This is a genomic window from Ruegeria sp. AB9 (assembly GCF_056542585.1).
The window spans coordinates 1-115,343 of the sequence record NZ_JBQGAA010000003.1; the positions used below are offsets into that span (position 1 = coordinate 1).

At 57.0% G+C, this 115,343-nt stretch carries 101 protein-coding genes, 3 pseudogenes and 1 riboswitch (1 of these 105 running past the window's edge); of the genes and pseudogenes, 44 read left to right on the plus strand and 60 right to left on the minus strand.

Going from position 1 to position 115,343, the window contains the following annotated elements:
- The first annotated feature begins 233 nt into the window (after positions 1-233).
- Positions 234-449 (plus strand): DUF1127 domain-containing protein, encoded by a 216-nt coding sequence (locus ACR0K5_RS09045; RefSeq protein WP_480629379.1) that lies wholly within the window; start codon positions 234-236, stop codon positions 447-449.
- Between the two features lie 103 nt (positions 450-552).
- Here the strand turns inward: ACR0K5_RS09045 and ACR0K5_RS09050 are convergent, their stop codons facing one another.
- The 4 genes from ACR0K5_RS09050 to ACR0K5_RS09065 form a co-directional block, all read right to left on the minus strand.
- Complete coding sequence (locus ACR0K5_RS09050) at positions 553-897, minus strand: hypothetical protein (protein WP_480629380.1); 345 nt, start codon at positions 895-897, stop codon at positions 553-555.
- Positions 898-998: 101 nt separating this feature from the next.
- The gene (locus ACR0K5_RS09055) at positions 999-1,877 is read right to left on the minus strand and encodes a 50S ribosomal protein L11 methyltransferase (RefSeq protein ID WP_480629381.1); all 879 of its coding nucleotides are present in this window, start codon (positions 1,875-1,877) and stop codon (positions 999-1,001) included.
- Between the two features lie 66 nt (positions 1,878-1,943).
- The gene (locus ACR0K5_RS09060; protein WP_480629382.1) at positions 1,944-3,176 is read right to left on the minus strand and encodes an MFS transporter; all 1,233 of its coding nucleotides are present in this window, start codon (positions 3,174-3,176) and stop codon (positions 1,944-1,946) included.
- A 79-nt stretch (positions 3,177-3,255) separates the two neighbouring features.
- Positions 3,256-5,451 (minus strand): primosomal protein N', encoded by a 2,196-nt coding sequence (locus tag ACR0K5_RS09065; RefSeq protein WP_480629383.1) that lies wholly within the window; start codon positions 5,449-5,451, stop codon positions 3,256-3,258.
- Between the two features lie 88 nt (positions 5,452-5,539).
- Here ACR0K5_RS09065 and fsa point away from each other — a divergent pair, with 88 nt between their 5' ends.
- The 4 genes from fsa to ACR0K5_RS09085 all read left to right on the plus strand — a co-directional run bounded on the left by fsa (position 5,540) and on the right by ACR0K5_RS09085 (position 8,781).
- Positions 5,540-6,193, plus strand: a complete 654-nt coding sequence (gene fsa / locus ACR0K5_RS09070) for a fructose-6-phosphate aldolase (protein ID WP_480629384.1) — start codon at positions 5,540-5,542, stop codon at positions 6,191-6,193.
- Positions 6,194-6,391: 198 nt separating this feature from the next.
- Complete coding sequence (locus ACR0K5_RS09075; RefSeq protein ID WP_480629385.1) at positions 6,392-7,099, plus strand: DUF484 family protein; 708 nt, start codon at positions 6,392-6,394, stop codon at positions 7,097-7,099.
- Positions 7,096-8,016 carry a tyrosine recombinase XerC gene (locus ACR0K5_RS09080; RefSeq protein ID WP_480629386.1) on the plus strand — a complete coding sequence of 307 codons (921 nt, stop codon included), beginning with the start codon at positions 7,096-7,098 and terminating at the stop codon, positions 8,014-8,016. The genes ACR0K5_RS09075 and ACR0K5_RS09080 overlap by 4 nt, the downstream gene beginning before the upstream one ends.
- Positions 8,017-8,085: 69 nt before the next feature.
- Complete coding sequence (locus ACR0K5_RS09085; RefSeq protein WP_480629387.1) at positions 8,086-8,781, plus strand: CDP-alcohol phosphatidyltransferase family protein; 696 nt, start codon at positions 8,086-8,088, stop codon at positions 8,779-8,781.
- A gap of 17 nt (positions 8,782-8,798) precedes the next feature.
- Here the strand turns inward: ACR0K5_RS09085 and ACR0K5_RS09090 are convergent, their stop codons facing one another.
- Both ACR0K5_RS09090 and ACR0K5_RS09095 read right to left on the minus strand, forming a co-directional pair.
- The gene (locus tag ACR0K5_RS09090) at positions 8,799-9,266 is read right to left on the minus strand and encodes a hypothetical protein (protein ID WP_298849851.1); all 468 of its coding nucleotides are present in this window, start codon (positions 9,264-9,266) and stop codon (positions 8,799-8,801) included.
- A 76-nt stretch (positions 9,267-9,342) separates the two neighbouring features.
- On the minus strand, positions 9,343-9,798 hold the full coding sequence (locus ACR0K5_RS09095) for a methylated-DNA--[protein]-cysteine S-methyltransferase (protein ID WP_480629388.1): 456 nt from the start codon (positions 9,796-9,798) through the stop codon (positions 9,343-9,345).
- Between the two features lie 134 nt (positions 9,799-9,932).
- On the opposite strand from ACR0K5_RS09095, the gene ACR0K5_RS09100 reads away from it, so the two are divergent.
- Positions 9,933-11,891, plus strand: a complete 1,959-nt coding sequence (locus tag ACR0K5_RS09100) for a hypothetical protein (protein WP_480629389.1) — start codon at positions 9,933-9,935, stop codon at positions 11,889-11,891.
- A gap of 42 nt (positions 11,892-11,933) precedes the next feature.
- On the opposite strand, the gene ileS is transcribed toward ACR0K5_RS09100, so the two are convergent.
- The 8 genes from ileS to ACR0K5_RS09140 form a co-directional block, all read right to left on the minus strand.
- Positions 11,934-14,915, minus strand: a complete 2,982-nt coding sequence (ileS, locus tag ACR0K5_RS09105) for an isoleucine--tRNA ligase (RefSeq protein ID WP_480629390.1) — start codon at positions 14,913-14,915, stop codon at positions 11,934-11,936.
- Positions 14,916-15,078: 163 nt separating this feature from the next.
- On the minus strand, positions 15,079-17,787 hold the full coding sequence (locus ACR0K5_RS09110; protein WP_480629391.1) for a DUF2339 domain-containing protein: 2,709 nt from the start codon (positions 17,785-17,787) through the stop codon (positions 15,079-15,081).
- Positions 17,788-17,863: 76 nt separating this feature from the next.
- The gene (locus ACR0K5_RS09115; protein ID WP_480629392.1) at positions 17,864-18,346 is read right to left on the minus strand and encodes a DUF2269 family protein; all 483 of its coding nucleotides are present in this window, start codon (positions 18,344-18,346) and stop codon (positions 17,864-17,866) included.
- A complete protein-coding gene (locus ACR0K5_RS09120) occupies positions 18,343-19,659 on the minus strand; it encodes an SDR family oxidoreductase (RefSeq protein ID WP_480629393.1) in 1,317 nt (438 codons plus the stop codon). Before ACR0K5_RS09120 ends, ACR0K5_RS09115 begins: the two co-directional genes overlap by 4 nt.
- A 76-nt stretch (positions 19,660-19,735) precedes the next feature.
- Positions 19,736-20,446: a VIT1/CCC1 transporter family protein gene (locus ACR0K5_RS09125; protein WP_480629394.1), complete on the minus strand. Its 711-nt coding sequence runs from the start codon at positions 20,444-20,446 to the stop codon at positions 19,736-19,738.
- A gap of 60 nt (positions 20,447-20,506) precedes the next feature.
- A complete protein-coding gene (locus ACR0K5_RS09130) occupies positions 20,507-21,496 on the minus strand; it encodes a YcjF family protein (RefSeq protein WP_480629395.1) in 990 nt (329 codons plus the stop codon).
- On the minus strand, positions 21,489-21,944 hold the full coding sequence (locus ACR0K5_RS09135; RefSeq protein ID WP_480629396.1) for an N-acetyltransferase family protein: 456 nt from the start codon (positions 21,942-21,944) through the stop codon (positions 21,489-21,491). Before ACR0K5_RS09135 ends, ACR0K5_RS09130 begins: the two co-directional genes overlap by 8 nt.
- On the minus strand, positions 21,941-23,356 hold the full coding sequence (locus tag ACR0K5_RS09140) for a YcjX family GTP-binding protein (RefSeq protein ID WP_480629397.1): 1,416 nt from the start codon (positions 23,354-23,356) through the stop codon (positions 21,941-21,943). The genes ACR0K5_RS09135 and ACR0K5_RS09140 overlap by 4 nt, the downstream gene beginning before the upstream one ends.
- A gap of 107 nt (positions 23,357-23,463) precedes the next feature.
- Here ACR0K5_RS09140 and truA point away from each other — a divergent pair, with 107 nt between their 5' ends.
- Positions 23,464-24,231 carry a tRNA pseudouridine(38-40) synthase TruA gene (gene truA, locus ACR0K5_RS09145; protein ID WP_480629398.1) on the plus strand — a complete coding sequence of 256 codons (768 nt, stop codon included), beginning with the start codon at positions 23,464-23,466 and terminating at the stop codon, positions 24,229-24,231.
- 1 nt (position 24,232) lies between these two features.
- Here truA and ACR0K5_RS09150 read toward each other — a convergent pair whose 3' ends face one another.
- The 3 genes from ACR0K5_RS09150 to ACR0K5_RS09160 all read right to left on the minus strand — a co-directional run bounded on the left by ACR0K5_RS09150 (position 24,233) and on the right by ACR0K5_RS09160 (position 26,673).
- Positions 24,233-25,162, minus strand: a complete 930-nt coding sequence (locus tag ACR0K5_RS09150) for a nickel/cobalt transporter (protein ID WP_480629399.1) — start codon at positions 25,160-25,162, stop codon at positions 24,233-24,235.
- Positions 25,147-25,794 carry a DUF1007 family protein gene (locus ACR0K5_RS09155; RefSeq protein ID WP_480629400.1) on the minus strand — a complete coding sequence of 216 codons (648 nt, stop codon included), beginning with the start codon at positions 25,792-25,794 and terminating at the stop codon, positions 25,147-25,149. The genes ACR0K5_RS09150 and ACR0K5_RS09155 overlap by 16 nt, the downstream gene beginning before the upstream one ends.
- A 72-nt stretch (positions 25,795-25,866) precedes the next feature.
- On the minus strand, positions 25,867-26,673 hold the full coding sequence (locus ACR0K5_RS09160; RefSeq protein WP_480629401.1) for a thioesterase family protein: 807 nt from the start codon (positions 26,671-26,673) through the stop codon (positions 25,867-25,869).
- A 363-nt stretch (positions 26,674-27,036) separates the two neighbouring features.
- Between ACR0K5_RS09160 and ACR0K5_RS09165 the strand changes: the two genes are divergently transcribed.
- Entirely contained in the window at positions 27,037-27,972 is a 936-nt protein-coding gene (locus ACR0K5_RS09165) for a 2-hydroxyacid dehydrogenase (RefSeq protein WP_480629402.1), read from the plus strand.
- Positions 27,973-27,987: 15 nt separating this feature from the next.
- Here ACR0K5_RS09165 and ACR0K5_RS09170 read toward each other — a convergent pair whose 3' ends face one another.
- A complete protein-coding gene (locus tag ACR0K5_RS09170; RefSeq protein WP_480629403.1) occupies positions 27,988-28,344 on the minus strand; it encodes a hypothetical protein in 357 nt (118 codons plus the stop codon).
- A gap of 259 nt (positions 28,345-28,603) precedes the next feature.
- Here ACR0K5_RS09170 and ACR0K5_RS09175 point away from each other — a divergent pair.
- The 3 genes and pseudogenes from ACR0K5_RS09175 to ACR0K5_RS09185 form a co-directional block, all read left to right on the plus strand.
- A pseudogene (locus tag ACR0K5_RS09175) lies at positions 28,604-28,876 on the plus strand ((S)-ureidoglycine aminohydrolase); the annotation flags it as partial.
- 111 nt (positions 28,877-28,987) lie between these two features.
- On the plus strand, positions 28,988-29,311 hold the full coding sequence (locus tag ACR0K5_RS09180; protein ID WP_480629404.1) for a hypothetical protein: 324 nt from the start codon (positions 28,988-28,990) through the stop codon (positions 29,309-29,311).
- Positions 29,312-29,365: 54 nt separating this feature from the next.
- Positions 29,366-30,352 (plus strand): type I glyceraldehyde-3-phosphate dehydrogenase, encoded by a 987-nt coding sequence (locus ACR0K5_RS09185; protein WP_480629405.1) that lies wholly within the window; start codon positions 29,366-29,368, stop codon positions 30,350-30,352.
- Positions 30,353-30,961: 609 nt separating this feature from the next.
- Here the strand turns inward: ACR0K5_RS09185 and uraD are convergent.
- Together uraD and ACR0K5_RS09195 are read right to left on the minus strand one after the other, a co-directional pair.
- The gene (gene uraD, locus ACR0K5_RS09190) at positions 30,962-31,327 is read right to left on the minus strand and encodes a 2-oxo-4-hydroxy-4-carboxy-5-ureidoimidazoline decarboxylase (protein ID WP_480629406.1); all 366 of its coding nucleotides are present in this window, start codon (positions 31,325-31,327) and stop codon (positions 30,962-30,964) included.
- Positions 31,328-31,464: 137 nt separating this feature from the next.
- A complete protein-coding gene (locus ACR0K5_RS09195; protein WP_480629407.1) occupies positions 31,465-31,602 on the minus strand; it encodes a hypothetical protein in 138 nt (45 codons plus the stop codon).
- Between the two features lie 652 nt (positions 31,603-32,254).
- Here ACR0K5_RS09195 and ACR0K5_RS09200 point away from each other — a divergent pair.
- The 3 genes and pseudogenes from ACR0K5_RS09200 to ACR0K5_RS09210 all read left to right on the plus strand — a co-directional run bounded on the left by ACR0K5_RS09200 (position 32,255) and on the right by ACR0K5_RS09210 (position 38,992).
- A pseudogene (locus ACR0K5_RS09200) lies at positions 32,255-32,595 on the plus strand (urate hydroxylase PuuD).
- A 506-nt stretch (positions 32,596-33,101) separates the two neighbouring features.
- A complete protein-coding gene (locus ACR0K5_RS09205) occupies positions 33,102-34,907 on the plus strand; it encodes an autotransporter assembly complex protein TamA (RefSeq protein ID WP_480629408.1) in 1,806 nt (601 codons plus the stop codon).
- On the plus strand, positions 34,904-38,992 hold the full coding sequence (locus ACR0K5_RS09210) for a translocation/assembly module TamB domain-containing protein (protein WP_480629409.1): 4,089 nt from the start codon (positions 34,904-34,906) through the stop codon (positions 38,990-38,992). Before ACR0K5_RS09205 ends, ACR0K5_RS09210 begins: the two co-directional genes overlap by 4 nt.
- 227 nt (positions 38,993-39,219) lie before the next feature.
- On the opposite strand, the gene ACR0K5_RS09215 is transcribed toward ACR0K5_RS09210, so the two are convergent.
- The 7 genes and pseudogenes from ACR0K5_RS09215 to ACR0K5_RS09245 all read right to left on the minus strand — a co-directional run bounded on the left by ACR0K5_RS09215 (position 39,220) and on the right by ACR0K5_RS09245 (position 47,430).
- A complete protein-coding gene (locus tag ACR0K5_RS09215; RefSeq protein ID WP_480629410.1) occupies positions 39,220-40,005 on the minus strand; it encodes a cyclase family protein in 786 nt (261 codons plus the stop codon).
- Between the two features lie 114 nt (positions 40,006-40,119).
- Positions 40,120-42,903: a formate dehydrogenase subunit alpha gene (gene fdhF / locus ACR0K5_RS09220; protein WP_480629411.1), complete on the minus strand. Its 2,784-nt coding sequence runs from the start codon at positions 42,901-42,903 to the stop codon at positions 40,120-40,122.
- 13 nt (positions 42,904-42,916) lie between these two features.
- Entirely contained in the window at positions 42,917-44,620 is a 1,704-nt protein-coding gene (locus ACR0K5_RS09225) for an NAD(P)H-dependent oxidoreductase subunit E (RefSeq protein WP_480629412.1), read from the minus strand.
- Between the two features lie 85 nt (positions 44,621-44,705).
- Positions 44,706-45,587 (minus strand): LysR family transcriptional regulator, encoded by an 882-nt coding sequence (locus tag ACR0K5_RS09230; RefSeq protein WP_480629413.1) that lies wholly within the window; start codon positions 45,585-45,587, stop codon positions 44,706-44,708.
- Between the two features lie 446 nt (positions 45,588-46,033).
- Positions 46,034-46,531 (minus strand): annotated as a pseudogene (locus tag ACR0K5_RS09235) (autotransporter domain-containing protein); the annotation flags it as partial.
- A gap of 363 nt (positions 46,532-46,894) precedes the next feature.
- Complete coding sequence (locus tag ACR0K5_RS09240; protein ID WP_480629414.1) at positions 46,895-47,113, minus strand: hypothetical protein; 219 nt, start codon at positions 47,111-47,113, stop codon at positions 46,895-46,897.
- Positions 47,114-47,232: 119 nt separating this feature from the next.
- The gene (locus ACR0K5_RS09245; protein WP_480629415.1) at positions 47,233-47,430 is read right to left on the minus strand and encodes a hypothetical protein; all 198 of its coding nucleotides are present in this window, start codon (positions 47,428-47,430) and stop codon (positions 47,233-47,235) included.
- A 422-nt stretch (positions 47,431-47,852) separates the two neighbouring features.
- Here ACR0K5_RS09245 and ACR0K5_RS09250 point away from each other — a divergent pair, with 422 nt between their 5' ends.
- Complete coding sequence (locus ACR0K5_RS09250) at positions 47,853-49,940, plus strand: sulfotransferase (RefSeq protein WP_480629416.1); 2,088 nt, start codon at positions 47,853-47,855, stop codon at positions 49,938-49,940.
- A gap of 293 nt (positions 49,941-50,233) precedes the next feature.
- Here ACR0K5_RS09250 and ychF read toward each other — a convergent pair whose 3' ends face one another.
- Positions 50,234-51,331: a redox-regulated ATPase YchF gene (ychF, locus tag ACR0K5_RS09255; protein WP_480629417.1), complete on the minus strand. Its 1,098-nt coding sequence runs from the start codon at positions 51,329-51,331 to the stop codon at positions 50,234-50,236.
- Positions 51,332-51,532: 201 nt separating this feature from the next.
- On the opposite strand from ychF, the gene ACR0K5_RS09260 reads away from it, so the two are divergent.
- From ACR0K5_RS09260 to ACR0K5_RS09290, 7 genes are all read left to right on the plus strand, one after another.
- Entirely contained in the window at positions 51,533-52,021 is a 489-nt protein-coding gene (locus tag ACR0K5_RS09260; RefSeq protein ID WP_480629418.1) for an acyloxyacyl hydrolase, read from the plus strand.
- Positions 52,022-52,099: 78 nt separating this feature from the next.
- Positions 52,100-52,891 carry a tryptophan synthase subunit alpha gene (trpA, locus tag ACR0K5_RS09265; RefSeq protein ID WP_480629419.1) on the plus strand — a complete coding sequence of 264 codons (792 nt, stop codon included), beginning with the start codon at positions 52,100-52,102 and terminating at the stop codon, positions 52,889-52,891.
- Between the two features lie 152 nt (positions 52,892-53,043).
- A complete protein-coding gene (locus tag ACR0K5_RS09270; protein WP_480629420.1) occupies positions 53,044-54,210 on the plus strand; it encodes an alpha-hydroxy acid oxidase in 1,167 nt (388 codons plus the stop codon).
- 251 nt (positions 54,211-54,461) lie between these two features.
- Positions 54,462-55,115 (plus strand): 50S ribosomal protein L25/general stress protein Ctc, encoded by a 654-nt coding sequence (locus tag ACR0K5_RS09275; RefSeq protein WP_480629421.1) that lies wholly within the window; start codon positions 54,462-54,464, stop codon positions 55,113-55,115.
- A gap of 141 nt (positions 55,116-55,256) precedes the next feature.
- On the plus strand, positions 55,257-55,937 hold the full coding sequence (gene pth, locus ACR0K5_RS09280) for an aminoacyl-tRNA hydrolase (RefSeq protein ID WP_480629422.1): 681 nt from the start codon (positions 55,257-55,259) through the stop codon (positions 55,935-55,937).
- 83 nt (positions 55,938-56,020) lie between these two features.
- Positions 56,021-57,184, plus strand: a complete 1,164-nt coding sequence (locus tag ACR0K5_RS09285) for a serine hydrolase domain-containing protein (protein WP_480629423.1) — start codon at positions 56,021-56,023, stop codon at positions 57,182-57,184.
- 9 nt (positions 57,185-57,193) lie between these two features.
- A complete protein-coding gene (locus tag ACR0K5_RS09290; protein WP_480629424.1) occupies positions 57,194-57,568 on the plus strand; it encodes a DUF2237 family protein in 375 nt (124 codons plus the stop codon).
- A 32-nt stretch (positions 57,569-57,600) separates the two neighbouring features.
- On the opposite strand, the gene ACR0K5_RS09295 is transcribed toward ACR0K5_RS09290, so the two are convergent.
- From ACR0K5_RS09295 to ACR0K5_RS09340, 10 genes are all read right to left on the minus strand, one after another.
- The gene (locus ACR0K5_RS09295; RefSeq protein ID WP_480629425.1) at positions 57,601-59,370 is read right to left on the minus strand and encodes an Ig-like domain-containing protein; all 1,770 of its coding nucleotides are present in this window, start codon (positions 59,368-59,370) and stop codon (positions 57,601-57,603) included.
- Between the two features lie 856 nt (positions 59,371-60,226).
- Entirely contained in the window at positions 60,227-61,474 is a 1,248-nt protein-coding gene (gene trpB / locus ACR0K5_RS09300) for a tryptophan synthase subunit beta (protein WP_480629426.1), read from the minus strand.
- A gap of 68 nt (positions 61,475-61,542) precedes the next feature.
- On the minus strand, positions 61,543-61,878 hold the full coding sequence (locus ACR0K5_RS09305) for a hypothetical protein (RefSeq protein ID WP_480629427.1): 336 nt from the start codon (positions 61,876-61,878) through the stop codon (positions 61,543-61,545).
- 47 nt (positions 61,879-61,925) lie between these two features.
- Positions 61,926-62,567, minus strand: coding sequence for a phosphoribosylanthranilate isomerase (locus ACR0K5_RS09310; protein WP_480629428.1), 642 nt, complete (start codon positions 62,565-62,567; stop codon positions 61,926-61,928).
- Between the two features lie 11 nt (positions 62,568-62,578).
- Positions 62,579-62,929, minus strand: coding sequence for a LapA family protein (locus ACR0K5_RS09315; RefSeq protein ID WP_480629429.1), 351 nt, complete (start codon positions 62,927-62,929; stop codon positions 62,579-62,581).
- Positions 62,930-62,936: 7 nt separating this feature from the next.
- On the minus strand, positions 62,937-63,221 hold the full coding sequence (gene ihfB, locus ACR0K5_RS09320; protein ID WP_050603110.1) for an integration host factor subunit beta: 285 nt from the start codon (positions 63,219-63,221) through the stop codon (positions 62,937-62,939).
- 270 nt (positions 63,222-63,491) lie between these two features.
- A complete protein-coding gene (gene rpsA / locus ACR0K5_RS09325; RefSeq protein WP_480629430.1) occupies positions 63,492-65,168 on the minus strand; it encodes a 30S ribosomal protein S1 in 1,677 nt (558 codons plus the stop codon).
- Between the two features lie 263 nt (positions 65,169-65,431).
- Positions 65,432-65,716, minus strand: a complete 285-nt coding sequence (locus ACR0K5_RS09330; protein ID WP_480629431.1) for a DUF6525 family protein — start codon at positions 65,714-65,716, stop codon at positions 65,432-65,434.
- 134 nt (positions 65,717-65,850) lie between these two features.
- Positions 65,851-67,536, minus strand: coding sequence for a tryptophan halogenase family protein (locus tag ACR0K5_RS09335; protein ID WP_480629432.1), 1,686 nt, complete (start codon positions 67,534-67,536; stop codon positions 65,851-65,853).
- 210 nt (positions 67,537-67,746) lie between these two features.
- A complete protein-coding gene (locus ACR0K5_RS09340) occupies positions 67,747-68,283 on the minus strand; it encodes a hypothetical protein (protein ID WP_480629433.1) in 537 nt (178 codons plus the stop codon).
- Positions 68,284-68,502: 219 nt separating this feature from the next.
- On the opposite strand from ACR0K5_RS09340, the gene ACR0K5_RS09345 reads away from it, so the two are divergent.
- Positions 68,503-68,979 carry a YHS domain-containing (seleno)protein gene (locus ACR0K5_RS09345; RefSeq protein ID WP_480629434.1) on the plus strand — a complete coding sequence of 159 codons (477 nt, stop codon included), beginning with the start codon at positions 68,503-68,505 and terminating at the stop codon, positions 68,977-68,979.
- A 25-nt stretch (positions 68,980-69,004) separates the two neighbouring features.
- Here the strand turns inward: ACR0K5_RS09345 and cmk are convergent, their stop codons facing one another.
- The 10 genes from cmk to miaB all read right to left on the minus strand — a co-directional run bounded on the left by cmk (position 69,005) and on the right by miaB (position 79,487).
- Positions 69,005-69,622 carry a (d)CMP kinase gene (gene cmk / locus ACR0K5_RS09350; RefSeq protein ID WP_480629435.1) on the minus strand — a complete coding sequence of 206 codons (618 nt, stop codon included), beginning with the start codon at positions 69,620-69,622 and terminating at the stop codon, positions 69,005-69,007.
- Positions 69,619-70,965, minus strand: a complete 1,347-nt coding sequence (aroA, locus tag ACR0K5_RS09355; RefSeq protein WP_480629436.1) for a 3-phosphoshikimate 1-carboxyvinyltransferase — start codon at positions 70,963-70,965, stop codon at positions 69,619-69,621. The genes cmk and aroA overlap by 4 nt, the downstream gene beginning before the upstream one ends.
- 67 nt (positions 70,966-71,032) lie before the next feature.
- Positions 71,033-71,743, minus strand: a complete 711-nt coding sequence (gene trmB / locus ACR0K5_RS09360) for a tRNA (guanosine(46)-N7)-methyltransferase TrmB (protein WP_480629437.1) — start codon at positions 71,741-71,743, stop codon at positions 71,033-71,035.
- A gap of 91 nt (positions 71,744-71,834) precedes the next feature.
- A complete protein-coding gene (gene metK / locus ACR0K5_RS09365; protein WP_480629438.1) occupies positions 71,835-73,016 on the minus strand; it encodes a methionine adenosyltransferase in 1,182 nt (393 codons plus the stop codon).
- 5 nt (positions 73,017-73,021) lie between these two features.
- Positions 73,022-73,071, minus strand: a riboswitch (SAM-SAH riboswitch).
- Between the two features lie 41 nt (positions 73,072-73,112).
- Complete coding sequence (gene lnt / locus ACR0K5_RS09370; RefSeq protein WP_480629439.1) at positions 73,113-74,618, minus strand: apolipoprotein N-acyltransferase; 1,506 nt, start codon at positions 74,616-74,618, stop codon at positions 73,113-73,115.
- Complete coding sequence (locus ACR0K5_RS09375; protein WP_480629440.1) at positions 74,615-75,502, minus strand: hemolysin family protein; 888 nt, start codon at positions 75,500-75,502, stop codon at positions 74,615-74,617. Before ACR0K5_RS09375 ends, lnt begins: the two co-directional genes overlap by 4 nt.
- Positions 75,503-75,538: 36 nt before the next feature.
- Positions 75,539-76,033: an rRNA maturation RNase YbeY gene (gene ybeY / locus ACR0K5_RS09380; protein WP_480629441.1), complete on the minus strand. Its 495-nt coding sequence runs from the start codon at positions 76,031-76,033 to the stop codon at positions 75,539-75,541.
- Positions 76,034-76,069: 36 nt separating this feature from the next.
- Positions 76,070-77,092 (minus strand): PhoH family protein, encoded by a 1,023-nt coding sequence (locus ACR0K5_RS09385; protein WP_480629442.1) that lies wholly within the window; start codon positions 77,090-77,092, stop codon positions 76,070-76,072.
- Positions 77,093-77,228: 136 nt separating this feature from the next.
- Positions 77,229-77,993 carry an outer membrane protein gene (locus tag ACR0K5_RS09390; protein WP_480629443.1) on the minus strand — a complete coding sequence of 255 codons (765 nt, stop codon included), beginning with the start codon at positions 77,991-77,993 and terminating at the stop codon, positions 77,229-77,231.
- Positions 77,994-78,167: 174 nt separating this feature from the next.
- Positions 78,168-79,487 carry a tRNA (N6-isopentenyl adenosine(37)-C2)-methylthiotransferase MiaB gene (gene miaB, locus ACR0K5_RS09395; RefSeq protein ID WP_480629444.1) on the minus strand — a complete coding sequence of 440 codons (1,320 nt, stop codon included), beginning with the start codon at positions 79,485-79,487 and terminating at the stop codon, positions 78,168-78,170.
- Positions 79,488-79,609: 122 nt separating this feature from the next.
- On the opposite strand from miaB, the gene ACR0K5_RS09400 reads away from it, so the two are divergent.
- The gene (locus tag ACR0K5_RS09400) at positions 79,610-80,473 is read left to right on the plus strand and encodes a glycosyltransferase family 2 protein (protein WP_480629445.1); all 864 of its coding nucleotides are present in this window, start codon (positions 79,610-79,612) and stop codon (positions 80,471-80,473) included.
- A gap of 6 nt (positions 80,474-80,479) precedes the next feature.
- Here ACR0K5_RS09400 and ACR0K5_RS09405 read toward each other — a convergent pair whose 3' ends face one another.
- On the minus strand, positions 80,480-81,277 hold the full coding sequence (locus ACR0K5_RS09405) for a phytanoyl-CoA dioxygenase family protein (protein WP_480629446.1): 798 nt from the start codon (positions 81,275-81,277) through the stop codon (positions 80,480-80,482).
- Positions 81,278-81,361: 84 nt separating this feature from the next.
- Between ACR0K5_RS09405 and ACR0K5_RS09410 the strand changes: the two genes are divergently transcribed.
- A complete protein-coding gene (locus ACR0K5_RS09410; RefSeq protein ID WP_480629447.1) occupies positions 81,362-82,258 on the plus strand; it encodes a LysR family transcriptional regulator in 897 nt (298 codons plus the stop codon).
- 4 nt (positions 82,259-82,262) lie between these two features.
- On the opposite strand, the gene irrA is transcribed toward ACR0K5_RS09410, so the two are convergent.
- A complete protein-coding gene (irrA, locus tag ACR0K5_RS09415; RefSeq protein WP_117872833.1) occupies positions 82,263-82,679 on the minus strand; it encodes an iron response transcriptional regulator IrrA in 417 nt (138 codons plus the stop codon).
- A 186-nt stretch (positions 82,680-82,865) separates the two neighbouring features.
- Here irrA and fabA point away from each other — a divergent pair, with 186 nt between their 5' ends.
- From fabA to ACR0K5_RS09435, 4 genes are read left to right on the plus strand one after another with little or no spacing between them, the layout of a single operon-like run.
- The gene (fabA, locus tag ACR0K5_RS09420) at positions 82,866-83,375 is read left to right on the plus strand and encodes a bifunctional 3-hydroxydecanoyl-ACP dehydratase/trans-2-decenoyl-ACP isomerase (RefSeq protein ID WP_480629448.1); all 510 of its coding nucleotides are present in this window, start codon (positions 82,866-82,868) and stop codon (positions 83,373-83,375) included.
- A 49-nt stretch (positions 83,376-83,424) separates the two neighbouring features.
- The gene (gene fabB, locus ACR0K5_RS09425) at positions 83,425-84,654 is read left to right on the plus strand and encodes a beta-ketoacyl-ACP synthase I (RefSeq protein ID WP_480629449.1); all 1,230 of its coding nucleotides are present in this window, start codon (positions 83,425-83,427) and stop codon (positions 84,652-84,654) included.
- Positions 84,655-84,659: 5 nt separating this feature from the next.
- Positions 84,660-85,451 carry an enoyl-ACP reductase FabI gene (locus ACR0K5_RS09430; RefSeq protein ID WP_480629450.1) on the plus strand — a complete coding sequence of 264 codons (792 nt, stop codon included), beginning with the start codon at positions 84,660-84,662 and terminating at the stop codon, positions 85,449-85,451.
- Positions 85,452-85,509: 58 nt separating this feature from the next.
- Complete coding sequence (locus tag ACR0K5_RS09435; protein ID WP_480629451.1) at positions 85,510-85,689, plus strand: hypothetical protein; 180 nt, start codon at positions 85,510-85,512, stop codon at positions 85,687-85,689.
- 33 nt (positions 85,690-85,722) lie between these two features.
- On the opposite strand, the gene ACR0K5_RS09440 is transcribed toward ACR0K5_RS09435, so the two are convergent.
- On the minus strand, positions 85,723-86,151 hold the full coding sequence (locus tag ACR0K5_RS09440; protein WP_480629452.1) for an FKBP-type peptidyl-prolyl cis-trans isomerase: 429 nt from the start codon (positions 86,149-86,151) through the stop codon (positions 85,723-85,725).
- A gap of 126 nt (positions 86,152-86,277) precedes the next feature.
- Here ACR0K5_RS09440 and ACR0K5_RS09445 point away from each other — a divergent pair, with 126 nt between their 5' ends.
- The 9 genes from ACR0K5_RS09445 to ACR0K5_RS09485 all read left to right on the plus strand — a co-directional run bounded on the left by ACR0K5_RS09445 (position 86,278) and on the right by ACR0K5_RS09485 (position 94,470).
- On the plus strand, positions 86,278-86,964 hold the full coding sequence (locus tag ACR0K5_RS09445) for a haloacid dehalogenase type II (protein WP_480629453.1): 687 nt from the start codon (positions 86,278-86,280) through the stop codon (positions 86,962-86,964).
- Positions 86,964-87,794 carry an alpha/beta fold hydrolase gene (locus ACR0K5_RS09450; protein ID WP_480629454.1) on the plus strand — a complete coding sequence of 277 codons (831 nt, stop codon included), beginning with the start codon at positions 86,964-86,966 and terminating at the stop codon, positions 87,792-87,794. Before ACR0K5_RS09445 ends, ACR0K5_RS09450 begins: the two co-directional genes overlap by 1 nt.
- Positions 87,791-88,765 carry a threonine ammonia-lyase gene (locus tag ACR0K5_RS09455; RefSeq protein ID WP_480629455.1) on the plus strand — a complete coding sequence of 325 codons (975 nt, stop codon included), beginning with the start codon at positions 87,791-87,793 and terminating at the stop codon, positions 88,763-88,765. The genes ACR0K5_RS09450 and ACR0K5_RS09455 overlap by 4 nt, the downstream gene beginning before the upstream one ends.
- A 60-nt stretch (positions 88,766-88,825) precedes the next feature.
- Complete coding sequence (gene pcaD, locus ACR0K5_RS09460) at positions 88,826-89,614, plus strand: 3-oxoadipate enol-lactonase (RefSeq protein WP_480629456.1); 789 nt, start codon at positions 88,826-88,828, stop codon at positions 89,612-89,614.
- A 12-nt stretch (positions 89,615-89,626) separates the two neighbouring features.
- Positions 89,627-90,340 (plus strand): alpha/beta fold hydrolase, encoded by a 714-nt coding sequence (locus ACR0K5_RS09465; protein ID WP_480629457.1) that lies wholly within the window; start codon positions 89,627-89,629, stop codon positions 90,338-90,340.
- Positions 90,341-90,440: 100 nt separating this feature from the next.
- Complete coding sequence (locus ACR0K5_RS09470) at positions 90,441-91,640, plus strand: TCR/Tet family MFS transporter (protein WP_480629458.1); 1,200 nt, start codon at positions 90,441-90,443, stop codon at positions 91,638-91,640.
- A gap of 82 nt (positions 91,641-91,722) precedes the next feature.
- Positions 91,723-92,817, plus strand: a complete 1,095-nt coding sequence (locus tag ACR0K5_RS09475; protein ID WP_480629459.1) for a Zn-dependent alcohol dehydrogenase — start codon at positions 91,723-91,725, stop codon at positions 92,815-92,817.
- Positions 92,818-92,836: 19 nt separating this feature from the next.
- Positions 92,837-94,069 (plus strand): mandelate racemase/muconate lactonizing enzyme family protein, encoded by a 1,233-nt coding sequence (locus tag ACR0K5_RS09480; RefSeq protein ID WP_480629460.1) that lies wholly within the window; start codon positions 92,837-92,839, stop codon positions 94,067-94,069.
- Between the two features lie 113 nt (positions 94,070-94,182).
- Positions 94,183-94,470, plus strand: a complete 288-nt coding sequence (locus tag ACR0K5_RS09485) for an ArsR/SmtB family transcription factor (protein ID WP_480629461.1) — start codon at positions 94,183-94,185, stop codon at positions 94,468-94,470.
- Positions 94,471-94,473: 3 nt separating this feature from the next.
- Here the strand turns inward: ACR0K5_RS09485 and ACR0K5_RS09490 are convergent, their stop codons facing one another.
- Complete coding sequence (locus ACR0K5_RS09490; RefSeq protein ID WP_480629790.1) at positions 94,474-97,470, minus strand: cyclic nucleotide-binding domain-containing protein; 2,997 nt, start codon at positions 97,468-97,470, stop codon at positions 94,474-94,476.
- 214 nt (positions 97,471-97,684) lie between these two features.
- Here ACR0K5_RS09490 and ACR0K5_RS09495 point away from each other — a divergent pair, with 214 nt between their 5' ends.
- Complete coding sequence (locus ACR0K5_RS09495) at positions 97,685-98,077, plus strand: DUF3307 domain-containing protein (protein ID WP_480629462.1); 393 nt, start codon at positions 97,685-97,687, stop codon at positions 98,075-98,077.
- A 6-nt stretch (positions 98,078-98,083) separates the two neighbouring features.
- Here the strand turns inward: ACR0K5_RS09495 and ACR0K5_RS09500 are convergent, their stop codons facing one another.
- The 7 genes from ACR0K5_RS09500 to ACR0K5_RS09530 all read right to left on the minus strand — a co-directional run bounded on the left by ACR0K5_RS09500 (position 98,084) and on the right by ACR0K5_RS09530 (position 106,052).
- On the minus strand, positions 98,084-98,332 hold the full coding sequence (locus ACR0K5_RS09500; protein ID WP_480629463.1) for a hypothetical protein: 249 nt from the start codon (positions 98,330-98,332) through the stop codon (positions 98,084-98,086).
- 536 nt (positions 98,333-98,868) lie between these two features.
- Positions 98,869-100,173, minus strand: a complete 1,305-nt coding sequence (locus ACR0K5_RS09505; protein WP_480629464.1) for an NAD(P)/FAD-dependent oxidoreductase — start codon at positions 100,171-100,173, stop codon at positions 98,869-98,871.
- Entirely contained in the window at positions 100,170-100,844 is a 675-nt protein-coding gene (locus tag ACR0K5_RS09510) for a TetR/AcrR family transcriptional regulator (RefSeq protein WP_480629465.1), read from the minus strand. Before ACR0K5_RS09510 ends, ACR0K5_RS09505 begins: the two co-directional genes overlap by 4 nt.
- Positions 100,845-102,389, minus strand: coding sequence for a trimethylamine methyltransferase family protein (locus ACR0K5_RS09515; protein WP_480629466.1), 1,545 nt, complete (start codon positions 102,387-102,389; stop codon positions 100,845-100,847).
- Between the two features lie 2 nt (positions 102,390-102,391).
- A complete protein-coding gene (locus ACR0K5_RS09520; RefSeq protein WP_480629467.1) occupies positions 102,392-104,794 on the minus strand; it encodes a GcvT family protein in 2,403 nt (800 codons plus the stop codon).
- A gap of 112 nt (positions 104,795-104,906) precedes the next feature.
- Entirely contained in the window at positions 104,907-105,536 is a 630-nt protein-coding gene (locus tag ACR0K5_RS09525; protein ID WP_480629468.1) for a glutathione S-transferase, read from the minus strand.
- Between the two features lie 18 nt (positions 105,537-105,554).
- The gene (locus ACR0K5_RS09530) at positions 105,555-106,052 is read right to left on the minus strand and encodes a class I SAM-dependent methyltransferase (protein WP_480629469.1); all 498 of its coding nucleotides are present in this window, start codon (positions 106,050-106,052) and stop codon (positions 105,555-105,557) included.
- A gap of 233 nt (positions 106,053-106,285) precedes the next feature.
- Between ACR0K5_RS09530 and ACR0K5_RS09535 the strand changes: the two genes are divergently transcribed.
- The 5 genes from ACR0K5_RS09535 to ACR0K5_RS09555 are packed head-to-tail and all read left to right on the plus strand — an operon-like array spanning position 106,286 to position 113,510.
- On the plus strand, positions 106,286-108,058 hold the full coding sequence (locus ACR0K5_RS09535; protein ID WP_480629470.1) for an ABC transporter ATP-binding protein: 1,773 nt from the start codon (positions 106,286-106,288) through the stop codon (positions 108,056-108,058).
- Complete coding sequence (locus ACR0K5_RS09540; RefSeq protein ID WP_480629471.1) at positions 108,051-109,964, plus strand: ABC transporter substrate-binding protein; 1,914 nt, start codon at positions 108,051-108,053, stop codon at positions 109,962-109,964. The genes ACR0K5_RS09535 and ACR0K5_RS09540 overlap by 8 nt, the downstream gene beginning before the upstream one ends.
- Positions 109,965-109,978: 14 nt before the next feature.
- The gene (locus tag ACR0K5_RS09545; RefSeq protein ID WP_480629472.1) at positions 109,979-111,007 is read left to right on the plus strand and encodes an ABC transporter permease; all 1,029 of its coding nucleotides are present in this window, start codon (positions 109,979-109,981) and stop codon (positions 111,005-111,007) included.
- Positions 111,004-112,158 carry an ABC transporter permease gene (locus ACR0K5_RS09550; RefSeq protein ID WP_480629473.1) on the plus strand — a complete coding sequence of 385 codons (1,155 nt, stop codon included), beginning with the start codon at positions 111,004-111,006 and terminating at the stop codon, positions 112,156-112,158. Before ACR0K5_RS09545 ends, ACR0K5_RS09550 begins: the two co-directional genes overlap by 4 nt.
- Positions 112,155-113,510 (plus strand): CoA transferase, encoded by a 1,356-nt coding sequence (locus ACR0K5_RS09555; protein WP_480629474.1) that lies wholly within the window; start codon positions 112,155-112,157, stop codon positions 113,508-113,510. Before ACR0K5_RS09550 ends, ACR0K5_RS09555 begins: the two co-directional genes overlap by 4 nt.
- 77 nt (positions 113,511-113,587) lie before the next feature.
- Here ACR0K5_RS09555 and ACR0K5_RS09560 read toward each other — a convergent pair whose 3' ends face one another.
- Positions 113,588-115,343, minus strand: the 3' portion of a protein-coding gene (locus ACR0K5_RS09560) for a mechanosensitive ion channel domain-containing protein (RefSeq protein ID WP_480629475.1). It continues 620 nt past the right edge of the window; the window shows 1,756 of its 2,376 coding nt (coding positions 621-2,376); its start codon lies beyond the right edge, outside the window — the gene reads right to left on this strand; it ends in the stop codon at positions 113,588-113,590.

Sequence of the window (115,343 nt, forward strand, 5' to 3'; positions counted from 1 at the left end):
GGCAACTCGCTATGACCGATGTCCTCAGGTCTTCCTCTCAGCCATAGCTCTTGCGGCAACTGTCATCTACTGGTTATGAATCCTGACCCTAAGGGGATTACAGCTTCGTGAAGCATTGCAAGAAATGCATAGGACACATGCAAAAACGGAACTTGTGCAGGCGATATGGCAGCACTAGATGCCGATCAGATCGCAAGATTGCAAAGTGAACACTAACCAGAAGGAAACAGGATATGGCTGCACTGGACACTACCCGCTTCGCCACCACTGGCTCGTTCGGCCTCGTTGGCCGTATCGGTGCATATTTCGTATCGGCCGTGAATGCCGCTGTCGAATGGAATGACGCCCGCGTTACCCGCAACGCGCTGACCGGTCTGACCGACCGTGAACTGGAAGATATCGGCCTGTGCCGTGGCGACATCGACGCCATCGCAGAAGGTCGCCGGTAATACCGACCACCACTCTCATTCGCCCCTTCCTCCTCCCTTTAGGGGCAAACAAAAACACCGCGCGCCCCAGGCACGCGGTGTTTTTTGTGTCCGAAGACTAAAATCAGTAGAAAATCTTGTTGAGCTGTACGGCCAACGCTTGCGACACCGGGTCGATCTGCATCACCCAGGCACCGGCTTTCTCAACCGATGTACCTTCGTTCAAGCTGTCGATCCGATGTTGGTAACCTGTCGGACCAAGGTGGGACAAAAGAAACGCTTTAAACGCCAGAACGCCCAGAAGCGTAAGTAACAGCACCTTAGTCGGCACTGCCGAGCTTACCCGCTGCGGCTTCATTACGACCAGACCATCCCTGCGCATCGTCGCACGATAGCCTCGGCTCATCTTTTGATGTTTCTTGTTCAGGCGATTAACGCGCTGAGTGAACTCCAGTTGTTTACCCGTCATGGCAGCCTCCAAAAACCGCCCCCCTCGACTTCAGTCAGAAAACGGTAAAAAGAGATTACGACAAAATCGTGGCAAAACTCCACAAAACTCCTGCGAATGGCCTAGTTTGCGCCCTGTTTCATTAAGATTAGGGTCGTCCATTCACCAATCTCACCCCTGTGAGTAAGATTGAATTCGTTTTGAGAATAAACGGACACTACATCATCGGCCTGTTCGTTAAGGATTCCCGACAGAATCGCATACCCTCCCGCGCGAAGATTCACCGCGATGTCGGGCGACAACGCCACCAGAGGACCTTTGAGAATATTGGCAAAGATCAGATCATACGGCGCATGTGCTTTGAGATCGGGATGATCGAAGCCTGCGGCTTCCACGCATTGTACTGCACCGGACATTCCGTTTGCCTTCAGATTGGCTTCGGCCACGTCCACGGCCACTTCATCGATGTCGCTGGCAATTATGTCGCCGTCCCACACCCGGGCTGCTGCCATGGCCAAAACAGCGGTACCGCAACCGATATCCGCCACTTTCGTCGCGGTGAACCCGTCGTCCAGCAACCTGTCAAAGGCTTTTAAGCAACCCAGTGTCGTACCATGGTGACCTGTACCAAAGGCCATTGCAGCCTCGATCAGCAGCGGAATACGGCCCTCGGGCAGCTTGTCAGCATCGTGACTGCCGTAGACAAAGAACCGGCCCGCCTCGACCGGGGCAAGCTCGCGTCGCACATGCGCGACCCAGTCAGTTTCCGGCAGCTCTGAAACAACAAACGGTTTAGCGTCGAACGCGGCGGCCAGAACTGCCAATGCGGTTTCGTCCGGGGCCTCGGTGAAGTATCCGCCGACTTCCCACAGGCCCGAGCCGTCTTCGACCTCGAACACACCAACACCAGTTGGTTCCGGCTCCAGACGCTCCATCGCTTCGCCCAAGCCTTCGGCGGCTTTCTTACCTGTCAGCGTCGTTAAGGCGGTGAATGTGGGCATTGGGGCCTCCTGTCTCAGTTGGCATTGCGCCTAGGACGCCATGTCGTCAAGGTCAAGCGTTGAGGCCTACTCAGCAGGGGCGGGTGCGTATTTGGTCAGGATGGTCTCGTTGCCCGGTTCAGGATGACGCGGGATCAACAGGGACAGCAGCAGGGACACGATGGCCATCGCTGCGGCCAGACCAAACACCGCACCCGGTGATATGACCCAAAGAAGCCCCAGCAAAGCGGGCAAAAACACCGCCGCAATATGATTGATCGTGAAGGCCACTGCAGCGGTCGGCGCAATGTCCGCTGGATCGGCGATTTTTTGGAAATAGGTCTTCAATGCAAGCGCCAGAGCAAACAATACATGATCAATCACATAGAGTATCGCAGCCAGCAGCACGCCCCAGCCAAACCAGTAGATGCCACCATAGGCTGCGAACACGATAGCCAGACCGGTATATTCAAAGATCAGCGTGCGCCGCTCACCAAATTTTGCCACAGCTTTGCCCAGCAAAGGGGCAGCCATCATGTTGATCATCAGGTTGATCAGATAAAGACTTGTCAGTTCATGAACTTCAAAGCCGAATTTCTCGACCATCATGAAGCCTGCAAAGACAACAAAAATCTGCCGCCGTGCACCCGCCATGAATTGCAGCGCGTAATACAGCCAATACCGACGACGAAGGATCAGCTTCTTGGTCTGCGGCGTGGGCGCATCAAACTGCGGATAGGCAAACAGGCAAAACAGCGCCAACAAAGCTGTCACTCCGCCCGCGGCCATGAAAACAAAATTGTAGGACAGATCGAGCCGGTCCCAAGTCAGCACAATCAACCCGTAAACCACCATCGTCGCCGCCGATCCCATGGCAACCAGCCAACCCAATAACTGCGGCGCGCGGTCCTTGGGCAGCCATTGCAACTGCAATGATTGGTTTACGGTCTCATAATAGTGAAACCCGATCGAGCTGAATAACGTCACGAACAATAGCCCGCCAAGGCTGGGGAACCATGCGGTCATAGCGGTGGCGACGCCAAGCATCATCAGCGAGATCATCGCCAACACCTGCTCGCGAATGAAAATGATGACAGCAATCACGCCGACCGCCAGGAAACCCGGAATCTCGCGCACTGTATGCAGAAGGCCGATATCGGCCCCATCGAAGTTTGCGGCCTCAATGACGAAGTTATTCAGCAGCGCGCTCCATGCGTTAAACGCGATGGGCATGGTCAGCGCCATCATGAACAAGAGCGTGATGGGGCGGCGCCAGAACGGAAGGCTCTGCGCCTCTGCAAGGGGCATGGGTTTCAGCATGAGAGTCCTCTACGCCCATTTCACCGCTTTGGCGAGGGGGAAGCCACCTGCGCACAATCACCCTGCACAGATGCAGAGGTCAGTAAAAACTCTGCGGGTCGATATCAACGGTCAGGCGGATATCACCCTTCAGGCGCAGCGGGGCGATCCAGCGGGCGATGGCATCTTGAATCGGTGCACCCTTGGGCGCCTTTACCAACAAGCGCACTCTGTGGCGCCCACGAATGCGCGCAATGGGTGCCGGTGCAGGGCCAAAAACCTGCCCGCCGATCTGTGTTACAGGCGCATCGTTACGCGCCATAGCATTACCGATATCGAAGACCGGCCCAACCTCAGGCCCCGACAGCACGATCCCCGCCATGCGACCATAAGGGGGGACACCGGCCGCCTGCCGACCGGCGGCTTCGGCTTTCCAGAACCCTTCTTCATCACCTGAGAGAATGGCGCGGATAACCGGGTGTTCCGGTTGAAACGTCTGTAGCAGCGCCTGTCCCGGCTTGTCCGCCCGCCCCGCTCGCCCAGCCACTTGCCGCATCAATTGAAACGTTCGCTCAGCCGCGCGCAGGTCCGCCCCGTGCAGTGACAGGTCAGCGTCGATAACGCCGACCAATGTGAGTTTGGGGAAATTATGCCCTTTGGCCACCAACTGAGTACCGATGATAATATCAGCATCTCCTGCAGCGATTTCTTCAATCTTGGCTTTCAAAGCCCGGGCCGATCCGAAAAGATCAGAGCTCAGCATTGCGATGTTGGCGTCTGGGAAAGTCGCCTCGGCCTCTTCAGCCAGTCGCTCGATTCCCGGCCCCACCGGAGCCAGCTTGCCCTCAACTCCGCAGGACGGGCAAGCTTCGGGCATCGGTTTGGTTTCACCGCATTGGTGGCACATCAGCCGCTTGAGAAACCGGTGTTCCACCATGCGCGCATCGCAATGATCACAAGCGATCTGTTCTCCACAGGCCCGGCAAAGTGTTACCGGCGCATAGCCACGCCGATTGATGAACAGCAGCGATTGTTCACGGTTCTCGATCCTCTGCTGCACCGCCTGTCGCAGGGACGGAGAAATCCAAGTTCCCGACTGCATCTGCTCGGCCCGCATGTCGATAGGCTTCATCTCGGGCAACACCGCCTCTCCAAAGCGCGAGGTCAGATCGAGCCGCTCATACTTGCCCGCCTCGGCATTGGCCCAGCTTTCCAGCGAGGGCGTGGCACTGGCCAGAATCACCCGCGCGCCGCAGATCGCCGATCGCAGAACCGCCATGTCGCGCGCGCTGTAATGCACGCCATCTTCCTGCTTGTAGGAGGTGTCGTGTTCTTCATCGACCACTACCAACCCAAGATTGCGAAACGGCAGGAACAGCGCCGACCGCGCACCCACAACCAGTTGCGCATCGCCTTGCCCTACCATACGCCAAACCCGGCGACGTTCGGTCATGGTGGCGCCCGAATGCCACTCCGCTGGTCGCGCGCCGAACCGCGCCTCAACCCGGGTCAGAAATTCTGCAGTCAGAGCAATCTCGGGCAGCAGAACCAATGCCTGCCGCCCCATGCGTAGTGCCTCGGCCACGGCCTCCAAATAGACTTCGGTTTTGCCCGAACCGGTAACGCCTTTTAGTAGCGTGGTGCCATAGTCACCCGTCCGCTGCCCGGACTGAAGTCGCTCGACAGCCGCCGCCTGATCTTCGGTCAAATCTTTCCCCGGCAGGTTCGGATCAAGATGCGGATAAGGCAGATCACGCGGGCTATCCTCTTCCCGCACTGCGCCTTGTTTGACCAACCCTTTGACAACAGATGACGTTACACCTGCCTGTTCGGCGAGCTCTTTCAAGGTAAAGGCCAGCCCGCCGTAGTCGCGCAACACTTCCAGAACACGGATCCTCGCGTCCGTCATCCGATCCGGTTCCAGGTCGCCCAATCGGTAAATCTTGCGCATCGACGGCGGATCACCCAGCCCCGGCGCGCGCGTCGCCAAACGCAGCATCGCAGGCATCGGCGTCAGCGTGTAATCGGCGACCTTACCAAGAAACACCCGCATCTCTTCGCGCATCGGTGCAACCTCGAGCACCCGGATCACGGAACGCGCCTTACTCAGATCAAAACCGCCCTGCCCCGGCCCCCAGACCACCCCCAGCACCTTACGCGGACCCAACGGAACCTCTACAAACGCCCCAAGAAAGCACCCACCCTCGGGCGCTTTGTAATCCAACGTCCGGTCCAGCGGCTGCGTTGTCAGCACCGCAATCAGCTCTCCTTGGTCGAAAAATCCGTTAGCGCTCACAGCATATCCTTTGCTGGGGGTTTCAGCATGGCTCACTTTGAGGTAAAGCCATCCGCGACCAAGGCCAACCCATCAAAGGACTGCCCTCATGAAATTCTTCGTAGACACCGCCGAGATCGACGCCATCGCCGAACTGAACGATTTGGGCATGGTGGACGGCGTAACCACCAACCCTTCGCTGATCCTGAAGTCGGGTCGTGACATTCTGGAAGTGACCAAGGAAATCTGTGAACTGGTCGACGGCCCGGTATCGGCAGAAGTTGTCGCTACCGAAGCTGACGACATGATCGCCGAAGGCCGTAAGCTTGCCAAGATCGCGCCGAATATCGCCGTAAAAGTTCCGCTGACATGGGCTGGTCTGAAAACCTGCAAAACGCTCAGCGATGAAGGTCAGATGGTCAACGTGACACTGTGCTTCTCTACCAATCAGGCTATTTTGGCTGCCAAAGCGGGCGCGACATTCATTTCACCCTTCATCGGCCGTTTGGACGACATCAATCTTGACGGCATGGATCTGATCGCGGACATCCGTCAGGTCTATGACAATTACGGGTTCGAAACCGAGATCCTGGCCGCGTCGATCCGCACGGTGAACCACGTGACCGACAGCGCCCGCATCGGCGCCGACGTGATCACCGCGCCGCCTGCTGTGATCAAGAAGCTGGCCGATCACCCGCTGACAGACAAAGGCCTGGAAACCTTTTTGTCTGACTGGGCCAAAACCGGTCAGAAGATCCTCTGATCATTTGCACAATCGCGCGGTGCCATCTGGCGCCGCGCCCGGCCCAAGGGCCTAATGCCTGATCTGTGATCGGGCATGGCGGGCGGGAGCGTCTCCGCCACAGCACGCAAGGAATTCCACGCTTTCGTGCATTTTTTCCAAGGCAAATCCGGTCTGGCGTGTTATAAGCCGCCACAACAAAAAAAGACCGGACGGGACATGAGCAGCAACCCCAAACTCGAGGATAACCTCCGCGCGGCGATTCTGGCCGAACCGGACGTCGTACTGGACGACAAGGACCTGATGCAGGCGCTTGTTGCTGCTAACGAACAGGCACGCGGCGACAATGTAATCGATCTGCGCGGTATCGCCATGCAACGGCTTGAGGCCCGGCTGGATCGGCTGGAAGACACCCACCGTTCCGTCATCGCAGCGGCCTATGAAAACCTGGCGGGCACCAATCAGGTACACCGCGCTATTTTACGCCTGCTGGAACCGGTCGAGTTCGAAGACTTCCTTCGTGCGCTAGGTACTGACGTTGCAGACATCCTTCGCGTTGATAGCGTAACTCTGGTTCTGGAAACTACCGTAGTTCAGAACGATCCCGCGATTGACACGCTGGGCGGTGTCCTGACGATCGCAGAACCCGGTTTCATCGACCGGTATCTGACCATTGATCGCGGTGGCCCTGCAAGGGACGTCATCTTGCGGGAAATCCATCAACCCAGCCGTCGTATTTTCGGATCACAGGCCGATCAGTTGCGCTCTGAAGCGTGCCTGAAACTCGACCTCGGCCCAGGTCGCCTTCCGGGAATGATCGTTATGGCAGCCCGCGACCCGCGACACTTCACGCCGCAGTTGGGCACCGATCTTCTGACCTTTTTTGCTGGCGTGTTCGAGCGCTCGATGCGCCACTGGTTGTCGTGAGCCTGATCTCACCCGCCTGCCGTGACGCGCTGCAGCACTGGCTGGACAGTCTGGGCGCGCTGGCCGGGCGGTCCGAGAACACGCAAAACGCCTATCGCGGCGACGTCACCGAATTCCTGTCGTTCATGACACTGCACCATGCCGAGCGGCAGGGGCTGAAAGCACTTGAACGGATCGCGGTGTCAGATATGCGCGCCTGGATGGCGGATCAACGCGGCACAGACGTGAGCGCACGGTCGCTGGCGCGCAAACTGTCGGCGGTCAAGAGCTTCTACCGCTGGCTGGCCGAACGTGAAGGTTTCGAACCCACAGCCGTTCTGTCCACCCGCGCACCGAAGTTCACCAAGAAATTGCCGCGCCCGCTGGCTGAAGACGCCGCACGTGCCATGATCGACACTGTTGAGCTGCAATCCACGTCCGACTGGGTCGCGGCCCGCGATGTCGCTGTTGTTACGCTGCTGTATGGCTGCGGCCTGCGTATTTCCGAGGCGCTATCGCTGACCGGGGCGGACGCACCTTTGCCTGCCACGCTGCGCATAGTCGGCAAAGGCGACAAAGAGCGGATCGTACCGGTTCTTCCCGCCGCCCGCGAGGCGGTCGGCCGGTACTTGCAGCTATGTCCCCACCCGCAAGCACAGGACACAGCATTGTTCCGGGGCGTCCGCGGTGGGTCACTGAACCCCCGTGCGATCCAAGGTGTCATGGCCAAAGCCCGCATGCAGTTGGGGCTGCCATCTACCGCGACACCCCACGCCATGCGGCACAGCTTTGCGACTCACCTGCTTTCTGCCGGAGGAGACCTGCGCGCCATTCAGGAGCTGCTGGGTCACGCCTCTTTATCGACGACGCAGACCTATACTGCTGTGGACACCGCGCGGTTGATGGAGGTCTATAACCGCGCGCATCCCAAAGCGTGACACACACATAGATCATGATCTCCGGGCTTTTGGTTTGCATCTCTTACGCGCATCAGTCATGACGCTTGCATGACACTCAGATTCAAAGCTCTTTCTGTTCATCTCTTTACCGCAACAGGCGCTGTTTTTGCCATGCTGGCCATGCTGGCCGCCGTCGAAGAGAAATGGAGCCTTATGTATCTTTGGCTGGTAGTTTCATTCATTGTAGACGGCATCGATGGCCCGTTAGCACGACACTATCACGTCAAGCACAACGCGCCCGAGTTCGATGGCGTTTTGCTGGATCTGATCATCGACTACCTGACCTATGTATTCATCCCGGCCTTTGCGCTGTTCAAATCGGGGCTGATGGATGGCTGGACCGGATGGTTCGCGATCATCGTCATAACCTTTGCCAGTGCGATGTATTTCGCGGATACACGCATGAAGACCAAGGACAATTCGTTTTCCGGCTTTCCCGGGTGCTGGAATATGTTCGTCATTGTGATCTTTGCGCTAGAGCCGAATTTCTGGATTATCCTGCTGCTGGTCACGCTGCTGTCGCTGGCCATGTTCCTGCCGCTGAAATTCGTCCATCCCGTGCGCACCGAGCGCTGGCGCGGCCTGACCCTGCCGATGGCATTGGCATGGACGTTCTTTGCGGGTTGGGCCGCATGGGTCGATTTTCACCCTGAAAGCTGGGCGCATTGGGGGTTGGTGATCACCAGCCTGTACCTGACCTTTGCGGGCATCGCACAACAAGTTATACCGCAGCGCAGCGCCTGACCGCTGCCTGCCCCGTTTTACAGAACTTCCTGCACCTCGAATTCGGTGCCGTTATGGGTAAAGACGTCACCCTCTTGCAGGCCAGCCATAGCCAGATAAATCGGGCTTTGGGTTGAAATGCCCATATAGGTTTTACCGTCCACTTCGAACCGCGTTGTCGAGACACATACAACAAATCTTCGATTGTTGAACTTGATCACGGATCCCGGCTTGACCGTGTCGGCAAGGCTGAAATCGGTATTTTCGATCACATCGATCTTGGCATGGTGCGCGTGGACAGGCGCGTCAAAGGCAGCCGCCAGGTCGGCATTCTCACGCGATGCGGCGATGTCGTCCTTGTCGTGACCTTCCCGGTCGTCCAGTTGGGCATCTTTCAAAAACGCATCATAATGCGCTTGCGCTGTTGCAAGCTCTTGCGCTTCAAGCGACATTAACCGGTCGATAATGGCCTTCTTGCGGGCTGCACGGTCTTGTTCAGTGGTCATGCAATGCGGTCCTTCAAATTCAGCAACTTTTATAAGTTGTGCCCGCAGAATGAGGATTGCAACCGAATTTCGACGCTTAGATCAAAAGGCCAGCCGCTCGCTCATGTCGCAAGAGGGCAACTTTTGTCTCGACGCCACCGTCGCCCGAAAACCCGCCCAGGCCATTGGCGGCCAGAACCCGGTGACAAGGAATAATCACAGGGATCGGATTTGCGCCGCAGGCCTGGCCAACCGGCTGCGCGGGTTGCCCCAACTCTTTGGCGATATCGCCATAGGTGCGCGTTTCCCCAAGCGGAATGGCATACATGAGGTCACAGACCTGCTTCTGAAACTCTGATCCGTCAATGCGGTACGGCAGATCAAAGCGGTCAAGCCGTCCTTCATCATAGGCCCGCAACTGGGCGGCGGCTTCGCGCAGCAGCGCGGTCGGCTCGCCTTTGTCCCTGCCGTTCCAGAAAAGCCGTGTCAGGACGCCGTCTAATTCTTCAACGCCAAGTCGTCCGAACTGAGTTTCAACGGAAATCATCGCCATGGTTCGACGGTTTCAGATCAAACCGTCAAGCACAAGCGCAGAAGCATTCAAAAATGCGCGACACTCCTTTTTTGGGCTTTGGTGCCATTCATGGTACGCTTCCGTCATTGCTTAAAGAAATTTTGGAGAATGCAATGGGTCGCCATTTGATCCTTACGGTACATGGAATCGGTGAACAAAAACCCGGTGAAACTGTCGATCAGGTGGTTGGTGCTGCAACAACCTGGATGGATGGAAACCACAAACCTCCGATCGAAGTCGAACGCGGCATGATTGAGCTGGCCGAGTCCACCTTTGACGGGACGCCAAGAAACGCAGAGTTGTTCGAAGTCAATCTGCGCACAGTGACCAACCCGGCTGTCCCACAGGATAAGGCCATGTTTGCCGAAGTTTTCTGGGCTGATCGCTCTCCGGCCCCGAAAGGAGCCATCAAAACTGTACTGGACCTGATTTGGGTTGTTCTTGCGCTGGGTTACCTGGCGATGGACAATGCCGAACAAACCCATAGGCGCAAAGGAGTCGCCCCAGACCAGCCCAATGGCAGGAATACGCGAGCCGCGCAGTTGGTTCACCTTTTCACATGGATCTTCTTCGGCGCAGTCGCAACCCTAAACGCCTATTTGTTGATCGGCGCCGCAGCGGTGATGACCGACAGGATACCTGCCTCGGTCTTCCAGAACCCTGCCCTGCTATTCTGGCTGCTGTTCGGCCTTTATGTTGGCGGGGCAGTAGTTGGCCTGAGGCAAAACCAGTCTGCGCCAACCTATCTCAGACGGGTCTTCTGGCGCGGAATGTTCGGAATGGGAACGGTACTGACCCTCTTCCTTGTCATAGGCCCGCTTGGCCTGGAACTGCGGCCCTGCATCCCTTCAGATACGGAATCCTGCCCACCGGCACTGGAGCAGTTTGTGGCTTTTCAGGTTTTTCTGCTGTCCGTCTTCTGGGCTGCGCTGATTTTCCTGACAATCATCCTTTATGCTTTGTCTGCAGCGGAACTGCAGATCAATGACGCACTGACAGATCACAGGCGGCTGTACCCCAGCATATGTGCAGGCATGCTTGTCTTCTGGATGTTTTTCATGTCCGGCCTGTGGCTGACGATTGAAAAATTGCTGGCGACCGTTTCGGGCTTGGACGGCGGTCAGCTGCAACGTCTTTTTGAGAACAATTTGAACGAGTCAATTGAAACACTCAGCGTGGCCTTTGTGGCCATCGTCCTGCTGGGGTTTGTTGGGGTTGGGCTTTTTGTCGGCCGCAAGACGTACAAATCTAACCTTCATGCCCGCAACGGTCTGATCAGCCGGGCGATTGTAAACCGGCTGGCACAGTGGGTCTTTCTGTTTGGCACAATCGTACTGGTTCTGGTCACGTTCCGTGAGATCGCAGCCAACCAGAGAGTTGAGGCCGCATGTAACGTCGGAATAGGCGATACCAACCTGATCACCCGGGCCCTGGACAAGTTGGCTTGTTCGCAAGGAGAGATCGGCCTGATTGTACTTGGCGCAACGGCGTTAATGTATCGCTTCTCGGACTTTGTTGCCGCGGGATTGGGCGTGGCGCGGGACATCGTTACATATGCCATTCGTGACAAGTGTTTTCTAGGAAAAGACTTGGAAACGAGGCGACGCAACTATCCGGATCGCAAAGCAATAGACGAGCGCTTCTATCGCACATTGTATTATGCTCTGGATATTTTCCCTGCGGATCATATCACGGTGATCTCGCATTCGCAGGGCACCGTGATTGCCACGCAGATGCTTGCCGACCCACGTGTCCAAAAGCGCATCAAGGGCTGCCCGCTGACACTCATCACGATGGGTTGCCCGGTCACGCATATATACCAGCGCTATTTCCCCGAGATGTTTACCGTTGTCGCCAGAAAGCTGAACGCCGCATGGTTCAACATTTTCAGACAGGATGACTTTGTCGGCACAGAAATCGAGGGCGGGCTGATTTTTGCGAACCGAAACATCCCTGTCGATCCCGGAGGGCACACCGGTTATTTTACGGACTATCAGGTTTGGAAAAAGCTGACAGACCCTGCCATTGGCTTCGACCTGTTCAATCCAACGCCGCAGGCTGTGCAGACCTAGCCAGAAATGCCCCCCTCGAAGTGCTCGAGGGGGTAGATTGGTTTATCCTAGTGCCTCATTGCAGCGCCCGCACACACCCACGTGGGAGTGACGGCCCACATCAGGCAGGATTTTCCAGCAGCGCTGGCATTTCTCACCCTCGGCCTTTTCGAATACGACTGCCACGCCTTCGATCTCTGGCACACGGAACGCCTCCGCCGGGGCTGGATCGCCGGTCACGGTCAGGCCCGAGGTGATGCACATGTCGTCCACGTCAAACGTGGCCAGCAGATCACGGGTTTCACCATCCTCAACATGCACAATCGGTGCAGCTTCGAGGCTGGAACCGATAACCTTATCCTGACGCTGGATTTCAAGCGCGGCGGTGACCGCGCGGCGCACCCGGCGAACCTTGGCCATGTTGGTTTCCAGTTCAGCGTCGCGCCAGTCAGCAGGAGTATCGGGGAAATCCACCAGATGGACCGAGCTATCATCGCCAGGGAAACGTTCCAACCAGACCTCTTCCATAGTGAAAACCAGAACCGGGGCCAGCCATGTGGTCAGGCGATGGAACAGGATGTCCAGTACGGTGCGTGCAGCCCGACGCCGTAGGTTATCGCCATCGCAATACAGCGCGTCTTTGCGGACATCGAAATAGAACGATGACAGGTCAACGGTCGCAAAAGTAAACACAGCACTGAACACGCCCTGAAAGTCGAAGGATGCATAGCCCTTGCGCACCTGTTCATCCAAATCTGCCAGACGGCTGAGCACCCAACGTTCCAGGCGCGGCATGTCTGCAGGATCAACCCGGTCAGCCTCGGAGAAATCCGCGAGCGAGCCCAGCATGAACCGCATGGTGTTGCGCAAGCGGCGATAGCTGTCGGCGGTGCCTTTCAGGATTTCCGGCCCGATCCGCTGGTCGGCGGTGTAGTCGGTCTGAGCCACCCACAGGCGCAGGATATCGGCGCCGTATTGCTTGATGACTTCTTCCGGCACGATTGTATTGCCCAGCGATTTGGACATCTTGTTGCCCTTGGCGTCCAGCGTGAAGCCGTGGGTCACCACATTGCGATACGGCGCGCGACCTTTGGTTCCACAAGCCTGCAACATCGAGGAATGGAACCACCCGCGGTGCTGGTCGGTGCCTTCCATGTAAACGTCGGCGATGCCATCCTTGGTACCATCCTCACGGTCGCGCAGAACGAAGGCATGGGTCGATCCGGAGTCGAACCACACGTCCAGCACGTCGAACACCTGATCGTAATCCTCGGGGTTGGCGATGCCGTCGAGGATCTTTTCTTTGAAGCCGTCGGTGTACCAGATGTCTGCGCCGTCTTTCTCGAACGCCGCCTTGATGCGGGCGTTGAGCTCTGCATTGCGCAGCAGGTAATCCGCGTCGGTGGGCAATGCCCCCTTCTTGGTGAAGCAGGTCAGCGGCACGCCCCAGGCACGCTGGCGCGACAGCACCCAGTCCGGGCGGGCTTCGATCATCGAATACAGGCGGTTACGGCCGGTTTGCGGCGTCCACTTCACCAGTTCATCGATGGACCTCAGAGCGCGCTCACGGATGGTATCCCCCATCTCACCCATGCCGTCATCCAGCTTGCGGTCGACCGAGGCAAACCACTGCGGCGTGTTGCGGTAGATGATTGGCGCTTTCGATCGCCAGGAATGCGGATAGCTGTGCTTGATCTTGCCACGCGCCAGCAGCCCGCCGACCTCGGCCAGCTTGTCAATTACCGCTTTGTTCGCATCACCCTCGCCGCCCTTGCGGGACAGGATGTACTTGCCGCCAAAGAACGGAAGATCGGCGCGGAAGCTGCCATCGTCCATCACGTTATAGGTAATGACTTGTTCGAGCATACCCAGATCGCGGTAGAGTTCGAATTCCTCCATCCCGTGCGACGGCGCGCAGTGGACGAAACCGGTGCCTTCGGTGTCAGTCACGAAGTCAGCGGCGCGGAAGTCGCGGATGTCGTCCCATTCGCCATTGCCGCCCTCGGCCCCGGCCAGCGGGTGAGTCAACTGCAAACCAGACAACTCGTGCGGGGTCACACCACGAACACGCGTCCACTGATCGTCATTCAGGCGCGCACGGCCCAGAACATTAGCGGCTAGATTATCTGCCAACAAAAATTTGTCACCGACTGAAGCCCAGCATTCCTCCGGTGTCCCGGTGACTTCATACAGGCCGTAGGAAATATCTTCTCCAAAAACGACCGCCTTATTTGAGGGCATCGTCCAAGGTGTTGTTGTCCAAATTACAACGTACGCACCCAGCAACTCTTCATAAGGGCCTTTGTCAGGCAGAGGCACAGGCTCATCGCCAACCGCTGGACCTCCGGGGTCCATTGCCATGTAGCTATCGACCTTGAACTTTACCCAGATGGTGAAGCTTTCCTTGTCGTGATACTCGACCTCAGCTTCGGCCAGAGCGGTCTTCTCGATTGGCGACCACATGACAGGTTTTGAGCCCTGATAGAGCGTGCCGTTCATCAGGAACTTCATGAACTCGTCGGCGATCACAGCCTCGGCGTGATAGTCCATGGTGATATAAGGATCGGGCCAGTTGCCGGTGATGCCCAGACGCTTGAACTCATCGCGCTGGATGTCGATCCATCCCTCGGCGAACTTGCGGCATTCCTGCCGGAAGTCGACGATGTTCACTTCGTCCTTGTTCTTGCCCTTCTTGCGGTACTGCTCCTCGATCTTCCACTCGATCGGCAGGCCGTGGCAATCCCAGCCGGGCACATAGCGTGCGTCAAAGCCCATCATCTGATGGGACCGCACGATCATGTCCTTGATGGTCTTGTTCAGCGCGTGGCCGATATGCAGGTGACCGTTCGCATAAGGAGGGCCATCGTGCAGGGTGAAGGGCGTTCGGCCCTGTTTCTCACGCAGGCGGTCATAGACACCGATGGTCTCCCAACGCTCCAGCCATGCGGGTTCGCGCTTGGGCAGTCCGGCGCGCATGGGGAACTCGGTTTTGGGCAGGTTCAGTGTGTCTTTGTAGTCAGGTGTTTGGGTCGTGTCGGCGCACATTTGGGGCGTCCTCAGGATGATCTTGTCGTGTATGGATCGAAGCGGTCAGTGCGAATTCTCAAGCACCTTTGCCCGGCGTCTCGCGATATCAGAGCGCCGGGGATATAATTCGAATAATGATGGCCAGACGGTCATGCATGCGGGGCTTATAAGATGCCCGTGCCTAATGGTCCAGAGGTTCCGCCTGCTGCGGCGAATGGCGCAGTTTCGCCCATCGATTCAGCCATGCAAGGCCAGCCAGCGCAAGTCCCAGCGCCAACAGCGAGAACACCCGGATCAGCCCGCCCAGCCCGGCGATGTCGATAAGGAAGACCTTTGCCACGGCTAGCCCGATCACAGCCAACCCCGCTTTGCGCATAACGTCGGACCGCCGGGCCAGAGATTGGTAGAACAGAACGGCTCCGATCAGCAGAAGAACGAGGGTATAGGTGTAAAGTTCGGGCTGTGCGACTCCATTGCCTTCGTACAAACCCGCTGCACCCTGCCACACGTGACGGATCGCCAACCCCAGCCAAACTGCGGCCAGCGCCCCTGCAATAGCATAGCTTCCTTGCATGATCTGTTTGGGCATTTCCCTGATCCGCCAAGCCGATCCCCCGATCGCCAAGGCTGGCAACAAATAGGCGATGGCGAGCGTATTCAGAACCGGCGGCCCAAGCACCGGATCTGCATTCGGGTTCAACAACGGGTTTTGGTCTGCCAATGCCAACAACAGATAGAATAGACCATGAGCCGCAAAGAACAGAGCCAGCAGGTATCGCAGGTAATTCAACTTACCGCCCAGCCCGAACCTTTGCACCTGTGCAAACGCTAGCAGCAACCAGATGACGGCCAGAAGACCCAGACCCCAATGGCTGTTGTCAGCGCCGCCCTCACCGAAGCCCTCAAGCCAACGCAGCAACAGCAAGGACAACAAAATGCCTGCCGTCGCCCATGCTGCGCTTTCCAACAACAGCGCCGCCAAGGGGCGCTTTAGGGGACGCAACAGCCACCAGCCCACGACAAACCCCAATGTTGCCGAGCCGTAGACCATCGCCATTTCAAGCACCGGAGCGGAATTGGCCCAGTCCAGCCCCGGATCTAGCACCAAACGCACGGTAACGGTAAAGACGCCGGCCCAGATAAACCAACTCATCGGCGGCAAGATGAACCTGCGGTCCAACGAAGCCGCAACCACAACACTGGCCACCAGAGCAACCGTCAGCGCCGCGGAGCTGAGCACGATGACGCAGGCAAACACCAGACAAGACAGCGTGGACAGGGTGGCCAGTGCTGTTCGCATTCGGTCGTCGCCGTCAGCGCGGGCAAAGCGTTCTGCCAAAACCACCATCAGCACAGCAAGTGCAATTGCGTGCAGTGCCCAAGGGTAGGCTCCGATCACCGAAGCAGGGTGCCAGCCTATTTCCAGCGCTATGGCCAGCACGGGTGCGAAAAGCGCGGCTCCTCCGGCCCAGACGGCGCGATACTGGCTTGCCGTGAACGACCGCCATGCCATCAGGGCTGACATCAAACCTCCCAAAGCGACCAGAACGGTCACCACCATCGGATAATCGGCTTCGGGTGTTTCTGCGTATGTGGCGCCAAAAATGCGCAGTGCCGTGCCATTTCCGAGCCCGTGGGAGGTTATAAAGAATACCAGACCAGTTGCCGGCAGAACGGTCAGGTCCTGAAGGGCTGGCGCATCTTTCGCCCACAGAACCACAGCCAGAACGAGGACGGTCAGCAGGCTGACACCCAACCAGAATTCAGCCTCTGTGTCCGCCCAATGCCAGGACAGGATCACCGCGCTTGCCGCTATCGCTCCGGCGGCCAGTCGGGTTGGGAAATCGGGCCATTGGCGGGCCTTCGGATGACGGATCATCTGAGACAGCATTGGGCCCGCATGATCGGGCCAAATGCGCCGTACCGGGATGGCGGTTGCCAAAAGCGCCAGCACCGTTGCGGCGATCAGGTAACCAGATTCCGTATTCGGGGTCCCGGTCACCAAGAGCAGGTTCGCCGAAAAAGCCCCGAACAATGTCAGGACCGAGATCCATGCCCAGCGCCGCACCGTGTCAATGCCCAGTCCCAATATGGCAACCAGCAGGAAATACGCGTAAAGCCAAGAAGGATCATCGGATGCCCCCCCAACCATGAAGGGTGCAGCAAAGGCACCGATCAGGCCAACCGCAGCAAGCAGCGGGCCGTGGAACCACCCCAGAATGAGACCCACCAGCGCAACGACGACCATCCCCGTCAGCGCCACCTCCGCACCGATCAGGTTGTATAATTGACGGGCAGACAGGATGGCTCCAAAAAGCGTGACTATACCCGCCCCGGAAAAGACCGAGGGTAAATAGGCAGTGGTCGCGGATTCGTCATCCCCGAATTTCCGACGGAGAAACTCTCCTCCGATGATCAAAACAGAGCCAAAACCCAATGCCGCAGCAACCCGGGCCGCCGGAGGCAGCAATCCGTTTTCGACGCCGTATTGCACGAGGAAAATACCGGCCAGTGCCAGCGACAGGGCTGAAACCACATAAAACCAGTTCTCACGCATCCACGCGCCCAGCGCTGCGAACTTGTCATGGCGGAACACGACAGCCGGTGTAGATACGTCTGTATCCTCAACATCTGCCCTCTTGTCTTCCTGCCGTTTTGCCGCCGCCCAAGGCGCCGATCTGCGAGGCGTCTCTTCAGCGGCAAGCTGAGGAGAAAGCGCATCCTGTTCAGGTTGCGGCGCGACTGACGCGTCACCTGAGACCAATGCGCCGATCTGCGTTTCCAGTTGCTCCACCCGGCGGCGCAATCGGGAATGCCCGACCAGAAGCGCAATCAATGTCACGGGGATGGCCAATACAATCAGGCCAACAAGAACTAGCAGCGATTCCAACTGAGTCTCCGATCTTTTTGCGGTCAGGCTATCTTGAGCGGTCGGCAAGTGACAGTCAGGAAAGCCGTGACCCGATCTAAAACACAGAAATCGCCGGGCGCGCGATCATCAGCCACAGTATAGTGAGGACCGCCAGAAACGCTGGTACTCCGCAGGCAAACCAGAACCGGAACAAACGGTAATAGTCCTGCGGCAGTTGCGTTCCCATCTCTGCCGCCGTTCGCGCGAAATCCCGCAACCGGATTTGCACCCAGACCACCGGCAGCCAGAACAAGCCGGTCAAAACATAAAGTACCAGAGACAGCACTATCCACCCTTCACCCAAAGACCACCCGATGCGCAACGCAAGCAACACCCCGGTTATGGGCTGCAAGATCACAGCGGTCGTGGTGAACAAAAGATCGGCCAGAGCAACGATACCCGCCGTGTGCGCAATGATGCGCGGGTCGTCGCTGCGATGTGCCATCAGCATAAAAAAGGCGATCCCTGCCCCTGTGCCCAAAAGAACGCAAGCACCAATGACGTGCAACCAACGCAGGATAAGGTCCGGGTCGATCATCGGCGGTCCAACATTGGCAGTGCGACAAGCGACAGGATCACAGCAGGCAAGATTTTCACCAAGGGCCCCAACGGGTCAAACCACATGTCCGGTGCCGTGATCGAGGCCGCTATCAGATAGAAAATGGCCACCGCAATCTGAGCCAGACAGGCCCATGCAGCCCACGGACGCCAAAGGATGGCCAGACCCAGAGCAACGTCAACCAGAGACCAGAACACAACACTGATCAAAGCCATGGGAGCTGACCACCCTGCTCTGGTCAGAACCTCTGAAGCAGTGGACAATCCAGCCAAACCAAATAGCCCCGACAGCAGCCAGAACAAGCTGAGCGTTGTCACAACCAGCGGCATCAACAACGTCATTCGCGCGGTCAGCCGGTGTTCCCGAGCGCAGGGAAGCGCGGCGTAAATGTCCGGCAGCGATGCAACCTCGTGCCCGGTTACGGCCCTGTAAGGCCCGGGGTCTCCGGTCACGCCATCTGCCATGACTGCCATCGCCGTGCTGCGCAGCGGGGATTTCCAGCCAAGCCAGGCCAACCCATCCGCCAGTGCCGCTGCGGCTTTTGTCAGGAAAGGTGGCAGGGCCACAGTGCAGTGCGCGGCAGGAAACCCCAGCCAACACCGGGTGCTGCGCACCACCTCGGACAGGCTGTGCGGGGTATCCTCGACAAGGTCGTAAGTACCCTGCGGCAGATGATCTGCGACGGCGTCGAGCACTGCCGCGCATAAATCCGGCATCCCAACGCATTGAACGGGCGTATTGGGATAAGCCAGAGGCTGAACCCAAGGCACTGCTGCCAACATGCGCAGCAACGCTGTGCCGCCGTAATCCGTTTGCCCGATCACCAGCCCGGGCTTCAGCACCCAGAGTGGAACGCCTGATGCGCGCAAGGCCTCATCTCCGGCCGCCTTGCTGCGCAAGAAATGCGTACTCGCCGCAGCGTTCGCACCGATGGCGGAAATCTGGACGACGCTTATTCCATGATCCACGCAGGCCTCAGCCAAGGCTGCCATCGCAGTGTGATGCACAGCTTCGAGGTCGTCGTTTGCATTGTCCTGCAACGCACCTGCGCAATTAATCACAACGTCCACACCGGCCAACAGGTCCCGCCAATCCTGCGGGACAAGCAGCCCGCGCAGATCGCCCCGCTTCAGCGAAATACCCGGCAGGGTCTTTGCCCCTTGCCCAAGATCCCGCACCAAGCCCTGAACTCTTGCGCCTTCTGCCTGCAAAGCTCGTACAACTGCAGCGCCAATGAACCCATAAGCGCCCAGAACCAATACATGTTTTCCAGAAATATCGTGTCGTGACATTGGCCCATTCGCCCGTTTTGGATCACTCTACCCAACCGGGTGCAATTGACCAGTTGCGACAGCCGGGCTGCGACAATTACGGATGGAACAGAGACCCGACAAGATACGCGATCAGCGCGGCCAGCCCACCGATCAACAGTGTCTCGATCCCAGACCGCCACCAAGGGGACAACGACCACCGGCTTTTGAACGCACCGATTGCAAAGAAAACCGCCATGGTCATCCAGGCTGATATCGCGAACGCGTTCGGCATCGACGCCAGAAACGGCAACAGCGGGATCATCCCCGCCACCAGAAACGCAAAGAACGTGGCCAGTGCGGCCTTCATCGGATGCGGATCAACACTGCCCAGACCGTATTCGCCTTCGATCATCAGGTTGATCCAGTTTTCATGGCTCGAGGTGATCTCGGCAGTGGCCTCGTTCAAAACGTCGCCCGAAAGGCCCTTTTGTGCGAGGATCTCACGCACTTCTTCGCGCTCACCATCCGGGTACAGCGCAATGTGGCGTTCCTCGACCGCTCGGATTCGGCGAATGTTGTCCAGTTCGGCCTTGGTGCCTGAATAATTACCGGCAGCCATGGAGAATCCGTCGGCCAAAACATTCGCCAGGCCCAGTGCCACGATGACAAACGGGGAAAGCCCTGCCCCTGCGACGCCCGCAACGATGGCAAACGTGGTGACAGACCCGTCGATGCCGCCATAAACAACATCACGCAACACACCTCGGCCGGGTGGTGCATTGATCCGTTCGGCAATCTCCTGCGGGCTGTGACCGTGATCCGTCATGGCTGGCTCCTCCGACACATTCAGTGTGCCGAAAGGAGTGCTTTGATGCCTTGCTTTGGATCAACCTTTGGAGAACAGACCCTGCAGGGCACGTTTGATGATGCCCCGCGTTGACGGTTTGTGCCGGTCCGAGAAGGGCAGCGGGCGGCAAACCTCCATCGCGGCCACGCCCACGCGGGCGCTGAGGGCACCGTTAACCAGACCCTCTCCGAACCGGCGTGACAATTTGCTGAGGACGGAACCGCCCAGAACCGGTTCCAACAAATCGTCGCCAACGGCCACAGCGCCTGTGGCGACCAGATGTACAAAGACTGCCCGTGTCAGGCGCCAACTGCCCAGGGTTCCAGCCCGCCCGCCATAGATTTCCGCAACGCGGCGGATCATGCGCAGCGACGCGGCCAGAGCTGTCACCACGTCCGCCAGTGCCAGAGGCACCAGAGCGGTTACGGTTGCGACCTGCCGTGCTGCGGCCTCGACTTCTCTGCTGGCGGCTTCATCAAGCGGTGCCAGCAGTTCATCTTCGGCGAGGTTCAACAGCGCTGAGGCATCGAACTGATCGCCCATGCGCTCGGCCAGTCGTTCGCGACCCCAGCGGGTGTCTTCGCGTCCAGTGTAGAAGGTGATCAGACGGGAGGTTACAGCACGCGCCTGAGCCAGATCTTCATCAGCCAATGCAGCATCCGCTGCGCGGCGCATTCCGTCAACGCGCGACAAACGTCCCAAGGCCGCCAATTCGCGCAAGGCTATAACAAGTACGACCAGAACAAGCGCCGCCATTAGGCCAGCTACGATCCAACCCAGAACAGGTGTCCGCGCTACCAGCGAAGTTGCGAAATCCCATGCCGCCACGGAAACGGCGGCCCCGACAACGGCCAGTGCCAACCCCCAGAACCAGCGAGCAAGGACGGACGGTTTGCGGGCTGCAAGCCGGGCCGCGCTTTGCATCGCCTGTCCTTGCGGCGGCGCGATGTCCGGTACCGGCGGAGCCTTCGCTACATCAGCAGCGGGCTCGTCCGTTTCAAGATCAATCAGAACCGGACCTTTAGCCATGGGTCACACCTTTGCTGTGCCAGACAAATCTAATGTCTGGCAGGTTTTCGTCATTATCCGCACCATCGCTGCGCCCAACTTCGGCGAAACCATTGCGTTCATAGAACTTGCAAGCGGGTATATTGGCCTGAAACGCATTCAAACTGAGTTGCGTTTGGCCAGATTTCGCATGATTTAGCAGCTGCCGACCCAACCCTTGCCCCCGGGCTTTCGCCTCCAGATAGAGCGAGTGGATTTCCGTACCGTTGAGCGCCAGAAATCCTACCACGCCCCCATCGCCTTCGGCCACTGTGACCCAATCCTGGTCAATCATCCAGCCGCAGAAAGCGATGGTTTCAGCACAGCTGTGCAGCTTGGGCATCCAGTCGTTTTCCAAGGTGAAGCTGTGCAAGATTGTCCCGATTGTACCGGCATCTGTGGTGCGTGCGGGTCGCAGTGTCACGGTCACAATCTGTCTCCGATCAAAAACTGAGTGGCGCGATCGAGACGGATATGCGGAGGGCCATCGCCAGGCTTCAGGGTCAAATGAGCCGGGGCAAAAGCCATGAACCCATAATCCTCATCCAACCAACTGTCCGCCCCGTTTCGCGCCGGGCCCAAAAGATGCGCTGGATCCTCGGGCAACTCGCCCGGATAGAAAGCGGCTTGCTTCCCGCTGTCCAGAAGAGTGCCCCTCACGCACGGCAGTTCCACCCCATTGTGACTGCGTAGCTCTTCTGTCGTGGCACGCAGTGAGGCCAAAGACAGGGCTGCAGTCTGAGCCCCGGCGAAATTCGCCCGGTCGCGGGCCTCACGTGTCAACGCTTCGATGATCGCGGTCAGGCGAGGATGTTGAGTGTGGTGCAGATGGTCGGCTTTTGTCGCGGCAAACAGGATACGTTCGACCCGTTTGCCCAACAGCAACTGACTGAGCCACGCGTTCCGACCCGGACGAAAAGCCAACAAGATATCGGCCATCGCGCGGCGCATGTCTTCGACTGCCTGCGGTCCTTTGTGGATTGCGCCCAGCGCATCCACCAGAACAACCTGCCGGTCAATCCGTGAAAAGTGATCGCGAAAAAAGGGTTTCACGACTTGAGATTTATAGGCTTCAAACCGCCGTTCCATTTCTCGCTGAAGGGTTCGGCGCCGCGACGGGCCAGAGACGACCAACGGCGCAAATGTCAGGACCGGAGAGCCCGCCAGATCGCCCGGCAACAGGAAGCGTCCCGGGGTGCAGTCGTAAAACCCGGCTTCGCGCGCTGCGTTGAGATAGGCGGTAAAAGATGCGGCCAAGGCTTGCGCCACAGGCTCGTCATGACCGGCGCATGGGTCTGTGGCTTGGACCAGCGCTATATAGGCGGCAGCTTCTCCGCGGGTCTCGATGCGAGTCAGTGTTTCCTGTGACCACTCTTCGAAGGATTTGTCCAGCAAAGCCAGATCCAACAACCACTCGCCGGGATAATCTACGATATCCAGATGCACGGTGCGCAGTCCCTGCAAGCCTGCAAGTAACCCGGCAGGGCGGGCTTTGAAGGACAGGCGCAATTCCGACACGGCGCGGGTGCTGTCTGGCCAATGCGGTGCGGGCCCTGTCAGGGCGGACAGGTGTGTTTCATAGTCGAAACGCGGCACAGTATCGTCCGGCTGTGGCTGCAGATAGGCTGCATTGATCCGCCCTTCCTGCTGCGCAACCAACCCGGTCATGCGCCCCCGATCCAGCAGATTTGCCACCAGCGAAGTGATGAAAACCGTCTTGCCCGACCGCGCCAGCCCGGTGACACCCAGACGGATGACTGGCTCAAAAAACGTCTCGGACACGCTGTCGCCGATGGTTTCGACGCCGCGAACAAGATTGTCTGCCAGTGATGAGATGACCAAGCTGCCGCCCCGCAATTATCGTTTCACCCAAGATAGGTAGAGGGTGCAGTACATACCAGCGCTTTCGCCCTCTTGCCCGTTCCCCCGTCGCCCTGTACCAGCGGCATATGCCCAGATATGCGTTGAAAGTCGAATACCAAGGGGAACCGTTTGCTGGATGGCAACGGCAAAAGGATCAGCCGTCCGTGCAAGGTGCCATCGAACAGGCCCTGTCCCGCATCCAACCGGGTGCGCATACGATTGCTGCCGCGGGTCGCACCGACGCAGGGGTTCACGCTTTGGGGCAGGTTGCGCATTGCGACATGGCCAAGGACTGGGACCCGTTTCGCCTGTCTGAGGCGCTGAATTATCACCTCAAGCCGCAGCCGGTGGCGATTGTGAAAGCGACGCGTGTCGCCGAGGATTGGCACGCCCGGTTTTCAGCGATCGAACGGCAATATCTCTTCCGCATCCTGATGCGCCGTGCCCCGGCCACACATGACCAGGGGCAGGTCTGGCAGATCAATCATCAGCTGGACGTTGATGCCATGCAAAACGGCGCAGACATGCTGTTGGGGCGGCATGATTTCACCACGTTCCGGTCCTCAATCTGTCAGGCAGCCAGTCCGGTTAAAACTCTGGATGAATTACGGGTCGAGCAGGTTCAGGGCTTTTCCGGTCCCGAGGTACATTTCCACGTACGCGCCCGGTCCTTCCTGCACAATCAGGTGCGCAGTTTCGTGGGCACTTTGGAACGTGTCGGTGCCGGAGCGTGGACCCCCGAAGACGTGCGCGATGCGTTGGAATCTGCCGACCGTGCGGCCTGCGGGCCAGTGTGCCCGCCGCAGGGGCTGTATTTGGCGCGGGTCGGATACCAGAAACCAGTGTTTGACTGATCTAAATCGCCCGCAACAGTAGCCCACTTGCGATCACGGCAACGATTAGCCCGGCGACCAGTTCGATGGTTGGGGCCAAAACCGAAGCAAATCGTGTAGCTGAGGCTGAGGCCAACAGACCTCCGCGCAGACCAAAGGACGTCCACCCCACCAACGTCGTTACCAACGCTGTTCCCAATGCCATCGCAAAAGCTCCGGCGATACCGACCATCGCAATGCCCATCTGCCATGTCAGGATCAACACAAACAAAGCGCCTGTGCAGGGCCGCGCAGCGATACCCGCAATCAGGATCAGAGCCTCGCGAAACGAGCCCACATTTGCGACTTCTTCCGCTGTTGGACCATGGCGGTGACCGCAATCTGAACAGACCTCGCCATCGTGGTGATGATGTCCATGATCATGATGATTATGGTGATCATGGTTCGATGTGTTCTTTTTTCGTCTTGCAAAACCGCGTAAAGCGCGGACTACCAGCCAAAGACCTATAAGAGCGATTGCACCGTAGCTGATCGGTGCCATGACCTGTTCGGTTGTGCCCACAAGGCTTTCGCGGGACATCTGGAACACCAGCACCCCGGCATAGACCAATACGACGGCCGTCACCGCCTGCCCCAGGCTGGACAATACGCTGATCGCAGATAGACGCCAGAAGGCAACGTGCCGACCCAACCCGTAACCCCCGATCAGAACCTTACCGTGGCCGGGGCCGATGGCATGAAAAAACCCATAGGCGAAACAGACAGCCAGCAGTGTTGCCACCGCCTCGGGTTGCTCTGCACGCGCGGCACGCAAAGACCTGGCAATCTGGTTCTGGAAATCTCGTTGTTCCCCGGCCGCCCAGGCCGCAAGACTGTCAAAGCCGCCACTGCTCCAGAACCAGAGCAGCAGACCACAGGCAAGAGCAACCGGAACGATCAGGTAGCGGGACATGAAATTCGGATCTCGGTCGCGAAGCTTTCACCGACCAGAGGAATATCATTTTCCTCAAGGTCATAGTCTGCATCCAGTGTCAGCAGGAACGCCTGCATCTGCGCAAGTTGTCCGTCGATATCAGGGTCAAACCGCTCCATCTGACACGCAGCGGGGCCAGTTATGGTCACAGGCCGCGTCACTTCGTAAGCGGTATAAAACGTCTCATCAAATGCCTTGGCAGACAGCGAAGTGGCTGGGACCGGTCCAGCCTCCACTGCCCTGAGATGCGTGGTCACAACGCGCCCGTCTTCGGCTGTCGCATGGGCTTCCATCGGGCCGGAAAGTGCAACCGGATTGCCGTCTGCAGTAACGACAAGATCACCGTTGTATCCTTCGACCCATTGCGTATCGAACCCGGTCAGGAACTGTTTTTCGCTTTCCGTCAAAATGCCGTCGGCATCCTGATCCAGTTTCATGTCTTCCATAACAAGCAACGAGTAGAATTCGTCATATGCCCAGGTCACGCGAACATGGGTCAGTTGGCCAGCGTCATCCACAATGAATTCCAACCCCGTATCAATGAAGACATGCGGGTGGGCGTTGGTTTGCATCGGCAAACAACAGATCAGAGTGGTTATAAGGTAACGCATAGGCGCAAGATAGGTCTCTCGATCCCTCTCGGCAACGGCTTTCGCGATCCCGATGCGAAAACCGGCCGACCTTCAGGTCGGTGGAAACAGAACCAGCGTTTGCAGAGCTGTACCCACCGGACCCTGCGTATCGAAAAGCACGGACTGAGACATGCCGATGCCCGAAGGCTGCCAATGCGAAACCGACTCGGACGCCAGCCAATCTGAAACCGGTTCCCGGTGGATATTTACCGTCAGATCGGTGTTCATGAAGCCCATTTCCGTGGTCGGCGCATTCCAAGAGATACCGTTGCCGCAGTCCGCCAACGGGCATAGGGCCTGAATGGGCGACTGATCCTCTCCCTGCAAAAGTTGCGGAGTACGCATCCAAATTGTTTTGGGCCCGGCACCCTGCTTGCCCCCGGCGGGATAGCGAATATCGCTGTAATGTGCGAATCCCGGCAGATCGTGGCGAATTTCACCGATCGGAAAAGGACCATCGACAACATCCTCTATCCTCGGTGCATTTATCCCTACATTCGGTACCTGCCCCAGATCACGCCGCACAAGATGCATCGTGGTGGCCGTAGCGCAGAGCGTATCATCGAGATCGTGTACCGTAACACGTGTGGTCGCGAGCGTCTTGGTATGGCGCGTGCTCTCTGCCGCCACCCTAAGTCCGGACAATGGCAAAGGCCGCAACAAATCGACGGTCAGACGAGTCAGCATCTTTTCGGGGCCGATTTCGGTTTCTGCAGCGCGTACAATCAAACCACTGACCGGTCCCGCGTGGCAATGAACGGCAGACCAGGGCCCGCGTGCGGCGTCGTTGCCGACAAACGCCCCATCGTCGCGCTGATGAAAGTAGGTCTTGTCCGTAAAATCGAGTGCTGCTGCCATTAGGTTCTCATATCCATTTTTGCGTAAGTCGTTTCAATTCACCTGCACTCGGGCGTTCGAACACTTGTACGTTCCGACGTCGAGGGCGGCGTGGTTGAACACCTCGGCATCGCAATCAGTTTGGCTTACGCCTCTGAGGAAACACATGTCATCCGTCCGCATGATCTCCTTCCGGTCATTTCCGTAACATCCTGCAGATGAACATGGTTTTCCTCGGGCAGGGTGACTGTCATGTTTGCGGAAGCGCCCCTCTCAAGTGCCGAGACCAGGCTATACTTTTGATGCAAGGATGGCTTAACTGCCGGGGCCCTGTCCACCGTAGTGACGGGACGTCACCGCATCCAACTTATGCAGGAGCAGCACATGGCGTTGTTGATCGAAACCGGATTGTCCAATTGGATAAGTGATGACGATATTGCCACCAGTTTACGGTTGGTGTTGCCGGATGCGGATATCCGCACAGCCCAAACGGTGGGGAATCCGGACGACATAACGATGCTGGCAGTGGTCGATATGCAACGCGACCACCCTGCGCGGCTTCCGAACCTGAAGCTGGTTCAAAAACTGGGTGCGGGGGTCGAAACCATTGTCAGTCATCCCGGCCTGCCCAGTCACGTGCGCATCGCCCGCCTGAAGCCTGACGCACCTGCGCAGGGCATTGCCGAGTGGTTTTTGGCTTATATCCTGCGCGCTCAACGGCACATGGCATTTCATGAGGCCGCTCAATCCCGCGCCGAGTGGTCCCCCCGCGCACCCGTTTTCACCCCGGACACCGTGGTCGGCGTTCTGGGCCTTGGCCACATCGGAGCCCGCACAGCGCGGATGTTGAGCGCCGTAGGTTTTCAGGTGGTGGGCTGGAGCCGTTCGCCCAAAGCAATTGAGGATGTGACCTGTCTGCACGGGCAGAAGGCTTTGCCCGCACTTCTTGGCCAATGTGACCACGTCTGTGCGATCCTGCCCTCGACCCCGCAAACCGCTGGCCTGTTTGATGCCAAGTTGCTGGCGGCGATGAAACCCGGCAGTCAGTTGCTGAACGCCGGGCGCGGAGATCTGATTGATGAAATCGCACTGATCGCGGCACTGGACGCAGGTACACCGGGACATGCCGTGTTGGACGTCACGTCACAGGAGCCCTTGCCACAAGACAGCCCGCTTTGGCGACACCCCGGCGTGACGATCACACCACATGTCTCGGGCTGGCATCTGGGTGACGCGCTTTCAGATGTGGCTGAAAACTACCAACGCCTTTGTTCCGACGTCCCCCTGTTGCATGAGGTGAACCGGGATCAGGGATACTGACACCGGACCAGATGATCAGGGTGCAAGAATCCAATTGCCGTTGCCGTCATTGCATCGGCGGGTTCGGATTTCCCTGCTTTGGTCGCCACCGTCCGGCTGAATGACATGCTGCAGACCAACGCAATTTCCCTTTACGGATTGCACGCGGATTGTGCCCTTGGACCCCGTGTCATCATTCTTCCATGCCCGTTCCTGCCCCACAGATGGCGCGCCACTGGTCAAAAGTGCGTTTGAGGCTGCATTGACCACTTCGAAATCCGCTGGAGATAACCCCATCTCGGCTATGATTCGGGATAGCGGCTTGGCCTCGACCACATTGGTCATAAAAAGGACACCGCACGCGGCAATTGCGGTCAAAAACGTGGCTTTCATGGCGGCCTCACAGAGCTGAAGTCATTTGCGGTTCAGAATATACCTCTGATCCGACAGGGCCAAGCCCTTGACGTGAACCTCCAAAGTATCCCGATCACACCGACTCTGGGCTGGACCTAACAACGCTACGCCTATCCACCTATAGTACCAGCCAAATTGCCGTGAGACGCATAATGACTTTCGAACCTTTGTTGCGCCGACTTAAAGCTGCGTCAGCCGGAACCCTCACCTGAATTCGTCACATTCACAGACGCTTACCCGCCACAATATGCAAGTGAGCATTGTCAATTTAGAACCCGATGAGGTCATTCCTTTTGACGAACCCCACGTGATGGCGCACGGGCCTTACGTATTGGCAGGCAAGGCCGTCTACAGCCTCAATCAGGATTGGGTCGGGTAGAGGCAGGTGGTTAAATGTGGCTGCGTGCCTTCTGCTCACAAAGCCTGTTACACCGGCAGTCCGGGGCGGTTCAGATACCAGCTGTACAAGGTCGTGAACCGGCATACCCTCACGCCCCTTTCGCACGGCTGAACAGAAGACTGGTCAGAACTTGCAGTGAATTTATGAGCTCGGGGCTTCACACACGGGCCGGAATTTGCTGAAATCCAAGTAAATTCTGATTTGAGCACTGGAGATTGTTCCATGAAACTACGCCCTGCCCTACTGGCCATTGCTGCACTCGCTGCTTCTGCCGCCCTTTACACCTCACCGATTTCGGCAAAGGAAGAAACCAAATCCGTTTTCGTCATGAGCCGCACCTGGGCGGTGACACAGGTTTCTGACGCTCCGGTCATTTATCGTGCCACGCGTGACAACAACAACCTCAACCCGTTCGGCCCCCCGCCACGCCTGCGTACGATTCAGGCCATCGCGGCGATTCAGCAGGCAACCGGGTGCAAACCGATCGTGGCCAGCATGTATCAGAACATCTCGGGTCAGTTCTTCTCGCAGGTCAGCTGTAACTGACGCGGGGCCAGATCTGGCATTGAGGTCGCCCGACCGGCCTGCCATAGCTTGCGCATGAAACTCGCGATTAACGGATTCGGCCGCATCGGCCGCACGATCCTGCGGCAGGTTCTGGCCCTGCCGAAAGGGTCAGATATCGAGCTGGTGTTGATCAATGACATCGCGCCGCTGGAAACCTGCGCCTACCTGTTCAAATACGACAGCACATTCGGTCCCTATCCCGGAGATGTGTCCGAGGGGGATGCTGCGTTGATCGTGAATGGGGCCACAATTCCAATGACCCACAGCGCCGATCTGACCCGCGTTGATCTGTCGGGCGTTGACGTCATGCTGGATTGCACGGGTATCGCCCGCAGCTCCGACGTGGCGCGTCGCGGGTTGTCTGCGGGCGCAGGTAAAGTACTGATCTCAGGCCCCTCACCCGCTGCCGATGTCACAATCGTTCTTGGCGCAAACGAGGATCAGTTGGGCAGCGCACGGATCGTGTCAAATGCGTCATGTACCACCAATGGGTTGGTGCCGTTGGTCAAAGTCATCGACGATATCGGCGGCGTCGCATCGGGGCACATGACGACCATCCATTGCTACACCAACAGCCAGCCTATGGTCGACGCCCCGCGCGGCGACCTCGCCCGTTCGAGGGCCGGTGCGCTGTCGATGGTACCAACCACATCGAGCGCCATGCACCTTATCGATGTCGTCCTGCCGCATCTCGCAGGTCGCATTTCGGGCGCAGCTGTCCGTGTACCGACTGCAAGCGTGTCCGCCGTTGACCTCGTGGTTACTCTCGATCGAGGTATGAGCGAAGAAGCTTTCGATCATGCCCTGAAACAGGCTGTTGCCGCATCTCCTGTCCTTGGCTGGACGGGCATGCCGTTAGTCTCATCCGACCTGCGGGCTCGCCCAGAATCGCTGGTTATCGCCGGACCGGAGACTCGTATGGTGGGTGAAAACCAGGTGAGGGTCTTTGGCTGGTACGACAACGAATGGGGTTTCTCGGCGCGAATGCTGGACGTGGCCCGCCTTATGGCTTCCGAATAGCCGGACCCCGTCCCGCAATTTCGTACGCGATCCGGCGTTGGTTTGGCTATTTGTAACCTGGCATGCTTCAGGCACTGTACCCGAACATCGTGCCCGTATTTCTTCTGTGGCATCGTCAGTCAGTTCTTCCAGCGGAACGAAGTTAAGAACGGTTGCAAAGACCGCTTCAGGCAACAGATTGATCATCGTGACGACAAGACCGGTCACAAGCGGGATCATGATCGGTAAAAAAGGTAAAGCCTGTTCCCGGAGCAATCGGTAGCGACGTCTGGGTCAGGTACGAAAACTTGGGGAAATCAGGCGAATACGGACCAAACCCAAATCCGTCTGCGCGAGCGCAACGATTGCAGGCGTCACCTTCGGGACAAACACCGCCAACAGGTGCTAAATTCCAGTGGAATATCCTTGGGTCGTGCAACTGAATAATTCAGATTCCAAAGCTGTTCAGGCGTTCTTGTTGACGTTGCGACCACGCGTACCGTTCTCAATGAACGCTTGACTTCCATCAGGGCGGCACTCGACCATCTCAGGCGTGCACAGCAGCGCAAGCGGGCTGGTGTCGAACCGTTCAACCTGTCGTCAGGCCTCGGCAATTTCCGTCACACGACCCTACTCGATCCGCCGCTGATAGGCCCTCAGGATCGACGCATTGTCGTGATCCCGCTCTGAAATTACAATAGAAAACCCAAATGCCAGAGTGTAGCGCTGGTTCAATTCGGCAAAACTCTCCTGTTCCGCATCCGTCAGCGCGTCCAACCCGGCAAACGCTTGTCCGGATGTGCTTGCCAGAGTTAACCGCTTTGCCTGCACAAGCTTGCCCTCCAGGTCCGGGTGAGCAGTCAAAACTCCCAGTCGCTCCTCCACTGAAATCGAGCTGACGATGCGTGACAACGCGCTATGCAGCCCGCCTGCAGTCTCATGCGCCAGATCCAGTTCCAGATCAAAAGATCGTTCAGCGACCCAGGCGGAATGCACAAAACCCCGCCGTAAGCCGCAACAAACTGGGAGCGATCCATCTGCGAGGGTTTTGCGCTTTGAGCTAGTGGGTGAGTGTTTGCCCAATTCTGAGCGATCTGCAGCGTATAGCAAACCAGACCTCTGACAATCCACGCTCAAAATCGAGGAGCCGTTTCAGACGCTTCATCCCCACGCAGCACACAGTTTTCACCCACCTCTTCGTAGATCTGCACGGCCAGTTTTGCCTCGTCTGACCATTTTGCTCCCTGCGGGGTCGCTCCGTATCCGATCATGTCCCTGGGGGTAATCAGGCGGCTGCACAGCGTGTTCCATTTCCTTCACTGCTCCGGTCAGCCTTGGCCCAAAACGCGCTCCATTGCGAATCCGGCAACTCTCGCAACATTTTGGTCGAGAAGGAAACTAACGCAGAAGGTCGCATCGGCGACGCGATTCTGCCCAAGGAAACAATCAATACAGGCACTTACGAGCAGATCGTCTTTGCACAGCTGCTTCCTGTTGGCCAAGCGCGCTGTATTGACCCTGCAGAGAACCTGACCCCTGGCGCGACCGCGTCGTGGCGCCCTGCCCAACTCTGTGCGGTGCCGAAACGGCACAAACGGAGGCGGGAGCGTTTCTGGGCCAGGTGTTCCGAGCTGCGGACAACTTTGCCGATCCGTTCGCTCATGAAGCCCATAAACAATCGCGCCTTCGGATTCTGATTGCGTCGGTGCGCATAAGGACAAGCCATCTGTATTGAACCCGGTGGGATTTCAGTTGCAACCTGCATAAGGCAGCCTGCTTTCAGGTGTGCCGCCACATCAAACACTGGCTACATCGCGATGCCCTGTCCCGACGGCGCCCAATCCGTAACAACACTACCGTCGCCACATTCATATCGGCCTGAACAGCAATACCCCCGGCCTTACGGGCGATGAGAAGGGGCAGGTGCATGGCAGCAGCTTCCATCACATCCAGAAATATCTGATTGCGCCCGAACGGACGCCCGACCGTCTGACGGAAATCAATTGGGAAGGCTGTTCGACCTGGTAGTGCGGCAAGGCATCTTGGTTTCGGCCACATCACTGACCGTGGGCTTGCTGATCTATGACTTTCTCTGCAAATCCAGGCTGAGTGAGCGCCCGGCACTGTTGATGGCTCTGCTGTTTGCACTTCGGGTTGCGATGGGCCGGAGGCATAACCAGATCTGCGCCGGACGCACCATGAGGCCGCATTTTGAGACCTTTACCGTCACGATCATGCCGGCAATCCGACCCGGGCGTGGTTAGCGACAGCCTGCTGTTCATCACCGCCGCGGGTTGTCCACCACCGCCTTGAGCCAGCCTCTGGAAGAAGCCAAGGCGCAACAACTTACGCCTTATGAAAACAGATTACTTCCGTGGGAGGGTTTGAGGATGCTCACGATATTGTTTTGAGGCGCGGTTCAATGCGCCATGCCCGCGAGCCGGTTGCGAAGACATCACACGAGCCCCCAAGGACCTGCGTTTGGACACCAGGTCTGACATCGCGGGAAATGCACGGCAGATTTGTTTGCAGGCAGGTGTCACCCACGCGATGCCACCCGCAAACGTGACTTATTTGGAACCTCAAGACCGTCAGGCCATCAACCGCTGGCTCCGCAATGTTGGGCTGTAAGGTCAACACAATTTGCCCAAAATTGCACGTCTTGCGTTTAATCCCTTTTCCCATCTGCTTTCAGATGCTCTAACCTGAATTCAAAGGGTCGTGCATAGCACGGGCAAGAGAATTGGAACTGGGACAATTGGGGCAATTCATGCAAGGGAGCAAGCGGCAAGGCCGTCTGGGGTGCTGGCTGATGGCCGCTGTCGTGGCTTTGACCCCAACCACACTGGCTGCTTTGGAAACATCTCTCACCGCTCCGGGTGCATCGAAAGAGCTGGTTGAACGCCTCGAAGAGACATCTTCAGTAACGACCGCTGAAGAACGTGGCCTCGACACTCCGCTGGAAATCCTGTCAGCAGCCTTGTCGGATTATCGCACGATTGTGCAAATCCTGTATGATGAAGGGTATTTCAGCCCGGTCGTCAGCATCAAGCTTGACGGGCAGGAAGCAGCCGAATTGAGCTCTCTTACGGTACCCGCTCAAATAAATCGGGCCGCGATCACCATTGAAACCGGACCAAGCTTCAAATTCGGTACTGCCACCGTTCAGCCCCTCGCCCCTGACACCGAACTTCCTGAGGATTTTGCATCCGGGAAACTGGCCACAACCGGCGCCATTCAACAAGCCGCCTCAGCCGGTGTTCAGGGGTGGAGAGACGCCGGTCACGCAAAAGCCGAAGTCGGGAGCCAGACCATCATTGCGCGACATGCACAGGCACGTCTGGATGCACAAATCGACCTGGAACCTGGGCGCAGGCTGACTTTTGGAAAAATGTTCATCAAAGGCGACACGGATGTACGCCACAGATCCATAGAAAAGATCGCAGGCTTCCCAAGCGGAGAAGTTTATTCGCCCGAAAAAATCCAGAAAGTCGGAACACGGTTGCGCCGGACCGGGACGTTTAACGTCGTATCGCTGCAAGAGCGGGAAGAGCCCAACCCCGACGGTACACTTGATTTTGATGCCACGTTCGAGGACTTGCCGAAGCGCCGCCTGACCTTTGGGGTCGAACTGGCTTCTCGTGATGGTGTCGATGTGACCGCGACGTGGACCCATCGCAACGTGTTCAGACGCGCGGAACGGCTGCGGTTCGAAGCGGCGGTCCGAAATATTGGCGGTGCAGAGGATATTGATGGCCGGATCGGGTTGCGCCTGGATCAGCCTGATCGTCTTGGCCCGGACGACAATACTTTCTGGAGCGCCTTGCTGGAACGCCGCAACACGGAAAACTATAACGTGACCGTGGCTTCGCTGGCCTATGGTGCGCGCCGTACCTTCTCAGACAAGCTCTATGCCGAAGCCTCTGCCGGGTTTCAGTGGTCGGACGCGGATGACGCATATGGCAGCGGCCGGAAGTTCAGGTATTTCATCCTGCCGTTCCGATCCGAATGGGATGAGCGTGACAGCAAAGTCAGTGCCACACGCGGTTTCTATCTGGATTCGCAGGTGATGCCCTTTGTCGGTATTTCCGGCACCGACACAGGCGTTCGCATGTTCTTTGATGGCCGCGCCTATACCAGCCTTGGCACCGGAGGTCGGCTGGTGCTGGCGGGACGGGCGCAATTGGGGTCTGTCATCGGCCCGCCCGCAGATGGCGTCACACCCGACTTTCTGTTCTTCTCCGGAGGTGCGGGAACTGTGCGTGGGCAACCTTTTGAAAGCCTCGGCATTCCGGTTGGAACCGGCGTGGCAGGCGGCAAATCGTTTTTGGGCTTTTCCGGTGAAATCCGGGGCAAGGTTACTGACAGCCTGTCGTTGGTCGGGTTTTACGATTACGGTGTTGTCGATACCTCTTCCTTCATTGGCAGCGGCGCGGAAGACCACGCAGGTGCGGGTCTTGGCGTACGATATGATCTGGGCGGGTTTGGCCCTTTGCGGTTTGATCTGGCCTATCCGGTGAGTGGTTTTACCGGAAACGGCCTTCAGTTCTACATCGGGATCGGACAGGCATTTTGAGACGGCATCTTTCATACCCTCTGCTGATCGGCACACTGGTGTGTGTACCCGTTGCTGGTCCTGCGCAAGAGGACGAAGGCGGCAGCATGATCGAGCGGTTCCTGCAGGATACGCTGTCCGGCGACGATCAGAACGTCACCGTCAAAGGCCTGCAAGGTGCCCTGAGTTCACGTGCCACAATTTCCGAGATCACGGTTGCCGATGACGAAGGAGTCTGGCTGACCATCAAAGATGCCGAGCTGGACTGGAACCGACTGGCTTTGATTCGTGGGCGATTTTCGGTCAATGCTCTGACTGCACAAGAGATCGACGTTGCCCGCGCGCCGGGCACCACTACCAAGGATACGCCTCCGCCTGCGGCGGAAACGCAGGCCTTTCAACTGCCTGAACTGCCAGTCGCCGTCGAAATCGGAGAAATCCGCATCGATGAACTGGCTTTGGGCGAGCCCCTGATTGGCGTCGCCGCAGAGCTGGCCGTGAATGGAAACCTGTCGCTGGCCGACGGGACGCTGGACACAAACCTGGATATCACCCGGCTGGACCGCGCTGGTGATGAAATCAAGTTGACTGCGGGCTTTCAGAACGCTGACAGCCAGATCGATCTGGACCTTCAGGTGACCGAAGCCGCGGGTGGCCTGATTTCGACCGCTCTCAAAATCCCGGACAGCCCGCCGATCGGATTAACGGCAAAAGGGTCCGGACCGGTGACTGATTTTACGGCAGACATCGGCCTCAGCAGCGATGGTCAGCCTCGGGTGACCGGGCAAGTTCGGTTGCGGTCGGCGCCGACCGCGGCGGCAAGCGCGGACGAGGGTATCGTCTTTACAGCCGATCTCGGCGGTGATCTGACGCCCTTTGTTGCCGACAATATGGATATGTTCTTCGGCACAAAAACACAGCTGTTTGTAGATGGGCGGACGCAGCCAGAAGGCGCATTGACCATCAGTGACCTGAAGCTTACCTCGCAGGCGCTGAACCTTGAGGGTGAGTTACAATTGGCAACAGGCGGTCGTCTGCAACTCGCGGCCCTTCAGGGTCGTGTTACACCGCCAGATGGACAAAGCGTCGTTCTGCCGATCTCGGGCGGCGGCACATCCATTGAGGCTGCGCAGATTTCCGCGCTGTTCGACGAAAAGAACGGCAACCTCTGGGATTTGAGCCTGACGGCAAACGCTGTGAAAACCGAACAACTCAACTTGCAGCGCGCGCAGATTTCGGCGCAAGGGACCCTGGAACAGGGTGACGTCCTGAAATTTGATGGCGATCTTCAGGCCGCTTTGGACGGAATTGATCTAACTGACGCCGCTTTGAACGCAGCCGTTGGCGACCGCATTACTCTGGACGGCACCTTCGAATATGGCAGTGATCAAACCCTGAATCTGTCCGGGTTCGAACTGGTCGGTTCGGATTACGAACTGGGCATCGACGCATTGATCAGCGGCTTGTCCACTGGACTGGCCATCGACGGCACCGCCACACTGGACGCGACGGACCTGTCGCGGTTTTCAGATCTGGCCCAATTGGAGTTGGGCGGTCAGGCCTCTGCCCGGTTAAAGGGTCAGGGCTCTCCTCTGGAAGGTAGTTTCGATGGCAAGTTGGAGGTTGAGGGAATAGACCTCTCGACCGGGCGCGACGACATCGATCCGGTCATCCGGGGAAAAACTACGCTTACACTCGACGCCGAGCGCGGCGCAAACGGCCTGACCGTCCGCGACTTCACCCTGATCGGTGATACATTGCGCGCGCAGGTCGACGGCACGGTAACGACCCCTGATGGTAACGTGACCATAGACGGGCAGGCCACGGTCAATTCCCGGGATCTCTCCATATTCTCTGGCCTCGCAAAACACGAGCTCGGCGGCGCCGTACAGGCGGAACTGAAAGGAAAAGGGACCGTTCAGACGCTGGAGTTTGACGGCACGGCCAGCGTATCGGGCCGGGATATCAAAACCGGTCTGGCCGAGATTGATCCGCTGTTGGCCGGTCGAAACGAGATCACGTTCGACGGCGCGCTGAGCCAGGAACAGATTGTGATCCGCGACGCGACAGTTAACGGCTCGGCCCTGACCGCTAGAGCCTCTGCTACAATAGACGACCCGACGAGCGCCTTGGCGGTAGACGGACAAGCCAATCTGAACATCCCGGACCTGTCGTTATTCTCAGGCCTTGCCCAACGTGATCTGGCGGGAGCGATCCGTGCAGATGTTGCTGGCAAGGGCGCAGTCGGTAACAAAGCGTTCGACGTAAAAGGCAATTTGGCTGCAGACGATATCAAAACCGGAATCGACGTGGTTGACGGTTTAGTCCAGGGACGAACGAACCTGACCGTGGACGCGTTGAACAACGACGAAGGCCTGAACATCCGAACGTTCCAACTGATCGGAACCGCGCTGTCAGCAAATGCATCGGGCAAGCTGGACCGAGATGCCGGTGGCTTGGACTTTTCCGCCAAATTGGACGATCTCAGCCGTCTGTCACCAACCTTATCCGGCCCGCTTAACCTAAGAGGGAACGTCGCACCTACCGGCTCGGGGCTGGAAGGCACAGCCCGTCTGGACGGACCTGACAGCTCGTACGCCAGCCTTCAAGGAACGGTCGACCGGAACGGTTCGGCCGATGTGGACTTCGACGCCAAACTAAATCGGATCGAGAGGTTTGTGCCCGAATTCCCCGGGACCGTTGCAGCCACCGGAATGGCCAAGCGCGACAATGGCATCTGGACCATCGATGCCAAGGCACAAGGGCCTGCGGACATAAACACAACGGTGGCCGGTACTTTTGACGAAAGCAGCGGCGAGGCCGACCTGACAGCACAGGGCGGCATCAACCTTGGGATCGCGAATGTTTTTATCACTCCCAATAAGATCGACGGATCGGCGCGTTTCAATCTGGCCCTCAAAGGCGCACCTGCGCTGGCGTCGCTTAGAGGATCGATCACTACGTCAGGGACATCCCTTGCCATTCCCAATGCGGGTCAGACCATTACCGGGATCAGCGGTCAGGTAGATCTGGCGCAAAGCCGCGCCAACATCACGCTGAATGGTGGCATGCGCGCGGGTGGCAGCTTTACCGTAAACGGACCTGTTGACCTGACCCCTCCGTTCAATGCCCAGATCACCACTGCCCTGAACAGCCTCGTGCTGACGGATCAGCTGCTGTATGAAACCACCCTGAACGGCCAGATTGCAATGACCGGGGCTTTGGCCGGAAACAGCTCGCTCTCGGGACAGATCACTTTTGACGAGACCAACATCAACCTTGCGGCCGCTTCGGGCGCTGTAGGCGCGGCACCTGTCCCGGACATCCAGCACGTCAATGAAAGCCGCGCCGGTTTCATCACGCGAGAGCGCGCCGGGTTGGTTGCGACCGAAGACTCGGAAAAAAGCGAATCCCGGGTTGCACTGGATATCAGCTTGCTGGCACCGAAGGAGGTGTTCGTCAGAGGGCGCGGCGTGAACGCTGAACTGGGTGGTCGAATCTTCATCGGCGGCACCACAGCCTCTGTTGTTCCGTCCGGTCAGATCGAGTTGATCCGTGGGAATTTCGACATTCTGGGCCGCAGGCTGGCACTGACCAAGGGGATCGTCACATTACAGGGCGACCTGACGCCGTATATCGAATTCGAATCCTCGGCAAGCACCTCAGACGGCACAGCGACAATCGAAATTGCAGGTCCTCTGGATTCGCCTGAGGTCGATGTGTTTTCCGACCCCGAACGTCCGGCTGAAGAAGCGCTGGCGATGTTGCTCTTCGGGAACCGGTTTTCGGAAATCTCGCCTTTCCTGATCGCACAGATGGCGGCATCACTGGCGCAGCTTAGCGGTGCGGGGGGTGATGCAACCAAGGGCCTGCGCGAATCCACAGGTGTTGATACGATCGACATAGGCGCTTCGGAAGGCGGCGCGGGCCGTTTGGGCGCAGGCGCGTATCTGGGTGAAAACCTTTATACAGACTTCACTGTGAACACTGAAGGCGATACCGAAGTGAACCTGAATCTGGATGTGACTGACAATTTCACAGTTCGTGGTACCGTAGATGGTCGCGGCGAGACAGGTCTTGGTCTGTTTTTCGAACGCGACTACTGAAACATTATTTCCAGCGGACCCCAATCTGCTGGCCCATCTGGGGCGCAAGCGCCAATGCCCTGTGCTCCGGCATTATTTGCGCACATCGTTCAACCACCCAGGTCGGATGCCCGTAATAATCGATCTATTCTGGCCGCAACGCAAACTCGTGAATATCTACAGTCGCATCATAAAGATCGCCATGACGACCCACTGGTAGAAACTCTTGCGACATGTCCAGGCGGGCCTCACTCATCCGGGTCGTCAAATATCGCGACAGCCCGGATAAATCCAGCCGAGGCACCTTTGATCTTGAAGGGGAAACAGGAAATCTCAAATCCTGTCGCAGGCAGGTTTTCCAGATTGGTCAACTTTTCCATGTGGCAGTAGCCAATCTCCATCGAGGCCCGATGCCCTTCCCAGATAATCGACGGGTCGCGTGTTTCGGCATATTCCAGGGCCGTAAGCGCAAAAGGCGCATCCCAACTCCAGGCGTCTGTACCGGTCACTCGAACCCCGCGTTCGGTAAGATATAGAGTTGCCTCGCGACCTATGCCGCAGCCTTTCATCAGGTAGTCGGGCTGCCCGTATCGTGTGCCCGCCGAGGTGTTCACCACGACAATATCCAAGGGACTGAGCGTGTGGTCGATCCGCTTTAGTTCCGCCTCAACATCCGCAGCCGTGACCACATATCCATCTTCGAAATGGCGGAAATCCAGTTTCACGCCCGGGTTCAAGCACCATTCCAACGGCACCTCATCAATGGTGATCGCCCGGTCACCTTTATCCATGGTGGAGTGGTGGTGATAAGGCGCATCCAGATGAGTGCCGTTGTGAGATGCGATCTGCAAGCGCTCTAGCGCCCAGCCTTCGCCCCCTGGCAATTCCTCTTTTTTTAGGCCCGGAAAAAAGGAAATGACCTGATCGGCGGTTTGATCGTGGGTCAGATATTCAATCTCAGGCAGCATGATCGGCGGGTCCGATACGATGCCGGTTTCAAGGGGAACGGATAGGTCTACTAAACGACGCGCCATAAACTCCTCCGTGAATGATCTATTGTGCAGGGTTGGACGCGTACAATCGGCTGTCAAGACGTGAAAAGGCGACCTCAGGGGCCGCCTTTTCTGTTTCTTTAATTGTTTCTGGCGCTATTCCGCCGCGATCGCATCCCCAATCTTTTCGACACGAATAGCCGAGAACTTGAACTCAGGGATTTTGCCATAGGGGTCGATGGCCGAGTTCGTCAGAATGTTTGCCGCCGCTTCGACATAGGCAAACGGGATGAACACCATATCTTCTGCAATTGCGCGGTCGGCCCGCACCATGATCTCGATTGAACCACGACGCGTGGTCAGGCGGATCATTTCGCCCGGCTCGATCCCCATCAGCTTGAGCGTACGGGGATTCATCGAGCAGTTTGCCTCGGGCTCAACCGTATCCAGAACGTTGGAACGGCGGGTCATCGACCCAGTGTGCCAATGTTCCAGCTGACGGCCGGTTGTGGCAATCATCGGGTAGTCGTCATCCGGAGCCTCATCTGGTGGGATGACGCTGGCCGGGGTGAACCTCGCCTTACCGCCCGCACGGGGGAAACCGTCGCCAAACACGATCGCCTGCCCCGGGTCGGTTTCGGACAGCGACGGATAGGTGATGGTTTCGGTTTCCAGACGCTCCCACGTGATGTTGTTGAGCGACGCCATGGTCAGCTTCATTTCAGCAAAGACCTGAGATACATCGGTGTAATCCCAGTTCAGCCCGATCCGCTGTGCCAGCTCAACTGTGATCTTCCAATCCTCGCGCGCCTCGCCCGGAGGGGCCACGGCAGGACGCACCCGCTGTACCTGACGGTTGGTGTTCGATACCGTGCCGTTCTTTTCGTACAGCGCGGAGGCGGGCAGGATGATGTCGGCATAGTTTGCCGTCTCGGTCAGGAAGATGTCCTGCACAATCATCAGATCCAGCTTGGCCAATGCTGCACGGGCATGGTTCACATCCGGGTCCGACATGGCCGGATTTTCACCCTGGATATACATGCCCTTGATGTTGCGCGCATAAATCTGATCGATGATCTCGGTGACGGTCAGGCCCTTCTCGTTCGAGAAATCATCCGAGTTCCAGACTTCGTTGAACTTCGCGCGAATGCCATCATCCGTCACTGTCTGATAATCCGGCAGGAACATCGGGATCAGACCCGCATCCGAGGCACCTTGTACGTTGTTCTGACCGCGAAGTGGGTGCAGACCGGCACCCGGTTTGCCGACGTTACCGGTCATCAGAGCCAGCGAGATCAGGCAGCGCGAGTTGTCAGTGCCGTGAATATGCTGGCTGACGCCCATACCCCAGAAGATCAGACCGGCCTTGGCCTGTGCAAAGGTACGCGCCACGCGGCGCAGCTGATCCGGTTCAATGCCACAGATCGGCGACATCGCCTCGGGCGTGAACTGGCGCAGATGCTCTTTCTCCGCTTCCCAATTCTCGGTCCAACGATGGATGTACTGGCTGTCATACAACTCTTCTTCCACGATCACGTTCATGATCGCGTTGAGCATCGAGACATCCGCGCCCGGACGGAATTGCAGCATTTCGGTCGCGAATTTGCGCATGCCGACGCCGCGCGGGTCCATCACGATCAGCTTGCCGCCACGCTTGGTGAATTGCTTGAAATAGGTCGCCGCGACAGGGTGGTTCTCGATCGGGTTCGAGCCGATAATGATCGCCACATCAGCGTTTTCGATCTCGTTGAAGGTTGCGGTCACGGCGCCAGAACCGACGTTCTCGATCAGCGCGGCAACAGACGACGCGTGGCACAGACGGGTGCAGTGGTCGACGTTGTTGTGCTTGAAACCCTGACGGATGAACTTCTGGAACAGATAGGCTTCTTCGTTGGTGCATTTGGCCGAACCAAAGCCAGCAACCGAACGCGGATCTTCGTCGCGCAGGGCCATCAGCTTGGTTGCGGCCAGATTCATCGCCTCTTCCCATGTCGCTTCGCGGAAATGGGTGCTGAGGTTGCCGGGATCAACGTTCAGACCCTTTTCAGGCGCGTCTTCACGCCTGATCAGCGGCTTGGTCAGGCGGTGCGGGTGGTGGATGTAGTCGAATCCGAACCGACCTTTGACGCACAGACGGCCTTCGTTGGCGGGGCCGTTGATGCCCTCGACATATTTGACCTTGCCGTCTTTGACCTTCAGCGAGACTTTGCAGCCTACGCCGCAGAACGGGCAGACGCTTTCGGTCTCAGAGTCATAGTCCTTGCTGTCGCCCTGCTGCTTGTCATCCAGCACAGTGGCAGGCATCAGCGCACCTGTCGGGCAGGCCTGAACGCATTCGCCACAGGCCACGCAGGTCGAATCGCCCATCGGGTCGTTCTGGTCGAACACCACTTGCGCCGTATGTCCGCGACCTGCCATACCAATCACGTCGTTCACCTGCACATCGCGGCAGGCACGGACACAGAGGTTGCAGTTGATGCAGGCGTCCAGATTGACACGCATCGCGACGTGGCTGTCATCCAGCAACGGAATTTTTTCCGCCTCTTTCGACGGGAACCGGCTGTCGCTGACTTCGTTCAGCTTGGCCATGTCCCAGAAGTGGCTGGATGTGTCATGTGGCCGCTCGGGTTGGTCAGCCACCAGCAGTTCCATGACCATGGCGCGAGATTTCTCGGCGCGGTCGGTGTCGGTCTTGACGACCATCCCCTCGGCCGCCGGGCGGATGCACGAGGCGACCAGCGTGCGTTCGCCTTCCACCTCGACCATACAGGCACGGCAGTTGCCGTCCGGTTTGTACCCTGGTGCGGGTTTGTGGCAGAGGTGCGGAATTACCAGTCCACGGCCATTTGCCGCTTCCCAGATCGTGGTGCCGTCGGGCACGGTGACGTCATCGCCGTTCAGGCTGAAGGTGACGGTCTTGGTTGGGCTTGCATCAAGCATGGCTCTGTCTCCCTCAGATTTCGTCAGCGAAATGTTTCATGACCAGGCGGATCGGGTTCGGGGCCGCCTGCCCCAGACCGCAGATCGAAGCATCGCCCATGACCTGACACAGATCTTCCAGCAGATCGGTATCCCACTTGTCGGCTTGCATCAGCTTTACCGCCTTTTCACAGCCTGCCCGGCAGGGTGTGCACTGACCGCAGCTTTCATCCTCGAAGAACCGCAGCATATTCAGCGCCGCATCGCGGGCGGTGTCCCGATCTGACAGAACCACAACTGCGGCAGACCCGATGAAGGTGCCCAGCGGCTGCAGAGTGTCAAAGTCGAGCGGGACGTCGTCGATGTTCGAGGGGAGAAGACCTGACGACGGCCCGCCCGGTTGATACGCCTTGAACACATGGCCCTCGGCCATGCCGCCGGCGGCATCAATCACGTCAAGAATGGTTGAACCTGCGGGCAGCAGGTAAACGCCCGGCTTCGCCACCCGGCCCGAGACCGAATAGCTGCGGAGGCCGGTACGACCATTCTTTTCAACTGAATTCAGGATCTGCGGCCCCTCGCGGCAGATCTTCGAAACCCAATAGAGCGTCTCGACATTGTGCACCAAAGTCGGACGGTTAAAGACCCCAACCTGCGCCACGAACGGAGGACGGTGGCGCGGCAGGCCCTTCTTGCCCTCAATCGACTCGATCATCGCGGATTCTTCACCGCAGATGTAAGCGCCGGCACCGCGACGCAGGTCAATGTAACCCTTTTCGACGATTCCAGCCTCTTCCAGCGCGGAAATCTCACGGGCAAGGATTTCCAGCACCGCCGGGTATTCGTCGCGCATGTAGATAAAGCAGGTTTCCGCTTCGACCGCCCATGCAGCGATCAGCATCCCTTCGAGGAAGACGTGCGGCGTACGCTCCAGATAGTAGCGATCCTTGAACGTGCCGGGTTCGCCCTCGTCTCCGTTCACGGCCAGATAGCGCAGGCCTTCGTTCATGCGAACAAAGCCCCATTTCTTGCCAGACGGGAAGCCAGCGCCGCCCAGACCACGCAGGCCCGAGGACAGGACGTCTTCCTGCACCTTCTCCCAATCACCACCGTCGCGCAGCTCCTTCAGCTTGGCGTAGCCGCCATTGGCCTCGTAGGTGGCAAAGGTCTCGTAATCGGGCAGATGGGCATGGGTGTCACCGGCGGCAATCGCAGCCTGTACTTTTTCGGGGGTGGCATGGTCGATATGGTTGTGACCAATCTCCAACACCGGAGCCGTGTCACAGCGGCCCATACAGGGTGCACGGACAACGCGGACCTCAGACGCGTCCAGCCCGTCCTCCAACGCCTTCTGCAGCTGCTGGGCACCAGCCATCTCACACGACAGGGAATCACAGACACGAATGGTCAGCGCAGGCGGAGGAGTCTCGCCTTCCTTCACCACATCGAAATGGGCATAGAAGGTCGCGGTTTCATAAATCTCGGCCTGACCGATCCGCATCTCGACCGCCAGAGCAGCGATGTGATCGGCGCTGATATGGCCGTGTTCGTCCTGAATCAAATGCAGGAATTCGATCAACAGGTCTCGGCGGCGCGGGCGATCGCCCAGCAGGCGTGCGATTTCCGCCTGTGCTTCATCCGTGAACTGACGGCCTTTGGGCGTATGCCGCCCTTTGCCTTTACCTGACTTCCAGACGCCCTTGGGTGCGCCTGATGGCTTGGTATCTAATGGTGCCATGATGCCCTCCGATTGAGGCTCCGTGTCTCATCAGACTATCATATCGTCAAATCGCTTTTGGCAATCGCACGATAACGACACCTTATCACCGTAAAGACGTCACCACTGTTCGCAAAGCCTCGACCGTAGGCAATTCCGGCTCGCGCGTCAGAGTCGCCAGACAAATCGGTTTGCTGACAATGGGATCCACCAAGGGTAGCACCTTCGTTCCTTTCAAATCTCCCAAAGCGCGCACCAAAACCCGTGGGACAACTGTGGCCGCCAACCCCTCTCGCGCCATGACCATCGAGGCGGTAAATCCGCTTGTTTCAGCCACCACATCCGGGTGCAGGCCCTGTTCGGCGAAAATACGATCCAGAATGCGGCGATTCTGCATTTGTGGCTCTAGCAGGCTAAGCGGAAATTCGGCCACGCGCGCCCAGGGGATAGGGCCAGTCTCACGGGTCATGTGCGACGGGACAAGCAGGACATAGGTTTCTTCGTATAACGGCTGAACTTGCCTGAGATCAGTACCGATACTGTCGCCATAGGTGATGCCCGCATCCAGACTACCTTCGTCCAATCGGTGCTGAATAGCACTGGCCGACATGGTTTCGATCCGTGTTACGATACGGGGATGGGCCTCGCGCAAGCGCTTGATCAGACGCCCGGTAAACGCAATCGCGGTGGGAATGACGCCCAATATGAGCGTTCCGGTGATCTCTCCCTTGGCCGCCAGAACCTGCTGTTCCAGCGACTTGGTCTCATCCAGGATACGTCGGGCGCGATGCACGATCATCTCGCCCTCTTCGGTCAGGCCCTGAAACCGATTGGCTCGGCGGACAATAGAGACGCCCAGCCGATCCTCAAGGTTACGAATGCGCATTGAGAACGCGGGCTGCGAAATCCCGCACTCCTCGGCCGCCTTGGCAAAATGCCGATGCCGCGCCAAAGCGCTGAGCAATTGCAGGTCGCGGATTTCGATCATTTGGCACAATCTCGATAGGCAGGTCGAAACCCACATTAACGGGGTTTTGTCCGGAGAGGAAAGGATGGCTAACTGACACGTCGGAAAAGAGCTGCAACCTCAGATACAGAATTCCAATACGCGCAGATCCGGGACTGTACCGATAGCCGTCTTTGCGGGACTTTCCCGACATTGGAATCTGAGCCTTCGCTGTCCCGGCATCCTTTGGCAAATGCGACATAGCGAATGCCGTCTCGCACCGTGAGTCGTGAAGCGGTCGTTCACGAGCTTCACCCTGGGCCGAACTGAGACAGAACCATAGCCCCAGAAAGCCCAACGCAGGACAAAATGGAATCCCGATGCAGCCTCACCAAGGTCCGCTTTTGTGTCAAACACCAGTTAAGTCTCAAAAGGACACGTAGCCCTATAGATCTATGGCCACTTTGTTCACCACAAAAACTGCGTCACTAACCGTACGGAATAATTCTGCCAATTCCCGGGAGTTTCTCCACTTCGCGTCCAAGTCGCACTTCGAAAATCTCGGTTGTCACGTCACCCACTATTGCACTGTCCAGCGCACTGGTTTCGGTGTAGCCATCATCATCTTGCAGGGTATAGCGTACGCTACCAAAGCCCAGCAGATCGAGATTTCCTTGCAGACAAAACAACTGTTCGACTCGTAAACCTGCCGTATAGAGGATCGAGTCACGCTCGCTTTTGGCACCCGAACTGCCGGTGATTTCGTGGGTCATGCCATTCGACGGGAAGCCGATACCGATATCCATTTCAACCCTGAAAGCTTTGAACTGGCAGCCAGTCGCTGCTTTCAGGTAAAGCGCGTTAGTGTCGAATGACGTGGGATCGCTGTCCCCGTCGGCGGTGAACGCACCGATCCCCACAGCAACTGCCCAACTGGTTCCCAATTGGCCCGAAACTCCCAAGCTGGCATTCAGCAATCTCAAGTCGGTTCCAGATCCTCTGGGTCACTCGAACTGTTTCGATTGCACGTCTAAAAGCGCATAGTGGCGGAACCTGTTCACGGCGCGCTCACTAAATGCGAAACCGCGCGAGACCTGCCCCGGTGCGCTTTACTTTAGCCCCCCCGAATGTGAAACCCCAGAGCCGAACCAGAAAACTCGACCGCTGGCAAACGCAACAATACTCCCGCTGTTAGACACATCTCCTGTGATGTCGCCTTCAACCTTGACACCATGGTCATCAGCGTTGTCAGGGTCGGAACTTGCCGACGCCATGATCGAATTGGTCGTTGAGAAAGCTCCACCAAAATCGGCGGCGGAACTAAGACCGCAGGATACGGCGTCATTGTCTTAGGTGATTGCCGTCGCAGCAATTGAACCGGAATTTTGGACTGGTGCAGTTGAAGTCGCAACCGAAGAGATGTCGATCCCTGCCGCAAACGCGACAGACACACCGCCATTCACGTCGACTCGTATCGCGTCGGTATTCGCCACAGTACCGGCGACCTGCCGATCCAAAGTGATGTCTTGTGCAACGGCGACACTTGAGCCACTTACATTGATTTCCATCGTGCTGTTGTTCACGATTTGGCAGGTTGCTTCCAGATCATCGACCGATGCCAGACCGGTGCCAAACTAAGACCCGGCAGAGGGGCTGGAAACAGACCATTGTTGGAGAACACACCCGATTAATCGGTATCGATTACCACTGCCGGGCCGTCTCTTGTCGTCAGGTTGGCGACCCCCGTCGCCGTGATCGCATGGTCTTGGTCAGTATTGGCAGTTTCGCGCGTTTTTTGCGGCGTTGAAATGACATCCGCTGTCGCCACCCCAATCGACAGCCCGGACACAGACGCTAGGAACACCGAGGAGGTGATGCTCGCCACGCGACCAACACTCCATCGCGCGCTCCAAAGCGCTATTATTCATTTCCGACTTCCCCGAAACACCTGCTCAGCTTGAACAATGTGTACAATTTTGAAATGACCATAGGGCAAAGCCCGAACATACTTCAAAATGCGCCACCCGTGGCTGAAACGGCACAGCCACGGCTTGGCATTACCAAATCAAAGGTGAAGCTGAGCAGACCAGAAACACCCGTCACTACCCAAAGCAACGGTTCAGCCCGAGCCTGAATCCGAGCGAAAACAGACGAATAGACATTCAGGTACGGAATAGCCTGTAATCAGTCGATCATCGCTGTTCTCGGAGTGTCTGCTGGGCATGGACGAGCCGCCGCGATTGTTCTAGGTGCTTATGTGGTGGCAAAACTGACCGCCAAGCCACACTGCAGATTGGAGTTCTCAAAATGCCTCAAGGCAAGCAAATGTCGGCCCAGGACGCCTTTCAGTACGGTATGGCCCATTATCAGAAAGGTCAGTTAGCGCCGGCTGTGAAACTGTTTTCTGAGATCATCCGCGCAGTTCCTCAATTCGCCGAGGCCCATCAGATGTTGGGCTTGATCGGTTTCCAGACAGGTCAGATCGAGCCTGCAGTGAAGGCAATGGCAGAGGCAGTCCGGCAACAGCCCGACAATGTCCTTTTCCTGACCAATTTCACGGAGATTCTTCGATCCGCAGGTCAACTGGAAAAGGCAGCCGAAATTGGAACACGCGCCGTCCGTCTTGCACCGGGGAGCGCCGCCGCGCACTCCAACCTGGGATTGGTCCATTACGACAGGAAGAACCTGGTCGAGGCGCAGGCCTCACAAGAACGGGCTTTGGCATTGAACCCGGAGTTCGACCGGGCCATTAACAATCTCGGAAGCATCGCGCGTGACAACGGGGATCTGGAAAAGGCAGCGGCGCATTATCGCAAAGCGCTGAGAATCAATCCAGACTCGTCTGAAACCGCCAACAATCTGATCTCGGTCCTGATAGAGGCCGAAAAAGTTGCTGAGGCGCATAGCACGGCGGATGCACACCTCGAGAGGTCCCCTCGTGACGCAGAATTGCATCGCAACTTTGGACGGGTATTTTTGCTCGAGAACAATCTGGACAAGGCGGAAAACGCGTTTCGGAATGCGATCTCGCTGAAAGACGACAAGGCGGATAGCTATGTTGGGCTCTCGCAGGTTCTATTTGAAAAAGGCCACCCGAACCTGGCGTTGATCGAAGCAGAGCACGCATTAAGGCTGGACCCGGAAAGTGCAGCGGCCTGTCATCAGATCGGACTGGCCAAGGCACATCTTGGCGACACCGGCGCAGCTATCGACTTTTACAAAAAAGCGCTGGCCTTGAAACCCGACCTGTCATCCAGTCGTATGGCGCTGGGGCATTTGGAAATCGAACGTGGTAATTTTGACGAGGCGCGCGCACATTTCGAACAGGCCGCTAATACGACAACCGACACTTTGAGCGTGACAATCGCGCTGGCAAAACTGGAAACGGTCACACCGGACAACCCCGTTTTCCAAAGGCTGGAAGAAGCGTTGCCAGGCGCATCTTCAATGCTTCCGCAAAAGGCAACTGCTTTTCATTATGCGCTGGGCGAGTGTTACGAGAAACTACAGCGTTATGAGGATGCCTTTGCACAGTTCAAACGAGGCGCTGATATCAAGCGTTCGATCTTGGACTACGATCCGGCGGAAACCGACCGTCTGACAGACGATCTGATTGCAACTTTCGACCAGTCCATGATTGAGCGGTTACGAGAGCATGCGATCGCAACTGACCGACCGATCTTTGTGCTTGGGATGCCGCGCTCGGGCACGACGCTGACCGAGTCGATCCTGAATGCTCATCCAAGAGTATTCGGAGCAGGCGAACTGAACGACTTGCAGAACATATTCGGGCGGCTTGGCGATTCAATCAGCAATGTGCCAAGGGCTATTAGGGCCACGAGCGGTGATAAGCTAAGACGAAGAGTACACGATTATGTCGATGCTCTAACCCGGCACGCGCCCGACATGCCGCATATAGTTGACAAGATGCCCGCCAACTTTCAGCTTGTCGGGTTGATCCATGGGTTAATGCCCAACGCCAAAATCATCCACGTTGCGCGGAACCCGTTCGACACCTGTTTGTCCTGTTATACCAGGCTGTTCGAACGTAGCCAGTTTCACAGCTATGACCTTGTTGAGCTTGGTCGCTACTATAACAACTACAGCCGCCTCATGGATCACTGGCGCGATGTTTTGCCCGACGGCGCATTTCATAACGTGCAATACGAAGCGCTGATTGACGATATCGAAACCGAAGCCCGTCGTCTGATCGAATATTGTGGATTGGATTGGGACGACGCTTGTCTTGAATTCCACAAGAGCAAACGCCGTGTCCGCACTGCCAGCGTTCAACAGGTGCGTCAACCGCTATACACCTCTTCAAAAGAGAAGTGGCGCAACTATGAAGAGCAGCTGAAGCCACTGTTTGAGACAATTGCCGTTGCTCGCCGTTAGGGCACGTGGAGTTCGCGAGACTGGGTAAACGTCACGCCACTCTATATTGCCCATTTGGTCGCGTGAGGGGGATATAGTTGCTGGCAAATGACACCTGTTTCAAAGCGATTTTTCGCCCCAAGGGCCGGTTTTCAGTCTGCCGGATGCCTCCCGATTATAGCTGGCACAGAGAAACTCTGAGTGCGAGCGCACGCAGCAAAAAACTGAAGACTTCTGCATTGGGCTCACACCAGTCCTTGGCCTTGGCAAAGCACAACCCATCAGGTGCTCAGCCAGGCCCAGGCACTCTGCTTTCACGTATTGAACAAGAAGTGCATCACATCGCCGTCCTTGACGATGTAGCTCTTACCCTCAGCCCGCATCTTGCCCGCCTCTTTGGCGCCCTGCTCGCCATTGGCAGATATGTAGTCGTCATACGCAATGGTCTCGGCGCGGATGAAACCCTTCTCGAAATCGCCATGAATCACACCAGCGGCCTGCGGTGCAGCTGTGCCGGTTCGAATGGTCCACGCACGTGCTTCTTTCGGGCCAACGGTGAAATAGGTTTCAAGCTTGAGAAGGTCGTAGCCGGCGCGGATCAAACGGTCGAGGCCGGGTTCTTCCAGACCCATTTCTTCAAGGAACATCTGCGCTTCGTCGTCTTCCAGCAGGCTGATCTCTTCTTCGATCTTGGCGCTGATGATGACATGAGAATTGCCCTGGGCGGCAGCCATCTCTGCAACTTTGGCTGAGTATTCGTTGCCTTCAGCGGCTTCTTCTTCGGACACGTTACAGACGTACAGTACAGGCTTGGTGGTCAGAAGTTGCAGCATCTTCCATGCTTTGGCGTCTTCATCTGACACGTCAACCAACCGGGCAGGTTTGCCGTTTTCCAGCATCGCCTGCGCTTCGGCAAGCAGGCGCTCCTGTTGTTGCGCCTCTTTGTCGTTGCCCTTCAGCTTGCGCACCAGATTGGCACGGCGCTTTTCAATGCTTTCCAGATCGGCCAGCATCAGCTCGGTTTCGATGGTCTCGGCATCAGCAACCGGATCGACGCGGCCATCCACGTGCGTCACGTCGCCATCTTCGAAACATCGCAGAACATGGGCGATGGCGTCGGTCTCGCGAATATTGGCCAGAAACTGGTTGCCCAGCCCCTCACCCTTCGAGGCGCCCTTCACCAAACCGGCGATATCCACGAATGTCATCCGTGTCGGGATGATCTGTTTCGACGAGGCAATTGCTGCCAGTTTGTCCAGCCGGTCATCCGGCACGGCCACATCGCCAACGTTGGGCTCGATGGTGCAGAATGGGAAGTTCGCGGCTTGCGCGGCAGCGGTTTTGGTCAACGCGTTGAACAGGGTCGACTTGCCCACGTTCGGCAGACCCACGATTCCCATTTTAAAGCCCATGATGGCCTCCTGCATAGAATACGAACGCAGCTTCTATGCAGGTCCGCATCGATGCGCAAGCAATTGCTGGAGCCGCTTTGAGTGAGTCCAATTCGCCACATCACAAAAACGTTCAAAAAACGTGTTCTTGGTGGAACTGAAAAAAAGACCTTACGATAACCAGTTAGCATTGAACAACGCGAATAGTATCGGCAGAACACTATGAAACACCTTCTTCTTGCGGCCGCATTGACGGCATCTACATATGCGACAGCTCAAGCCCAAACTGTAGTTTTCGGCGCTGGATACGCAGACTTTTCTGACAGCGGATCCGATGACCAAGGGCTTTTTTCACTCGAATATCAGCATAGGCCGTTTCATCAGGCAGCCCGGTTCAGCGCTGGATGGGGGGCCGCGCTGTCAGTTCATGGAAACGGGGACACACATATCGGCGCGGGCCTGATTGGCCTGTATTCGCTGAACGAGCGCTGGTTTATCGAAGGCAGTGTTATGCCCGGCTACTTCAATTCCAATGATGATGACAATGACCTGGGCGGAGAATTCCAGATCCGCAGTCTTTTGGGTCTTGGATATAACCTGAACAATGACAACAGCATCTCGGTTGCGATCACGCATAAATCGAACGCCAGCACCAACGATGACAACCCAGGTGTCAATGCCGTGCTGCTACGGTATCATCTGGGCTTCTGATCTATTCCTGCCCTGGCGGGATTGATTTTCGGTCAAAGTTTCTGCACACGGGTCGAAACCCGAGTGCAAGGACATCCGATGACCCGTATCGACGCAAAGTTTGCCGCCCTGAAAGCCGAAGGTAAAAAGGCATTTGTCGCCTATATCATGGCAGGGGACCCCGACTATGACACTTCGCTTGAAGTGGTCAAAGGTCTTCCGGGTGCCGGGGTGGATGTTATCGAGCTGGGTCTGCCCTTCACCGACCCGATGGCGGATGGCCCTACAATTCAGGCTGCCGGTCAGCGCGCGCTGGATGGCGGCATGACGTTGCAGCGTACACTGGATCTGGCACGTGCGTTTCGGGAAACAGACGACACAACGCCAATTGTTTTGATGGGGTATTACAACCCGATTTACAGCCGGGGCGTAGATGCATTTCTGGCCGACGCCAAAGAAGCCGGCATCGATGGTCTTATCGTTGTGGACTTGCCGCCCGAAGAAGACGCAGAACTGTGCTTGCCCGCGCAGGCAGCGGGCCTGAACTTCATCCGCCTGGCAACCCCCACTACTGATGACAAACGTCTGCCGCGTGTTCTGCAGAATACATCTGGTTTTGTGTATTATGTCTCGATCACAGGTATCACGGGCGCGGCTGAAGCTCAGGCGAAGGATGTCGGCCCCGAGGTTGCCCGCATCAAAGCCGCGACCGAACTGCCGGTGATCGTGGGCTTTGGCATCAACACCCCCGAGAAATCCCGCAACATCGCTTCGGTAGCAGACGGCGCTGTCGTTGGCTCGGCAATCGTCAGCCAGATCGGCGCAGGCAAGCCGGTCGCTGAAGTGCTGGATTTTGTTAAGTCCCTTTCGGATGGCGCGCACAGCGTCTGATCCGGCAGGCACATCAACACAACAAAAGGTCCGCCGCAGAACTTTCTGCCGCGGACCTTTTTTTTGACTGCCGGGCACCAGATCAGATCATTGCAGCCTTGGAAATGCATTGGTAAGAAAAACTAACCAGTGAAACCGGGAGGTCAGCAATCGTGCCAGTGATCACCAATATCGAAGACCTCAGGCGCATCTACGAACGTCGTGTACCCCGGATGTTCTACGATTATACCGAAAGTGGAAGCTGGACTGAACAGACCTTCCGCGAAAACAGTTCCGACTTTGAAAAAATCCGCCTGCGCCAACGGGTTGCTGTTGATATGTCCGGACGCTCGACAGCCTCACAAATGATTGACGAGGATGTCTCGATGCCGGTTGCGCTGGCTCCGGTCGGGTTGACAGGGATGCAGCATGCGGACGGAGAGATGAAGGCCGCAAAAGCTGCAGAAGAGTTTGGTGTTCCCTTCACCCTTTCAACTATGTCGATCAACTCGATCGAAGATGTGGCAGAGCACACTAACAAACCGTTTTGGTTTCAGCTCTACACGATGAAGGATACCGACTACGTCAGCCGCCTTATTCAGCGGGCCAAGGACGCCAAATGTTCAGCCTTGGTGATCACCCTGGATTTGCAGATTTTGGGCCAACGGCATAAAGACCTGAAAAATGGCCTTTCTGCCCCTCCAAAACTGACCGCAAAAACCCTTGCGAACCTGATGACCAAATGGGCCTGGGGCATTGAAATGCTGGGGGCTCAGCGGCGAGAGTTCGGCAATATTGTAGGGCATGTGCACGGTATCTCGGACGCATCCTCTCTCGGGGCCTGGACCGCCGAGCAGTTCGACCCCAGCCTGGACTGGACCAAAGTCGAAGAACTTATGGAACAATGGGGCGGAAAGGTGATCCTGAAAGGTATCCTCGACGCGGACGACGCGAAAATGGCGGCCAAACTGGGGGCAGATGCCATTGTGGTGTCAAACCATGGCGGACGTCAGCTCGATGGCGCGCTCAGCTCGATCCGGGTATTGCCCGAAATCATGGATGCCGTTGGAAATGATATCGAAGTGCATCTGGACAGCGGTATCCGGTCGGGTCAGGACGTCCTCAAGGCGTTGGCTCTGGGGGCCAAGGGGACATATGTCGGCCGCGCATTTATCTATGGCTTGGGCGCAATGGGTCAGAAGGGCGTCACTACGGCGCTTGAGGTGATTCAAAAGGAACTTGATACGACAATGGCGCTTTGCGGTGAAAAGTCTGTTGATACATTGGGACGGCATAACCTTCTGGTGCCGGAGGATTTCGGCGGCCGTTGGCAAGACTGAACCAACAGAGTATTTGGAGACCTTGCTCCCGCCGCAGGTTCCCGGCTCCTTCCCACTAGAAATTTATGGCCAGATGAAACGTGGGATTCTTCATTCATCTGGCCGGAAACACCTCGGAACCCGAGGCAGGCCCCCGCAAAACAACAAGGTATGAATTACCCCTTTCCAATCGTAGTGAATCGGGATAAGGACGCGGCTTCACGCGGGTATACAGCCTTGGAGGATACCCGCCCTAACATTGGAGAATTATCATGGCTGGAGAGATTCCTGATCTCGTAGCTCTGGAACGGACGGGGACAGGCAAGGGCGCCGCTCGTAAAACACGCCGCGAAGGCATGGTTCCGGGTGTTGTATTTGGCGGCGACAAAGATCCGCTGGCGATTCAGATCCCGTTCAATGAACTGTTCAAGCGTCTGAAAGCCGGCCGCTTCAAGTCGACCCTGTGGAACCTGAAGGTCGAAGGCCACGAAGACGTTCGCGTCATCTGCCGCGACGTTCAGCGTGATGTCGTCAAAGACCTGCCGACCCACCTGGACCTGATGCGCCTGCGCCGCACCACCAAGATCGCACTGTTCATCCCGGTTGAGTTCATCAACGAAGATGAAGCCCCCGGCATCAAGAAGGGCGGCGTTCTGACCGTTGTCCGCCCGGAAGTCGAACTGATGTGCACCGCCGGTGATATCCCTGAGAAGATCACCGTCGATGTGACCGGAATGAACATCAACGATGTTGTCACCATTTCGTCGGTTAACCTGCCTGAAGGCACCAAACCGACCATCGACCGTGACTTCGTGATCGCAAACGTCTCGGCACCAACTGGTCTGTCCACAAGCGACGACGAAGAAGGTGAAGAAGGTGAAGTTGCAGTCGATGAAGTCGAAGTCGTCGGCAAAGAAGAAGAATAAATCCGGACCCAACTTCCGGATTTTGAAACGGGGTTCTAACGAGCCCCGTTTTTTTATTTGCAAGACGTTCGGGCCTGGCTGGATTTCCAGCGCATTTCCGGGCATCACATGGCCTCAAGGCTACAGAGGCGGAGTACGATCATGAAACTCTTTGTCGGATTGGGAAACCCGGGTCAGAAATACGCCCGGAACCGGCACAATATCGGGTTTATGGCCGTGGACCGAATTGCAGATGATCATGGGTTTGGACCTTGGAAATCCAAGTTTCAGGCCGAACTGTCAGAAGGCCGTCTGGGGCCTGAGAAGATCCTGCTGTTGAAACCACAAACCTTCATGAACCGGTCGGGTCAATCCGTGGGTGAAGCGATGCGTTTCTACAAGCTCGACTCCACTGATGTTGTCGTGTTCCATGACGAATTAGACCTTGCGCCAGGCAAAGTGCGCGTCAAGGCGGGCGGCGGTCACGCCGGGCATAATGGCCTGCGCTCAATCCACGACCATATCGGGGCTGCCTATGACCGCGTGCGACTGGGAATCGGGCATCCGGGCCGTAAGGAAATGGTCTCGGCCTATGTCCTGAACGACTTTGCGAAATCCGAAGCGGATTGGCTCGACAACGTTCTGCGGGGTATTTCGGACGGAGCGCCTCATTTGGCACAGGATGACGGTGGAAAATTCATGAACGCGGTTGCTTTGCGCACTGCGCCGCCTCGGTCGTCAAAGACAGTTGCTCCGAAAGCTGAATCCGCGCCAAAGGCACCCCCCGAACCGCAGGTCGACGAACGATCTGCCATGCAAAAGCTATTGGACAAGTTCAAATAGCACCGTGCCCTCTTTCCGTAACGTAGGCGTTGCGAAAACAGGGCGTCCACGTTCCAATACCTATCAACAAGGGAGGCTTTGCGATGAGATCCATACTGAAGTGGATTCTGCGCATTGTGCTGGCGTTGGCTCTGGCCGCCGCTGCCGTTGGGCTTTGGAAACGCGAAGAGTTACAGCGCCTGATGGCAGTGAACTCATTGTTTTCAGAGGACAGGATCGTTCATAATTTTTCGCACATGGACAAGGCATTTCTGACCGTGGATTTGCCGCGCGGAAACGCCCCAACATGGGAACTGTCTTACGGCGAAGGTTTTGATCTTCCTGAAGGCACCGACAATTGGATCAATGAACGCTCTGTCACCTCTTTGCTGGTCATGCAGGACGGCAAGATTCGGTTCGAGGAATACTATCTGGGCACCGGTCCCGATGATCGCCGGATTTCGTGGTCAGTGGCAAAAAGCTATCTTTCGGCGCTTTTCGGCATTCTCCTGCATGAGGGCGTAATCGCTTCATTGGATGATCCAGTCGTCAAGTACGCCCCCAAACTTGCAGGCAGCGCATATGACACGGCGACAATTCGGAACGTTCTGAACATGGCCAGCGGCGTCACGTTTGACGAAGATTATCTGGACCCGAAATCTGACATCAACAGGATGGGTCGTGTGATTGCCCTGGGAGGTGAACTGGACGATTTTGCAGCCTCATTGCAGGACAGTTTCGCGCGCCCCGGTGAAACCTGGCAATACGTTTCCATAGACACGCATGTATTGGGCATGGTGATACGCGGAGCGACTGGTCGCAGTGTCGCGGATCTTTTGACGGAAAAAATCCTTCAGCCCTTGGGCCTTGAGCGTGACGGGTACTATGTCACTGACGGCGCTGGTGTCGCCTTCGTTCTGGGCGGTTTGAACTTCACGACACGTGACTTTGCACGGTTCGGACAAATGATCCTGCAAGATGGGGAATTGAACGGTCGGCAAGTGGTGCCCGCCGACTGGATATTCGAAGCAACTCAACCCAGCGCCCCGACCGCTCAGGGGAAGATTGGGTATGGGTACCAGTGGTGGATCCCACGCGGGGCCCATGAGGGTGAGTTTCTGGCCCGAGGCGTGTATGGGCAATACATCTATTTCAACCAACCTCGTGGCGTTCTGATTGTGTCAACCGGCGCTGACCGACGGTTCCGTGACCCAGGCGTGAACGACCAGAATATCGAAATGTTCCGCAAGATCGCAGAAAGCCTGTAAGGTGTTTTCATGCAGAAGCAAGACAGTATCAATGTACTCGGCGGCGTTCTGGCGCCCTGCTCACGCGATCCTCTGACCGGGTTTTTTCGGGATGGTGCGTGCAATACCTGCCCTGAGGATCAAGGGAGCCATACCGTTTGCGCCGTGATGACCGCCGAGTTTCTGGCTTTCTCGAAATATGTCGGCAATGATCTGAGCACGGCTCGGCCCGAATTCGATTTTCCAGGCCTCAAACACGGTGACAGCTGGTGCTTGTGTGCCAGCCGGTTCTTACAAGCTCATGACGAAGGATGCGCTCCAAAGGTTCACCTGGAAGCAACGCATCAACGTGCGCTTGAGATTGTACCGCTTGATATCTTGCTTCAGAACAAAGCGAATGCCTGACCGGAGATCCACGATCCGGTCTCGCCATTGGTTCAGAATGTCATTTGCCAGATCAGGTTGATGCTGTAGTTTTCAAAATCGCTTTCGCCAATGCCGTCATAGAACACGTTTGCTGTAAGCAAGCTGTTGTTTTCCAACCGGTAGTCAAAGCCCAAATCCGCGCGGGCACGGGCAGTGTCGCCAATCGGCGTCACGCCGGGAACTGTGCCAGTACCGGAGGTCGTGCTCCAAATCCCTGATAGCCCACCCGTCAACATCATCTCACCACGTGACACCTGCAGCGGGTGGCTGAAATCGATACCCAACCGCGCTGTTGTCAGGCTAAAGTCCTGCTGAGGGATCAGGTTACCCAGACTGTCGGTATAAGCTTCCTGATCGTCACTGGCATAGCTCACGTCCAGCAATGGCATCAGCGTCAGGGCTCCCCGCTTTATCTCACCGGTCACGCGCGACTGAACCAACCAGCGTTCACTGTCGAAACTGTCCTCGTAGGTCCCCAGCGGAGAGATGTTGTTATCGGCTTGCCCGTAAAGAACGCGACCTTCGAAATACACCGGTTGATTGGGCAATTTTGCCACGACATAAGGACCAACCAGCCAGCCCGTACCGTCCACGCTGGCCGGGCCGTTTTCCGTCTCGGCGTAGTCAAACTGAAGCATGGCACCGATCAACAGGTTCGAACTGATCTGACGGTGAGCCCCCACAACTGCCAAGGCGTAGGAACTGTCAAAATCGTCTTGTGAGCTCCAGTTGCCGGTCACACTGAACCAGACAGGGCGCGATGGATCGCTGGCAAAATTCAGATGCCCCGAACCCTGAGTGACAGAGGAATCCAGCACGCCTGATCCTGAACGCTGCAAAAACTGGGTCAGTTTTGGCTGGTTGCTCACAAGGCTATTGGTGCGGGCATTCTGAAATGCCTGAATTTGGCGCCGGGTATCAACGACAATCTGGTTTGCTACTGTCACTTCAGTCGAGGCGATACTGGGGTTGCCTGCCAAATCCGCTGCCGCACCAGCCAATACGATCAGGCTCAGGTCGCCCGCGCCAGATGGCGTAACAGTAGCAGAGTAAATTCTCGGACCTCCCGAAACCGCTCCAACAGTACCGTTCGTGACCGAGATACCCGCAGGGCTAAATCCTGTAACGTCTTCGGAAAATGTAAAGGTGACATTAATCGGGTCCAGGCCGTTGAAGTTGGCCGGAAGACCTCCAATCGTCACGGTTGGACCGCTTGCGTCATACACTGTACTGACGGTGTTAGAGGCCAGGTTGGTATTCCCGGCCGCATCTGTGAAAACTCCCGCAGGGATTGATAGTTCAACAAGTCCGTTTGCCTGGGCTGTAAGCGTAGCCGTGTAGATAGATCCAGCTCCGGACAGAGTGGCCGTTGCGTTGGTCAATGCCAGGTCTCCTACAACGAAATCCGTACTTGGCTCGCTGAGAGTAATCGTCGCCTGAAAAATACCGCTGCCGGTAGGTGTCAATGCTCCAATTGATGCCGTGGGCTGTGTCGTATCTACCAATACTCGCGTGCTGATGATCTGGGTTGTCGTCACACCGGACAGCGCGATCTCATAGCGATACAGAGGCCCGCCCACTGCTTCGCGCGCGGTAAACGTAATCCCGATATACCCGTCTGTTGCATATGTGGAATTCGCTCCATCCTGGCTGATAATGGTCGCGCCCAGGTATCCCAGAAGGTCCAACCCACCTGGCGTGATCGCAGGCAGGCTCGAATCAACACCGCCGGCGAAATAGAATGACCCTCCTGGAACCTCTCCGGAAAGTCCCAAAGACATGAACGCTGTCTGGCTGCCTTGCAAGTTAGAAAAAACAATCTGCTGGCCGTTTGGAGTGGCAATGCTGCGAAAAGGAAATGAAGGGCCACCAAAAGCCTTACCTTCTTGGACGCTTCCGATCACGAGCGCTGAAATCAGAAAAAAGAGGCACGACAGCCTCAATGCCACGGACCTAACCATTTTACCTCCTACACAGCACCGCGAGGGTGCTAAACACCAAGGTGCTCGGGGCAAAAAACCGCATCCCGAGCAGCGTCATCCATTGTCCCATCTTCATAGAGACTTCCCCTGAACCGGCCGCAACAACGCCAGTTAGCCAAAAGTTAAATCAAATCGGAGACGCTGTATAGAATGGGAAAAGATTCAACTCTGGCGTGCGGGTCACATAGTCGTGCACAAACCTCAGGGTACAGGCGACACAATCCAGAAAACGTCCCGAAATCCCGTGTTATCAAGGCGTCTTCGCAGTGATCCAACTCAATGAGCCGTGACTACGCAATTCAAATTCTCTGGGAGTACAGGTTGCAAAATCTCTTCTTTATCGCAAAAATTGCAACAGTTACTGACAGTACTTGTGACTGCCGATAAAGGGGAAACAATCTTACGGGGAACGATCTGAGTTTCACCGCAACCCCGCGAATCCTCCGGCTTCCGCGTTGTTCTCGATTGCGTCTTGGTGACACTCTATTTCGTACAGGCAAGTCCGCTGCCGTCTGGATACGTCACAGCTCTGACTACTCGATCCGTCGTTTCTTCGAAACTCGGGACGTTTCGCATGGGTGTTGATGGGTTCAGGGCTGCGCAAGTTGCGCAGCGCGAAAACAAAAAAACCGGGGCACGTGGCCCCGGTTCACAATCAATCTGCCGTACGGCCTTCGGTATCTGACATGTCGAAATTCAGATATTTCGCCACGGTCTGCACGTCCTTGTCTCCGCGACCACACATGTTCATGCAAATCAGGTGATCCTTGGGCAGCTTCGGAGCGATCTTCATCACATGGGCCAATGCGTGACTTGGCTCCAGCGCCGGGATGATCCCCTCGGTGGCGCAGCATAGCTGGAATGCTTCAAGCGCTTCCTTGTCAGTGATCGAGACATAATTCGCGCGGCCAATCTCGTGCAGCCAGGAATGCTCGGGCCCGATGCCCGGGTAGTCCAGACCGGCCGAGATGGAATAGCCTTCAAGAATCTGGCCATCGTCATCCTGCAGCAAATAAGTCCGGTTGCCGTGCAGCACACCCGGACGACCGCCGGTCAGCGAAGCGCAGTGCTCCATCTTTTCGTTCACGCCCTTACCACCGGCCTCAACACCGATAATGTTGACGTCCTTGTCGTCGAGGAATGGGTAGAACAGGCCCATCGCGTTCGAACCGCCGCCGATCGCCGCAATGATCGTGTCGGGTAGACGACCTTCAGCCTTCATCATCTGCTCTTTCGCTTCCTTGCCGATGATCGACTGGAAATCGCGAACCATTGCCGGATAGGGGTGTGGGCCAGCCACGGTCCCGATACAGTAGAACGTGTCGCGCACGTTGGTCACCCAATCGCGCAGCGCGTCATTCATCGCATCCTTGAGCGTGCCACGACCCGAGGTCACCGGGATCACCTCGGCCCCCAGAAGACGCATACGGAATACATTCGGGGCCTGACGCTGCACATCATGCGCGCCCATGTAAACGATGCATTTCAAGCCAAACTTGGCACATACGGTAGCCGTCGCAACGCCGTGTTGCCCTGCCCCGGTTTCAGCAATGATCCGAGTCTTGCCCATGCGACGCGCCAGAATGATCTGGCCCAAGACGTTGTTGATCTTGTGCGCACCGGTGTGGTTCAACTCATCGCGTTTGAGGTAGATCTTCGCACCGCCCAGATGCTCGGTCAGGCGTTCCGCGAAATACAGCGGCGAGGGACGGCCAACGTAGTTTGCCCACAGGTCATCCATCTCGGCCCAGAAGGTCGGATCATCCTTGGCTTTGTCATATTCCTCTTCCAGCGACAGGATCAGCGGCATCAGTGTTTCGCTAACAAAACGCCCGCCGAAAATGCCAAAGCGCCCCTGTTCGTCAGGGCCGGACATGAAGGAATTGAAAAGATCGTTGGCCATGGGTGTCTCCCTCGTCGTATTCGTTGTTCATAGGTGCTGGCGACCGGATTTGCCATGGGCAAAACGCATCATTCCACAACCTGCGTATTCTGACGCCAGACCTGAATCGCCTGTTCCGGTGTGGGCACACCGATGCACGGAAAATGGTGGAACCTGTTCACATCTGCCAAACGATCAACCGCCAACACGACACGTTTGTGGGGGCCGGACTGGGAAAAGGTCAGCATCGCCTCGATGTCATGCCAGACACTGAGTGAAAAATAGAGGCCATCCTGCCTGAAAACGGCAGCGTGCAGGCACAACGGATCGCCCTTCGCCTGCCGATAGGCCTGTCCTGCGCGCCAGAAAAACTCCGGCGCATTGTACCAGTGTCTCAAGGAAACACCCCCGATTGCTGCCAGCATACTCCATCCCTCCGTTTCGAGGGATACGCGGCAAGATCTGTATCAGATCACCCGAGAGCGGTCGCAAAGTCGCGGATCAGGTCCACATCTTTCACACCCGGTGCGCTTTCGACGCCGGATGAAACATCCACTTGACGGGCGCCCGTCATCCGGATTGCTTCGGCAACGTTTTGGGGTGTCAGGCCACCGGCCAGCATCCATGGTCGCTGCCAGTATTTCCGCCCCGCCAGCAACCGCCAGTCAAAGGCCAACCCATTGCCACCCGGCAATTCCGATTCTCTGGGCGGTTTCGCATCGATCAGCAGTTGATCGGCCACTTCAGAATAAAGATCGATTGCCGCTAGATCCTCAGCCTCGGCTACTCCGATAGCCTTCATCACCGGCAACCCAAACCGCTCCCGGACTTCGCTTACCCGTTCGGGCGACTCCTTGCCGTGCAATTGAAGCATATCAAGTGGTACAGTTGAAACGATGCCGTCCAATTCCTCGTCAGTGGCATTCACGACCAAAGCCACCTTGGCAACACCAGCAGGGACCAGATGTGCCAGTTCTGCAGCCCGCGAAACAGTCAGATTGCGCGGCGATTTCGGAAAGAACACAAACCCTAGATAGCCCGCGCCGGCCTCGTTCGCCGCGCACACGTGATCAGGGGCGGTCAGACCGCAGATTTTGAACCGAACATCAGACATAGCGTTTAGGCTCAGCTCGCCTCATCCAGAAGGGCAAGAACTTCGTCTTTACCTTCGTTTTGCTTTTTCTTGAGTTTCTTGACTTCTCGCTCAAGCTTGCGCACTTCGCCTTTTTTCGTGGACGCATCGCGGCGATGTTTGTGTTCCCGCAGCCATTCCCACATGAAGCCGATGATCAAACCAGCCACAACACCGCCCAGCACCACCAGAAACAGCGGCAGTGACGTGCTGAGGTTAAAGCCCAGAAGCTCGGCCAGAGCATCCGGCATCAGTTTCAGTTCAACGGATTGAACATTGGCGAGAGACACGGAAATCAGGATGATCCCGAGGGCCGCCAGGAAAGCATATCGAAGGTAACGCATCATAGTGTCAGGCTTTACCGTTCAATCGATCCCTGAGCAACTTGCCAGTTTTGAAAAACGGTACACATTTTTCTTCAACCTGCACTGTTTCGCCCGTGCGCGGGTTACGACCGACGCGCGCGTCGCGCTTTTTGACGGAAAACGCACCAAAGCCCCGCAACTCCACACGGTCACCGCGCGCCATGGCATCTGTGACTTCTTCGAATACGGTGTTCACGATCCGCTCGACATCACGCTGATAGAGATGCGGGTTTTCGTCAGCGATTTTCTGAATCAATTCTGAACGGATCATGCGTGATACCCTCCCAGGCAGCCGGTGTGACAGGTCTACTGTTTTGACAGTATAGGAAAAAACCCGAAAGGGGGGAACGGATACTCTGTGTGTTGAGGCTTTATTTTGCCACATTCTCACGCGAAATTTTACTTGTCAGGCCAAATTCCACACTTATTGCGCGAACAATCCCCCGCTTAACCCGGCTGATCGGAAACTATTGATTCGCAACAAAAACGGCCCCGCACTGTCGTGCGAGGCCGAAAATCATGTTTGATATCCGCTTTGAGATTAGTCGCCGGATTTCAGCGCTGCACCCAGAATGTCGCCCAGCGATGCACCGGAGTCTGAGGAGCCGTACTGTTCCACGGCCTCTTTCTCTTCGGCGATCTCGCGTGCCTTGATCGACAGGCCCAGACGACGGGTCTTGCTGTCGACATTGGTGACGCGGACGTCAACCTTGTCACCGACCGAGAAACGCTCGGGGCGCTGCTCTGCACGGTCACGCGACAGGTCCGAACGGCGGATGAAGGATTTCATGCCTTCGTATTCCACCTCGATGCCGCCATCTTCGATTGCGGTCACTTCGACAGTCACGATCGAGCCACGCTTCACGCCACCCACGGCTTCGGCGAACTTGTCACCGCCCAAGGCTTTGATCGACAGCGAAATACGCTCTTTTTCGACATCAACTTCCGATACGACAGCCTGAACGACATCGTTCTTGTGGTAGTTCTGGATGGCATCCTCTCCACGCTCGTCCCAGGACAGATCCGACAGGTGAACCATGCCGTCGATGTCGCCTTCGAGGCCAATGAACAGACCGAATTCGGTGATGTTCTTGACTTCGCCTTCGACCTCGGTGCCCTCGGGGTGTGTTTCAGCAAACACTTCCCATGGATTGCGCTGAGTCTGCTTCAGGCCCAGAGACACGCGACGCTTGGCGCCGTCGATTTCCAGAACCATGACGTCGACTTCCTGGCTGGTCGAAACGATCTTGCCGGGGTGGACGTTTTTCTTGGTCCAGGACATCTCGGACACGTGCACCAGACCTTCGACACCGGCTTCCAGCTCGACGAACGCGCCATAGTCGGTGATGTTGGTGACGCGACCCTGATGGACCGAGCCCAGCGGGTATTTCGCAGCAACCAGATCCCATGGATCTTCCTGCAGCTGCTTCATGCCCAGGCTGATGCGGTGGGTCTCTTTGTTGATCTTGATGACCTGAACCTTGATGGTTTCGCCGATCGTCAGAATCTCGGACGGGTGGTTCACACGACGCCATGCCATGTCGGTGACGTGCAGCAGGCCGTCAACGCCGCCCAGGTCAACAAATGCACCGTATTCGGTGATGTTCTTGACAACACCTTCAACGGTCTGACCTTCGGACAGGTTGCCGATAACTTCGGCACGCTGTTCGGCACGCGATTCTTCCAGGATTGCGCGGCGCGAAACAACGATGTTGCCACGGCGGCGGTCCATTTTCAGAATTTGGAACGGCTGCTTCAGACCCATCAGCGGGCCAGCGTCGCGCACGGGGCGAACGTCAACCTGCGAACCGGGCAGGAACGCAACTGCGCCACCCAGATCGACAGTGAAGCCACCTTTGACGCGACCAAAGATTGCACCTTCGACGCGCTGGTCGTCGGCATATGCTTTTTCCAGACGGTCCCATGCCTCTTCACGGCGGGCCATCTCGCGCGAGATGACGGCTTCGCCACGGGCGTTTTCTGCGGCACGCAGGTAAACTTCAACCTCGTCGCCAACAGCGATTTCAGGGGCTTCGCCGGGATTTGCGAATTCTTTCAGATCAACGCGGCCTTCCATTTTGTAGCCTACGTCGATGATGGCCTGGCCGGCTTCGATCGCCAGAACCTTGCCTTTGACAACAGAACCCTCTTCGGGTGTGTCCATTTCGAAGCTTTCATTAAGGAGGGCTTCGAATTCCTCCATGGATGCGTTAGCCATGTGGCGTCATTTTCCTTTACATACGTTTTTGCTGGCCGAGCGGTTGTCTCCGCCGGTCTTGTTTCATGATGTCTTCAGGCGTGATCCGGTGCGCCGCTGAGCAAACAAACACAAAGGGCCGAGGTGACCCGGCCCTGCTCAGAAACGTCATCCGGACGTTGACCGCCCGTGTATCGACAGCGCGCGTATAGGCGGATTCCCCGATATGTGCAAGGGCAAACCCCATGTTTTCAAGGTTCGGCGGGTCTTGGTGAGTGCGCGGTTCAGCTTTTGACACTCCAAACCCCGGCATCGCGCCGCAGCATAGCCTGTTCGATTTCATCCAGACGCATCAGCGCTGCGGACGGATTGCGCGCTCCACCAGCTCGGTTCCAGATTTTCTGTGCCGAGATGGGGCTCCACGGCAGGCTTGCCGAGGCCAACCACTGCCGCAATCCCGATGGAAGCGAGTCGTAAACCTGCATTGGCGCCGTCTGTCGCTTCCGGCGCTTGAGGTCACTCCGCAGGTTCCGCCCTGTCTTGTGGCCTTGCTTTAATTGCTTTTGCAATGTGCTCGCCTCTGGGTTTAGAATGTGATTACATTACATAATTATAGGATGCGCTGAAAGCTATAAAGGCGGGGATCTTGGACCCCGCCTTTCATTTTCTTCAAAATACGTCCCGCGCGACGCGCAGAGACCTTTTAGAACAGTTGCAAATCCTTCTTACCGCTTTGGATTTCAGCAAAGTCAGGCATGTTCTCGATTACCGCAGGCGCCGGTGCCGCTCCCGGCATCGCCACAGTGGGTTTCATTGCCGCCGCCATACCAAAGGCAGGTTGTTCAAGTTCCCCCCGAATATCGCGCAGCAGGGTTTTGTGATCCGGCATAGTTTTAATAATCTTCGCCAGGTCCATTTTCGCGCGTTTCATACCCTGAAACCAAATAGGTTTCTTCAACGGCCTCAGACGATCACGGATGCCAGAACCATAGCCTGTATCATAAACCTGTTTGCCCAAAAGAACGGTCTGATAAACGCGGCTGTCAAACAGCGTAGCGAACTCGATATCGTGGTCCATCGGCAGGCGGTACTGCCACAGTTCAAGGTTTTCGGCCAATCGATCCGGCACCTTCATCTCGGTGCGCGCGTCGATCCAGTATTGGTCATCCGTTCGGTTGCCTAATCGATAGTGCAGACAGATGAACTCGAGAACCTCGTTATAGAGCTTGTCCATCTGCCGATTATATCTGTCGCGTAGTGAGGGTTCGATATCCCGGGTGGGCAGATGCTCGGCAAACCAGCGTATCGCATGGTCGATCATATGGATCGCGGTGCTCTCAAGCGGTTCAATGAATCCGCCGGACAGACCAATCGCTACGCAGTTCTTGACCCATGCATTGCGAACGCGACCGACGCGCATCGGAATCACACGTGGCGTCAGACCCTTGCCGCTATCACCCAGCCATTCAAGATATTCGTCTGCCGCCTGATCATCCGTACGATGCGCAGACGAATAGACATAACCCGTACCCACACGGTTATAGAGCGGCACCCGCCACGTCCAACCCGCACCCAGAGCGGTAGACCGAGTAGCGCTTTCGATCTTTTCCGGGTCGGGATGCTCGATCTGCAACGCCAGGGCGCGATCATTGGGCAGATAGTCCGAGTAATCCAAAAACGGCTCACCCAGTGCCTTATTGATGATTAACCCCCTGAAACCGGTGCAATCCACGACCATTTCAATGTCATGGCGACCTTTGGCCTCCAGCATGAGATGACTGACGTTGCCCTGTTCATCCAACTCAACCGTTTGCACCTCATCCTGGATATGTTCCACTCCACGCTTGGTGCAGATCCTGGTGAGCATGCCCGCAAACTTTACGGCATCCAGATGATAGGCATACCCGAAACGTTGCTCAAATTCGGGCTGACCCAACTGACGCGCGCCCTTACACAGGCGGGCCAGATGATCATGCGGCGAGATGGACTGTGTAAAATCCCGGTCCCCGTTACCAAAGCGCAGGAAGTATTCGGCGGTCTCCAATCCTTCCAACATCTGGCCGTGGGCAAAGGGGTTCATGTAATCGATGCGATTGCCTTTGGCATCTTTGTTCCAGTTGCAGAATTTCACACCCAGCTTGAAAGACGCATTGGTCTCGCGAAAGAAATTCCTTTCTGAGATTCCTGCCTGACGAAGCGTGACAGGCATACGTGGAACCGTAGCCTCGCCCACCCCAACGGTAGAAATATTCGGGCTTTCGATCAGGCAGATTTGCGGGCGGTCCTTGGGCCCTGACGTGCGTGAAAACACCATGTCCAGGATTAGCGCGGTCATCCAACCAGCCGTACCGCCACCGACGATGGTGATTTTGTTCAAACGATTGTTCATGTAGTTTTGTCCCTGTTGGCTTGGGGGATTTTTTAGCCGCGTCCCCTTTTGTTTTTTGGGGTTGTATCGCGACTTTCCCTTTTCGCTGGGGAGAAACTATAGCAGCTTTCCTGTATCCATCTAGGGTCTATGACGACCAGATCCGAAAGCCCGGAATCGCGTTTTCAGAGAGACCGCTGATGTCACGATAGACACAATTCCGGGTGCAAGTCAGATCTCCTCGCCTTTCTTCAGCAGCTCTTCGATCAGAGCACGCTGCAGATCAGTGCTGTCGCCCCCGCCGAATTCCGCGGCACCTCCAGAATACAGGGTGCCATAAGTCTTGGCGATGTTCACAGTCTGGGCCAGCCCCGAGATCAGCTGGTCTTTTTTCAACAGAGACAACGGGTGGATATACGCGGCCCACAAAGTGCCATTGGCAATCGCGTAACGCGCATCAAGCGTGCTGTCAAAATTGGCCTGCATCATCCGGATCAGATCCTCGTCCGAAAGCGTCTCGGCACTACGGATCGGGACCATGGCCCGCATCCGATCCGCGTTGGTGTCGGTGATCACCAAAACCTGCACGCCCGCCACCGTCATTTGGAACCCGGGACCACTCGGCTCCGCTTCGGGATCGAGCGCAAAGAGAATATTGCCCAATCGTTCATAGGTCATCGGAGGCTCAGCTTCGTGGGGCTGTGGCACTGCCTCCTGAGCAGCGAGGCTTCCGGCAGCGAAAATCAGGAAGAAGGCTAATCGGATCATGAGGTCACTCCTGCAGGCTCTCTTTCACCATACGGGCAGAAGTTCACACAAACCAAACAAAGCTTAGTGAACGCATTCTTCACACCATTCAGTTACTTGTACGATCTGCAAGATCTGATGGCCTAACTGCGATTACGCGTCCGAATATCATCGACTAAATATGTTTCATCGGTCGACGGTCCGGTCGACCTGAACCCAGAACCAAAAAGGAAACGTGTAATGAAATCTCTCGTCTTCACCGCCCTGGCAGCCGCCATCACCCTGTCCGCACCAGCCTTTGCCGCCGACGAAGTCAACGTGTCCAACGGCATTTCGGCCGCAGGCGCGCCGCTGGCTGCACACGGGGTCGATCTGGTTGCACTGGTCAATGATGGCAACCCGGTCGAAGGCTTCGCCACCCACTCGGCGACCTATGACGGTGCGTCCTATTACTTCACCACGGCCGCGAACCTCGAGGCGTTCGAAGCAAACCCAGCGGCTTTTCTGCCGCAGCACGGCGGCTTCTGCTCGTTCGGCGTGTCGGTCGGCAAGAAGTTTGACGGTGACCCGGATCAATACCTAGTTGCAGATGGCAAACTGTATCTTTTCCTGAACGCCGAAACCCGCGCGGCCTTTCTGAAGGACGTTCCAACAACCGCAAAAACTGCGGACGATCAGTGGGCGAATATCAAAAGCATTGCCGTAGGCGAACTGTAAGGTCTGCCCCCCCTTGCCTGCGGCGTTAGCGCGTCGCGGGCAGTTTTGTGCTGATAACCTCAAGCGCTTTGGCCATTGCGGCCTCAATACTCAGATCTGTTGTGTCTAACCGCACTGCATCCTCAGCAGGCTTCATCGGAGCAGTGCTGCGCTCTGCGTCCCGCGCATCCCGCTCTTCGACATCTGCCAAAACCTGTTCGCGCGTTACATCAGCACCCTTTGCGCTAAGCTCCAGATATCGGCGTTGTGCACGCACTTGGGCGCTGGCGGTCACAAACAGCTTCACCTCGGCATGGGGACAGATCACCGTCCCAATGTCGCGCCCATCCAGAACGGCCCCGCCTGCCCTGCGGGCAAATGTACGTTGAAAATCCACCAGCGCCGCGCGAACCTCGGGGATTACCGCCACTTTGGACGCAGCCTGTGCGATTTCAGCAGTACGAAGATCTCCCTGCTCAAGCTCTTCGGCCGTGAGGGTTTGCGCAGCTTCAAGCGCACCAACGCCTTTGAGGGTACGTCGCCCGACGGCGCGATACAGCAAGCCGGTGTCCAGATGGGCAAAACCGAAATGCGCCGCAACGGCCTTGGAGATCGTGCCCTTTCCCGCGGCCGCAGGTCCGTCAATGGCGACCGTGAAGCTCACGAACGCTCTACCTTTGCACCCAGTGATGCCATCAGAGGTTCGAAGATCGGGAAGGAAGTCGCGATCGGGCCGCCATCATCCACGCTTACCGGGCTTTGTGCGCCCATGCCCATCACCATAAATGACATGGCGATGCGATGATCCAGGAAACTTTCGCAGGTGCCGCCGCCCGGGACGTTGCCAATGCCCAGCCCTTCGACCGACCACCATTCGTCGCCTTCGTTGACTGTCACTCCGTTGGCCCGCAGGCCACGGGCCATTGCGTCGATACGATCGCTTTCCTTCACCCGCAGCTCTTTCACGCCGCCCATCATCGTAGTGCCAGTCGCATTTGCGGCAACCACGGACAAAACAGGGTATTCGTCGATCATCGAAGCCGCGCGTTCTGGGGGCACATTGATGCCCTGCATGTTGGGAGAGTATTTTGCGCGCAGATCGGCAACCGGCTCGCCACCTTCTTCCCGTTCATTCTCATAGGTCAGATCCGCACCCATTTCGCGCAGGGTGGTGAACAGCCCCGCACGGGTAGGGTTCAATCCGATGCCCGGCACCAGTACATCCGATCCAGGCGTGATCAGTGCAGCACAAACCGGGAAGGCCGCGCTGGACGGGTCACGCGGTACGGCGATAACCTGCGGCTTCAGTTCGGGGCGGCCCGTCAGAGTGATGACACGGCCGTCATCGGTGTCTTCCACCGTAATCTCAGCGCCGAACCCGACCAACATCCGTTCGGAATGATCGCGGGTCGCTTCTTTTTCGATCACAACGGTTTTACCGGGGGCATTCAACCCGGCCAGCAGGACGGCCGATTTCACCTGGGCCGAGGGCACCGGAACTTCGTACCGGACCGGTGTCGGATCTGCCGCTCCGACGATGGTCATCGGCAACCGCCCACCGGACCGCCCAACCGATTGCGTGCCAAACAAGGCCAGAGGGTCAGTCACCCGCGCCATGGGGCGTTTGTTCAGGCTGGCATCACCGGTAAAGGTCGCTGTGATCGGAGAGGTTGCCATTGCTCCCATGATCAGACGCACGCCGGTGCCCGAATTGCCACAGTCGATCACCTGATCCGGTTCGGCAAATCCGCCTACGCCCACACCGTGTACGGTCCATTCACCGCCGCCGTGGTCCGTGACCACAGCCCCGAAAGCCCGCATGGCCTTGGCGGTGTCCAAAACGTCCTCACCCTCAAGCAAGCCCGAGATCCTGGTCTCGCCTACGGCCATGGCGCCAAGGATCAATGACCTATGCGAGATCGACTTGTCGCCGGGGACCTCGGCCGTGCCGGTCAGCGGGCCGCAGGGATGCGAGGTCATCGGGATGGGCGTGCCGTGTCCGGACATGGGGGCTCCTTTTGCGCTATCAGTCTTAGGCCGATTAGCGAATTGGGGCCGGTTGGTCCAGCGGCAATCAGCCTTTGCGGCTGAAGGTCAGGTAATGGGGCGTCCGGCCCTCGCGCAGTGCTTTCTGTTCGTAGCGCGTGGAAATCCAGTCGTCCCACGGTTCGCGCCAGTCCGAGGGGCGTTCCGCCAACCATTCAAACCCTGCACCCGGCATTTCTTCCAGCGTTTGCCGAACATAGTCGGGGATGTCGGTTGCGACCCGGAATATCGCCCCGGGTTTTAGCACCTTTGCCAGCGGCTCAAGGTGTTCCGGTGTTACAAACCGGCGACGATGGTGGCGCGTTTTGGGCCAGGGATCGGGATAGAGAAGAAACGCGCGCGAAATACTGGCATCCGGCAGCACGTCGAACAGATCACGCGCATCGCCGGGATGCACAGCAAGGTTTTCAATACCCGCTTGCCGGATTTTACCCAGAAGCATGGCAACGCCGTTGATGTAGGGCTCGGCCCCAATGATGCCAATGCCGGGATTGCTTTGCGCCTGATGCACCAGATGCTCACCGCCGCCAAAGCCGATCTCAAGCCAGACCGGCTTGCCTCCAAACAGCATGTCCAGGTCCAACGGCTTGCGCTCCGGGTTTGCGTCCCAGTCCACCGCGCCGGGTGACAATGCAACCAGGTCTTCGTTCAGATAGGTCTTCTGGCTGGGCTTCAGGGTCTTGCCCTTGAAACGGCCATAGAAGTTTCTGCGCGGGCGTTGTGGTGTCTCGGTGCTCATGGCGGTCGCCATACTGCGCGTCACAGTGCGTTGCAAGGGTGAGCGACACCCACAAGAAAAAGCGCGCCCCGGAAGGCGCGCTTTGTTCAGGTCAGACTGCGGATTTCAGTGCATCGACCAGGTCGGTGCGCTCCCAGCTGAACCCACCATCCTCGCTCGGCTGGCGACCAAAGTGACCGTAGGCCGCCGTCCGCTGATAGATGGGCTTGTTTAGCTGCAGGTGCTGACGAATGCCGCGCGGAGTCAGATCCATGATCTCTCCGACGGCTTTTTCGATCGCTGCATCCGCGATTTGCCCGGTCCCATGTGTATCAGCATAGATCGACAGCGGCTTGGAGACGCCAATCGCATAGCTCAACTGAATCGTGCAGTTCTCGGCCATACCAGCCGCGACAACGTTTTTTGCCAGATAGCGGGCGGCATAAGCTGCCGAGCGGTCAACCTTGGTCGGGTCCTTGCCCGAGAATGCGCCGCCGCCATGCGGGGCCGCACCACCATAGGTGTCGACGATGATCTTGCGTCCGGTCAGGCCCGCATCGCCATCCGGTCCACCGATAACGAACTTGCCGGTAGGATTGACGTGCCATTCTGTTTCAGCCGACAACCAGCCTTCGGGCAGTGTTTCGCGGATATAGGGCTCCACGATGGCGCGAATGTCATCCGAAGACAATGCTTCATCCAGGTGCTGCGTAGACAGAACGATCGAGCTGACGCCAACCGGTTTGCCGTCACGATAGACGACCGACAACTGCGACTTTGCATCTGGACCCAACGCAGGCTCGGTACCATTCTTGCGCACTTCAGCCAGACGTCGCAGGATGGCGTGCGAATACTGGATCGGCGCAGGCATCAGCGCTGGTGTTTCGGTGGTGGCATATCCAAACATGATGCCCTGATCGCCAGCGCCTTCATCTTTGTCCGCCGCAGAATCCACGCCCTGCGCGATATGGGCGGATTGTTCATGCAGCAGGTTCGTCACCTCGATGGTTTCGTGGTGGAACTTGTCCTGCTCGTATCCGATGTCTTTCACACAGTCGCGCGCAATCTGTTCGATGCGACCCATGTAGTCGTGCAGTTTGTCTTGATCAGACAGGCCAACTTCGCCACCGATCACGACCCGGTTGGTCGTGGCGAAAGTTTCGCAGGCCACACGTGCTTCTGGCTCTTCATTCAGAAATGCATCAAGGACAGCATCCGAAATCCGGTCACAGACCTTGTCCGGGTGCCCTTCGGAAACAGATTCCGAAGTAAATGTATAGTTCTGTCGGGACATAAATGTGCTCCATTAGGGGTTCCTCCGCCACGCCAGGAAGCCGTTGTGACAGATCACAGACGCTTACGCCCGCAAAAAGTTAGGGTCAATCTCTAATTACTTGCGGATGCGACGGACGTTGAACCACGCCAGCGCAGAAAGAAACAATAGCGCCACAAGAACAGGGCTATCCCCGATACGGGAATAAACTGTCGGCCGCTGTGGCTGCGACAGGATCGCGTCCACATATCCTGCCTTGCCCAACTCCAATGAGGCTGTGACCTGCCCCAGCGGGTCAATCATGGCCGATATTCCGGTATTGGCCGAACGGATCATTGGAAGGCCCTGCTCAATCGCCCTCATCCGGGCTTGCGCCAGATGTTGATATGGCCCTGAACGGGTTCCGAACCACGCGTCGTTGGTGATCTGCAACAGGAAATCTGCCCGACCCGGTGCTCCGTTCACATCCTGCGGGAATACAGCCTCATAACAAATCAGAGGCAACGCCCTGCCTAATTTGCCAACGTCCAGCAAATCGGGGCCCAGCCCTGCGCTGAATCCATGCCCCGTCGTGGACGCCAGCCCGGAAATCCCAAAGCGGCCCATCAACTCGCCAAAAGGGACATATTCCCCAAACGGGGCGAGATGGTGTTTGTCATACAGACCGCCCTGCCGCCCGGCTTCATCCAGATAGACCATCGAGTTAAATATCCTCGGACCGTCTCCGCGTTGAATCCCCAAAACCACAGACGTCCCTTGAGCCGCATCTGCGATAGCGGCCAAATACGGTTGTGCGCTGCCCAACCAGGCCGGAACTGCGGTCTCAGGCCAGACGATCAGGTCCGGTCTGGGCGTCGCAGCGGAATACTCAATCTGGCGGGCGAAGAACAAGGGCGCATAGGCCGGATCCCACTTTTGATGCTGCAGTGCATTTGGCTGAACCACACGAACCGTGTGCGGGCCTTCCAGAACCGATGGCCGCGTCGATGCATAGCCCATCGCCAAGACCACCATCGCAGCTGCAAAGCCCAATGGCCGTGCCAGCCCCCTTAAAGATCTTTCCTGAACCAATGCCGCCCCAATTGGGAACGCCACGGCAAATGTCAGGGCATTCAGCCCATACGGCCCGAATAAAGACAACAATTGCGCGACAGGCGTATCCACCCAGACTTGCGCCACTCCGGCCCAGGGGAACCCGGTCAAAACATAACCCCGCGCCAGCTCGGCCAGAGACAGCGTTGCGACCAGCAGAATGCTCTGTCGCATGGCAGTCGCGCCAGTATGTCGTGACAAGCGAAAGGCCACTGCCCAGAACAGGGCGAGCCCACTTGCCATGAACACCAGCGCAAACGGTGCCATCCACGCGTGGCGTTGTGCGTCCACTTGAAAAGGTTCGATGATCCAACTGAGCGCGTGCGCGAAGTAGCCTGTGGCGAAGAACCAGCCGACCCACCCCGCGCGGGCACGGGTTTCGCTGGCAAGGAACACCGGAACGATCAAAATCAGCGCAAGAACTGTGGCACCCCAATACCCATGCGGTGCTTGGCCAAAAGCGCCAACGGCGCCCAGAGCAGCGGCGACGAACAATCTCAACGATAACGGCCAGCCCCGGACAGGCGTCATGCAGCAATGTCCGGCAGCATAACGCGCAACCGTTTGATGCGCCGCGGGTCGGCTTCGATCACTTCAAACTCCGGGCCTTCAGGGTGGATCACGACCTCGCCCCGTGCCGGAACACGCCCGGACAGCATGAAGACAAGCCCGCCCAGCGTATCGATTTCCTCTTCATCCACGTCCTCGTGGCTGGTCAATGACCGACCGATTTCGGCCTCAAAATCCTCAAGCGGTACACGAGCCTGCACAACGTAGCAGCCCGGCTTTTCCTGTACCCAAAGCTGATCTTCGGCTGCGTCGTGTTCGTCCGCGATCTCACCCACCACCTGTTCAATCAGGTCTTCGATCGTCAGCAGGCCATCCACGCCGCCGTACTCATCAATCACCAACGCCATATGGCGGCGTTCGGTCTGCATCTTGGTCAGCAGGACACCGATTGGCATCGAAGGCGGCACGAACAAAAGCGTGCGCAGCATGGACGTCAGGTCAAATTCGCGCGCGTCGCCATTGAACCCATGGGTCAGTGCGAAATCCTTGAGGTGAACAAAGCCCAACGGCGTATCCAGCGTTCCTTCATAGACCGGAATTCTGGACAACCCACTGCCCCGGAATACATCCGCCAGTTCATCCTTGCTGATGGTGGACGGGACCGAGATAATTTCAGCTGTGGGAATGGCCACGTCTTCGACGCGCATCCGGCGCAGGTTTATCATCCCGTGGGGCTGAGCCGCCGCTGCGCTCTGCCCGTTCACTACAGGGTTCTGTTGGGTATCATGACCCGAAAACGCGTCGAAAATCCGGGATATAAACCCGCCTTTCTCGGTGGTGGTGGTGTTGCTTTCCTGAGGTTGCGCGCCTTGCGCCGCCCTAGAACTGCCGTCTGTATCGCCCATTACCTTGTTCCAATAGATCGGGTCGCAAGACCCACTTCATATCTTATATGGGTCATCTATACCTAATTTGCCAAGTATCTTGACCTCAATCTCTTCCATCAGAGCGGCATCGGGGTCACGAATGTGATCGTATCCCAGCAAATGTAATGTTCCATGAACAAGCAAATGAACGACATGATCGTCCATCGCCTTGCCTGCCTCATCCGCCTCACGGGCACAAGTGTCGTAAGAAATCGCAATATCACCCAGTGGAATTTCGCCGGTGAAATCCGGCTCTGGCGGATGCGGCACTTGCCCAGCTCTGTCCGGCGCCAGATCTCCAGCCGGCCAGCTCAGAACATTGGTGGGGGTTGGTTTGTTGCGAAACTCCGCGTTCAGTTCCGAAATGCGCACATCATCACACCCCAGAACGCTGATTTCGCAAAGCTCAGAGGCCAGTCCTGCATAGGACAGAACGGCAGAGATCGCCTGCCGAGATAAATCCTCGAGACCATGCCAACGGTCGTCTTCGACAGTGAGTTCCAGATTCATCTTGTTGCACGACAGCCCTGTGGGTGGGCCTTGTACTCAGCTGGTTTCGCGGCCCGCATCAGCCTCATACGCCTCGATGATCGCGGCCACAAGCGGATGGCGCACAACATCCTTCGACGTGAAATAGTTGAAGCTGATATTGGGGATCGTTTTCAAAAGTCTTTCCGCATCCCGCAGCCCAGACTGAACGCCGCGCGGCAAGTCCACCTGTGACCTGTCACCGGTGATAACCATGCGGCTGCCCTCACCCAAACGGGTCAGAAACATCTTCATCTGCATGGTTGTGGCATTTTGCGCCTCGTCCAGAACAACGAATGCATTGGCCAGTGTCCGCCCGCGCATGAATGCCAGTGGAGCGATTTCGATGCGTTTCTCTTCGATCAGCTTGGCCAGCTGTTTGCCAGGCAGAAAATCGTTCAGCGCATCGTAAAGCGGCTGCATGTACGGATCGACCTTGTCCTTCATGTCACCCGGCAGATAACCCAGTTTTTCACCTGCTTCGACCGCAGGGCGGCTCAGGATGATTCGATCCACGTGCCCGCCGATAAACATCGACACGCCAACAGCGACGGCCAGATAGGTTTTACCCGTGCCAGCAGGCCCGATGCCAAATGCAAGCTCGTTTTGGAACAACGACTGGACATAAGCTTTCTGGGCGTCCGTGCGCGGTTCGACCAGCTTCTTGCGCGTTTTGATCTCGACCGAACCACCCTTGAACATTTCAAGCTGATCGCCATCACGGCTGCCAGTTCCTTGCTCTGACGCACCCATACGCAGTTCTCGGTCCACGTCCGCAGCCTCGACCTCGCGCCCGCCTTCCAGCCGTGTGTAAAGCGATTGCAGCACCTCAATAGCCTGCTTCTGGGCGTCTTCATCGCCCATTACGACAAGCTGATTGCCACGGCGCACGATCTGGACGGAAAGTTTGCTTTCGATCTCGGCCAGATTGCGGTCGTATTCGCCGCACAGGTCAATCAACAATCGGTTGTCGGGAAACTCTACAAACGCCTCACGTTGGGGCATTTCATCTTGCGGTGGGGTCAGGGCACCGATGGCCAATCCGTTCTCCTGTCTTGGCAGTTCACCCCGAGCGTAGACAACAAATCTTGGTGGGCGCAAGCCACAGTTTCAAAAATTAACTCGCGGATGGCAAAAGCGCCGACCAGACAGGAGGGAACTGCCGGTCAGATGCGCATCAGAATGTGTAGTTCAGCCCGAATCTCAAACCGCCGTATTTTGGTGTGGACTTTGTGGAAAAGCCCGAGCCGAATTGAACGTCTTCGGATTTGAACTGGACGTATTCATATTCGCCGGTGATCGACCAATTGTCAGTCAGCTTGTGTTCTGCTCCGATACTTGCGGTATACCCACCCCGCCGATCCGACGCCGCAAAATTCTGTGTCGAAGTCCCAGTTGCGATGCTGTTGGTTGTCTCAACATCACCCCACAAGTAACCGACACTGAAAAAGTACAGAACCCGACCGTTTCGACTTGTCAGGCCATTTCGGTACCTAAGGGACAAAACGTCAGAAACCTCTGTCCCGCCCTGAACATCGGCACCGCCGATCTGGGTTCTGACACTATCGTCCAATGATCCGAAATCATATCCGACTTCAAAGCCGTAGACGAAATCACGCCCACCTCTAGATGGCAGAACGCCGCGCCACCCGCCGCGGACGCCCCCGTAAGCTCCGGATACATTCTGGTCGCCAACATCGAACAACCCTGCAGGTGTTCTCAGGCCAAATCGATCGTCCCCGCCCGAGCCGTAGCCGCCGCTAATCCCCAAGTAAAAAGCACTGACGTCGTTGCCATATTTCTTGGGGCTAATCACAACCGGATCGGTTGTTGTGCCCTTCAAATCCCCGGCGGTCGACGCACTGGCAAGAAGAGTGACCACAGAAGCCACGGGCAGTGTTTTCAGCAGGCTCACGGCCCTGAAGCTCTTTAGGATCGTCACTCGTACCTCCATCACTCCGACCTCTGGATCGGCGCATAATCGTTTTTGAGACGCAAAAAACCGACGCCCGAAAAAACATGGCTCCTCTCGGAGCATAGTTCCAAGCAATAAATCAAGGGTAAATTTTGGAAACAAACACCAACTATGGTGTCTGAACTGCGGAAATCTACCGGCTTAGAGCAGCTCACCCGCCAAAGAGTTGGCACCCGACTCGGTGATCCGGACCTCTTTCAGATCGCCAACTGCAATCTCGGGGCCTTTAACGTGCACCGAATGCAGATATTCCGACTTTCCGACCATCTGCCCAGACAGGCGACCCGGTTTTTCGAACAGTACGCGGACAGTACGGCCGACCATGCCGTCCTGAATTTCCCTTTGGTGGCGGGTGATAAGGGCCTGAAGTCGCTGCAAACGTTCATCCGCCGCTGTCGGATCGACCTGAGCCCGCTCGGCTGCCGGCGTTCCGGGGCGTGTGGAGTATTTGAAGGAATAAGCGTAGCCGTATTTGACCTCTTCAACCAAATCCATTGTTGCCTGAAAATCCTCTTCCGTCTCCTCGGGGAAACCGACGATGAAATCCCCTGACATCACAATATCGGGGCGCGCTGCACGAATTCGTTCGATCAGGCGCAGATAGCTTTCTGCCGTATGGCTGCGATTCATTCGTTTGAGAATTCGATCCGAACCCGATTGAACCGGCAGGTGCAGATACGGCATCAGCTTATCGCAGGTACCATGCGCCTCGATCAGGTCATCTGCCATGTCGTTGGGGTGTGAGGTAGTAAAGCGGATTCGCTCTAGCCCGTCGACCTTGTTCAACTCCCAGATCAAACCCGCCAGAGTCATGTCACCGTGCGAACCGGCACCGTGATAGGCATTGACGTTCTGCCCCAGCAAAGTGATCTCGCGCACGCCGCGTTCGACGAGATCGTGGGCTTCGCGGATGATGCGATCCGCAGGGCGGCTAACTTCAGCGCCACGGGTATAAGGCACCACGCAAAAAGCGCAGAATTTGTCGCAACCTTCCTGAACAGTCAGAAACGCCGTCGGGCCGCGCTTGGCCTTGGGACGGTTTTTCAGTTTTTCGAACTTGTCTTCCTCGGGGAAATCCGTGTCCAGCGCTTTTTCGCCCGCTCGGGTTTTGGCCTCCATCTCGGGCAGGCGGTGATAGCTTTGCGGACCTACCACCAGATCAACCAGTGGCTGGCGACGCATGATCTCTTCACCCTCGGCCTGCGCGACACAACCCGCAACACCGATTTTCAGGTCAGGCTTCTCGGCCTTCAGGCCTTTGAAGCGGCCGAGTTCCGAATACACTTTCTCCGCCGCCTTTTCACGAATGTGGCAGGTGTTCAGCAGGATCATATCTGCATCGTCAGGCGTCTTGGTTTCGACATAGCCCTGCCCGCCCAGCGCCTCGGACATGCGTTCGCTGTCATAGACATTCATCTGACAGCCATAAGTCTTGATAAACAGCTTTTTCGGTTCGGACATGGGGTGGGCCTTTGCATTCGCTGGATCGGCGTCATCTATACGCTTCGAACGCCGCTTGCAATGCGGGCGCATTTACCCGAATTTGGCTGAACTTTCCAGCAAGGCCGAACCGAACACACCCGATGAAGTACGATTCTCTCGACCATTTCCTGAATTCGGGTCAGGCCGCATTGGCCAAAGGCCCCGTTGCACTGATTTTTGCCGAGGACGAAGTGGAGCTGGCAAGCACGTTGCACCACCATCTGAAGCTGGGCTTCAAGTCGGTCATAGTCTTTGCACCAGACGAGTTTCATCTGACGGAGGACTTGTCCACCAAAGTGCATCGGGTCAGTTTGAAATGTGTTCCACGGATGGTGGTGTTTGATACCATAAACAGGATTATTCAGACCGCCCCCGGTATCTGGATGTACTATTGCTACAATGCCGAATACCTGTTCTTTCCATTTTGCGAAACGCGAAGCGTGGGCGAAATGCTGGTCTTTCATGGCGAAGAGCGGCGCAACGCGATGCTCAGCTATGTCATCGACCTGTACGCAGAGGATTTGAACGTACACCCCAATGGCGTGGCCCCCGATCAGGCCTTGTTTGACAGTAAGGGGTATTACGCCCATACCCGCCATGACCCGACGGGGCAGCCGCTGGATCGTCAGGTGGATCTTTCAGGCGGGTTGCGATGGAGGTTCGAGGACCACATCCCTTATGAACGTCGCCGGATCGACCGCATCGCTCTGTTCCGGGCTCAGAAAAATCTGGCATTGAGCTCTGACCATACCTTTAACGAACCGGAATACAATACCTATTCCTGCCCCTGGCATCACAACATGACAGCCGCCATTTGTTCTTTCCGGGCAGCGAAGGCTCTGAAAACAAACGCCGGATCAACGTTTGACATCCGCAGCTTTCGCTGGCGCAATTCGGTGCCGTTTGAATGGCATTCCCGCCAGCTGCTGGACCTCGGTCTAATCGAGTCAGGTCAGTGGTTCTGAGCCGCCTTAACGCTGCAACAGCATCGGAAACCAATCCTCGCGCAGGCGCTGTCCCGGCGTCATCTCGTGCCCGGGGAACGGGGGTGAGGTTCGGCCGGGGCGCTCTACATACCGGGCATCGTCGCCCACCAGCCGAAGGGAAAAGGCGCGGCGACGGCTGTCCGACTGGTTCCCGCGCGCACCGTGTAGGGTGCGATAGTTGAATGCGACCGCATCGCCAGGCTCCATTTCAAATTCGACTACCTTCATTCCCTCGGCATCGGGATCCGGCACGGGAATGTACTGACCTTCATCCGCAAAAAAGTCTTCTTCGGAAACCCAGCGGGTTGGCAAAACCTCTTTCTCCCACCGGTGTGATCCGGCGACACAACGCAGAGTTGCCTGTCTGACCGGATCAAGCGGCGACCAGAAGCTGATGGTCTGCTGGCCTTCGACGAAATAATATGGACCATCCTGATGCCATGGCGTCGCCATGGACGTTCCGGGCTCTTTGACCAGCACGTGATCATGGAACATCTGAACGCAATTTGATTGCATCAGATCTGCGGCAACTTCGGCTGCGGGAGAGGTCTCGATCACCTCGCGGAACTGTGGAATCCGAGTCCAGTTGCAGTAATCATCAAAGAAACGACCTGTTTCACCAGACTTCTTGTTTTCGGACGCGTAGGGACCGGGTTCGGCCATGTTTACAGCCACCCCATCCCGCAATTGTTCCACGTGGTCCGCGAACAGTCCTTTGATCAGGACGACGCCATCCGCCTGATAAGTATCGATCATCTGCTGAGAAACGAGAGGGTGCGGCATCAGAGTCTCCTTTTTCTTTTTCTATTTTTGCTCTGAAAATTGTATTCTATTCAAATCATATCTTTCGAAGTTATTATTAATTTCATGTTATACATTTCACTGCGCCAATATGAATACGTCTGTGCCGTCGGGCGCCATGGCAGCCTGTCCGCGGCAGCCCAGCATCTGAATGTATCGCAACCGGCCTTGTCTACTGCGCTGACGCGCGTTGAAGCGCATCTGGGGTATCCGTTATTCATTCGCCGACGAGGTGCGGCCATGGCTCTGACACCTCAGGGGCGTACGTTCATAGACCAGGCTGAGATCCTGCTGAATAAGGCCGCCCGAATCGAAGCGTCCGATACCTCCGTATCGGGAACAACCCGGTTGAGGTTAGGTTGTTTCACGGATCTGGCCCCCTTCCTGCTCGCCCCAGCCTTGCAACATCTTCGCAACACCTTCCCCAATATCACCGTCACATACATAGCGGAGTCCTTCGAAGGGCTATTGAACGGGTTGATTGATGGTCAGATTGACATCGCGATTACGTACGACCTGACCATGGACGCAGGGTTCGCCCGCAAAAAAATGTTCGACAGCAGACCGAAGGCCCTGATGTCCCCGGATCATCCGCTGGCAACAGCCAACGAAGTCACTCTTGCCGCGTTGGAAGGCCACCCGCTGATTTTGTCTGCCGAAGGCTTGTCCGCGCAACATATTCTCAGCCTGTTTCGGCAAAACGGTCTACGCCCGACCGTCGCACACCGGGCAGCATCCCTTGAGATTCAGCGCAGCCTTGCCGCTCATGGCGAGGGAATCGGGATCAGCTACGCCAGCCCACCCAGCACCTTCAGCTATGACAATAAGCGTCTGGTCAGCCTGCCGATAACCGATCAGGACGCAGCAGAATCCGTAGTTCTGGCACGGCATGGCACTGGTCCGGCTAACTCGCTTATAGAAAAGGCCGAACGCGTGCTCTTAGCCGGATTAACGGATGTTTAAAGCGTCACTTCCTGCGCAAGCGAATGACGACATCGACCGATGCGATCTCGACACCTTCCGGCGCTTCGGGAAGACGCTGGATGACCAGTTGGTCCGACGGCGCATCACTTAGCCTCGCGTCGTCTTCCCAATAGAAATGTGGATGATCATGCGTGTTTGTATCGAAATAGCTCTTCGATCCGTCCACCGTGATCTCCTGCAAAACGCCGGCATCGCAAAACGCGCGGAGCGTGTTATAGACCGTCGCCAAAGACACAGCATCCCCGTTCGCCTTCGCCGATTCAAAAAGGCTTTCTGCCGTGACGTGCCGATGGCGGCCGTCGCCTACCAGAAGCTCGGCCAGCGCCACACGCTGACGCGTCGGTCTCAAGCCGGCATTCACCAGCCAACCCGTTGCGATTTCTCGGCTCTGAGGTGTCATCGATCCGATACCCATAGTTGCTGCCTTATATATAGGGGCGCATCACTGGCAATTTCAAATGAAATTCATTCGCAAAGATGGTCGCTTACACAACATGATGTGGCGTGCCGCTCTTGCAGGACCTTGCAAACGGGTGCTAGACGAGGCCAGATACAAAGACAGACCCCCGGCAGGAAAGGCGGCAGAATGGCCCAGTTCCCAAGCAGTTTTGACAAAGATGATCTGCTGAAATGCGCCCGAGGCGAATTATTCGGCCCCGGCAACGCACAATTGCCCGCCCCACCGATGCTGATGATGGACCGGATTACCGATGTCTCAGGCGATGGCGGTGCACATGGTAAAGGCCACGTTGTGGCTGAATTCGATATCACGCCGGACCTGTGGTTCTTTGATTGCCATTTCCCTGGCAACCCGATCATGCCCGGCTGCTTGGGTCTGGATGGCCTGTGGCAGTTGACGGGTTTCAATCTGGGCTGGCGCGGCTGGCAGGGACGTGGCTATGCGCTGGGCGTAGGTGAGGTCAAGCTGACAGGAATGGTCCGCCCCGACCGCAAAATGCTGACATATTATGTAGACTTCACCAAAGCCCTTCAGACCCGCCGCCTGACTATGGGTGTGGCGGATGGCCGGGTCGAAGCTGATGGCGAAGTAATTTATCAGGTCAAGGACATGAAAGTTGCACTGTCCGAAAGCTGACCCCAGTTGCCAGACAATGCACTGAACACGTAACTACAGGAGTACGCTTATGCGTCGCGTCGTCGTCACCGGACTGGGGGTCGTTTCCTCCATCGGGAACAATGCCGAAGAGGTTCTGGCCTCACTCAAAGCGGGCAAATCCGGGATCGAGGCCAATGAGCAGATGGTCGAACATGGCTTTCGCAGCCAGATCGCCGGAACGCTTAAAATCGACGTGACAGAGCATGTGGACAAACGCACGCTGCGCTTCATGGGTCCCGGTGCGGCATATGCCCATATCGCGATGACCCAGGCAATTGCCGATTCCGGTCTGACAGAAGAGCAAGTGGTCAACCCACGCACCGGTCTGGTGGCCGGGTCCGGTGGCCCATCCACCAGCGCTATGCTGACGGCGCATCAGACCGTTCTGAAAACCGGAGCAACCAAGCGGATCGGACCGTTCGCCGTGCCGAAATGCATGTGCTCGACGATTTCCGCGAACCTTGCCACGGCGTTCAAGATCAAGGGGATCAACTACTCGATCACCTCGGCTTGTTCGACCTCGCTGCATTGCATCGGCAACGCGGCGGAACAGATCATGCTGGGCAAGCAGGATGTGATGTTCGCGGGCGGCGGCGAGGAACTGGACTGGACACTCTCCTGCCTGTTCGATGCCATGGGTGCGATGTCATCGAAGTACAATGACACGCCTGAGAAAGCCTCGCGTGCGTTCGACGAAAACCGCGATGGTTTCGTAATCTCTGGCGGCGGCGGTATCGTTGTTCTGGAAGAGCTGGATCATGCTCTGGCCCGCGGCGCCAAAATTTACGCTGAAGTTACAGGTTATGCAGCAACGTCAGACGGCCACGACATGGTGGCCCCTTCCGGCGAAGGCGGCGAGCGCGCAATGCGTCTTGCTTTGGATACCCTGCCCGAAGGCCGCAGGGTCGGCTATATCAATGCCCACGGCACCTCGACCCCAGTCGGCGATGTGGGTGAAGTCGAGGCCGTGCGCCGCATCTTTGGCGAAGGCAATGTACCCCCCATTTCCTCGACCAAGTCGATGACAGGCCACGCTCAGGGCGCGGCGGGCGCGCTTGAGGCAATCTTCTGCCTGCTGATGCTGGACAATGATTTTATTACGCCATCGATCAATGTCGATACGCTTGCCGAAGGCATCCAGCCCGGTGAAATCGCAACTCAAGTGGTTGAAAATGCAGGATTGGACAGTGTCATGACCAACAGCTTCGGCTTTGGCGGCACAAACGGATCCATGGTTCTGTCAAAGTATAACGGGTGAAAGTGATGTCGGATCTTCTTAAGGGTAAACGCGGCCTGATCATGGGCGTGGCCAATGACCGCTCGATTGCGTGGGGCATTGCCAAGGCCATGCATGAGGCCGGTGCAGAACTGGCATTCACCTACCAGGGTGAGGCATTTGGCAAACGGCTGGAGCCGCTGGCGCAAAGCCTGGGCAGCGATTTCATGGTCGATGCGGATGTCACCGACGACGAGTCTCTGGATCGCGCCTTTGGCGAACTGGCCAAGCGTTGGCCCACCATCGATTTCGTGGTCCATGCTATCGCTTATTCGGATAAATCCGAGCTGACAGGCCGGTTCCTGAATACAACACGGGCGAATTTCAAACATTCGATGGATGTTTCGGCCTATTCTTTCATCGAGGTCGCGCGCCGTGCTTATCCGTTGATGAAAGACAACGGCGGCTCTCTGCTGACCCTGACCTATCAGGGGTCCAACCGGGTTGTACCGAACTACAACGTGATGGGTGTCGCCAAGGCCGCTCTGGAATCGGCGACGCGCTATCTGGCCAACGATCTTGGCCCCGATGGCATCCGCGTGAACGCGATTTCCCCGGGACCGATGAGAACACTCGCCGGGGCAGCCATTGGCGGCGCACGCAAGACTTACAAGTTCTGCGATCAGAATGCGCCAATGCGTTCTAATGCAACGCTTGAAGCTGTTGGCGGAACCGCTGTGTATCTGACATCGGATGCAGGAGCCTGCACATCTGGTGAAATCATCCGCGTCGACGGTGGCTTCCACGTGCTGGGCATGCCGCAACCCGAAGCCATGTGACCATATCTTTCCCTGCCGCCGCCAAGATTTCACCATCTTTGCGCGGCAGGACATCGATATGAGCAAACTAGACCAAATCATTGCAAACAATGCACGCGCAACGCAAAGTCGGCGAAAGCCCGGTTTTCTAAGCCAGCGGGCTCGCGTGCTTTTGCTTACTTTGACTTCACTGTTGCTGGTGTTTGTCTTCTTTACTCAGCCACAGGTGCGTGAAGCGATTCACTCTCTGATAGGCTGAGATCCGGGCCGGAAATCCGGCCCGAACCACGTCTCAGTTGATTGAGACGACTTCGATTTCGAAAACCAGGTCCTGCCCGGCCAACGGGTGATTTGCGTCCAGCGTCACAGTTGCGTCGTTTGCGTCCACAACCGTTACCGGCACGGCCTGACCCTCTGGCGTTTGCATCTGCAACTGCGTTCCGGGGTCCAGAGGAATGTCATCCGGGATGCCCTCACGGGGAATTTCCTGACGCATCGCCGGATTGATCGGGCCGTAAGCATCCGCACAAGCAATCTCAACCCGCTTTTTATCTCCGGTGGACAGACCGGGCATGGCACTATCCAGACCCGGAATGATCTGACCAGACCCAACAACGAACTCCAGCGGATCGCGTCCGTCCGAGCTGTCAAAGACTTTGCCGTCCAGCAGCGTCCCGGTGTAATGGATGCGAACAGTGTCGCCTTGTTTGATTTCGGTCATCGTGGCCTCCGGCCGTTCTAAGGTGTTAAGCGGCCAACCCTAGAGGTTGACACAATGTTGTAAACCCTAGGCTCTTTCACCCCATCCCCTGTTGTGCCAACCTGCGCGCAATCAGAGGAGGATCAAATGGCGATCACGACCTGTGTGTTCGACGCCTACGGAACACTATTCGATGTCGCGGCGGCCGCCAGACAGGCGGCAGACGAGCCGGGGTTTGAAACCCTGAAAGACAAATGGCCCACAGTCGCGGGACATTGGCGCCTGAAACAATTGCAGTACACATGGCTACGCGCCGTGGCAGATGCGCATGCAGATTTCTGGGACGTCACCCAAGACGGGCTGGGTTGGGCGCTTGAGGCTGCAGGCTTGCAGGGCAATCCAGAGTTACGTCAGCGCCTTCTCGATTTGTATTGGGAGTTGCAGGCCTATCCCGAAGTTCCTGCCATGTTGAAGGCCCTCAAGGATGGCGGGTTGCAGACGGCGATCCTATCCAACGGTTCGCCGCCCATGCTTGATGGCGCAGTACAATCTGCCGGGATCGGCGATGTTTTGGATGATGTTCTGTCGGTAGAGAGTGTCGGCGTCTTCAAACCCCATTCCCGCGTCTATGATCTGGTTCAAGAGAGGTTTGGCTGCGCCCGTGATGAGGTATTGTTCGTCAGTTCGAACGGCTGGGATGCTGCCGGGGCCAGCGGGTACGGCTTTATTACCGCATGGGTCAATCGGATTGGCGAACCGATGGACCGCCTACCGTGGACCCCGTCACATGTCTTATCTGATCTGACTTCGATTCCAAAACTGGCAGGCCTCTGATGTCAGACTTCATGGCATCAGACGGCAGGCGCATTTTCTACGAGGAGACCGGCACCGGTACACCGCTTTTGTGTTTGGCCGGTCTGACCCGAAACAGCCGCGACTTTTCGTTCTTTGCCCCTCATGCAGCTGACTCGCGCATGATCGCGATGGATTACAGAGGGCGCGGCCGTTCGGAATACGATCCCGATTTCATGAATTACAACATCTTTCGCGAATCCCTTGACGCGATTGAGCTTCTGGATGCTTTGGGCATCGAGAAAACAGCCATTCTCGGCACTTCTCGCGGCGGATTGATCGCCATGGCACTGGCCGCAAGCCATCCCGAACGTCTGGCTGGTGTGATCCTGAATGACGTAGGGCCGGTCATTGAGCCGTCAGGAATCGCGAAAATCATGGCCTACGTGGGCACACAACCCACCGCACAAAACTATGATGACGCCGCTGCCGCTCTAAAACACGTAATGGAGCCGCAGTTTCCCGGTGTTCCGTTGGAAACTTGGCGAAAACAGGCTGAAACTCAGTACGAAAAGAGGGATGATGGTCTGAAACTTCGATACGATCCAGCCTTGCGCAATGCGCTTCTTGAGCAAGCTGCAAGCGGGGCAACACCTGATCTATGGGTGTTTTTCGAAGCCTTGCGCGGCATTCCCACTGGTGTAATCCGGGGCGCAAACTCCGACGTTCTGGGCGCGGGCACGCTGGCGGAGATGCACAAACGTCATCAAGGCCTGATCTCGGTCGAGGTGCCGGATCGCGGGCATGTTCCGTTCCTGAATGAACCCCAGTCACTGGACCTGATACAGAAGGTATTGAAGAGCGCCGTATGAGCACAATTGCAATGATCGAAGCCGCCGCAGAGCGGCTGAAAGGACACGTTCGCGAAACGCCGATCCTGTCTTCGCCCTTTCTTGACACGATCGCGGGGCGCCGGATTTGGATCAAACCGGAATGCCTGCAACATACCGGCAGTTTCAAGTTCCGCGGGGCGTGGTCGGCCATATCCGCGCTGGATAAGGCCATACGCCAGCGTGGTGTGATCGCATATTCTTCCGGTAACCACGCGCAGGGCGTCGCGATGGCCGCATCGAAACACGGTATTGCCTCGGTCATTGTCATGCCGTCAGACGCGCCGCAGCTTAAGATCGACAATACTCGTGCTCTGGGCGGCGAAGTCGTTTTGTATGATCGCGCAAATGAAAGCCGGGAGGAGATTGGCGAAGCCATCGCGGCAGAACGCGGTCTGACCCTGATCCGTCCCTATGACGAACCGCAGGTCATCGCCGGACAGGGCACCACCGGGCTTGAAATCGCCAGACAAGCGGCAGAACTTGGGGTTTCACAGGCGGATGTTCTGATCTGCTGCGGCGGCGGAGGTTTGACGTCTGGTATTGCGCTGGCGCTGGAAAAGCACGCGCCGAACCTAAGGGCACGCCCGTGTGAGCCAGAAGGGTTCGATGACGTCAAACGATCTTTGGCGTCAGGTCAAATTCAAAACAACAACGCGGCTTCAGACAACATTTGCGATGCCATCCTGACACCGCAGCCCGGCGACATCACCTTTCCGATCCTTCACCGCCTGTGCGGGCCGGGAATTTCGGTCACCGAAGAAGAGGTCTTGCAGGCCATGGCGCATGCCTTCCTGCGCCTCAAAATCATACTGGAACCCGGCGGCGCGGTAGCACTGGCTTCGGCGCTTTTTCGGGGGGACGAGATCGAAGGCGGCGACGTGATCGTCATAACTTCGGGAGGGAATGTCGATCCGGAAGTTTTTGCTAAGGCGTTGGAATTCCTGACCTGACAGGCGCGCGAAAGCTGTGCAAATTGCAGCTTGAACGCCACGACGACAAGGACGTGAGTCATGAAGATCGCTGATCTGGGCGACGTGAAACTGAACTACCGAATCGACGGCCCGGCGGGCGGCGCACCAGTGGTGTTCGCCAATTCCCTGGGAACCGATCTGCATCTGTGGGACGCGGTGCTGCCGCACCTGCCCGACGGGCTGCGCATCATCCGATATGACAATCGCGGGCACGGGCAATCTTCGGTACCGCCTGCGCCCTACTCGATGGGTGCTTTGATTCGCGATGCCGAAGCGCTGCTGGATCACCTGCAGGTTCGCGATTGCGTCTTTGTCGGTCTTTCCATTGGCGGAATGATCGCACAAGGGCTTGCGGTCAAACGCATGGATCAGATTCGTGCATTGGTGCTGTCGAACACAGCCGCCAAAATCGCCCCACCTTCAGTCTGGCAGGAACGCATTCAGGCTGTGCGTAACGACGGAATTGAAGCGTTGGCAGATGCTACGATGGAACGCTGGTTCTCTCGGGAATTCCGCAACGCTCAAAACCACCTGCCGTGGCGGGACATGATGGTGAGCCAGTCGATAGAAGGGTATCTGGGCTGTTGTGCGGCCATTGCCGGGACCGATTTTTATACACCCACAAGCGGTCTTCGGCTGCCCACGCTTGGCATTGCGGGCAACGAAGACGGTTCAACCCCACCCGACTTGGTGCGGGAAACGGTTGATCTTATTCCCGGATCCCGATTTCAGCTGATCCGCCGCGCAGGGCATTTGCCTTGCGTTGAAAAGCCAGCGGAATACGCGGAAATCCTGACAAGTTTCTTAACCGAAATCGGGCATGTCTGAAGGAGAATGACTATGGCGTCCTTCCTATTGGTCCACGGTTCCTGCCACGGTGCCTGGTGCTGGCGCGACCTGATCCCCGCACTGGAAGCCTTGGGCCAAACCGCCCGCGCCATCGACATGCCCAGCCATGGCGCAGACCCCACACCAGTGGCAGAGGTCACGCTGGACAGTTGCCGAAATGCCATTTTGAATGCCTGCACGCCCGATACGATCGTTGTGGGCCACTCCTGGGCCGGATTTCCGATCAGCGCCGCCGCCGAGTCGCGACCGGATGCGATGCGCGCTCTGATTTACCTGAGTGCCTATGTCCCACGGGACGGTCTTTCGATGGCTGAAATGCGCAGGCGCGGGCCACATCAGACCATTGCTCACGCGGTAGAAAAATCCGCAGACGGCTTGTCGTACACCGTCTCAGTAGATGCCATCCCGCAGCTGTTTTATCACGATTGCCCGGACGATATCCTGCCATACGCTTATGCGCGCCTGTGTCCGCAAGCCATCCGCCCACAAGAAACACCGCTGCTGGTCGGTTCACGCTTTGCCAAAGTACCTAAGGCCTATATCCGAACAACCGACGACCACACGATCCCAACCGAGTACCAAGCGGACATGAGCGCCTGCATTCCCAAAGGTTTTCGACGCACAATCGACAGTTCCCATTCACCGTTTTTCTCTCATCCGCAGGAACTGGCTGAGCTTCTGGCCGAACTGGCGAACAAATTGTAGCAACCTGTCGCAACGACATGGGGCGGGAGGGCGAACTCTCTCTTCCCTCATTCATTGAGCATGCCTAGGGTGCCGCTCACAGTTCACTTGTTCAGGTCCTATGCGTCTTCCGTTTTTCTTTATCCTCTGCATCGTCATGATCGACGCCATGGGCATTGGCCTTGTGATGCCGATCATGCCGCAACTGATTGTCGAGGTTCAGGGAGGCACATTGGCCAATGCCGCGATCTGGGGCGGCGTGCTGAGTACCGCGTTTGCCGCGATGCAATTCGTCTTCGGACCCATACTGGGAAACCTGTCCGATGCTTATGGGCGCAGAACCGTATTGCTGGTGTCTTTGTTCGTTATGGCGTTGGACTACGTCGTCATGGCCGTGGCGGGCAGCATCTGGCTGTTGTTGGTTGGTCGCATCATCGGCGGCATCACGGCGGCAACCCATTCGACTGCGGCGGCTTTCATGGCGGATGTGTCCGACCCAAAAGACAAGGCCGCAAATTTCGGCCTTCTAGGGGCGGCTTTTGGTGTGGGATTCGTCCTGGGCCCCGTGATCGGAGGGTTGCTTAGCGAATATGGGACCCGTGCACCGTTCTGGGCTGCGGCAGGGTTGGCGGCACTGACCTTTTGCATCGGCTATTTCGTGATGCCCGAAACGGTCACTGACGAAAACCGGCGCGCTTTCAGTCTGCGGCGCGCAAACCCGGTGAATTCGCTTCGCGCCATTGCAGCATTGCCCGGAATCCGACCAATGCTGTGGGTCTATTTCCTGTATTCGGTTTCGATCTACGTGTATCCCGCAATCTGGTCTTACTTCACCACCGAGCGGTTCGGTTGGTCGCCACAGATGATCGGCCTGTCACTTGGTGTCTACGGCATTGGCATGGCCGTCGTACAGGGTGGACTGATCCGCCCTGCCATCCGCTTTCTGGGCGAGCGGGGCACGGTCATCAATGGAATGGTTTTTGAAATCATTAGTTTTGCCATTCTGGCCTTTCTGACCAACGGTCTGATCGCGCTGCTTCTCATCCCGATCACTGCCATCGGGGCCGTGATAACACCGGCCCTTCAGGCAATGATGTCAAAGGCCACGCCGGATTCGCAACAAGGAGAATTGCAGGGCGTCCTGACTGCATTGCATGCGCTTTCAATGGTGATCTCACCGCTGGTGATGACCAGCGTGTTCGCGCAGTTTATTCGACCCGACACTCCGCTCTACCTGCCTGGCGCACCCTTCCTGCTGGCACTTGTATTGATGCTGGCAGGATTCTTGTTGTTTCGCCGGTCCCGGCCTGTCGTGACGTAACAACGACACAAAAATGGCGGTTTCTGCCTTGCGAGCCGCCTTTTCCCGCGCCACCGTGAACTCAACGGGAGTGAGGGAAAACATGCAAAAAATCAAAGCCGCAGTGTGCCGGGCGTTTGGCGAGCCATTGGTGATCGAAGAGGTTCAGCTGGCACCTCCCGGTACAGGCGAAGTCGAGGTAACTCTGGACGCCGTAGCCATCTGCCATTCGGACATATCGTATGCCGAAGGAGCATGGGGCGGGTTCCTACCCTCCGTTTACGGGCACGAGGCCGCAGGCGTGATCAGCGCGGTCGGAGAGGCCGCAGGAGATTTCAAAGTCGGCGACCCTGTGGTTGTTACTCTGATCCGCGCCTGCGGAACCTGCCCAAGCTGCGCGGGCGGACGGCCGACAATTTGCGAAACACCGTACGATACGGTCAAAGGCCCGTTGAAAACCGGCGACGGGGACGCACTTGAACAGGCCATGGCTTGCGGCGCCTTTGCAGAAAAGGTCGTGGTGAGCCACCGTCAGATCGTCAAAATCCCCGACAGCCTTCCCAAAGAACTGGCCAGCCTGCTGTCCTGCGGCGTGATCACCGGGGTCGGTGCTGCGGTGAACGCGGCAGGCCTGCGCCCCGGTCAGGACGTAGTGGTCATCGGCGCGGGTGGAGTTGGCCTGAACGCCATTCAGGGCGCGCGGATTGCAGGCGCGCGACGGATCGTGGCCGTGGATATGACCGAAGAAAAGCTTGAGATTGCCAAGGAATTCGGCGCGACCCACGGTGTGTTGGCCAGCTTAGACCAGCCGTGGAAAGCAGCCTACAAGGCGCTTGGCGGGCGCGGCGCTGATGCGGTATTGATCACGGTCGGGGCGATCCCCGCCTATGACCAGGCCCCGCGCTATCTCGGCCGTGGCGGAAAAGCGATCATGATCGGGATGCCACACTCGGGTGACATGGCAAGTTATGAACCCGTTGTTCTGGCGGCCCTTGGTCAAGGCGTTGTTGGGTCGAAAATGGGCGATGTGGTTATCCAGCGCGATATTCCGTGGATGGTAGACCTGTATGAGCAGGGGCGGCTGAAGCTGGATGAGCTAATCTCGGGCCGTTGGTCTTTGGACCAGATCAACGAGGCCATCGCTGACACCAAAACCGGATCGGCCAAACGCAACGTGATCCTGTTCGACAGGACCTGACCCGCCGAAAGGATTTGGGATGAAACTGCAGGATCTTGACATCATTGTCACTGCCCCGCCCGCCCCGGGTTGGGGCGGGCGCTACTGGATACTTGTCAAAGTGACGACAGATACCGGCATCATCGGCTGGGGTGAATGCTATGCTTCGTCGGTGGGCCCCGAGGCGATGCGCCAGGTCATTCAGGATGTGTTCGAACGGCACATGCTGGGCGAGAATCCCGAAAACATCGAACTTATGTTCCGCCGCGCCTATTCCAGCGGCTTCACCCAGCGCCCGGATCTGACGGTGATGGGGGCATTCTCGGGGTTGGAGATTGCCTGCTGGGACATTCTGGGCAAGGATCGCGATCGCCCCGTCTATGCTCTGCTGGGCGGCAAGATGAATGAACGTATCCGGGCCTATACTTACCTTTATCCCCTGCCCCAGCATAACCTGACGGAATTCTGGACGTCTCCCGAGCAGGCGGGTGAGACGGCCGCTGAAATGGTGCGCCGTGGTTATACCGCCGTGAAATTCGATCCGGCAGGTCCTTATACGATCCGTGGTGGCCATATGCCTGCGATGAGCGACATTTCGATGTCCGTCGCTTTCTGCAAGGCGATCCGTGAGGCTGTTGGGGACAAGGCCGATCTGCTGTTCGGCACGCATGGCCAGTTCAACACAGCCGGGGCAATCCGGCTGGGACAGGCGTTGGAACCATACCAACCTCTCTGGTTCGAAGAGCCTACGCCGCCTGACAATGTCGAAGATATGGCCCGAGTCGCCCGCAATGTACGTATTCCGGTAGCCACCGGAGAACGGATGACCACCAAGGTTGAGTTCGGAGCTGTCCTACGTGCCGGAGCCGCCGAAATCCTGCAACCGGCCCTGGGCCGTGCTGGTGGAATATGGGAGATGAAGAAAGTCGCAGCCATTGCCGAGATCTTCAACGCTCAGATGGCACCGCATCTTTATGCCGGCCCGGTGGAATGGGCCGCCAATATCCATCTGGCGGCTTCAATTCCAAACCTTCTGCTTCTGGAAACCATCGAAACTCCGTTCCACGACCAACTGATCAAGGGGGCAATCCGTATCGAGGATGGGTTCGTTACTGCGCCGACGGCCCCGGGCCTTGGGATCGATGTCGACGAAGACCTGGCCCGCGCGAATCCTTACGAAGGAAATGGGCTGCATCTGCAAATGCAGGAATCCCCGTGCGATTACGTCGACGGTAACGCTTTTCAAGGGGGCGCCCCCGCCACCGAGGGGTGACAACACCAGTGGCTTTGATGCATATTGGCATCACAAAAACGCAGTACAACGGTCAGCAAGTGGCACTCAAAGAAACCGATTCTCAGGCACACAACACAGACACACCGTCGGACATGAAAGATAACGCTGCCCGCGCGGCTGCGTTTCTTAAAACGCTGGCGCATGAAGGGCGCCTGATGATCTTGTGCCATCTCGGTAGCGGCGAAAAATCTGTTGGCCAGCTTGAAGAATTACTTCAGTTACGACAGGCCGCAGTCAGCCAGATGCTGGCCCGCCTGCGCGAGGAAAAACTGGTCTCGACGCGCAGGGAAGGCAAAACGATCTATTATTCATTGCGCGACGGAAACGCGGAGCAGGTGATCGGACTGCTCTATGATCTGTTCTGCAACCAAGACTGCTGAACGCTAGTTGGACACATAACCGGCAATAACCTGCAACAGCTTGAATGCGGTTGCAGCGTCGTTTTCGACCACGGCAAGGAATTCTTCCTCTCCGATCCGCAGGCAGGACAACTGTGTTTCAGCCACCATACTCAATGCGCGAGGTTCTTTTCGGATCAGGCCTAACTCTCCAACCAAAGCACCAGGCCCAACTTTGGTGATCAATTGATCCGGCCCCTGTATTTGCGGCAGGTACAGACCGGCTTCGCCGTCTAAGACCACATAAGCACCGTCGGTGGGCTGGTCATCTTTCAAGAACACGATCTGCCCCGGTTCAGCATCAAACCAGCGTGCACCGAAAGCCAGCAGTCGCAGCTGCCGACGGTCCAGACCCGAAAACAAAGGTGTCTGTTCCAAAGCGCGCAGTTTCCGCGCCAAGTCTGCCGAAGCTGCGCTGTCTTCCTCCACGTCCACGGGCCCTCCGTCCGAGACCACACGACCTTGCCTGATTTCCACGAACATGTCGAATGCACCGGGGTTTTCGAACTGATCATTCAGATAAATGACGGTGGTTTCCGGCAGCAGTTCACGCAGCCTTTTAAAGACCGCCACCTGCGTTTTCATGTCGTAGCTGGCCAGAGCATTTTCCAGGATCAGGATGTCCGGCTTCTTGATCGCCGCACGGGTAAAGGCCAATGGTTCGGCAAATACTGCGGGAAGGTTCTGTCCGCCCAGAGCAACCGGAACATCATAGATCAACTCAGTGACCAACGGGCGGGCGCCGTTTTCTGCAAGCACATCGACAATCAGTTTGCGGGCCTCATCCGAACGGGCACCGCCAATCTGGCTGACTTTTCCGAACAGCGCATTCTCCATAACCGTCAAACCAGGTGCATAGACATCTGGATCCAACGGAACGAACACATCCTTCAGACGCTCCATCAGCTTCTCGGAGTGGCTGTGCCGCAGTTCGAGAATTCGATCTTTCAGCTCATCCGTGAACGCAGGTCCGATCTGTTCGGCAGAGATCACAAAGGGTACGGCCAGCATGTTGGCCAGCTGTTCGTCGTTCAGCCCCACCGAGCCTTCCTTGCGGGTCTGTTCTACCAGGTCCACCGCGGCTTCATAGGTCTTTGCATCAAGACCGAGCTTGCGGAACAAGGGGTGGTCCGTTCCATCAATCCCGAAAATCTGCCGCAGCATTTCGATCACATCACGGGTCAACGCGATCAATGTCTCGTCCAGCCCTAATTCGCGCAACTGCCCAAGAAAAACCCTTTGTTGGGCAAGCAAAGCTTGTGTCACAGGAACACACGGCGTTGCAAAAAGCAGGTTTTCAGCAACGGGCAGGGCTGCATTATACGCATTCCGATCAAAGACCAGCGCCTGTTGTTCGAGCCCCGCATTATGAACGGCGCGCTGCACAAGCGGGCGTAATTCGATCAGCTTATTGGCCAACTCACAATGCTCAACCGCATCGAATCTTTGTTCGGCACCTCGTTGGAACAGTGCTGCGCCCGACCCCATTCCATCAATTAGCTGCAACCACCATGCACGCAGTTCTGTCGCGTCCTGAAACCCGGCCAGAGACGGATCAAGCCATTCTGTCTTGAACGGATCGGCGCTGTTTCCTGCTCTTAGGGTTTCAGGGAAATCCGGATCGTCTGCAGTGTCAGCCAGCGGTTTGAACCGCATCGGCATCATTACGTTGTCGCCCAGTGTGCCCTGAAACATGACGGGACGCGATGTGGCATACCCGATACGCGCAGCGACAACCCCCTGATGCAGCTCTGCCAGCTTCAGATCACCGATCCGAACCTGACCCGCGCTGGGAAGAATTTCCCGTGTCAGCAACTCGCCAATGGCGCGTCGATCTTCCTCGCTGGGTGCGGCGATGCCAATTGTTTTTCCTGCGGGAAAGCTCAGGTTCAAATCGTCCAGCACCTGATTGCCATCCATGTCACGCACCGAAACGTGATCCAGAACGATATTGCCGTTCAGATGCGGTCGCTCGGCAGGGTCCCCTTCAAACAAGGCTTCGTCCTGCATTCCGGCCGGAGCAAAACGGTCGATGACCACGTCCCAGCGCAGCGACATGTCCTGAGTCTGGTTGTAGTAAGTCAACAGCTCTTTCCACGGTGAGCTGAGATCCTTGTACGCGGCCAAAGCAGCGACCAACGCCCCCAGCGAGACCGAGCCCTGCAACACCAAAAGACCACCAATCAGATAGAACATGAACGGTGTCAGCTGCGAGATGAAGTTGTTTATGAACTTCATAAAGAACTTCTTTTGATAGATCTCAAACCGGATACCGAACAGGCGACCCAACTGGTCAGAGATCATCGACCGGCGATAGCGCCAGCCGCCATTGGTTCGCAAAGTGGACGCGCCCGCCGCGTTCTCACCGATCTGCGCAGCGAGAATCCGCACCTCCTGAATGCGTTTTTTGTTCAGCAGGTTGATCTGACGCTGCAGCTTGGGGATCAACCAGGCTTGCAACGGAATGAGGGCTACGGCTGCCAGCCCAAACCAGACGCTTTGCAAAAACAGAAAGGAAAGAATGGTGATCATTTGCCCGGCCTGAAGTACCGGCTGGCTGATCGCGTCACCCATCAAGCCGCCCATCGGCTCGCTTTCGGCGGTGATCATTGACACCATCTCACCCTGGCTGACACGCTCGAAATAGGGTTGAGGAAAGCGCAAAGCCCGGCTGATCAACTGATAGCGAAAGCGCCGCAGCATCCGTTCGCTCAACACCCCTTTCATGGTGTTGATGCGCATCTTCATCAAACCGTGGCCCAATACAGCTGTCAGAAACGCAAAGCACAGAATGATCAGAAAATTTGTCTGGGACATGGTGTAGCCCCAGACCGTCACCTCGGTGGTAGTTGACCCGATCGCATCGTTGATGATGCGTTTTGGCAACTCCAGTGTGAGGTACAGCAACGGAAACAGAGTCGCCGTCACGGCCAGCAGGATCAGCTGGTCGCGCTTGGAGTATTTCCAGATAAAGCGGAAAATTGTGCGTTCTATGGAACCTGCCCCTGCTGCTGACCGACGGCGCGGATTGGATGGTAGCCATTCAAATTCAACAGCATGAAACTATCGCTATCCAGCCAAAATATGCAATTTTTTTTCCATTTGAAAAAAATCTTAGTTTTATGTGAACTAGTTCATTTACGCGCGCGTGCTTTATTGCCTAAGGTTGTCTTGGAACGATATCGGGAGGGTTCTTTTGGCTGCCAGTTTTGGCGCAGTGTTTCTTATGCTTTGTCTTTTGCTGATCAAGCATATGTTCGCTGACTACTACCTCCAGACACCGAAGATGCTTTCCGGTCGAGGCGAGTATTTTCATTTAGGACGCGCGCAACATGCCGCTGTGCATGTTGTGGGCACTGTCGTTGTTTTTCTGGGATTCAGCGCGCCACTGTCCTTTATTCTGATCGTCGCGGCGCTGGAATGGATCATCCATTTCAACATCGATTTCGTCAAAGCCCGTTATTCAGACAAAATGCGGCTTGAGCCGACGCAAGCCGCATTCTGGCGTGCGGCGGGATTGGATCAGTTGATGCACAACCTGACATATGTGGCGATGGTTTGGGCCTGGGTAACCTTCGCGGCCGCTTGACCGGTGCTAGGTTGCATTGTCTGTTACACCAACCCGATCGGCCGACAACCACATCCGATCCAAAGCGTCGATCTCATCAGGATCGAACCGGTGCTCGACTTCCCAAGACCGACTCGACGCAACATTGTAACCAAGGTCGGTTTCAATACGCCTCGCGGTATACATGACAGTAACATCAGGAAGCGGTGCGGCAGTCAGGTCCGATTTGCTGGCGTATGCAAAGACCAGCAGACTTGGCCCACTGGACAAACGCACGGTTCTGCATCCCTGAGTGCCTGCGAAAAACCCAGTCGCGTGGATTTCAGTTCAAGCGGGCGCAATGTCACAACATCTCGTAACGGGTCCGCGACCTCATTTCTGTAAAAATGCGTCCGTCTTGAACCTGGATACATCATGTCGCAGCCAAAAAACGCCAGAACATCCGGCTTTAGGGCTGACAACGCCCGATAATCAGCCGTGAAAGCCATTGTTCCGCCGGCATAGATGAACCTACCGAAGTCGTTCTGTCGTGGGACGTATTCGTCAGCCGTGACTACGTGTTGAGTGCCTAAGATTTTCGCGGGGCGAGGCTCTGTTGGGAAATCTTCAGGAAGGACCAGGTAATCCCAATCATCGCGGATGCGCCATGCGTTGTTGATGGCAACGATATGTGTGAAGGGTGCGCGACCACGTCTTCGCTGCCATCGCCGAAGGGGCGCTGCCAGGGATCAGTACACTGGTCATTCGATCAGCCATAGTGGGGCCACCCTTGTCGCCAGCCCCACGCGACATAGACCGATTGCGTAACGCGGCTAGCCCAGAACCGAGAAACTGCTTTCTTCATTGATCGGGCGCTTGCGCGAGTAGAAACCCACGTCGATTGTCCGCTTGATGTAGGGCAGTTCAAACTTCAGAGGCTTGGCATCGTGATCGGCTCCATCCTCACAATACGCGATGAGCGCGGCCATCATCTTTCCTGCAATTGGTGCATTTTTGTACTGGTTCCCGCTGGAACCGCAGGCCATGTAAAACCCCGGCAGGCTGGATTTATCATAAATCGGAATCCAGTCTGTCGATGCATCATAGAGGTCAACCACGCCCCGCGTTTTCGATGGGATACCAAGGCTGGGCACGCGCTGCGCATACCGCATGGCCTGTGTCGTCCATTGGTCCGTGAATTCGCGATTGTAATTCACATCGTCCTCGCACCACTGATGTGGATCACATTCCGGGTCTTCCGATCCTACCAGGATGTGGTTCCCGTGTTCCGGGCGGCAGTAACAGGCGATGTCGCTATCCGAGACAATGGTCCCGTCATTTTCAAAGTCGAATCCTTCCGGCGCTGGAACATGTACGACCTCTTGCCGCAAAGGCCGGGTTTTAATGGTCATATCATCCAGAACTCCCGCCATCTCATTGATGATAGCCGAACCGGGCCCGGCCACATTGACCACAACCTTTGCATGGATTTCCTCACCCGAAGCCAGTTTCACGCCTGAAACGCGACCGCCCTCGGTCAGGATTTCCGTGACTTCTGCGCCAGTGCGCACTTCGGCCCCATGTTGCTTTGCCGCATCCATCAGGTTCTGAGCCGACAAAGCGGGGTCTGTGACATATCCCGCCTGAGGCCAATATACCCCGCCCGTCATCTTGCGCCCATTGGGCTGGCCGAATTCCGGGTCATCCATGCGACGCGCCGGGGCAAAGCTGTCCAGCGAATAGACCGGCAAGCGTTCAACCACCTTTTCGCCTGACCATTCTTCGAATGGACAATCCAAATCGGACGAATTTCTCATGTGTTTTTCCAGCATCCCGTTCGCCTCGGTCTTCATGACGAGGCAACCGGTTTCGCGGAATTGAGCAAGGTCAGCCTCTTCCGGCAAGCCAAGATACTCAGCCCAGTCGCGCCAGTAGTGGTAGCCTTCCCAGGCAAACGCCGTTCCATCGAAGGTGGAATAGTGCATCCGAATAATCGCGCATGACCCGGCGGTTGACCCGTGCCCGACCTGAGAGTTCCGATCCAGTGACAGGGTTTTCCAACCCGCCTTTGACATCTCAAACGCGATAGCCGCGCCGATCACGCCGGTGCCAATGATGATTGCGTCTGGTTGGCTCATGTCGCCTCTCCTTTCCAAAAGCGCAGGGAATACGCGCTGAATTCTTCAACTTCTTCGTGTTTCGGCTCGACGCCCGTAAAGGCGTAGAGGTAATGCGGCACCATCGAGATCCGCATCTCAATGGGTTCGTTCAGTTGCGCCAGATCATAGCCAATCTGCATGTAATACAGCACGCGTGCCCGGGTTTCCGCTTCGATCTCGGAATAGCCATAGCGGGTGAACATGGCGTGCAGCGCTTCAAGCCTTCGCGCGTCCGACTGGTCCAGCGCACGCCTTACCTTGCCTGATTTGCGCGCCCAGTCGCGCACGGCGAAGTCCAGTGCGGTATCGAATAAATCGGTGTTCACCACGCAACGATGCACGTTACAGACAGCCGCCGTGATCGTCTTTGCATGCGCTTCAGCCTGCGCAATCAAAGCAGCCGTGTTGGTCGCCTGCCAGCGGGCCAGCAGCGCATCCAGCAACTCCTGCCGCGATTTGAAGTACCAGTAGAAGGACGAGCGTGAAACGGCCATCCGTTCGGCCAGGTTCAAAACCTTAATCTGGTCCACACCGTCCGAAATCAGCACATCCATCGCCACATTCAGCCAGTCGTCCCGTGTGACTTTGATGTTGCCGATCAGCGGTTCAGCCTCGGGATCATCGCGATGAAGGATAGGTTTCGTGTTCATTCAACTCTCCGGCGGCGCACCGCCTTCGGCGGTACGACGTGCAATGAAGTCATGTAGGTCGCCTACCCGATCAATGTCGATGGTGGGCGCTTTGAAGTCATTGAGAACCCCCTTCCAAACATCTGTTGCCCGATGGCTTGTGTCCACCGACCCACGCTCGGTCCAGGTGCCGAAGTTGGCGTAATCATGGACATGCGGTTGATAGAACTCGGTGTTGTAGCGCTCCATTGTCTGGCTTGAGGCAAAGAAGTGACCGCTTGGTTCAACCTCACGCAATGCAGTATCAAACCCAATCTCGGACATACCCGCCTGTGCGCCCGCGCAAAGTTCGGCGACCATGTTCAGCACTTCTGCATCGCAAACCAGCTTCTCAAACGACACGGTCAACCCTCCCTCCAGCCAGCCAGCGGAGTGGATGATCACCGTTGCCCCGGCCATCAGGCATCCCCAAAGGCCAAACTGGTTCTCGTTTGCAGCCTGTACATCGTTGATGTTCGACGCTGATCCGGCAGCCGAGCGCCAGGGCAAACCAAGATGCCGCGCCAATTGGCCTGCAGCCAGTGAGGCCTGAAAATGGGAAGGGGTCCCAAAGGCTGGTGCGCCGGACTTCATGTCCACGTTGCTGGTGAACGTTCCATAGCAGACCGGGGCACCTGGATTAACTAGTTGCGTCAGGGTCAGCGCTGCAAGTGCCTCGGCATGAGACAAGGTAATCGCCCCGGCGACCGTGATCGGAGCCATTGCCCCCATCAACGTGAATGGCGTTATGATCGACATCTGGCCGTGCCGCGCAAAATCGATCAACCCCTGCGCCATCGGAATATCCAATGTGCGCGGGCTGTTGGTGTTGATAATTGTATAGCAATGCGCATTGCCCCGGAGCGCCTCATCCGAGAGGCCACGCGCTGTGGACAGCATCTCGAAGCAATCCATCACCTGCGGTGTTCCGCGCGAAAAAAAGAACGGGAACTTGTCGGTCAGTTCCATCTGCGCTTGAGTCGTAAAGTAATGACGCAGATGAGTCGGTACATCCTGAGGCTCAACCTGGGGCGAGATCATTTGGAATACGTCGAAATGATGCGTGAGCTTCAGGAATTCCAGATAATCCTGACCCGTCGCCGGGCGACGGCCACGTTCAAGATCGGTTGCGTTAGGGGCGCCAGCTCCGGGCTGGAACACCAGCGAGCCCAATTCCAGAGTGAAATCGCGACGCCGTGCACCGGCGCGACAGGCGATGGATTTAGGCGCTGAAGCGACGGCGGCCTCAGCCATCTCGCGGCCGATAAAGACCATTTCACTGTCTTCATCTACCCGAGCGCCGCCCTGTTTGAACAGTTTTCGCGCTTCGGGTAGCAGGGTTTTTATGCCCAACTCTTCCAATGTCCGCAGCGCGGTCTTATGCATGTCCGCGATTTGATCGGCTGGGAACACTTCCATCAATGGGAAAGGATTCCTGAGCTGGCGATAGTTCACATCGCGGCTGGGTTGCGGGGTGGCCTCAGCCCCGCGCCCCCGCCGTCGACGTCCTCGCTCCTGTGTCGTCATCATCAGCCTCGCATCGCCTTGCCCTGAGGGTCATAGGGTGACGGAGCGATCACGCGCGCCGGACGTTCCACGCCCACCACGTGAACGGACAGTTCAGTACCCGGTTCCGCCTTGTCTAGATCGATCAGGGCCATCGCCAATGACTTGCCGGTATAATGCCCGTAGCCACCCGAAGTCACGAACCCTACGCGTTCGCCATTGGCCCAAATCGGCTCATATCCACTGGCATCTGCGTCCAGTGCATCGATCTCCAGTGTCGCCTGGACCTGCGCCGGGCCGTTGCCATCGCGTTCGGCAAGCGCGCCCGCCTTGCCAACAAAGTCCTTTTCCCAGTCGATCCAGCGATCCATTCCGGTCATGCCGGGTGTGTAGGCCTGAGTGAATTCCGCCGACCATATACCGAAGCTCTTCTCAAGCCGCGTTGAGAGCATTGCGTTGAAACCGCACTCACGGATACCTTCCTCGGCCCCCGCTTCCAGCAAGATGCGGCGTAGCTTGATGTGGTCGCCATAGCGGCAATTGATCTCGTACCCTTTTTCACCGGTCACAGACATGCGCGCCACACGCGCCCGGACAAGGCCGATATCGAAGTCACCACAGCCCATAAATTTCAGGTCCGAGATGTCCTGCTCGACCAGTTTCTCGACCACCGCCTGCGACTTCGGCCCTACAACGGCAAAACCGCAATATTCCTCGCCCAAATCGCGGATATTAACCCCGTCCATCATATGATCGTTGAACCAGCGCATATGCCAGGCGCGCAGGTAGTAGCTGCCCATGATCCACCATGTTCCATCGCCCCAGTTGAGCACAGTCAGATCACCTTTCAGACGACCATCCTCGCCCAGCATCGGGGCAAGTTTGGCGCGGCCCGCGCCGGGCAGCTTCGACGCCATGACATTGTCGAGCCAGGCTTCGGCATTTGGGCCGGAAACCTCGAACCGCGAAAAGCCCGAAATATCCAGCAAGCCCGCACCTTCGCGGATCACTTTGCATTCCTCGGCTACAATGTCGTGCGCGTTCGAACGCTTGAGTGTCGGCGTTTCCTCGAACCCTTTCGGCGCGAAATAAAGCGGCACTTCAAGATCCCAGCTCACGCCCCATTTGCACCCAGCCTCGGTCATCGCATCATGCGCTGGTGCCATTTTTAGCGGGCGGCCAGCTGGCAGTTGTTCGTTCGGATAGGTCATTACGAAACGGCGGGAATAAAACTGCCCGGTAGTCTCGCGAATATATCGCTTATTCTGTGCGAAATCGCCGTAACGTGCGACATCCATTGGCCAGGCATCTGCTTCGGGTTCTCCGTGGATCATCCATTCGGCCAGCGTTTTGCCGACCCCTCCGCCCTGCAAGAAGCCCGCCATGACCGCGCAGGCTGCCCAGTAACCGCGCTTACCCGGAACAGGACCAACCAGCGGGTTGCCATCAGGCGAGAATGTAAACGCGCCGTTCACCCATGTCTTGATGCCGACATTCTGGATCGAAGGGTAACGTTCAAAACCCAGCGTCAATTCGTTCTCGATCCGGTCGAGTTGCTCTTGGAACAACTCCTCCCCATAGTTCCATGGCGCACCATCCATGGCCCAGTGCTCGTGATCGACTTCATAAATACCGACCAGAACACCCTTCTGATCCTGCCGCATATAAGTGAACCCTTCGAGGTCCACGGTCATCGGCATCTCGAAATCTGCCTGTGCAACTTCCGGCACGGTATCCGTGATCAGATAGTGGTGCTTCAAAGGCGAGACCGGCAATTCAACTCCGGCCATGCGGCCGACCTGCTTGGCCCACAGGCCTGCCGCGTTGACCACATGCTCGCAGGTAATGGTGCCCTTGTCGGTCACAACCTGCCAGCCTTCATCGGTCTGGATCAGTTCCTCGACCTTGGTTTCCTCGTAATATTCCGCGCCGCGTTTCCTGGCCGCTGTCGCGTAAGCCTGAACGGTGCCGGTCGTATCTATATAACCCTCACGATCAGCCCACATCGCGCCCAGAACACCATCCGTCGACATGATCGGGCAGCGCTTCTGCGCTTCTTCCGGCGACAACAGCTCACAGTCGTCAATGCCAATGGACTGGAAAATGCGGTAATTGGCCTGCAACCATTCCCAACGTTCGGGCGTTCCGGCCAGCGTCAGACCTCCGGTCATGTGCAGGCCGATATTTTGGCCCGATTCTTTTTCGATCTCGCTCAGCAAGTCGATGGTATACGCCTGCAATGACGCCATATTCGGGTCAGCATTCAGGGCATGGATGCCACCGGCCGCATGCCAGGACGACCCCGACGCCAACCGCCGCCGCTCCAGCATGACCACATCGGACCAGCCAAACTTGGCCAGGTGATACAGAACCGAGGCACCTACGACGCCGCCTCCGATGACCACTACGCGATACTGGGATTTCATCCCGACCTCCCCTGAACAGAATCTGGGAAGACGCTAGTAGCACTGTTCAGTTCTGTCTAGACATTTCTGTACAGTGGTAGTTTCAGCTCCACCTTGCCTGACTTGGCACGTTTTACAAATTAGCGCTTGGTCGGGATTGGATACTTTGGAACCACGCCAGGGTGGCAGTGTTGTCTTCCGGAATACGCAACTTGATCACGCGTGCGAAATCGACAAAAACGAAAGTCGAGATATCCGCCAAAGAAAAAGTATCACACGCGATAAACGGACTTTCCGTAAGGCGCGTTTCCAGCATTTCAAAAAAAGATGCTACACGCTCGCGCCCGCGCTGCGCCAGCTCGGCTATCTGCGCGTAATTGGACGGGCCGGGAATGGCGCGGTCCTTGAACGCCGGATGGCTGTTGCGCAACGCTTCGGCGATGGGCGCGCCGCCCTGCTGCTCGACAATCGCGTTCCACATCAGAACCAGCCCCTTTTCATCAGGGGTTCGGCCCATCAAAGGCGGTTCGGGAAACTGTGCTTCCAGAAATGCCGCGATTCCCAGGTTCTCAGTCAGAACGGTGCCGTCATCCGTCAGCAGTACCGGAAGGGTCGCCCTTGGATTCATGGTGCGAAACGCCGCGCTCAGTTGCTCACCTTTCGCAATCGAGACGTCACGCGTTTCAATGTCCAGCCCTTTTTCGGCAATGAACATGCGCGCGCGGCGTGGGTTCGGAGCGGTGGAACAATCGTAGAAAATCATACCTCTGCCCCTTTTCAATCAGCGGCGATAAATGAAACAGCGTCCTTCAACGGCGCCTTCGGGCAATGGCATCTCGGTCAGTCCTTCGAAATACATCCGGTCACTGGAGACCATCAACCCGCCCGGAGCAAGCAAAGGCTCGATTAGAGGAGATACAAATCGGGCGAATTTATCGTTCTTTTCGCGATTGTGCCCGCCAAGATCCGCGTGAATCAGGCTGGCCGAGGCGCCGAACCGCTCAACCGACGCAGGCAAGGTGTCCCGCACGTCGCCCAGAATCACATGATCTTCGGGCGGAGTTGAGTCAGGGTGCGAAGCCACCGCACGTTCGAACACATAGACCGGTCGATCGTCTATGTGCTGCACAAGATGGTGATAAGTGCGCCCGTTGCCCAAACCCAATTCGAACACCGGGCCTGCCATGCCTGCCGTTTGTGCAATCGCGTGATCCAGACAGGCGCGTTGTGACACCATGCGATCAATGAACAGATCCAGACGGCTTTGATTCTCAGACACCGGCAAATATCTCCTTGATACCAATCGGAAGCATAGTTGCGCCCGACTCCGCCTTTGATGGCAAATTCTCAAGACTTTGTGTAGCGATGAAGCCTCAAGTTTCACATTTCCGCGACGTTTCAGCCCAAGAACGGGTTTGACTAGACGGGCGGAACCGCGCGACACTGAGCAAAAAATCACGGGGAGTTGAAATAACCGATGTCACTGAACCGCCAAACGGGTGGAAAACCCGCATGAGCGCGTTGTTGTCCGTCAGAGACCTCAGCATCGGCTTTGGTACGGGCAAATCCGTGGTCACGGATGTCAACTTCGATGTCGAAGCAGGGCAAACGCTGGCCTTGGTCGGTGAGTCGGGGTCAGGGAAAACCATCACTTGCCGGGCAGCTTTGCGTATCCTGCCTCGAACAGCGCAGATCCGAAGCGGCTCGATTACCCTGAATGACTCCAAAGGCACGTGCGATCTGACAACGGTGTCAGAACGTGAGTTGCGCAATATTCGCGGCAATCGGGTTTCGATGATTTTTCAGGAACCAATGCGGTCATTGTCCCCTCTGCACAAGATCGGCAATCAGGTTAGCGAAGTTTTGTGGCTGCACCGCGGGCTGTCCGAGGCCGAGGCACGCAAACAGGTTCTGACACAGTTCGAACGTGTGGGCTTTCCGGATCCGCAGCGGGCCTATGATTCGTATCCATTCGAATTGTCAGGCGGTATGCGACAACGCGCCATGATCGCCATGGCCATGGTGTCAAAGCCCGAATTGCTGATAGCGGATGAACCAACCACCGCATTGGACGTGACCACACAGGCGCAGGTGCTTGGTCTGATCAAGGAATTGCAGCGCGAAACCGGGATGGCACTTATCCTGGTGACCCACGACCTTGGCGTCGTTGCCAACATGGCCGAACAGGTCGTCGTGATGCACAAGGGGCGCATAATGGAGGCTGGCCCGGCCGCGCCCATCCTGACCGCCCCGGCACACCCTTATACAAAGCAGTTGTTCGATGCCGCGCCGGAAATCCCGGATCAGGAGGCCGTGGGCATACCGATGCCCGACGAAGATCTGATCTTACAGATGAAGGGTGTGTCCAAGACCTATACCATGCGATCAAGCAAGGGGTGGCAAGCCGACAAGGCTATCTATGCCTGTCGTGGTGTCGACCTGAATCTGGCGCGCGGCAAGACCCTGGCCATCGTCGGTGAAAGCGGATCGGGCAAGACAACGGCGGCCCGGATCGCTTTGGGGGCAGAGTTGCCCGACCCTGGTGGCGAGGTTCTGTTTCGCACGGCGCCCGATGTGGATCCGATCACGGTACACAAAATGACGCGCACGCAGCGCACGGCGTTTCAGCGCAAGGCGCAGATGGTGTTTCAGGACCCCTACAGCTCGCTCAGCCCCAGGATGCGCATTCAGGACGCCATGACCGAGCCGCTGGAAATCCACCGTATCGGTACGACTGCCGAACAGCGCGACAAAGCAGCCGAAATGTTGCAGCGAGTCGGTTTGACCGAAGACATGCTGAAACGCTATCCGCACGCTTTTTCCGGTGGACAGCGTCAACGCCTGTCCGTCGCGCGCGCCATGATGCTGGACCCACAATTGATCGTTTGTGACGAACCCACTTCGGCTCTGGACGTGTCGGTTCAGGAACAAATCCTGACATTGCTGGAAAACCTGCAGGACAGCTTGAACCTGTCATATTTGTTCATCTCACACGATCTGGCCGTTGTGGCACGAATCGCTGACGAAGTTGCCGTCATGCGGCGGGGTCTGATTGTCGAACAGGCACCACCCGAAACTCTTTTCTACAATCCGCGCCATCCTTACACCAAGGCGCTGATTGCCGCTCAACCCGAACCCGACATCAATCGCCCGATTGACCTGCAATTGGTTTCTCTGGGCGCCGGCGCGCCGGACAGTTGGGATGAAGCCTTTCGTTTCTCTGACACCGTGATACCCTCACTGGTAGAATTGGAACCGGGCCATAAGGTACGTTGCCATGTTTAAGACCACTCGCCCTCTGCTGCTGGCCGTTTCGCTGGCCCTTTCCGGGATGCTGCCCGCCATGGCAGAGACAATCCCAACACCTCAAGAAAACGCCTTTTGGAGTGCGGAGGTGGATAGCGGCAATCTCCCGCCTGTGCAGGAACGTTTGCCCAAAGACCCTTTGATTGTGGACCTGGCGGCCAAAGGACGGGAATTCGGCACGTCGGGCGGCACACTGCGCACCATGGTCACGCGTTCCAAAGATATCCGTCAGATGGTTGTCTATGGCTACGCGAGGCTGGTCGGGTTCAACCAGGATTACGAGATCGTACCCGACCTGCTGGCCTCGTTTGAAAACGAGGGCAACCGCAAGTTTACTCTGAAACTAAGAGAAGAGCACAAATGGTCAGACGGCTCGCCCTTTACCTCTGAGGACTTTCGCTATTGGTGGGAAGACGTCGCCAATAACAAACTGCTCCGCCCATCGGGCCCACCCGAATTTCTGATTGTGGAAGGCAAAACACCCTCTGTCACATTCCCTGATGAAACCACGGTGATATTCGAATGGGACGACCCCAATCCGGACTTCCTGCAGTCTCTGGCACAGGCGCGACCGCCCTTTATTTACCGACCGGCCGCCTTTCTGAAACAATATCACGAGAAATACGCGGACGCCGAAGAGCTCGCCTTTCAGGTCGAAGATGCCCGGGTCAAAAGCTGGGCAGCACTGCATAACAAGCTGGATAACCTGTATAAGTTCGACAACCACGAACTCCCCACATTGCAGCCATGGCTAAACGCAAGCTCGGGCAAGAAAATCCGCCACAATTTCGTGCGCAACCCCTACTATCACCGCATCGACACCAAGGGGGTTCAACTTCCCTATATTGATGTGGTCGAGATGGAGATCGTCGCGCCCGGTCTGGTTGCCGCCAAGACCAACGCCGGTGAAAGCGATCTGCAAGGTCGTGGTCTGGCCTTCCGCGATGCATCGATTCTTAAGAAAGGCGAAGCACAGGGCGGATACAAGACTCTGCTTTGGAAAACCGGTGTGGCATCGCAAATCGCGATCTATCCCAACCTGAATTTTTCCGATGACGTTTGGCGCGATGTATTGCGTGACGTGCGTGTGCGGCGCGCCTTGTCGCTGGCCATCGACCGGCAAACCATCAACCAGGCTTTGTACTTTAAACTCGCGCATCCCGGAGCAATGTCGGTTCTGCCCGCCTCGCCCTTCTACAATGAAGAAAATGCATTGGCCTGGGCGAAGTACGACATCGATCAGGCCAATGCACTTTTGGATGAGGTTGGTCTGGATCAGCGCGACAAGAACGGCATTCGCCTGTTACCAGACGGTCGCCCGATGGAGCTGGTGATCGAAACCGCAGGTGAGCGGCAGGAGGTCGAAAACGCCTTGCAGATCGTCACGGACACGTGGCGTGAGATCGGCGTCAAACTGGTCATGCGCCCACTGGACCGGGACATCTTGCGCAACCGCGTGTTCGCGGGCAACTCGATGGCGTCCGTCTGGTTCGGTTGGGATGACGGTATTCCGCAGGCGCACACCTCGCCGGCCTATCTGGCTCCGACAGATCAGGTGTTCCTGGCCTGGCCAAAATGGGGGCAATACTACCAGACCGGCGGTGAGGTGGGTGAAGCCCCAGATATGCCAGAGGCCGAACGGCTGATGCAGTTGGCGCATGAATGGCAAATCGCCACGACCGATGAAGAACGCGAAGCCGTCTGGACCGAGATGCTGAACATTCACGCAGATCAGCTCTATGCCATTGGCATCTTGAACGGAGCACCCCAGCCTGTTGTCGTATCAAACCGCCTGCGCAACGTACCGGAACAGGCCATGTGGGCGTGGGAGCCCGGTGCACATTTCGGCGTTCATCGCCCGGACGAGTTCTTTTTCGCCGACTAAGCAGGAGCAGCTAAATGATCATGCTGCGCTATGCGGTGTATCGCTTTTTCACGATGCTGCTGACTTTGTTGGTGGTCTCGGTGTTGGTTTTCGTAATCATTAACCTTCCCCCAGGTGATTACCTGAGCAATCAGATCGCCGAGCTTCAGGCTTCAGGTCAGTCCGCAGGCGTAGCAAAGGCTGAATTCCTAAGAGCCGAATATGCGCTGGATCGCCCGATGTGGGAACAATACCTGATCTGGGCAGGTTTCTGGCCGGGACCGCACGGGTTTTCCGGGTTGCTTCAGGGCAACTACGGATGGTCTTTTGAATTCGACCGCCCCGTTTCCGAAATCGTCGGCGATACGCTTTGGCTGACGGTCGTCGTCAATCTGGCCGCAATTCTGTTTGTTTATGCGGTCGCTCTGCCCCTCGGCGTTCTGGCCGCAGCGCGGTCGCGAACATGGATCGATTATACTTCGGCCTTCGTAGGATATCTGGGGCTGGCGACGCCAAACTTTCTGCTGGCGCTGATCCTGTTCTACTACGGCCACCAGTATTTCAACCTGCCTATCGGGGGGTTGATGGATCCGAGTTTCGAAGGCCAGCCGATGAGTTGGGAGAAACTGAAATCCATCCTCATCCATCTGATCGTGCCGACCTTTGTCATCGGCACCTCAGGCGCATCGGCGATGATGCAGCGTCTGCGCGCGAATATGCTGGATGAATTGGGAAAACCTTACGTGGAGACCGCCATCGCAAAGGGCATGGCCCCGTCGCGGATGCTGACCAAATATCCGCTGCGCGTGGCCTTCAATCCCTTCGTTGCGGATATCGGCAACCTGCTGCCGTCGATGGTGTCCGGCTCGGTTCTGGTCTCGGTTGTTCTGGGTCTGCAGACCATTGGCCCGACCCTGCTGACAGCCCTGAAGACGCAGGATCAGTTCCTGTCAGCTTTCATCCTGATGTTCGTTGCCCTGCTGACCCTGATCGGCACAATGATCTCGGATATCCTGTTGGTGATGCTGGATCCGCGCATTCGATATGAGGGGCGCGAAGCATGACTGACCGTCCTGACAACCGCTTTGTCGATGATGCGCCGTTTGATCCCCAGGCGTCAATCCAACAACTGGAACGCGCCGATCTGGATGCCCCCAACTGGGTGCTGGTCTGGCGTAAGTTCAGAACCCATAAGCTGGGCCTGATTTCGGGCATCTTCCTGCTGTTATGTTATCTGATGCTGCCCTTTGCGGGTTTCATCGCGCCGTATGGCCCGAATGACCGCAACGGAGAGCATCTCTATGCCCCGCCGCAATCGGTAAACTGGTTCCATGAGGGCGAGTTCATCGGCCCTCACGTTTACCCGATCGTGGCTGAGGCAGACCTTGAGACATTCCAATGGAAGTTTGTTCCCGATACGGACGACCCCCGCCCGATCAGGTTCTTCTGCAAAGCCTCTGAATACAAACTGGCCGGTTTCATACCATCGGACACACACCTGTTCTGTGCGCCGGAAGGGGCCACTCTGTTCCTGTGGGGGTCCGACCGGCTGGGCCGAGATATCTTCAGCCGTATTCTTTACGGCGCGCAGTTGTCTCTGACGGTGGGTCTGATCGGTATTTCGGTGTCATTCTTTCTAGGCATCCTGTTCGGTTCGATGGCTGGCTATTTTGGCGGACGTATCGACTGGACCATCAACCGGGTCATCGAAATCCTGCGTTCGCTGCCGGAACTGCCGCTTTGGTTGGCCCTGTCCGCCGCCGTGCCCTCGAACTGGAGCCCGGTCGCGGTGTTCTTCATCATTTCGATCATCCTGGGCATCCTTGATTGGCCGGGACTGGCGCGTTCGGTCCGCGCGAAATTCCTGTCGTTGCGGGAAGAAGAGTACGTCCGAGCGGCCGAAATGATGGGCGCAAGTTCGGGCCGTGTGATCCGCAAGCACCTGCTGCCCAACTTCATGTCGCACCTGATCGCGTCGGCCACTTTGTCGATCCCGGCCATGATCCTTGGGGAAACAGCGCTCAGCTTTCTTGGCCTCGGCCTGCGTGCGCCTGCGGTCAGTTGGGGTGTGATGCTAAATGACGCACAGAACCTCGCCTCGATCGAGATCTATCCCTGGACGGCAATCCCCATGCTGCCGATCATTGTCATTGTATTGGCGTTCAACTTCCTTGGTGACGGGCTGCGCGACAGTCTGGACCCCTATCAGCAATGAGTCTTCTGGCCACTCTTCCCGCTGCTGACAGCTATCGCACCGTTGGAACAGGCTCTCTGCCAAGCGCCTTTGCCGTTTCGGAACTGGCTACAGCCAGTTTTGCAGCCGTGGGTCAGGAATTGACCCGGCTGATGCAGGCGCTCAACCTGTCCACGAAGGAACCTGAGATCACCGTCGATCACCGGCTCGCATCTCTGTGGTTCAGCTATTCCTTCAAACCAGATGGTTGGGAAATGCCCAGCCTTTGGGATACGGTTGCGGGCGACTACAAAGCCGCTGATGGCTGGATCAGGCTGCACACAAACCTGCCCCGCCATCGCTCTGCCGCGTTGAAAGTCCTTGGCACCCGGCCAGAGCGTGAAGCCGTGGCAAAAGCCGTCAGATCGTGGGCAATATCGGATCTGGAAACTGCGGTTGTTGCCGAAGGTGGGGTGGCCGCTGCCATGCGCAGCCGGGCGGAATGGCTTGATCACCCGCAAGGCCGCGCCGTGTCGCGCGACCCTTTGATCGGATGGCAGGGACCGCGCTATGTCAATCTGCGCGACAGACCTCGGGCCACCGCTGATCGGCCTCTGGCTGGGTTACGGGTGCTGGATCTGACGCGCGTTCTGGCTGGCCCGGTTTCTACGCGAACGCTTGCAGGGTTCGGCGCCGAGGTCTTGCGCATCGACCCACCTGGCTGGGATGAACCGGGGGTGATCCCCGACATATCGCTGGGAAAGCACTGCGCCTATCTTGACCTGAAATCGGAAGCCGGCCTCGGACGTCTGCATGGGTTGCTGTCTCAGGCCGATGTGTTTGTGCACGGGTATCGGCCCGGCGCGCTGGATGCTCTGGGTCTGACACGAGCCAAACGTGACGAGTTGGCTCCGAACCGGATCGAAGTCACGCTGGATGCCTATGGCTGGCAAGGCCCATGGTCGACCCGGCGCGGGTTTGACAGCCTTGTCCAGATGAGCGCTGGCATTGCTCATGCCGGGATGGGTTGGGCGGACGCGGACAAGCCAACCCCCCTGCCGGTTCAAGCTCTGGATCACGCAACCGGCTACCTGATGGCTGCCGCTGTATTTTCGGCACTGGCCGAGGCCGCAACGGGCAATTCCGTCATGCACGCACATCTCTCTCTGGCCCGCACGGCCGAACTTCTGGCCGTGCTAGGCAAGGACGAAGCCGAAACAACGCCGATCAGCCCTGCTATTACAGATTACAGCAAAGTAACAGAAACTTCGGGTTGGGGCCCCGGCCATCGCCTCAAACCTGCACTTAAGGTCGGCGAAGCATCGATGCGCTGGGATTTACCTGCGTCGAAACTGGGCACTTCGGAACCTGTCTGGCCCTTCACCGCCAACTGACTATCCGCCGCGCAGCCGAGCCCAACGCGTCGGATGGCGTCTCGTCAGAGACGCAAACCTGGGCGGCGGGATCGCCCTTAGCGATCGTCGCCACCCGGTCCGATATCGTCCAGATAATCCTCATCAATCGCCGCCTGCACCGCACCTGTCACGGCCTCGCGCTGCTTCGGCGTCAGGTCTTCGGTGTCCTTGCCATCTGCCAACCTCACAGTGACTTCACGGTGAGCGAACTTGATACCTTCCCGCGCAAACAACTCGCGAATATCCTGATAGACCTTCTTGCGTACCAGCCATTGATCGCCCGGTTTGGTCATGAATTTGACCCGGATGATCATCGCTGAATCCTGCATCTCGATCACACCCTGAGATTTCAGAGGCTGAATAAAATTGTCGCCGATCACAGGATCGCTCAGCAACTCCTGACCCAGCTTCTTGATCAGCTTGCGAACCTTCTCGACATCGGTGTCATAAGTCACGCGCAACGGCAGTTTCATGATCACCCAGTCACGGGAATAGTTCGTCAGCACCTTGATTTCACCAAAGGGAATCGTGTTCAGCGCGCCAAGATGGTGGCGCAACTGGAAGGACCGGACCGAGATTTTCTCAACTGTTCCTTTGACATCCCCGATGTCGATGTACTCGCCTTTCCGGAAAGCATCATCCATCAGGAAAAACGCCCCTGAAAAGATGTCTCGCACCAGGGTTTGTGATCCGAAGCCCACCGCCAGACCAACCACACCAGCGCCCGCGAACAACGGGCTGACATTGATGCCCAGTTCCATGAGAACGATCAGCACGATCGTAACAACCACAACGGCCAAAATCGCGCCACGGAACAATGGCAACAGCGTCGCCAATCGACTTTGGCCCCCCTCGCCTCCTTCGTCGCCCAGTTCAGCCTCTGTGCCGTCATCGGATTCTTCCGCGATCTTGCTGTCGATCCAGATGCGGAAGAAATGAAACAGAATGTAGCCGATGAATATGATGACCATTACATCCAGCGCACGTTCCACCGGAAGGTCCTGACTCCAGTCAGCTTCGGGATACCAAATCACAACAAGTGCATAGGCACCGATCACGAAGGCCAGAATCCCAGCCACCCGACGGGCCAGATCTTCGTAGGTCAGAAGATACTGTTTGCGCTGCTCGGCTTCGGGTGTTTCCACCGGCTCGAAATCTTCGTCCGAAGCCAAGGCTTCTTCGTTTAACTCGTCGATCATTCGGGAGCGGTCAAAATACCGTTCCAGCAGATAGTTCATCGCGCCATAGGCAATGACGACGGACATGAAAATCATATAACTGCTTGCGATCAGCGGCAGCGGCGTCGGGTTCTCCAACGCCAGATCAACGGCCAGACGGAACCAGCTGAATACGACATAGACGATGAGCGCGGGCGCCCAGCCGAAGGATACGAACCGCAACAGCCACGAAACCTGATCGGATGGCCGTCCACCACGGATTGCGTTCGAGATCGCTCGCGCATTGAACAGGATCATCAGAACATTGCCCAAGGCGCCCAGCATAGTCAGGCCGCCGTACACCATCGCGTAGACGTTGTAGTTCAGGCCAAAATCCGCAACCCAGGTCGAAAAGAGTACAACCGAAATGTCGTATGTCGCCAATGCCGAAGCCCAGATATACAACCGCTTGGCGTCCCGGTCCGAGAATGGCGGAAGGCGATATTGGCTAAGGAAAGGTGAGAGAACCATACGCCACAGATCCGAAACCGTGCGCGAAAGGAAATACGCGGTAAAGATCGCCGTTACTGTGAACTGGATCGAGATATCTTCGGCTTCGCCAAAGAACAGGTACCCAACAATCAGAGCCATCAGC

Coding starts and splice junctions, on each gene's coding strand:
- ACR0K5_RS09045 (WP_480629379.1), top strand. CDS start 234: ATGGCTGCACTGGACACTACCCGCTTCGCCACCACTGGCTCGTTCGGC.
- ACR0K5_RS09050 (WP_480629380.1), bottom strand. CDS start 897: ATGACGGGTAAACAACTGGAGTTCACTCAGCGCGTTAATCGCCTGAAC.
- ACR0K5_RS09055 (WP_480629381.1), bottom strand. CDS start 1,877: ATGCCCACATTCACCGCCTTAACGACGCTGACAGGTAAGAAAGCCGCC.
- ACR0K5_RS09060 (WP_480629382.1), bottom strand. CDS start 3,176: ATGCTGAAACCCATGCCCCTTGCAGAGGCGCAGAGCCTTCCGTTCTGG.
- fsa (WP_480629384.1), top strand. CDS start 5,540: ATGAAATTCTTCGTAGACACCGCCGAGATCGACGCCATCGCCGAACTG.
- ACR0K5_RS09075 (WP_480629385.1), top strand. CDS start 6,392: ATGAGCAGCAACCCCAAACTCGAGGATAACCTCCGCGCGGCGATTCTG.
- ACR0K5_RS09085 (WP_480629387.1), top strand. CDS start 8,086: ATGACACTCAGATTCAAAGCTCTTTCTGTTCATCTCTTTACCGCAACA.
- ACR0K5_RS09090 (WP_298849851.1), bottom strand. CDS start 9,266: ATGACCACTGAACAAGACCGTGCAGCCCGCAAGAAGGCCATTATCGAC.
- ACR0K5_RS09095 (WP_480629388.1), bottom strand. CDS start 9,798: ATGGCGATGATTTCCGTTGAAACTCAGTTCGGACGACTTGGCGTTGAA.
- ACR0K5_RS09100 (WP_480629389.1), top strand. CDS start 9,933: ATGGGTCGCCATTTGATCCTTACGGTACATGGAATCGGTGAACAAAAA.
- ileS (WP_480629390.1), bottom strand. CDS start 14,915: ATGTGCGCCGACACGACCCAAACACCTGACTACAAAGACACACTGAAC.
- ACR0K5_RS09115 (WP_480629392.1), bottom strand. CDS start 18,346: ATGATCGACCCGGACCTTATCCTGCGTTGGTTGCACGTCATTGGTGCT.
- ACR0K5_RS09120 (WP_480629393.1), bottom strand. CDS start 19,659: ATGTCACGACACGATATTTCTGGAAAACATGTATTGGTTCTGGGCGCT.
- ACR0K5_RS09125 (WP_480629394.1), bottom strand. CDS start 20,446: ATGACGGATCACGGTCACAGCCCGCAGGAGATTGCCGAACGGATCAAT.
- ACR0K5_RS09130 (WP_480629395.1), bottom strand. CDS start 21,496: ATGGCTAAAGGTCCGGTTCTGATTGATCTTGAAACGGACGAGCCCGCT.
- truA (WP_480629398.1), top strand. CDS start 23,464: ATGCCCAGATATGCGTTGAAAGTCGAATACCAAGGGGAACCGTTTGCT.
- ACR0K5_RS09150 (WP_480629399.1), bottom strand. CDS start 25,162: ATGTCCCGCTACCTGATCGTTCCGGTTGCTCTTGCCTGTGGTCTGCTG.
- ACR0K5_RS09155 (WP_480629400.1), bottom strand. CDS start 25,794: ATGCGTTACCTTATAACCACTCTGATCTGTTGTTTGCCGATGCAAACC.
- ACR0K5_RS09160 (WP_480629401.1), bottom strand. CDS start 26,673: ATGGCAGCAGCACTCGATTTTACGGACAAGACCTACTTTCATCAGCGC.
- ACR0K5_RS09165 (WP_480629402.1), top strand. CDS start 27,037: ATGGCGTTGTTGATCGAAACCGGATTGTCCAATTGGATAAGTGATGAC.
- ACR0K5_RS09170 (WP_480629403.1), bottom strand. CDS start 28,344: ATGAAAGCCACGTTTTTGACCGCAATTGCCGCGTGCGGTGTCCTTTTT.
- ACR0K5_RS09180 (WP_480629404.1), top strand. CDS start 28,988: ATGAAACTACGCCCTGCCCTACTGGCCATTGCTGCACTCGCTGCTTCT.
- ACR0K5_RS09185 (WP_480629405.1), top strand. CDS start 29,366: ATGAAACTCGCGATTAACGGATTCGGCCGCATCGGCCGCACGATCCTG.
- ACR0K5_RS09195 (WP_480629407.1), bottom strand. CDS start 31,602: ATGATCGGATACGGAGCGACCCCGCAGGGAGCAAAATGGTCAGACGAG.
- ACR0K5_RS09205 (WP_480629408.1), top strand. CDS start 33,102: ATGCAAGGGAGCAAGCGGCAAGGCCGTCTGGGGTGCTGGCTGATGGCC.
- ACR0K5_RS09215 (WP_480629410.1), bottom strand. CDS start 40,005: ATGGCGCGTCGTTTAGTAGACCTATCCGTTCCCCTTGAAACCGGCATC.
- fdhF (WP_480629411.1), bottom strand. CDS start 42,903: ATGCTTGATGCAAGCCCAACCAAGACCGTCACCTTCAGCCTGAACGGC.
- ACR0K5_RS09225 (WP_480629412.1), bottom strand. CDS start 44,620: ATGGCACCATTAGATACCAAGCCATCAGGCGCACCCAAGGGCGTCTGG.
- ACR0K5_RS09230 (WP_480629413.1), bottom strand. CDS start 45,587: ATGATCGAAATCCGCGACCTGCAATTGCTCAGCGCTTTGGCGCGGCAT.
- ACR0K5_RS09240 (WP_480629414.1), bottom strand. CDS start 47,113: ATGGAAATCAATGTAAGTGGCTCAAGTGTCGCCGTTGCACAAGACATC.
- ACR0K5_RS09250 (WP_480629416.1), top strand. CDS start 47,853: ATGCCTCAAGGCAAGCAAATGTCGGCCCAGGACGCCTTTCAGTACGGT.
- ychF (WP_480629417.1), bottom strand. CDS start 51,331: ATGGGCTTTAAAATGGGAATCGTGGGTCTGCCGAACGTGGGCAAGTCG.
- ACR0K5_RS09260 (WP_480629418.1), top strand. CDS start 51,533: ATGAAACACCTTCTTCTTGCGGCCGCATTGACGGCATCTACATATGCG.
- trpA (WP_480629419.1), top strand. CDS start 52,100: ATGACCCGTATCGACGCAAAGTTTGCCGCCCTGAAAGCCGAAGGTAAA.
- ACR0K5_RS09275 (WP_480629421.1), top strand. CDS start 54,462: ATGGCTGGAGAGATTCCTGATCTCGTAGCTCTGGAACGGACGGGGACA.
- pth (WP_480629422.1), top strand. CDS start 55,257: ATGAAACTCTTTGTCGGATTGGGAAACCCGGGTCAGAAATACGCCCGG.
- ACR0K5_RS09285 (WP_480629423.1), top strand. CDS start 56,021: ATGAGATCCATACTGAAGTGGATTCTGCGCATTGTGCTGGCGTTGGCT.
- ACR0K5_RS09290 (WP_480629424.1), top strand. CDS start 57,194: ATGCAGAAGCAAGACAGTATCAATGTACTCGGCGGCGTTCTGGCGCCC.
- ACR0K5_RS09295 (WP_480629425.1), bottom strand. CDS start 59,370: ATGTCTTTGGGACTTTCCGGAGAGGTTCCAGGAGGGTCATTCTATTTC.
- trpB (WP_480629426.1), bottom strand. CDS start 61,474: ATGGCCAACGATCTTTTCAATTCCTTCATGTCCGGCCCTGACGAACAG.
- ACR0K5_RS09305 (WP_480629427.1), bottom strand. CDS start 61,878: ATGCTGGCAGCAATCGGGGGTGTTTCCTTGAGACACTGGTACAATGCG.
- ACR0K5_RS09310 (WP_480629428.1), bottom strand. CDS start 62,567: ATGTCTGATGTTCGGTTCAAAATCTGCGGTCTGACCGCCCCTGATCAC.
- ACR0K5_RS09315 (WP_480629429.1), bottom strand. CDS start 62,929: ATGCGTTACCTTCGATATGCTTTCCTGGCGGCCCTCGGGATCATCCTG.
- ihfB (WP_050603110.1), bottom strand. CDS start 63,221: ATGATCCGTTCAGAATTGATTCAGAAAATCGCTGACGAAAACCCGCAT.
- rpsA (WP_480629430.1), bottom strand. CDS start 65,168: ATGGCTAACGCATCCATGGAGGAATTCGAAGCCCTCCTTAATGAAAGC.
- ACR0K5_RS09335 (WP_480629432.1), bottom strand. CDS start 67,536: ATGAACAATCGTTTGAACAAAATCACCATCGTCGGTGGCGGTACGGCT.
- ACR0K5_RS09340 (WP_480629433.1), bottom strand. CDS start 68,283: ATGATCCGATTAGCCTTCTTCCTGATTTTCGCTGCCGGAAGCCTCGCT.
- ACR0K5_RS09345 (WP_480629434.1), top strand. CDS start 68,503: ATGAAATCTCTCGTCTTCACCGCCCTGGCAGCCGCCATCACCCTGTCC.
- aroA (WP_480629436.1), bottom strand. CDS start 70,965: ATGTCCGGACACGGCACGCCCATCCCGATGACCTCGCATCCCTGCGGC.
- trmB (WP_480629437.1), bottom strand. CDS start 71,743: ATGAGCACCGAGACACCACAACGCCCGCGCAGAAACTTCTATGGCCGT.
- metK (WP_480629438.1), bottom strand. CDS start 73,016: ATGTCCCGACAGAACTATACATTTACTTCGGAATCTGTTTCCGAAGGG.
- lnt (WP_480629439.1), bottom strand. CDS start 74,618: ATGACGCCTGTCCGGGGCTGGCCGTTATCGTTGAGATTGTTCGTCGCC.
- ACR0K5_RS09375 (WP_480629440.1), bottom strand. CDS start 75,502: ATGGGCGATACAGACGGCAGTTCTAGGGCGGCGCAAGGCGCGCAACCT.
- ybeY (WP_480629441.1), bottom strand. CDS start 76,033: ATGAATCTGGAACTCACTGTCGAAGACGACCGTTGGCATGGTCTCGAG.
- miaB (WP_480629444.1), bottom strand. CDS start 79,487: ATGTCCGAACCGAAAAAGCTGTTTATCAAGACTTATGGCTGTCAGATG.
- ACR0K5_RS09400 (WP_480629445.1), top strand. CDS start 79,610: ATGAAGTACGATTCTCTCGACCATTTCCTGAATTCGGGTCAGGCCGCA.
- ACR0K5_RS09405 (WP_480629446.1), bottom strand. CDS start 81,277: ATGCCGCACCCTCTCGTTTCTCAGCAGATGATCGATACTTATCAGGCG.
- ACR0K5_RS09410 (WP_480629447.1), top strand. CDS start 81,362: ATGTTATACATTTCACTGCGCCAATATGAATACGTCTGTGCCGTCGGG.
- irrA (WP_117872833.1), bottom strand. CDS start 82,679: ATGACACCTCAGAGCCGAGAAATCGCAACGGGTTGGCTGGTGAATGCC.
- fabA (WP_480629448.1), top strand. CDS start 82,866: ATGGCCCAGTTCCCAAGCAGTTTTGACAAAGATGATCTGCTGAAATGC.
- fabB (WP_480629449.1), top strand. CDS start 83,425: ATGCGTCGCGTCGTCGTCACCGGACTGGGGGTCGTTTCCTCCATCGGG.
- ACR0K5_RS09430 (WP_480629450.1), top strand. CDS start 84,660: ATGTCGGATCTTCTTAAGGGTAAACGCGGCCTGATCATGGGCGTGGCC.
- ACR0K5_RS09435 (WP_480629451.1), top strand. CDS start 85,510: ATGAGCAAACTAGACCAAATCATTGCAAACAATGCACGCGCAACGCAA.
- ACR0K5_RS09440 (WP_480629452.1), bottom strand. CDS start 86,151: ATGACCGAAATCAAACAAGGCGACACTGTTCGCATCCATTACACCGGG.
- ACR0K5_RS09445 (WP_480629453.1), top strand. CDS start 86,278: ATGGCGATCACGACCTGTGTGTTCGACGCCTACGGAACACTATTCGAT.
- ACR0K5_RS09450 (WP_480629454.1), top strand. CDS start 86,964: ATGTCAGACTTCATGGCATCAGACGGCAGGCGCATTTTCTACGAGGAG.
- ACR0K5_RS09455 (WP_480629455.1), top strand. CDS start 87,791: ATGAGCACAATTGCAATGATCGAAGCCGCCGCAGAGCGGCTGAAAGGA.
- pcaD (WP_480629456.1), top strand. CDS start 88,826: ATGAAGATCGCTGATCTGGGCGACGTGAAACTGAACTACCGAATCGAC.
- ACR0K5_RS09465 (WP_480629457.1), top strand. CDS start 89,627: ATGGCGTCCTTCCTATTGGTCCACGGTTCCTGCCACGGTGCCTGGTGC.
- ACR0K5_RS09470 (WP_480629458.1), top strand. CDS start 90,441: ATGCGTCTTCCGTTTTTCTTTATCCTCTGCATCGTCATGATCGACGCC.
- ACR0K5_RS09475 (WP_480629459.1), top strand. CDS start 91,723: ATGCAAAAAATCAAAGCCGCAGTGTGCCGGGCGTTTGGCGAGCCATTG.
- ACR0K5_RS09480 (WP_480629460.1), top strand. CDS start 92,837: ATGAAACTGCAGGATCTTGACATCATTGTCACTGCCCCGCCCGCCCCG.
- ACR0K5_RS09485 (WP_480629461.1), top strand. CDS start 94,183: ATGAAAGATAACGCTGCCCGCGCGGCTGCGTTTCTTAAAACGCTGGCG.
- ACR0K5_RS09505 (WP_480629464.1), bottom strand. CDS start 100,173: ATGAGCCAACCAGACGCAATCATCATTGGCACCGGCGTGATCGGCGCG.
- ACR0K5_RS09510 (WP_480629465.1), bottom strand. CDS start 100,844: ATGAACACGAAACCTATCCTTCATCGCGATGATCCCGAGGCTGAACCG.
- ACR0K5_RS09515 (WP_480629466.1), bottom strand. CDS start 102,389: ATGACGACACAGGAGCGAGGACGTCGACGGCGGGGGCGCGGGGCTGAG.
- ACR0K5_RS09520 (WP_480629467.1), bottom strand. CDS start 104,794: ATGAAATCCCAGTATCGCGTAGTGGTCATCGGAGGCGGCGTCGTAGGT.
- ACR0K5_RS09525 (WP_480629468.1), bottom strand. CDS start 105,536: ATGATTTTCTACGATTGTTCCACCGCTCCGAACCCACGCCGCGCGCGC.
- ACR0K5_RS09535 (WP_480629470.1), top strand. CDS start 106,286: ATGAGCGCGTTGTTGTCCGTCAGAGACCTCAGCATCGGCTTTGGTACG.
- ACR0K5_RS09540 (WP_480629471.1), top strand. CDS start 108,051: ATGTTTAAGACCACTCGCCCTCTGCTGCTGGCCGTTTCGCTGGCCCTT.
- ACR0K5_RS09545 (WP_480629472.1), top strand. CDS start 109,979: ATGATCATGCTGCGCTATGCGGTGTATCGCTTTTTCACGATGCTGCTG.
- ACR0K5_RS09550 (WP_480629473.1), top strand. CDS start 111,004: ATGACTGACCGTCCTGACAACCGCTTTGTCGATGATGCGCCGTTTGAT.
- ACR0K5_RS09555 (WP_480629474.1), top strand. CDS start 112,155: ATGAGTCTTCTGGCCACTCTTCCCGCTGCTGACAGCTATCGCACCGTT.